The sequence below is a fragment of the Pseudomonas sp. Pse35 genome, assembly GCF_024519715.1.
GTDB classification, from domain to species: Bacteria; Pseudomonadota; Gammaproteobacteria; order Pseudomonadales; family Pseudomonadaceae; genus Aquipseudomonas; species Aquipseudomonas paracarnis.
Window position 1 is genome coordinate 1 of record NZ_JALJRP010000010.1, and the last position, 115,343, is coordinate 115,343.

The 115,343-nt window shown below is 59.7% G+C and carries 99 protein-coding genes and 3 pseudogenes (1 of these 102 running past the window's edge); 52 read left to right on the plus strand and 50 right to left on the minus strand.

Annotation, left to right across the window (positions count from 1 at the left end):
* Positions 1-66: 66 nt before the first annotated feature.
* From OC445_RS11105 to OC445_RS11120, 4 genes are read right to left on the minus strand one after another with little or no spacing between them, the layout of a single operon-like run.
* Entirely contained in the window at positions 67-930 is an 864-nt protein-coding gene (locus tag OC445_RS11105) for an SMP-30/gluconolactonase/LRE family protein (RefSeq protein WP_054895664.1), read from the minus strand.
* A gap of 16 nt (positions 931-946) precedes the next feature.
* Positions 947-2,527 carry an aldehyde dehydrogenase (NADP(+)) gene (locus OC445_RS11110; RefSeq protein ID WP_198791182.1) on the minus strand — a complete coding sequence of 527 codons (1,581 nt, stop codon included), beginning with the start codon at positions 2,525-2,527 and terminating at the stop codon, positions 947-949.
* A gap of 10 nt (positions 2,528-2,537) precedes the next feature.
* Positions 2,538-3,530 carry an AraD1 family protein gene (gene araD1, locus OC445_RS11115; protein WP_198791181.1) on the minus strand — a complete coding sequence of 331 codons (993 nt, stop codon included), beginning with the start codon at positions 3,528-3,530 and terminating at the stop codon, positions 2,538-2,540.
* A 16-nt stretch (positions 3,531-3,546) separates the two neighbouring features.
* Positions 3,547-4,869 carry an MFS transporter gene (locus tag OC445_RS11120; RefSeq protein WP_003190554.1) on the minus strand — a complete coding sequence of 441 codons (1,323 nt, stop codon included), beginning with the start codon at positions 4,867-4,869 and terminating at the stop codon, positions 3,547-3,549.
* A gap of 191 nt (positions 4,870-5,060) precedes the next feature.
* Between OC445_RS11120 and OC445_RS11125 the strand changes: the two genes are divergently transcribed.
* Together OC445_RS11125 and OC445_RS11130 are read left to right on the plus strand one after the other, a co-directional pair.
* Positions 5,061-6,797: an IlvD/Edd family dehydratase gene (locus tag OC445_RS11125; RefSeq protein WP_019817288.1), complete on the plus strand. Its 1,737-nt coding sequence runs from the start codon at positions 5,061-5,063 to the stop codon at positions 6,795-6,797.
* A gap of 48 nt (positions 6,798-6,845) precedes the next feature.
* Positions 6,846-7,568 carry a FadR/GntR family transcriptional regulator gene (locus tag OC445_RS11130; protein WP_034126739.1) on the plus strand — a complete coding sequence of 241 codons (723 nt, stop codon included), beginning with the start codon at positions 6,846-6,848 and terminating at the stop codon, positions 7,566-7,568.
* 7 nt (positions 7,569-7,575) lie between these two features.
* On the opposite strand, the gene OC445_RS11135 is transcribed toward OC445_RS11130, so the two are convergent.
* The 3 genes from OC445_RS11135 to OC445_RS11145 form a co-directional block, all read right to left on the minus strand.
* Complete coding sequence (locus OC445_RS11135; RefSeq protein ID WP_034126738.1) at positions 7,576-8,175, minus strand: hypothetical protein; 600 nt, start codon at positions 8,173-8,175, stop codon at positions 7,576-7,578.
* 432 nt (positions 8,176-8,607) lie between these two features.
* Positions 8,608-10,737: a TonB-dependent siderophore receptor gene (locus tag OC445_RS11140; protein ID WP_198791180.1), complete on the minus strand. Its 2,130-nt coding sequence runs from the start codon at positions 10,735-10,737 to the stop codon at positions 8,608-8,610.
* Between the two features lie 189 nt (positions 10,738-10,926).
* The gene (locus OC445_RS11145) at positions 10,927-12,018 is read right to left on the minus strand and encodes an NADH:flavin oxidoreductase/NADH oxidase (RefSeq protein ID WP_014718067.1); all 1,092 of its coding nucleotides are present in this window, start codon (positions 12,016-12,018) and stop codon (positions 10,927-10,929) included.
* A 90-nt stretch (positions 12,019-12,108) separates the two neighbouring features.
* Here OC445_RS11145 and OC445_RS11150 point away from each other — a divergent pair, with 90 nt between their 5' ends.
* Positions 12,109-12,408 (plus strand): ArsR/SmtB family transcription factor, encoded by a 300-nt coding sequence (locus OC445_RS11150; RefSeq protein WP_003190545.1) that lies wholly within the window; start codon positions 12,109-12,111, stop codon positions 12,406-12,408.
* A 450-nt stretch (positions 12,409-12,858) separates the two neighbouring features.
* On the opposite strand, the gene OC445_RS11155 is transcribed toward OC445_RS11150, so the two are convergent.
* Entirely contained in the window at positions 12,859-13,887 is a 1,029-nt protein-coding gene (locus OC445_RS11155; protein ID WP_054922113.1) for a GGDEF domain-containing protein, read from the minus strand.
* 2 nt (positions 13,888-13,889) lie between these two features.
* Positions 13,890-14,741 (minus strand): hypothetical protein, encoded by an 852-nt coding sequence (locus OC445_RS11160; RefSeq protein WP_169922168.1) that lies wholly within the window; start codon positions 14,739-14,741, stop codon positions 13,890-13,892.
* A 329-nt stretch (positions 14,742-15,070) separates the two neighbouring features.
* Here OC445_RS11160 and OC445_RS11165 point away from each other — a divergent pair, with 329 nt between their 5' ends.
* The 5 genes and pseudogenes from OC445_RS11165 to OC445_RS11180 all read left to right on the plus strand — a co-directional run bounded on the left by OC445_RS11165 (position 15,071) and on the right by OC445_RS11180 (position 22,062).
* The gene (locus OC445_RS11165; protein ID WP_003190542.1) at positions 15,071-15,961 is read left to right on the plus strand and encodes a bestrophin family protein; all 891 of its coding nucleotides are present in this window, start codon (positions 15,071-15,073) and stop codon (positions 15,959-15,961) included.
* 138 nt (positions 15,962-16,099) lie between these two features.
* Positions 16,100-17,179: pseudogene (locus OC445_RS27100) on the plus strand (cache domain-containing protein); the annotation flags it as partial.
* A gap of 327 nt (positions 17,180-17,506) precedes the next feature.
* Positions 17,507-18,043 (plus strand): annotated as a pseudogene (locus tag OC445_RS27105) (methyl-accepting chemotaxis protein); the annotation flags it as partial.
* A 290-nt stretch (positions 18,044-18,333) separates the two neighbouring features.
* The gene (locus OC445_RS11175; RefSeq protein WP_262020155.1) at positions 18,334-20,742 is read left to right on the plus strand and encodes a glucose/quinate/shikimate family membrane-bound PQQ-dependent dehydrogenase; all 2,409 of its coding nucleotides are present in this window, start codon (positions 18,334-18,336) and stop codon (positions 20,740-20,742) included.
* A 57-nt stretch (positions 20,743-20,799) separates the two neighbouring features.
* The gene (locus OC445_RS11180) at positions 20,800-22,062 is read left to right on the plus strand and encodes a carbohydrate porin (RefSeq protein ID WP_060772970.1); all 1,263 of its coding nucleotides are present in this window, start codon (positions 20,800-20,802) and stop codon (positions 22,060-22,062) included.
* On the opposite strand, the gene OC445_RS11185 is transcribed toward OC445_RS11180, so the two are convergent.
* The 3 genes from OC445_RS11185 to OC445_RS11195 all read right to left on the minus strand — a co-directional run bounded on the left by OC445_RS11185 (position 22,059) and on the right by OC445_RS11195 (position 25,163).
* Positions 22,059-23,234, minus strand: a complete 1,176-nt coding sequence (locus OC445_RS11185; protein ID WP_057978031.1) for a XylR family transcriptional regulator — start codon at positions 23,232-23,234, stop codon at positions 22,059-22,061. The genes OC445_RS11180 and OC445_RS11185 overlap by 4 nt on opposite strands.
* 127 nt (positions 23,235-23,361) lie before the next feature.
* The gene (locus OC445_RS11190) at positions 23,362-23,751 is read right to left on the minus strand and encodes a hypothetical protein (protein ID WP_054895673.1); all 390 of its coding nucleotides are present in this window, start codon (positions 23,749-23,751) and stop codon (positions 23,362-23,364) included.
* Complete coding sequence (locus tag OC445_RS11195; RefSeq protein WP_198791178.1) at positions 23,748-25,163, minus strand: PAAR domain-containing protein; 1,416 nt, start codon at positions 25,161-25,163, stop codon at positions 23,748-23,750. The genes OC445_RS11190 and OC445_RS11195 overlap by 4 nt, the downstream gene beginning before the upstream one ends.
* A 281-nt stretch (positions 25,164-25,444) precedes the next feature.
* Here OC445_RS11195 and xylA point away from each other — a divergent pair, with 281 nt between their 5' ends.
* The 7 genes from xylA (at position 25,445) to OC445_RS11230 (ending at position 33,546) form a co-directional block, all read left to right on the plus strand.
* Positions 25,445-26,761, plus strand: a complete 1,317-nt coding sequence (gene xylA / locus OC445_RS11200) for a xylose isomerase (protein WP_127882107.1) — start codon at positions 25,445-25,447, stop codon at positions 26,759-26,761.
* Positions 26,762-26,905: 144 nt separating this feature from the next.
* Positions 26,906-27,907 (plus strand): D-xylose ABC transporter substrate-binding protein, encoded by a 1,002-nt coding sequence (gene xylF, locus OC445_RS11205; protein ID WP_034127130.1) that lies wholly within the window; start codon positions 26,906-26,908, stop codon positions 27,905-27,907.
* Positions 27,904-29,457: a D-xylose ABC transporter ATP-binding protein gene (xylG, locus tag OC445_RS11210; protein WP_198791177.1), complete on the plus strand. Its 1,554-nt coding sequence runs from the start codon at positions 27,904-27,906 to the stop codon at positions 29,455-29,457. The genes xylF and xylG overlap by 4 nt, the downstream gene beginning before the upstream one ends.
* Positions 29,458-30,594: a sugar ABC transporter permease gene (locus OC445_RS11215; RefSeq protein WP_106118377.1), complete on the plus strand. Its 1,137-nt coding sequence runs from the start codon at positions 29,458-29,460 to the stop codon at positions 30,592-30,594.
* Between the two features lie 133 nt (positions 30,595-30,727).
* A complete protein-coding gene (locus OC445_RS11220) occupies positions 30,728-31,669 on the plus strand; it encodes an ornithine cyclodeaminase family protein (protein WP_262020156.1) in 942 nt (313 codons plus the stop codon).
* A 117-nt stretch (positions 31,670-31,786) separates the two neighbouring features.
* Positions 31,787-32,920, plus strand: a complete 1,134-nt coding sequence (locus tag OC445_RS11225) for an NAD(P)/FAD-dependent oxidoreductase (protein WP_262020157.1) — start codon at positions 31,787-31,789, stop codon at positions 32,918-32,920.
* Positions 32,920-33,546, plus strand: a complete 627-nt coding sequence (locus tag OC445_RS11230) for a transcriptional regulator (RefSeq protein WP_057978045.1) — start codon at positions 32,920-32,922, stop codon at positions 33,544-33,546. Before OC445_RS11225 ends, OC445_RS11230 begins: the two co-directional genes overlap by 1 nt.
* A gap of 124 nt (positions 33,547-33,670) precedes the next feature.
* On the opposite strand, the gene OC445_RS11235 is transcribed toward OC445_RS11230, so the two are convergent.
* Both OC445_RS11235 and OC445_RS11240 read right to left on the minus strand, forming a co-directional pair.
* The gene (locus tag OC445_RS11235; RefSeq protein WP_057978047.1) at positions 33,671-34,447 is read right to left on the minus strand and encodes an ABC transporter substrate-binding protein; all 777 of its coding nucleotides are present in this window, start codon (positions 34,445-34,447) and stop codon (positions 33,671-33,673) included.
* A 174-nt stretch (positions 34,448-34,621) separates the two neighbouring features.
* Positions 34,622-36,121, minus strand: a complete 1,500-nt coding sequence (locus OC445_RS11240) for a CoA-acylating methylmalonate-semialdehyde dehydrogenase (RefSeq protein WP_034127123.1) — start codon at positions 36,119-36,121, stop codon at positions 34,622-34,624.
* A gap of 108 nt (positions 36,122-36,229) precedes the next feature.
* On the opposite strand from OC445_RS11240, the gene OC445_RS11245 reads away from it, so the two are divergent.
* The 4 genes from OC445_RS11245 to OC445_RS11260 all read left to right on the plus strand — a co-directional run bounded on the left by OC445_RS11245 (position 36,230) and on the right by OC445_RS11260 (position 41,504).
* Positions 36,230-37,171: a LysR family transcriptional regulator gene (locus OC445_RS11245; RefSeq protein WP_057978049.1), complete on the plus strand. Its 942-nt coding sequence runs from the start codon at positions 36,230-36,232 to the stop codon at positions 37,169-37,171.
* A gap of 280 nt (positions 37,172-37,451) precedes the next feature.
* Complete coding sequence (locus OC445_RS11250) at positions 37,452-37,910, plus strand: (2Fe-2S)-binding protein (protein ID WP_014718046.1); 459 nt, start codon at positions 37,452-37,454, stop codon at positions 37,908-37,910.
* Entirely contained in the window at positions 37,910-40,147 is a 2,238-nt protein-coding gene (locus OC445_RS11255; protein WP_262020158.1) for a xanthine dehydrogenase family protein molybdopterin-binding subunit, read from the plus strand. The genes OC445_RS11250 and OC445_RS11255 overlap by 1 nt, the downstream gene beginning before the upstream one ends.
* 16 nt (positions 40,148-40,163) lie before the next feature.
* Positions 40,164-41,504 carry a c-type cytochrome gene (locus OC445_RS11260; RefSeq protein WP_198791173.1) on the plus strand — a complete coding sequence of 447 codons (1,341 nt, stop codon included), beginning with the start codon at positions 40,164-40,166 and terminating at the stop codon, positions 41,502-41,504.
* Between the two features lie 150 nt (positions 41,505-41,654).
* On the opposite strand, the gene OC445_RS11265 is transcribed toward OC445_RS11260, so the two are convergent.
* On the minus strand, positions 41,655-41,804 hold the full coding sequence (locus OC445_RS11265) for a hypothetical protein (RefSeq protein WP_019821498.1): 150 nt from the start codon (positions 41,802-41,804) through the stop codon (positions 41,655-41,657).
* 134 nt (positions 41,805-41,938) lie between these two features.
* The gene (locus tag OC445_RS11270) at positions 41,939-42,382 is read right to left on the minus strand and encodes a DUF421 domain-containing protein (RefSeq protein WP_198791172.1); all 444 of its coding nucleotides are present in this window, start codon (positions 42,380-42,382) and stop codon (positions 41,939-41,941) included.
* 234 nt (positions 42,383-42,616) lie between these two features.
* On the opposite strand from OC445_RS11270, the gene OC445_RS11275 reads away from it, so the two are divergent.
* Positions 42,617-42,835, plus strand: a complete 219-nt coding sequence (locus tag OC445_RS11275) for a hypothetical protein (RefSeq protein WP_198791171.1) — start codon at positions 42,617-42,619, stop codon at positions 42,833-42,835.
* A 9-nt stretch (positions 42,836-42,844) separates the two neighbouring features.
* On the opposite strand, the gene OC445_RS11280 is transcribed toward OC445_RS11275, so the two are convergent.
* Entirely contained in the window at positions 42,845-43,678 is an 834-nt protein-coding gene (locus OC445_RS11280) for a DNA/RNA non-specific endonuclease (protein ID WP_198791170.1), read from the minus strand.
* A gap of 267 nt (positions 43,679-43,945) precedes the next feature.
* On the opposite strand from OC445_RS11280, the gene OC445_RS11285 reads away from it, so the two are divergent.
* Together OC445_RS11285 and OC445_RS11290 are read left to right on the plus strand one after the other, a co-directional pair.
* Complete coding sequence (locus OC445_RS11285) at positions 43,946-44,401, plus strand: GNAT family N-acetyltransferase (RefSeq protein ID WP_034127108.1); 456 nt, start codon at positions 43,946-43,948, stop codon at positions 44,399-44,401.
* A gap of 200 nt (positions 44,402-44,601) precedes the next feature.
* The gene (locus tag OC445_RS11290; RefSeq protein WP_262020159.1) at positions 44,602-44,751 is read left to right on the plus strand and encodes a hypothetical protein; all 150 of its coding nucleotides are present in this window, start codon (positions 44,602-44,604) and stop codon (positions 44,749-44,751) included.
* Between the two features lie 27 nt (positions 44,752-44,778).
* Here OC445_RS11290 and OC445_RS11295 read toward each other — a convergent pair whose 3' ends face one another.
* Entirely contained in the window at positions 44,779-46,302 is a 1,524-nt protein-coding gene (locus tag OC445_RS11295; protein ID WP_054921133.1) for a sensor domain-containing diguanylate cyclase, read from the minus strand.
* 418 nt (positions 46,303-46,720) lie between these two features.
* On the opposite strand from OC445_RS11295, the gene OC445_RS11300 reads away from it, so the two are divergent.
* The 4 genes from OC445_RS11300 (at position 46,721) to OC445_RS11315 (ending at position 48,444) form a co-directional block, all read left to right on the plus strand.
* The gene (locus tag OC445_RS11300) at positions 46,721-46,897 is read left to right on the plus strand and encodes a general stress protein (protein ID WP_003190478.1); all 177 of its coding nucleotides are present in this window, start codon (positions 46,721-46,723) and stop codon (positions 46,895-46,897) included.
* 328 nt (positions 46,898-47,225) lie between these two features.
* Positions 47,226-47,576, plus strand: a complete 351-nt coding sequence (locus OC445_RS11305) for a general stress protein (protein WP_014718036.1) — start codon at positions 47,226-47,228, stop codon at positions 47,574-47,576.
* A 53-nt stretch (positions 47,577-47,629) separates the two neighbouring features.
* Complete coding sequence (locus tag OC445_RS11310) at positions 47,630-48,181, plus strand: ATP-dependent Clp protease proteolytic subunit (RefSeq protein WP_089042645.1); 552 nt, start codon at positions 47,630-47,632, stop codon at positions 48,179-48,181.
* 29 nt (positions 48,182-48,210) lie between these two features.
* Positions 48,211-48,444 carry a DUF2934 domain-containing protein gene (locus OC445_RS11315; protein ID WP_089042644.1) on the plus strand — a complete coding sequence of 78 codons (234 nt, stop codon included), beginning with the start codon at positions 48,211-48,213 and terminating at the stop codon, positions 48,442-48,444.
* Positions 48,445-48,920: 476 nt separating this feature from the next.
* On the opposite strand, the gene OC445_RS11320 is transcribed toward OC445_RS11315, so the two are convergent.
* Both OC445_RS11320 and OC445_RS11325 read right to left on the minus strand, forming a co-directional pair.
* A complete protein-coding gene (locus OC445_RS11320) occupies positions 48,921-49,190 on the minus strand; it encodes a DUF6555 family protein (RefSeq protein WP_003190473.1) in 270 nt (89 codons plus the stop codon).
* Between the two features lie 403 nt (positions 49,191-49,593).
* Complete coding sequence (locus OC445_RS11325; RefSeq protein WP_034127106.1) at positions 49,594-49,908, minus strand: hypothetical protein; 315 nt, start codon at positions 49,906-49,908, stop codon at positions 49,594-49,596.
* Between the two features lie 397 nt (positions 49,909-50,305).
* On the opposite strand from OC445_RS11325, the gene cyoA reads away from it, so the two are divergent.
* From cyoA to cyoE, 5 genes are read left to right on the plus strand one after another with little or no spacing between them, the layout of a single operon-like run.
* Positions 50,306-51,229 (plus strand): ubiquinol oxidase subunit II, encoded by a 924-nt coding sequence (cyoA, locus tag OC445_RS11330; protein ID WP_054921139.1) that lies wholly within the window; start codon positions 50,306-50,308, stop codon positions 51,227-51,229.
* A gap of 2 nt (positions 51,230-51,231) precedes the next feature.
* Positions 51,232-53,205 carry a cytochrome o ubiquinol oxidase subunit I gene (cyoB, locus tag OC445_RS11335; protein WP_089042642.1) on the plus strand — a complete coding sequence of 658 codons (1,974 nt, stop codon included), beginning with the start codon at positions 51,232-51,234 and terminating at the stop codon, positions 53,203-53,205.
* 3 nt (positions 53,206-53,208) lie between these two features.
* Entirely contained in the window at positions 53,209-53,823 is a 615-nt protein-coding gene (locus OC445_RS11340) for a cytochrome o ubiquinol oxidase subunit III (protein WP_034127104.1), read from the plus strand.
* 1 nt (position 53,824) lies between these two features.
* The gene (gene cyoD, locus OC445_RS11345) at positions 53,825-54,163 is read left to right on the plus strand and encodes a cytochrome o ubiquinol oxidase subunit IV (protein WP_034127103.1); all 339 of its coding nucleotides are present in this window, start codon (positions 53,825-53,827) and stop codon (positions 54,161-54,163) included.
* Entirely contained in the window at positions 54,121-55,017 is an 897-nt protein-coding gene (cyoE, locus tag OC445_RS11350) for a heme o synthase (protein ID WP_197900733.1), read from the plus strand. Before cyoD ends, cyoE begins: the two co-directional genes overlap by 43 nt.
* A gap of 214 nt (positions 55,018-55,231) precedes the next feature.
* On the opposite strand, the gene OC445_RS11355 is transcribed toward cyoE, so the two are convergent.
* From OC445_RS11355 to OC445_RS11370, 4 genes and pseudogenes are all read right to left on the minus strand, one after another.
* Positions 55,232-56,809, minus strand: a complete 1,578-nt coding sequence (locus tag OC445_RS11355; RefSeq protein ID WP_198791169.1) for a histidine kinase famiy protein — start codon at positions 56,807-56,809, stop codon at positions 55,232-55,234.
* 108 nt (positions 56,810-56,917) lie between these two features.
* Positions 56,918-57,427: pseudogene (locus OC445_RS11360) on the minus strand (ferritin-like domain-containing protein).
* 63 nt (positions 57,428-57,490) lie between these two features.
* A complete protein-coding gene (locus OC445_RS11365; protein ID WP_014718025.1) occupies positions 57,491-58,375 on the minus strand; it encodes a manganese catalase family protein in 885 nt (294 codons plus the stop codon).
* A 165-nt stretch (positions 58,376-58,540) separates the two neighbouring features.
* The gene (locus OC445_RS11370) at positions 58,541-58,771 is read right to left on the minus strand and encodes a hypothetical protein (RefSeq protein WP_054895704.1); all 231 of its coding nucleotides are present in this window, start codon (positions 58,769-58,771) and stop codon (positions 58,541-58,543) included.
* Positions 58,772-59,091: 320 nt separating this feature from the next.
* Here OC445_RS11370 and OC445_RS11375 point away from each other — a divergent pair, with 320 nt between their 5' ends.
* Entirely contained in the window at positions 59,092-59,274 is a 183-nt protein-coding gene (locus tag OC445_RS11375) for a general stress protein (RefSeq protein WP_003190457.1), read from the plus strand.
* 68 nt (positions 59,275-59,342) lie between these two features.
* Here OC445_RS11375 and OC445_RS11380 read toward each other — a convergent pair whose 3' ends face one another.
* The 11 genes from OC445_RS11380 to OC445_RS11430 form a co-directional block, all read right to left on the minus strand.
* Complete coding sequence (locus OC445_RS11380) at positions 59,343-60,461, minus strand: fimbrial protein (protein WP_229999502.1); 1,119 nt, start codon at positions 60,459-60,461, stop codon at positions 59,343-59,345.
* A gap of 2 nt (positions 60,462-60,463) precedes the next feature.
* A complete protein-coding gene (locus OC445_RS11385) occupies positions 60,464-63,061 on the minus strand; it encodes a fimbria/pilus outer membrane usher protein (RefSeq protein WP_044273270.1) in 2,598 nt (865 codons plus the stop codon).
* Between the two features lie 33 nt (positions 63,062-63,094).
* Positions 63,095-63,841 carry a molecular chaperone gene (locus OC445_RS11390; protein WP_054895706.1) on the minus strand — a complete coding sequence of 249 codons (747 nt, stop codon included), beginning with the start codon at positions 63,839-63,841 and terminating at the stop codon, positions 63,095-63,097.
* Between the two features lie 71 nt (positions 63,842-63,912).
* Positions 63,913-64,461: a fimbrial protein gene (locus OC445_RS11395; RefSeq protein WP_003190448.1), complete on the minus strand. Its 549-nt coding sequence runs from the start codon at positions 64,459-64,461 to the stop codon at positions 63,913-63,915.
* 923 nt (positions 64,462-65,384) lie between these two features.
* Positions 65,385-67,727 (minus strand): ATP-binding protein, encoded by a 2,343-nt coding sequence (locus tag OC445_RS11400; protein ID WP_198791168.1) that lies wholly within the window; start codon positions 67,725-67,727, stop codon positions 65,385-65,387.
* Positions 67,724-70,084 (minus strand): ATP-binding protein, encoded by a 2,361-nt coding sequence (locus OC445_RS11405; RefSeq protein ID WP_198791167.1) that lies wholly within the window; start codon positions 70,082-70,084, stop codon positions 67,724-67,726. The genes OC445_RS11400 and OC445_RS11405 overlap by 4 nt, the downstream gene beginning before the upstream one ends.
* A gap of 29 nt (positions 70,085-70,113) precedes the next feature.
* On the minus strand, positions 70,114-70,779 hold the full coding sequence (locus OC445_RS11410) for a response regulator transcription factor (protein ID WP_003190442.1): 666 nt from the start codon (positions 70,777-70,779) through the stop codon (positions 70,114-70,116).
* A 151-nt stretch (positions 70,780-70,930) separates the two neighbouring features.
* Positions 70,931-71,596 (minus strand): response regulator transcription factor, encoded by a 666-nt coding sequence (locus tag OC445_RS11415; RefSeq protein ID WP_032892352.1) that lies wholly within the window; start codon positions 71,594-71,596, stop codon positions 70,931-70,933.
* A 324-nt stretch (positions 71,597-71,920) separates the two neighbouring features.
* Complete coding sequence (locus tag OC445_RS11420; protein WP_054895709.1) at positions 71,921-73,255, minus strand: EAL domain-containing protein; 1,335 nt, start codon at positions 73,253-73,255, stop codon at positions 71,921-71,923.
* 137 nt (positions 73,256-73,392) lie between these two features.
* Positions 73,393-73,815 (minus strand): hypothetical protein, encoded by a 423-nt coding sequence (locus tag OC445_RS11425; RefSeq protein ID WP_032892354.1) that lies wholly within the window; start codon positions 73,813-73,815, stop codon positions 73,393-73,395.
* Between the two features lie 20 nt (positions 73,816-73,835).
* A complete protein-coding gene (locus OC445_RS11430; RefSeq protein ID WP_054895710.1) occupies positions 73,836-75,050 on the minus strand; it encodes an EAL domain-containing protein in 1,215 nt (404 codons plus the stop codon).
* Between the two features lie 192 nt (positions 75,051-75,242).
* Between OC445_RS11430 and OC445_RS11435 the strand changes: the two genes are divergently transcribed.
* Positions 75,243-75,497 (plus strand): hypothetical protein, encoded by a 255-nt coding sequence (locus OC445_RS11435; RefSeq protein ID WP_014718023.1) that lies wholly within the window; start codon positions 75,243-75,245, stop codon positions 75,495-75,497.
* Positions 75,498-75,502: 5 nt separating this feature from the next.
* Complete coding sequence (locus OC445_RS11440; RefSeq protein WP_020303212.1) at positions 75,503-75,781, plus strand: hypothetical protein; 279 nt, start codon at positions 75,503-75,505, stop codon at positions 75,779-75,781.
* Between the two features lie 28 nt (positions 75,782-75,809).
* Here the strand turns inward: OC445_RS11440 and OC445_RS11445 are convergent, their stop codons facing one another.
* A complete protein-coding gene (locus tag OC445_RS11445) occupies positions 75,810-76,310 on the minus strand; it encodes a CinA family protein (protein WP_262020160.1) in 501 nt (166 codons plus the stop codon).
* Positions 76,311-76,432: 122 nt separating this feature from the next.
* Between OC445_RS11445 and OC445_RS11450 the strand changes: the two genes are divergently transcribed.
* Positions 76,433-76,831 (plus strand): low affinity iron permease family protein, encoded by a 399-nt coding sequence (locus OC445_RS11450; protein WP_014718020.1) that lies wholly within the window; start codon positions 76,433-76,435, stop codon positions 76,829-76,831.
* 34 nt (positions 76,832-76,865) lie between these two features.
* Here the strand turns inward: OC445_RS11450 and OC445_RS11455 are convergent, their stop codons facing one another.
* Positions 76,866-77,927 carry a M28 family peptidase gene (locus tag OC445_RS11455; protein ID WP_198791166.1) on the minus strand — a complete coding sequence of 354 codons (1,062 nt, stop codon included), beginning with the start codon at positions 77,925-77,927 and terminating at the stop codon, positions 76,866-76,868.
* 192 nt (positions 77,928-78,119) lie between these two features.
* Between OC445_RS11455 and OC445_RS11460 the strand changes: the two genes are divergently transcribed.
* The 5 genes from OC445_RS11460 to OC445_RS11480 all read left to right on the plus strand — a co-directional run bounded on the left by OC445_RS11460 (position 78,120) and on the right by OC445_RS11480 (position 81,305).
* The gene (locus OC445_RS11460) at positions 78,120-78,884 is read left to right on the plus strand and encodes an OBAP family protein (protein ID WP_072448501.1); all 765 of its coding nucleotides are present in this window, start codon (positions 78,120-78,122) and stop codon (positions 78,882-78,884) included.
* An 80-nt stretch (positions 78,885-78,964) separates the two neighbouring features.
* The gene (locus OC445_RS11465) at positions 78,965-80,254 is read left to right on the plus strand and encodes an SDR family oxidoreductase (protein WP_054895768.1); all 1,290 of its coding nucleotides are present in this window, start codon (positions 78,965-78,967) and stop codon (positions 80,252-80,254) included.
* A gap of 173 nt (positions 80,255-80,427) precedes the next feature.
* A complete protein-coding gene (locus OC445_RS11470) occupies positions 80,428-80,709 on the plus strand; it encodes a hypothetical protein (protein WP_054895714.1) in 282 nt (93 codons plus the stop codon).
* Positions 80,710-80,811: 102 nt separating this feature from the next.
* On the plus strand, positions 80,812-81,069 hold the full coding sequence (locus OC445_RS11475; protein ID WP_003190423.1) for a DUF6555 family protein: 258 nt from the start codon (positions 80,812-80,814) through the stop codon (positions 81,067-81,069).
* Complete coding sequence (locus OC445_RS11480) at positions 81,066-81,305, plus strand: hypothetical protein (RefSeq protein ID WP_054895715.1); 240 nt, start codon at positions 81,066-81,068, stop codon at positions 81,303-81,305. The genes OC445_RS11475 and OC445_RS11480 overlap by 4 nt, the downstream gene beginning before the upstream one ends.
* 276 nt (positions 81,306-81,581) lie before the next feature.
* Here OC445_RS11480 and OC445_RS11485 read toward each other — a convergent pair whose 3' ends face one another.
* A complete protein-coding gene (locus OC445_RS11485) occupies positions 81,582-82,439 on the minus strand; it encodes an SDR family oxidoreductase (protein ID WP_014718015.1) in 858 nt (285 codons plus the stop codon).
* Positions 82,440-82,747: 308 nt separating this feature from the next.
* Between OC445_RS11485 and OC445_RS11490 the strand changes: the two genes are divergently transcribed.
* Positions 82,748-86,893 carry a CheR family methyltransferase gene (locus OC445_RS11490; RefSeq protein ID WP_054895716.1) on the plus strand — a complete coding sequence of 1,382 codons (4,146 nt, stop codon included), beginning with the start codon at positions 82,748-82,750 and terminating at the stop codon, positions 86,891-86,893.
* A 15-nt stretch (positions 86,894-86,908) separates the two neighbouring features.
* Here OC445_RS11490 and OC445_RS11495 read toward each other — a convergent pair whose 3' ends face one another.
* Complete coding sequence (locus OC445_RS11495) at positions 86,909-87,424, minus strand: hypothetical protein (RefSeq protein ID WP_054895717.1); 516 nt, start codon at positions 87,422-87,424, stop codon at positions 86,909-86,911.
* 14 nt (positions 87,425-87,438) lie between these two features.
* Positions 87,439-87,660 carry a PLDc N-terminal domain-containing protein gene (locus tag OC445_RS11500; RefSeq protein WP_003190416.1) on the minus strand — a complete coding sequence of 74 codons (222 nt, stop codon included), beginning with the start codon at positions 87,658-87,660 and terminating at the stop codon, positions 87,439-87,441.
* A 288-nt stretch (positions 87,661-87,948) separates the two neighbouring features.
* Here OC445_RS11500 and OC445_RS11505 point away from each other — a divergent pair, with 288 nt between their 5' ends.
* Complete coding sequence (locus tag OC445_RS11505) at positions 87,949-89,223, plus strand: glycoside hydrolase family 68 protein (protein WP_034127090.1); 1,275 nt, start codon at positions 87,949-87,951, stop codon at positions 89,221-89,223.
* Between the two features lie 364 nt (positions 89,224-89,587).
* On the plus strand, positions 89,588-89,977 hold the full coding sequence (locus OC445_RS11510; protein WP_034127089.1) for a tautomerase family protein: 390 nt from the start codon (positions 89,588-89,590) through the stop codon (positions 89,975-89,977).
* Between the two features lie 212 nt (positions 89,978-90,189).
* Here OC445_RS11510 and OC445_RS11515 read toward each other — a convergent pair whose 3' ends face one another.
* Positions 90,190-91,440 carry an MFS transporter gene (locus tag OC445_RS11515; protein WP_054895718.1) on the minus strand — a complete coding sequence of 417 codons (1,251 nt, stop codon included), beginning with the start codon at positions 91,438-91,440 and terminating at the stop codon, positions 90,190-90,192.
* Positions 91,441-91,541: 101 nt separating this feature from the next.
* Between OC445_RS11515 and OC445_RS11520 the strand changes: the two genes are divergently transcribed.
* Together OC445_RS11520 and OC445_RS11525 are read left to right on the plus strand one after the other, a co-directional pair.
* On the plus strand, positions 91,542-92,510 hold the full coding sequence (locus OC445_RS11520) for an AraC family transcriptional regulator (protein WP_198861916.1): 969 nt from the start codon (positions 91,542-91,544) through the stop codon (positions 92,508-92,510).
* A 220-nt stretch (positions 92,511-92,730) separates the two neighbouring features.
* Positions 92,731-92,958 carry a hypothetical protein gene (locus OC445_RS11525; RefSeq protein ID WP_054895720.1) on the plus strand — a complete coding sequence of 76 codons (228 nt, stop codon included), beginning with the start codon at positions 92,731-92,733 and terminating at the stop codon, positions 92,956-92,958.
* A 129-nt stretch (positions 92,959-93,087) separates the two neighbouring features.
* Here the strand turns inward: OC445_RS11525 and OC445_RS11530 are convergent, their stop codons facing one another.
* The 9 genes from OC445_RS11530 to vasI are packed head-to-tail and all read right to left on the minus strand — an operon-like array spanning position 93,088 to position 108,375.
* Positions 93,088-94,410, minus strand: a complete 1,323-nt coding sequence (locus OC445_RS11530; protein ID WP_054895721.1) for a hypothetical protein — start codon at positions 94,408-94,410, stop codon at positions 93,088-93,090.
* A 51-nt stretch (positions 94,411-94,461) separates the two neighbouring features.
* Positions 94,462-98,100 carry a type VI secretion system membrane subunit TssM gene (tssM, locus tag OC445_RS11535; protein WP_054895722.1) on the minus strand — a complete coding sequence of 1,213 codons (3,639 nt, stop codon included), beginning with the start codon at positions 98,098-98,100 and terminating at the stop codon, positions 94,462-94,464.
* Between the two features lie 34 nt (positions 98,101-98,134).
* On the minus strand, positions 98,135-99,454 hold the full coding sequence (locus OC445_RS11540; protein ID WP_233095383.1) for a T6SS immunity protein Tli4 family protein: 1,320 nt from the start codon (positions 99,452-99,454) through the stop codon (positions 98,135-98,137).
* Positions 99,451-100,743: a T6SS immunity protein Tli4 family protein gene (locus tag OC445_RS11545; protein ID WP_233097342.1), complete on the minus strand. Its 1,293-nt coding sequence runs from the start codon at positions 100,741-100,743 to the stop codon at positions 99,451-99,453. Before OC445_RS11545 ends, OC445_RS11540 begins: the two co-directional genes overlap by 4 nt.
* Positions 100,740-101,993 carry a T6SS immunity protein Tli4 family protein gene (locus tag OC445_RS11550; RefSeq protein ID WP_054895724.1) on the minus strand — a complete coding sequence of 418 codons (1,254 nt, stop codon included), beginning with the start codon at positions 101,991-101,993 and terminating at the stop codon, positions 100,740-100,742. Before OC445_RS11550 ends, OC445_RS11545 begins: the two co-directional genes overlap by 4 nt.
* Positions 101,981-103,777 carry an esterase/lipase family protein gene (locus tag OC445_RS11555; protein ID WP_054895725.1) on the minus strand — a complete coding sequence of 599 codons (1,797 nt, stop codon included), beginning with the start codon at positions 103,775-103,777 and terminating at the stop codon, positions 101,981-101,983. The genes OC445_RS11550 and OC445_RS11555 overlap by 13 nt, the downstream gene beginning before the upstream one ends.
* Entirely contained in the window at positions 103,774-106,293 is a 2,520-nt protein-coding gene (locus OC445_RS11560; RefSeq protein WP_054895726.1) for a type VI secretion system Vgr family protein, read from the minus strand. The genes OC445_RS11555 and OC445_RS11560 overlap by 4 nt, the downstream gene beginning before the upstream one ends.
* Before the next feature lie 4 nt (positions 106,294-106,297).
* Entirely contained in the window at positions 106,298-107,716 is a 1,419-nt protein-coding gene (gene tssA, locus OC445_RS11565; RefSeq protein ID WP_054895727.1) for a type VI secretion system protein TssA, read from the minus strand.
* Positions 107,704-108,375, minus strand: coding sequence for a type VI secretion system-associated protein VasI (vasI, locus tag OC445_RS11570; protein WP_229999933.1), 672 nt, complete (start codon positions 108,373-108,375; stop codon positions 107,704-107,706). Before vasI ends, tssA begins: the two co-directional genes overlap by 13 nt.
* Before the next feature lie 329 nt (positions 108,376-108,704).
* On the opposite strand from vasI, the gene tssB reads away from it, so the two are divergent.
* The 7 genes in view from tssB to tssK are tightly spaced (at most 37 nt apart) and all read left to right on the plus strand, a layout consistent with a single transcriptional unit that may run on beyond the window.
* Positions 108,705-109,208 (plus strand): type VI secretion system contractile sheath small subunit, encoded by a 504-nt coding sequence (gene tssB, locus OC445_RS11575; RefSeq protein ID WP_054895728.1) that lies wholly within the window; start codon positions 108,705-108,707, stop codon positions 109,206-109,208.
* A gap of 30 nt (positions 109,209-109,238) precedes the next feature.
* Positions 109,239-110,717, plus strand: coding sequence for a type VI secretion system contractile sheath large subunit (tssC, locus tag OC445_RS11580; protein WP_054895729.1), 1,479 nt, complete (start codon positions 109,239-109,241; stop codon positions 110,715-110,717).
* The gene (gene tssE, locus OC445_RS11585; RefSeq protein ID WP_054895730.1) at positions 110,718-111,134 is read left to right on the plus strand and encodes a type VI secretion system baseplate subunit TssE; all 417 of its coding nucleotides are present in this window, start codon (positions 110,718-110,720) and stop codon (positions 111,132-111,134) included.
* A 7-nt stretch (positions 111,135-111,141) separates the two neighbouring features.
* On the plus strand, positions 111,142-112,908 hold the full coding sequence (gene tssF, locus OC445_RS11590; RefSeq protein ID WP_262020161.1) for a type VI secretion system baseplate subunit TssF: 1,767 nt from the start codon (positions 111,142-111,144) through the stop codon (positions 112,906-112,908).
* On the plus strand, positions 112,872-113,894 hold the full coding sequence (gene tssG, locus OC445_RS11595; RefSeq protein WP_054895732.1) for a type VI secretion system baseplate subunit TssG: 1,023 nt from the start codon (positions 112,872-112,874) through the stop codon (positions 113,892-113,894). Before tssF ends, tssG begins: the two co-directional genes overlap by 37 nt.
* Positions 113,891-115,240 (plus strand): type VI secretion system lipoprotein TssJ, encoded by a 1,350-nt coding sequence (gene tssJ / locus OC445_RS11600; RefSeq protein ID WP_054895733.1) that lies wholly within the window; start codon positions 113,891-113,893, stop codon positions 115,238-115,240. Before tssG ends, tssJ begins: the two co-directional genes overlap by 4 nt.
* Positions 115,241-115,277: 37 nt before the next feature.
* On the plus strand, positions 115,278-115,343 hold the 5' portion of the coding sequence (tssK, locus tag OC445_RS11605; protein WP_054895734.1) for a type VI secretion system baseplate subunit TssK. The gene runs 1,281 nt beyond the window's last position; 66 of the gene's 1,347 nt are visible here — the first part of the coding sequence; its start codon is at positions 115,278-115,280; its stop codon lies beyond the right edge, outside the window.

Sequence of the window (115,343 nt, forward strand, 5' to 3'; positions counted from 1 at the left end):
AAAAAGCCGGCTCCAGCTGCGCTGTCGAACGGGAGCAAGCTCCCTCGCCACAACAGCGCGTTTGGTTTATCCGGCGAAGCGGTGACAGGGCTTGCCTGGCACGTCGACCTCAATGGCCAATACCGCACCATCAAGGGGGTGATCCAAGGGACTCGCCGCGCTGGTGATGTACAGCGTGGTGAGCTCGGGCCCACCGAACACGCAACTGGTGGGACGGCTGACCGGTAGTTCGATGATGCGATCCACCTCACCTGAAGGCGTTAGCCGCAGCAGGCAACTGCCATCCCAGCGCGCGTTCCAGATGTAGCCTTCGGCGTCCATGGCCGAGCCATCCGGCCCGCCGCGTGTGTGCGGCCCGAACCAGGCCTGGGCGGCGCCGAGTTGGCCGTCAGCCTGGATCGAATGCTGATAGAGCGTACCGTCCATGCTGTCGCCGAAATGCACCTGGCTGCCCGCCTCGTTCCAAAGCAAGGTGTTGGGAATGCCCAGGCCCGCCAACAACGGCGTGACCCGCGCATCGGCATCGATGCGAAACAAGCCACCGGAGCGCCGGGTAATCGGCAGGTCTTCGCCCTGCTCGCCTATGTTGTTCTGCATGGTGCCCAACCACAGCCGGCCCTGGGCATCGCAGCGTGCTTCATTGCCGCGGTTGCCCGTTTGCGGGTCGGCTACGCACAGCAGGGTCAAGGCTTCGGTGGCCAGGTCCAGGCGATACACACCGCTGCTCAAGGTCACCAGCGCATCACCGCTTTGACAGGGGATGAACGCCGAGACGTGCTCAGGCAATTGCCACACCTGCAACTGCCCCCCCATCAGACGCAGCGCCTGGCGGGCGGCGATATCCACCCAATACAGGGCCTGGGTCGGTACATCCCAGAACGGCCCTTCGCCCAACCGGGCACGGTGCGGGGTGACTGCGCTCAACGACATGAAGCCTCCTGATCAGTTACAGCGATTCGCGCGATGGCGTGCCATTTACCAGGCGCTGAATACGCAAGGGGTTGGCGTTTTTCAACGCGTCGGGCAGCAGGCTATCAGGGTAGTTCTGGAAGCACACCGGGCGCAGGAAACGGTCGATAGCCAAAGTGCCGACCGAGGTGCCACGGGCGTCGGAAGTCGCCGGATACGGCCCGCCGTGAACCATGGAATCGCACACCTCCACGCCAGTGGGGTAACCGTTGAGCAGGATGCGCCCGACTTTCTGTTCCAGCAGGGGCGTGAGTTCGGCGAACTGGTGCAGGTCGGTCGGTTCGCCGATTAGCGTGGCGGTCAATTGCCCGTGCAGCCCCTGCAGGGCGGCGCTGAGTTGGGCCTGATCGGCCACTTCGACGAACACCGTGGTGGGGCCGAAGACTTCTTCCTGGAGCACTTCATCGCCGTCAATCAACAGACGTACATCCGCCTTGAACAGTTGCGGTTGCGCCTGGTTGCCCGACTGCGCGCTGCCCGCCAGATGCTGGATGCCCGGGTGAGACCGGAGTTTTTCCAGGCCCTTGCCGTAGCTGCCCAGGGTGCCGGCATTCAGCATGGTTTGCGCCGGTTGCTCGCCGATCAATTGCGCGACCTGCTGAGTGAACGCGGTGAACGCAGGCGAGGCGATACCGATCACCAGGCCTGGGTTGGTGCAGAACTGGCCGCAGCCTTGTACCACCGACGCGGTCAGGTCACGGGCAATGCTTTCAGCGCGGGCTTGCAGCGCCTGGGGCAGCACGATCACGGGGTTGATGCTCGACATCTCGGCAAACACCGGGATCGGTTGCGGGCGCGCCGCGGCCATGTCGCAGAGGGCGCGGCCGCCTTTGAGCGAGCCGGTAAAGCCTACCGCCTGGATCGCCGGATGCTTGACCAGCGCCTCACCGACGCCGCCGCCAAAGATCATATTGAACACGCCAGCCGGCATCTCGGTGGCCTCGGCAGCACGAATGATCGCATCGGCCACGCGCTCGGCGGTCGCCATGTGCCCACTGTGGGCCTTGAACACCACCGGGCAGCCGGCGGCCAGCGCGGCAGCGGTGTCGCCGCCAGCCGTGGAAAATGCCAGGGGGAAGTTGCTGGCGCCGAACACCGCCACCGGGCCGAGGCCGATACGGTATTGGCGCAGGTCCGGGCGCGGCAGCGGCTGGCGCTCTGGCAGGGCCTTGTCGATACGCGCGCCGTAGAAGTCACCACGGCGCAGCACGGTGGCGAACAAACGCATCTGGCCGCTGGTGCGCCCGCGTTCGCCTTTGATGCGTGCGACCGGCAAGGCGGTTTCGCGGCAGACCAGTTCGACGAAATCATCGCCCAAGGCGTCCAGCTCATCGGCCACCGCATCCAGGAACTGCGCACGCCGTGCGGCGCTCAAGGCACGATAGGCCGGGTACGCCTGGGCCGCGGCCCGGGCGGCGGCGTCCACTTCCTGGGCGGTGGCCTGGTAGAAATCCTGGGGCAAGGCTTCGCCGGTGGTAGCGTCGATGCTTTGCAGCTTGATGCTGCCGTTGGCGCTGCGCTGGCCGCCGATGTAGTTGTGGCCGAGGAACGGGGTCATGTTGATCTCCTTAAAGGGGGGTGACTTGGCCGGGTTCAAATGCCGCATCGCTGCTGCCGATACCGTTGATCAACGGCGCGCCGAATTCAGCCTGGCTGATCTCGAACACATCGCCCGGCTGGGTACGTATACCGTCGGCGAATGACAAGGTGGCGGTGCCGAAGAAGTGAATGTGCACATCGCCCGGCTTGAGGAACTGGCTGTATTTGAAGTGGTGGTATTCGAGGTTTTCCAGGCTGTGGCACATATTGGCCTCGCCACTGAGGAATTCGTTCTGCCAGATGACCTCGCCGTTGCGCAGAATGCGGCTGGTGCCCGCCAGATGCTCGGGCAGTTCGCCCACGCGCAACTCCGGGCCATAGCTGCAACTGCGCAGCTTGGAATGGGCCAGGTACAGGTAGTTCTTGCGCTCCATCACATGGTCGGAGAACTCGTTGCCCACCGCAAAGCCCAGGCGATAGGGTTTACGGTCATGCCCGATCACATAGAGGCCGCCGATTTCCGGCTCTTCGCCGGCGTCTTCGGCGAACGGCGGCACCGGGAAGGCCTGGCCCGGGCGCACGACGATGCTGCCATCGCCTTTGTAGAACCACTCCGGTTGCACACCGGCCTGGCCAGCGCCTGGTTTGCCGCCCTCCACGCCCCATTTGAAGATGCGCATGGTGTCGGTCATCGCGCTGTCGTCGCCGGCCTGCTGGTGCATCTTGTCGCGGGCCGAGGCACTGCCCAGGTGGGTGAGACCAGTGCCGCTGATCAGCATATGGGCCGGGTCCGGATGGTCCAACGGCGGCAGGATTTTGTGTTCCGCCAACAAGGCGGCGTAGTCATGGCTGACGCCCAGGCCGAGGGCTTCTACCTGTTGCTGCAACTTGCCGCCGGCATCGATGGCGGCCAGCGCGAGTTCACGCACGCTGTGGGCGCCGCGCACTTCGCGTACCTGGTTGCCTTCTACCACGCCGACGCGGCGCTCACCGTTGCTCAACTCGAACTGAACTAAACGCATGCAGGTTCTCCTGGATTTAAGTGCGTGTGGCGCCACGGGCGCTGGCGGCGAATTGGTCGACGGGCAGCACGTGCTTGCGTTCCAACAAGCGGTAGACCACGAGGGTCAGCAGCAAGCCGAACACCATCACACCGGATAAGAAATACAAGCCTGAGGCCAGATTGCCGGTGTACTCCTTGAGCGCACCGATCACGAACGGGCCGATGTAACCGCCGAGGTTGCCCACCGAGTTGATCAAGGCAATACCGGCCGCCGCACTGGCGCCGGCAAAAAAGCGCCCCGGCAGCGTCCAGAACACGGCGGTGCAGGAAAACATGGCAAACGCCGCCAGGCACAGCGCGGCCATTTGCAGCACTGGCACCGTGAGCCAGGCGCTGCAGAACAGGCCGATGGCGCCCAGTACATAGAGCACGGCGAGATGGCCGTAACGGTCGTTCAAGCGGTCGGAGCTGCGCGGGATGATCAACAGGCCGATGATGCCGAAGATATAGGGCACCGCGGAGATGAAGCCGGTGGTGAGGTCGCTGCCGCCAAACTGCTTGATCAGGGTCGGCAGCCACAAGCCGAGGCCGTAGATGCTCAGGGTCACCGGCAGGTAGAACAGCGCCAGCAGCAACACGCGCTTGTCCTTGAGCGCATGCAAGGGGTTGCCATGGCGCGTCTGGCCGTAGGCTTGCAGGTCTTTGTGCAGCTCGCCGGTGAGCCAGGCTTTTTCTTCCTCGCTCATCCAGTTGACCTTCTGGGGGCCGTCCGGCAGGTATCGCAGCACCGGCCAGGTCAGCAGGATCGCCGGGGTGCCGATCACGATGAACAGCCACTGCCAGCCATGCAGGCCAAGAATGCCGTCCATGCCGAGCAAACCGCCGGACACCGGGCCGGTGATCATCATTGCAATAGGTTGGGAGAGGATGAACAGCCCGAGGATCTTGCCGCGATGGCGCACCGGGAACCACTGGGTGATGTAGTACAGCACGCCGGGAAAGAACCCCGCCTCCGCCGCGCCCAGCAGAAAGCGCATCACATAGAAGCTGTGCGGCCCCTGCACGAACGCCATGCCGATGGTGATGGCGCCCCAGGTGATCATGATGCGCGCAAACCAGCGCCGTGCGCCGAAGCGGTCAAGCATCAGGTTGCTGGGAATTTCGAACAGGAAATAGCCAATGAAGAACAACCCGGCACCGAGGCCATAGGCGGCGTCACCGATGCCCACGTCAGCGCCCATGTGCAGCTTGGCGAAGCCCACGGCGGAACGGTCCACGTAGGCGATCAGGTACAGCAGGATCAGGAAGGGAATCAGTTTCAGCGTGATGCGCCGAATAAGCCGCAGTTCCTGGCTCATGGGGTCGATCTCCGATTGTTGTTTTTATAGAAGCTCGGGGGACGCCTCTGACGAAATCCGCCAGGGCCATACCTCAGTTGAGACCGACTATATAGTATGACTATTTGCAAAACAACACTTCCAAAGCGGCGATTTTGCGCTTATGTTTAAGCACGCATAGAACATATAGTCATACAATAAGAGAATCGATCATGCCTGACAAAAAGCCCGGCCTACGCTCTGCCCAGTGGTTTGGTACCGCCGACAAAAACGGCTTCATGTACCGCAGTTGGATGAAGAACCAGGGCATTGCCGACCATCAGTTCCATGGCAAGCCGATCATCGGCATCTGTAACACCTGGTCGGAGCTGACGCCGTGCAACGCGCATTTCCGCCAGATCGCCGAGCACGTCAAGCGTGGCGTGATCGAGGCCGGTGGCTTCCCGGTGGAGTTCCCGGTGTTTTCCAATGGCGAATCCAACCTGCGCCCTACCGCCATGCTCACGCGCAACCTGGCGAGCATGGATGTGGAAGAAGCGATTCGCGGCAATCCGATTGACGGTGTGGTGCTGCTGACCGGCTGCGACAAGACCACCCCGGCGCTGCTGATGGGCGCGGCCAGTTGTGATGTGCCGGCCATCGTCGTCACTGGCGGGCCGATGCTCAACGGCAAGCACAAGGGCCAGGACATCGGCTCGGGGACGGTGGTGTGGCAGCTCAGCGAACAGGTGAAGGCCGGCACCATCACCCTGGATGATTTCCTCGCGGCCGAGGGCGGCATGTCGCGCTCGGCGGGCACCTGCAACACCATGGGCACGGCCTCCACCATGGCCTGCATGGCCGAGGCGCTGGGCACTTCCCTGCCCCACAACGCGGCGATTCCGGCCGTGGATGCGCGCCGCTATGTACTGGCGCACATGTCGGGCATGCGCGCCGTGGAGATGGTGCGTGAGGACTTGAAGCTGTCGAAAATCCTCACCAAGGAGGCGTTTGAAAACGCTATCCGCGTGAACGCGGCCATCGGCGGCTCGACCAACGCCGTGATCCACTTGAAAGCCATCGCCGGGCGCATCGGCGTCGAACTCGACCTGGATGACTGGACCCGCATCGGCCGCGGTATGCCGACCATCGTCGACCTGCAGCCCTCCGGACGCTTTCTGATGGAAGAGTTCTACTACGCCGGCGGCCTGCCCGCGGTGCTGCGTCGCCTGGGTGAGGCCAATCTGATCCCCCACCCCAACGCCTTGACGGTCAACGGCAAGTCCCTGGGCGAGAACACCCAGGATTCGCCGATCTATGGCCAGGACGAAGTGATCCGCACGCTGGACAACCCGATCCGCGCCGACGGCGGCATCTGCGTGCTGCGTGGCAACCTCGCGCCCCTGGGCGCGGTGCTCAAGCCTTCGGCAGCGAGCCCCGAACTGATGCAGCACCGTGGCCGCGCCGTGGTGTTCGAGAACTTCGACATGTACAAGGCACGCATCAACGACCCGGAGCTGGACGTGGATGCCAACTCGATCCTGGTCATGAAGAACTGCGGCCCCAAGGGTTACCCCGGCATGGCCGAAGTCGGCAACATGGGCCTGCCTGCCAAGCTGCTGGCCCAGGGCGTGACGGACATGGTGCGCATTTCCGATGCGCGCATGAGCGGCACCGCCTACGGCACCGTGGTGTTGCACGTGGCACCGGAAGCCGCCGCCGGCGGGCCGTTGGCGACAGTGAAGGAAGGTGACTGGATCGAACTCGATTGCGCCAATGGCCGCCTGCACCTGGACATTCCAGATGCCGAGCTGGCAGCGCGCATGGCCGACCTGCCCCCCGCGCAGAACCTCATTGTCGGCGGCTATCGCCAGCTGTACATCGACCATGTGTTGCAGGCCGACCAAGGCTGTGACTTTGACTTCCTGGTGGGCTGTCGCGGGGCAGAAGTCCCACGGCATTCCCACTAATTGGGATGCTATGATGCGGCGAATCTAAGCCAGAGCCTCCCCGTCGTTATGGATCACCAGCCGCCCAAGCCGCGCAAGAGCCAGCATGCCCAGATCGTTCAGGACTTGGGCATGCACATCGTTTCCGGTCGCTTCAAGCCTGAAGAACGCTTGCCCATGGAAGCCACGCTGTGCGAGGAATACCAGGTCAGCCGCTCGGTATTGCGCGAAGCCACGCGGGTGCTCAGCGCCAAGGGCCTGGTGTACTCCAAGCCACGGGTGGGCGCGGTGGTACGGCCACGCTTGAAATGGCACCTGCTCGACCCGGACGTGCTGTCCTGGTTGATGCAGTCCACGCCCCACAGCGAGTTTTTCAACACCCTGGCCGGGGTGCGCCGCATTCTCGAACCGGAAATCGCCGCCATGGCCGCGACCACCGCCACCGATGAAGACATCGCCACCATCGAACAAGCCTACCAAGGCATGGAAACCGCCAAGACCCACGAGGACCTGTTACAGGCCGACCTGGACTTCCACCGCGCGATTGCCGACGCCACCCGCAACGACCTGCTCGCCTATATGTGCAACATGCTCTCGCTGCCGTTGCGCGAGTCGATCAACATCACCAACCGCCGTCCGGATATCCAGGGCCTGAGTCTGCCTCGGCACAAGGCGATCCTCACGGCGATCCAGAACCGCGATGCCTTGGGTGCACGGCATGCGTCGCTGGTGCAACTGGACGACACCCGAGTGGCGCTGGATACGGTGATGAACGTGTTGACGCCGTTGTGAGCCCGCGTCATTCCTGACTGTTATTGTTGGCCCTGGGGCAGGTGTTATCGCCCTCTTTTTTCAGCGCCAGCACGGCCTGGCGCTCGGACAACAAGTGAGTGATGGCGCCGCCGATCGCAGCGGAAATCAACGCCAAGGCTTCTTTAGGCAGATTGATCGCCGCCCAGGTCAACCCACCGATCAGCAAGATGACAAACAGGATATTGAAACGTGACACGCCGAGTTTTATCGAGCGGACGATATCGGACGTGTCCTGCATTTTCTCGAAGCGTTTAAGGTCTTCGAACTTGCGCACCGATTCCAGGGTTTCCAGGTAATGGGTTTCGGCCCGCTTCAATTTCTTGATCACATCGGCTTCGAGCATGACCTCCTCTATCTCGATCCTGACCAGGCTGATATTGGCGCCTGGACGGCCTAGAATTTCCGAACTCAGCGAACTTTCGGCCAGCTCGGCCAGCAGATAGGTATAGGAGGTTTCGCTGATCTCCTTGGCATATTTTTGCAAGGCTGACGTGTAGCACTTGGTGGCGTATCGGGTGAACAGACGCTCGGCATCGTTGGTCTTTTTGATCAGGTCTTCAGCTTTCTCGATCAGTTCCCGTTCCATTTTTAATATCCCTATTAAGCGTGGCTTCGAAAAGCAATGAGCGCCGACCGCTGCGCTGGCACGTTACGAGCAAACATCCCTCGATCGCCCGCCAGTGTCTACTGTTAAACCTGACAGGGAAGCTGATGCAGGCCCCTGTGGCGAGGGAGCTTGCTCCCACGACGGCCTGCCAGCCGACGCATATCCACCTGACGCGCCGCATTCCAAATGTGGGGTGTCAGGTAGAGAAGTGTCGGCTGTCAGGCCGTCATCGCAGGCAAGCCAGCTCCCACAGTTGGATCGCGAGGGTATCAGGTAGAAATGCGTCGGCTGGCAGGCCGTCTTCGCAGGCAAGCCAGCTCCCACAGTTGGAATGCGGCGTGTCAGGTAGATAGGGGCCGTTGCGGAGCAATTTCCTTCGCTACAGGCCCTGCGTGGTACCGCAGCTGTTCATCACAGGGTGTAGGCGATGCCCACCTGCACGGTACGCGGCGCGCCGGGGTAGGCGTAGATATTGCCGAACGCGCCTTCTTCATATTCGCGGTTGAACAGGTTCTTCACATCGAGATTCAAGCGCACACGCTCATTGACCTTGTAGTAACCGAGCAGGTCGACCACGGTATAGGCGTCCATGGAGAATGCCGTATTGGCGGTCTGGCCGGCGCGTTGGTCGACGTACTTGCCGCCGGCGCCCAGGCCCAGGCCTTTGAGCGCGCCGTCCTGGAACTCGTAGACGTTGAGCAGGCTGAAGCTGTTGCGCGGGATGTTCATCAAGCGAGTGCCGGAGCGCAGAGTGTTATCACGGGTGACTTCGGCATCGACATAGGCGTAACCGCCGATCACGCGCCATTCGGGCGTGAGGTTGCCTGCAACGTTCAGGTCAAATCCACGACTGCGAACTTGGCCGGCCGCGACATTAAAGGCACTGTCCACCGGATCGGGGGTCAGCACGTTTTTCTTCTCGATCTGATAGATCGCCGCATCCACGCTCAACTGCCGGTCCAGCGCCTCCCACTTGATGCCCATCTCGTAGGACTTGCCCTTCTCCGGCGCAAAACCACCGCCTTCGCGGCTGGCGCTGGCGTTGGGTTTGAACGAACGTGCGGCGTCAGCATAGACCGCGACGGTGTCGGTGAGGTCGTAGATCACACCCACGCGCGGGGTGACGGCGTTATCGGCGGCCTGCCAGCTTTTACCTACATAGTTCTGGTAGTCATGCTCGAAACGCTCGAAGCGGGCACCGGCCAGTACTTTCAGCCGTTCAGTGAGGGCAACCTGGTCCTGTACGAAAGCGGCGTAGGTCTTGAGGTTTTCCTTATCGTGGGTCGGCGTTCGGGTCAGCGCCGGACGCGTTTGGCCGTACACAGGGTTGAAGATGTCGACCGGGTAAGTGCCCACCTCGTCGCTTGAACGTTGAATGATCGACTTATAGTCGTAATCCTCGTACTCGATACCGGTAAGCAAGGTGTGATCGAACCCGCCGGTGGAGAAGTGCCCGGTCAGGTTGAGCTGATAGTCCTTGTCGGTCCATTCCAGCTTGCGGTAGTTGAAGTTGCGTTGCAGGGTCCGGCCATCGGCGCCCAGGCTACCCGGCCCATTGGCCTCAATGGCGTTGCCCTTCAGGCTGCCGTCCAACCATTGAAAACCGCCGCCCAGGGTCCAGTTGTCGTTAAGCATGTGCTCGAAACGCAACTGCGCCATGTTGTTGTCGTTGTGCAGCTTGCCGGCGTCCTTGTCGCCCCAGAACGTATCACGCGAGGGCGTGCCACGCTGGTTGGGGAAACGCGTCAGGCCACGGTCCAGCGGGTGGTTGTTGCGCATGAAATCGCCTTCGAAGGTCACCTTGGTGTCATCGGTGGCCTGCCAGGTGATCACCGGCGTCACGCCGTAGCGTTCCGTCTCGACGTGATCGCGGAAGGTGTCGCCGCCCTCGCCCACGACGTTCAGGCGATAGGCCAGGCGGCCTTCCTCGTCCAGCGGGCCTGAGGCATCCAGGGTGCCGCGCTTCATGCCCTGGTCATTGAGCTGGCTGCCCAGGGTGACGGTGCGTTCGGCCAGCGGTTGCTTGGACACCACATTGAAGGTGCCGCCTGGGTCGCCACGGCCGTAGAGCATGGTCGCGGGGCCGCGCAGTACTTCCAGACGCTCGATGGTGTTGGCGTCCGGCATGTTCGGGTAACCGCGGTTGATCGGGAAACCGTTGCGGTAGAACTCACCGGTGGTGAAGCCGCGCACGGTAAAGGTGGTCAGGCCCTGGCCGCCAAAATTGTTGGCACGGCCGACGCCGCCGGCGTAATCGAGGGCACCCTGCAAGCGCGTTGCACCGAGGTCTTCGACCACGTCCTTGGACACTACGCTGATGGACTGCGGGGTTTCATGAATGGCGGTGTCGGTGCGCGTCGCACTGGCTGAGCGTGTAGCGTGGTAGCCCTGCACGGGGCCTTGGGCCGACTCAAGGTCCGCGGTGGCGGTGACATTGGTCGCTTGCAGCTCGATACTGGCGTTCTCGGCAGGTGCCTGCTCTGCCCACGCGAAGGGGGAAAACGCCTGGAGCACACAGATGGAAATCAGAGTACGACGCATGGGTGTAGAACCTAGTGAATGAGCCAGATGGGACGGCAAACCTGCCAAGAATTCGCGGCGCATCATATATCAGCGGATTCTCGTTTGACATCGATTCTCATTTGTTATTTTTCACCGCGTAGGTCGCCAAAAGCGACAGGCGAAAAAAAGCCACTCAATCGAGTGGCTCATGCAATGCGCAGGCGTACCTCAGCGATAGCGTTCCAGCCAATGCGCGTAAGGCGCCGGCAAGGTCCAGGAGGACTTGTCCACGCCCAGCTCCTTGGCAGCAAAGTAGGCCCAATGCGGGTCGGCCAGATGCGCACGCCCTACCGAAACCAGGTCCAGGTGCCCGGCCTGCAAAGCGCCTTGGGCCAGTTGCGGCGTGCCGAAGCCCCAGGCCGAGGTCACCGGAATACCGGCTTCACGGCGTACACGCTCAGCAATCGGGCCCATGAAGGCCGGGCCCCATGGGATGTTGGTGTCAGGAATGGTAAAGCCGACGCTGACGCTCAGCAGGTCCAGGCCACCGTCCTTGAAACGGCGGGCCAGTTCGATGGACTCGGTGAGGGTCTGCTCATCACGGCCGTCGTATTCGATCACACCGAACCGGGCGGTGAGCGGCAGGTTTTCCGGCCAGACTTCACGCACCGCAGCCAGGGTTTCGAGGAGGAAGCGGCTGCGGTTGTCGAAGCTGCCACCGTAGGCATCGGTACGCTGGTTGGAGTGCTCGGAGAAAAAGCTCTGGCCCAGGTAGCCGTGGGCGAAGTGCAGTTCGATCCATTCAAAGCCGGCATCGCGAGCGCGGCGGGCCGCGTCGACGAAGTCCTGCTGCACGCGGGCAATGTCTTCCAGGGTCATGGCACGCGGTACGTTGGGCAAATTGGCACCAAACGCGATGGCAGAGGGGGCGATGGTTTCCCAGCTACGGGCATCAGAAGCCGGGATGTGGTCATCACCTTCCCAGGGGCGATTGGCACTGGCTTTGCGACCGGCGTGGGCGATCTGAATGCCCGGCACCGAACCTGCGGCCTTGATGGCCTTGACCATGGGCACAAATGCCTGGGCATGGGCATCGCTCCAGATCCCGGCGCAGCCTGGGGTGATGCGCCCTTCAGGGGCGACCGCGGTGGCCTCGACCACCAGCAGGCCGGCACCACCACGGGCCATGCCGGCCAGGTGAACGTGGTGCCAGTCGTTGACCATGCCGTCTTCGGCCATGTATTGGCACATCGGTGGGATAGCAATGCGATTGCGCAAGGTCACATCTTTGAGTTTGAACGGTTCGAACAAGGCCGACATTGAGAACTCCAGGAAGGGATGAGTGATTCGATAGTTCGATGGTAATCGAACTATGGTATTGAACGCTACCCCCCTGTTATGATCCGCCCCATGCGAGCCTTCAAACACCCTACTCCGCAAGAATTGACGCTTGAGCGTGTGCTGTACGCCTTGAGCGACCCCGTGCGCCTGGACATCGTGCGCTACCTGGCCAACGTGCCAGAGGCCACCTGTGGCGAACTCGACGGGGGGCGGCCCAAGTCCAGCATGTCCCATCACTTCCGGGTATTGCGCGATGCCGGCCTGGTGCACACCCGCAATGTGGGCACCACCCATATGAACTCGTTGCGCCGTGACGAGCTGGAAAGCCGCTTCCCTGGGTTGCTGGCGAGCGTGTTGTCACAGCACTAGACGCATAACTTCGGCGCGACGCCGGGCCTGTGGCGAGGGAGCTTGCTCCCGTGACGGCCTGCCACCCGGCGCTTGCCTACCTGACACCCCACAATCCAAATGTGGGAGCTGGCTTGCCTGCGATGGCGGCCCGACAGCCGCCCCATATTTACCGGACACCCCTCAATCCAACTGTGGGAGCGGGCTTGCTCGCGAAGGCGGCCTGACAGCCGGCACAGTTATACCGAGTACATATCCATTCCTGCGGTAACAGCCACTTAGGGTTCTCTTGCTCCACCACTCGGCACCTCGCCCAGGCTCGGTGTGCCCGTAATCCGCCAGCGTGGTTTAACGGGGCGCTTAAGATCAAAAGCAGATCAAGATCAAGAGCGGCTCGCTTCGCATCGTGGTTAGCGTTGGCTGCTGCAACTTGGAAAGTTGTGCAGATACCTTTGCACTAGACGCCAAGCCTCAGGACAAGATCGCCTTCAGCAGCGCGCCGTCCAGGTGCACACAGTCCTTGCCATTGCGCTTGGCGCCGTACAGGTTCTTGTCCGCCATCTTGAGTACGGCCGACAACTCGTCGCCCGGCGAAAAACGCGCCATTCCCGCACTGCAGGTGTAATGGTGGGGCGCAGGCACACTGCTGCGGATCGCTTGCAACAAGTCCAGGGCATAATCACAGGCCACCTCCACATCGTCGCCCTGCAATAACACGCCGAACTCTTCCCCGCCGATCCGTCCAAAGCTGTGGCTGCCCTTGGCGTTTTTCAGACACAGGGCCATGGCGCGCAGAATCTTGTCCCCCACGTCGTGGCCATACAGATCGTTTTTTTCTTTGAAACTGTCGATATCCAACATGATGAAGTAGCCGCCCTGCTCCCCACCGAGCAACTTCTCGAAGCTCTGCATAAAAGCGCGCCGGTTGAGAATGGAGGTCAGGTAGTCGGTCTCGGCCAAGGCGCGAAACTCGCTTTCCACCAGCAATACCGAACGCAGGTTCTTCAAGTAGGAGTAACTCAAGATAAACCCGATGGATACCGACGCGGCGCAGAACAGCAGCAAATACACCTCGGTGCCAACGTATATATCCGCCTGCATGGGCGGCCACAGGATCAGCCAGATCAATAGCGCATCGGCCAGATAATCCTGGACACTGATAAACAAGATCGCACTGCCCACCACCAGGGTCACGGCCAACGGCAGGCCATAAATACGCAACTCTTTGTTCATATGAATCAGATAAGCGAAGCCGACGGACAACAACACCATATAGGTGACCCCCAGCACTCGCCAGAGCAGAAAGTTCGTGGTGGTGGCATGTACCCGGCAAACAATCAGCAGGCCCACCGTGACGCCCAACATATAAAAATTCAACTTCAGGGCCGCAGGAATCAGGAGCATGCCGACCCAGGCAATAATCCCTACCCCTTCGGCTTGGGTCACCGCAGGTGACAACAAACTGCGCATTCTGGGCCGCAACTTCAAGTTAGCAGGCATCCTTACGCTCCCATCTCAATAGCATGCAGGCCCATCGCAAATGAAAAGGCCATGAACCGCTTTACCAGGCTGGCAAAGGGTGGCAGAACTTCCAGCCGGGTTTTGGAGTGGGCTTTGAAATAACCCTTTTCAACCCCCTCCTGCACCATACGGATAATGTGAGTCTTGGACACGGAAAGTTGCTTGGCCAAGGCCAGGTAGGAAGACGACCGGAAGGTGGCGCGGTCGTTCTCTGGGGCAAAGGCGTCGTTGTAGATCGCCAGCATCAACAGATGGCCGGCGTCGCGCTTCACCAGCCAGTAACATTCGGGCAGCAAGACATCCACCGTCAACTCGGCCGCGAGAATCATGGCAAAACCCTTGAAATAGAGCGCAAGGAACTCGCGGTCATCCAAGTCGCGCATCTGCCGGAACACTTCCCTTTCGGGATAGAGCAGCGCCAACGACTCCGTGAGGGCGGTGAGCATCAACCGCGCTTCGCGGCAGGCTTCATCCGAAGGTGCATACACCCTGAAGCGACTGTCTTCGGGGTGCGGCGCAACCTCCATGAAACCCAAGGCCCGGAATAGCAAAAAAATCGATTCCAGGCTGTTTTTCGAACAATATTTGCGCGTTACGCACAAGGCTTTAACTTCTGCCAACAAAGGCAGCGGTGTAGAAAAGTATTGGCTCAATAATGCAAACGACACCATCAAGCGGCTGTATTTAAGGGCACTCTTGTAGAAAAACGGTCGTCTCGAATAGGGCACGAGCAGCACGTGGTAATGCGCTCTCATGCACGATTCAAAATCCTTATGACGTTCGAGCGCTTGCGCGGTATTACACATAGCCAACTTCAACGAACTGACACGCATGAAAGAGCCCTGATCATCCAACTTGATGCCACTGATCTCAGCTACGAAATCCCTGCAGCCCGGCCCCAAAACAAATCACTTCAAAAATCCTGCCATTAATGGCTTTTTGCCTCGAACGCAATGTACAGCGATTGCCGGACAAGACGTCATCAGTACCAAAGTTGTTCCACAGTCAAATGCCCTATGGCACACACTTACGCGCAACCTTTGGTTACATTCTCTCCGCCTGGCGGTTAGAGGACTAATCGATTCAGCACACTGCGAACCTTCCTTCCTCGGCGGCGTCGTAACAGGGGATTGTTGCCAACCGCCCGCCGCGAGGTTCTCGTTTGAAAGCTGCCCTTCTGAAGAAATACCGCCTGATCATCAAGACCATGGGCTATGTGGGCTGGGCGTTGTTCTGGCTGTTGTTGTGGGATGTGGCGGTGACGGTGGATTTCATGCTGTTTCTCACCGCCAAGATCAATTTGCCGCTGATGCCCCTGACCTTGCTCGGCTCGGCACTGGTGGTGCTGATCAGCTTTCGCAACAGCAGCGCCTACAACCGCTGGTGGGAAGCACGCACGCTGTGGGGTGCGATGGTCAACAACTCGCGCAGTTTTGCTCGGCAAGTGTTGACCCTGCTCGATGACGCCCCTGGTGAGGTGAACCCGGTGAAGTCGACGCTGTTGCGCCGTCACGTGGCTTACGTCAATTGCCTGGCTGCGCACCTCAAGGGCCAGCCGTGCCCGGAGGAAGTGCGAGCCTTTATCCCCGCCGAAGAATTTGCGCGCAACGGCGCCACCAATAACTTCGCCAATGACATCCTCACCGGCTCGGCCTCGTTGCTGGCGCGCGAATACCAGGCCGGGCGCCTGGACAGCATCCGCCTGGCGCGGTTGGAGTCGACCCTGGTGGACCTCTCCAACGCCCAGGGCGGCATGGAGCGGATTGCCAACACGCCACTGCCCTACCCTTACGTGTACTTCCCGCGGCTATTCATTTCGTTATTCTGCCTGATCGTGCCGGTGGGCCTGGTGGAATCGCTCGGTTGGTTCACGCCGTTGGCCTCCACGGTCGTGGGCTTCATGCTGCTGGCCATCGAACGCATCGGCACCGACCTGCAAAGCCCGTTCAATTCCAGCGAACACCAGATCCAGATGGAAAGCATCTGCGAAACCATCGAGAAGAACCTGCAGTCGATGCGCCGCGATGCCCTGGTCGGTGACCCGATCGCCTGATTCCCCCTCCTCAAGTGCCAACTCCCTCGGCCGATATACCGAGGGTACGCATGGCCTCGCCTCTCACAAAAACGCCTGCGACACGCAGTAGCCATTTTTCTCCCCTTGCCAAAACTATAAATACCCGCGGGTGAAGTTATGAATATCAAGCAGAAGCTGACATGGGCGTTTGCGGCCATCGCGTGCGTGCCGGTCATCCTGGTCGCCATTATCGTGGTGCTGAACCTGCGCGAGGGTGCGCTGGCCAACTTCCTCGACAGCAGCGGCCGCGAGATCCGCCAGATCGACAATGGCATGCAGCAGTTTTTCGACGGCATCAGCCAGAATGTCGACTTCGTCGCCAAAGACCCGCGTGTGATCGCGGCCAAGAACCTGAAGAACTACGCCGGCGCCGATGCAGCGCAAATTCCGCTGACGCCGACCAACACCGAACTGCTGGCGATTTTTGATCAGTTCGCCAAAAGCCACCCCAGTACCGCCTACCTGTCCCTGGGACTGAGCGATGGCGGCTACGCCAGTTGGCCGGACGACGCCAAGCTGACGCAGTACGACCCGCGCACCCGCCCCTGGTACCAGGCCGCCATTGCAGCGCCAGGCAAGACCGTGCGCACAGGCGCCTACTACTGGGCCCCGGACGATGTGGTGCTGATCGGCACCGTGCGCACCGTCGCGGATGCCACGGGTAACGTCCTTGGGGTGGTTGGCCTTGACGTGTCGCTCAAGCAACTCACCGAGCTGGTGCGCACCATCAAGCTGGGCGACAGCGGCTACCTGATGCTGGTGGAAGCCGACGGCAACGTGCTGGTGGACCCCAGCGATGCCACGCACAACTTCAAGCCCCTGGCGGGCCTGGGCGCGAACTACGCCGAACTGGCCAAGCACGGCGATGGCGTGACCGAGGTGAGCATCGATGGCGTGGCCTACATGGCTAACGTGGTCAGTTCCAAAGACTTGGGCTGGCGCTTTATCGGCCTGATCAAGCGTGACGAAGTGATGGCCGGCGCCACCCGCCTGACGTGGTTGATCGCTGCGATCGCCGCCGTACTGGCCGTGGTGTTCGCAATCGTCGGTGCCAGTTTCGCCCGTGTGATCGTACGTCCGATTCGCGGTGTGGCCGACGGCCTGCAGGAAATCGCCGAAGGTGAAGGCGACCTCACGCGCCAGCTCAAAGTGCAAGGCAAGGACGAAACCGCCAGCCTGGCCGGCTGGTTCAACCAGTTCCTGAGCATGATCGCGCAACTGGTGCAGCGCATCGGCAACGCCTCCTCAGACCTGCAAACCGCCGCCGCCGACACCAGCGCCGTGGCCAACAATATGAACCAGGCCGCCGGCCGCCAGCGCGAAGCCGTGGAACTGGTGAGCACCGCGTTCAACGAGATGGTCGCCACCGCCAACGAAGTCGCGCGCTCATGCAGCGCCGCCGCCACGAGTGCCGATGAGGGCTATCGCGACGTGCACACCGGCCAGCAGCACATCGGCGAAGCCACCGGCAGCGTGCTCAAGCTCAGCGAAGACCTGCAAAAATCCACACAGACCATGCAGTTGCTCGAGCAAGACAGCCAGAACATCAACACCATCCTCGACACCATCCGCTCGATTGCCGAACAGACCAACCTGCTGGCGCTCAACGCCGCGATCGAAGCCGCCCGCGCTGGCGACCAGGGCCGCGGCTTTGCGGTGGTCGCCGATGAAGTGCGTGCACTGGCGCGTCGCACCGCCGACTCCACCGGCGAAATCGACAGCCTACTGGGCAACCTTGCCCGCCGCACCCAGGAAGTCACCCAGCAGATGCAAGGCAGCTTGCTGGTGTCCAACACCAGCGTGGAGCGCATCCAGCAGGCCCGTGACAGCTTTGACAAGATCCGCGGCTCGGTGGATTCGATTCGCGACCAGAACACTCAGATCGCCACCGCCGCCGAAGAGCAGCATCAGGTGGCCGAAGAGATCAACCGGCATATCGCGCAGATCCACGCCGACGCGCAGTTGGTGGAAGGCTTTGCGCATTCGGCGCAGACCGGTTCAGGGCGGCTGACTGATATTTCCGGCCAGCTCAATGGGCTGGTGGGGCGCTTCAAGTTCTGATGCCCGCCCAATAAAGGCAGCGCTGTACCGTGGCGAGGGAGCTTGCTCCCGCTGGACTGCGTAGCAGTCCCAGTCTTTTAAATTAAGAGCGGGGCCGCTTCGCGCCCCAGCGGGAGCAAGCTCCCTCGCCACAGGGTACGCGTCGCAGGGTCCATCTAGGCCGACTCAGAGGCGGCCCTGCCCATCATCGCAGTACCTGCAACAGTCTATTGCAGGACTCAAATGTACTAACCGGTTACTTATCTTGCTAAAATCGCGTCTTTGCCCTCTCTCACTCGAGTCCATTCGACATGAAACGAGCATCGCGCGCCGCTGGCGTCTCTAGATTCTTACTCCTGGGCCTGGGCGTCGTCATCGCCCTGCTCGGCCTTGCGCTTGCCGTCGGCGGCGCCAAACTGGTCAGTCTGGGAGGTTCCTGGTACTTCCTGCTGGGCGGCGTGGTCATGGCCATCTCCGGGCTGTTGATTGCCCGCTGCAAGCCTGCCGGCGCCTGGTTGTTCGCCGCGTTTCTAGTGGCTACCGCCGTGTGGGCGGTGGCCGACGTGGGCCTGGAATACTGGCCGCTGTTCTCGCGACTGTTCATGTTTGCGGTGATTGGCGTGGTGGTCGCGCTGGTGTATCCGTTGCTGGCCGGCAAATCGGCGCGGGGTGCCTATGGCGTCGCCGCCGTATTGGCGCTGGGCGTGGCGGTGGCGGCGGGCAATATGTTTGTCGCGCACCCAAGCGTGAAGCCCACCGGTGCAGGCCCGGGCGTCACTCCGGTGGCTGCGGCCGATGCGCAGAAAGATTGGGCCCACTACGGTAATACCGAAGGTGGCAGCCGTTTCGCCGCGCTGGACCAGATCAACCGCGACAACATCGACAAGCTCAAGGTCGCCTGGACCTACCACACCGGCGACGTGGCCATCAGCGACGGTAACGGTGCCGAGGACCAACTGACCCCCCTGCAGATCGGCAACAAAGTGTTTATCTGCACCCCGCACAACAACCTGATCGCGCTGGATGCCGACACCGGCAAAGAACTGTGGAAAAACGAAGTCAAAGCCAAATCGGCAGTGTGGCAGCGTTGCCGGGGCATGGCGTATTTCGACGCCAGCGCGCCGATTGCCCAGCCGACCCAGCCCGACAGCTCGCCGGTCCTGGCCGCCAGCGTGCCCGCCGGTGCGCAGTGCCAGCGTCGCCTGCTGACCAACACCATTGATGCACGCCTGATCGCCGTAGACGCCGACACCGGCAAGTTCTGCGAAGACTTCGGCACCCACGGTCAGGTGGACCTCAAGGCCGGCCTCGGCAATGTGCCGGACAGCTACTACCAACTGTCCTCGGCGCCGCTGATGGCCGGTACCACCGTCGTAGTCGGCGGTCGCGTGGCAGACAACGTGCAGACCGATATGCCCGGTGGCGTGATCCGTGGCTTTGACGTGATCACTGGCCAGATGCGCTGGGCGTTCGACCCAGGCAACCCTGAAGACAAGCAGGCCCCGACGGGCGACGCCACCTACGTGCGCAGCACCCCGAACAGCTGGGCGCCGATGTCTTACGACCCACTGATGAATACGGTCTTCCTGCCTATGGGCAGCTCCTCCACCGATATCTACGGCGTGGAGCGCACCCAGCTCAACCACAAATACGGCGCTTCGGTGCTGGCACTCGACGCCTCCACCGGCGCCGAGAAGTGGGTCTACCAGACAGTCCACAACGACCTCTGGGACTTCGACCTGCCAATGCAGCCCAGCCTGATCGACTTCACCCCGCCCGGCAGCGACAAGGCTGTACCGGCCGTGGTCATCGGCACCAAGGCCGGGCAGATTTACGTGCTCGACCGCGCCACCGGCAAGCCGCTGACAGACGTGCAGGAAGTGCCGGTCAAAGCCGCGAACATTCCCAACGAGCCGTATTCCCTGACCCAGCCGAAATCCGTGGGCATGCCGCAGATCGGCGCGCAAACCCTCACCGAGTCGGACATGTGGGGCGCGACGCCGTATGACCAGTTGTTGTGCCGCATCGACTTCAAGGGCATGCGCTACGACGGCCTGTACACCGCGCCGGGCACCGATAAATCCCTGAGCTTCCCCGGTTCCCTGGGCGGCATGAACTGGGGCAGCATCTCCACCGACCCGGTGCACGGTTTTATCTTCGTCAACGACATGCGCCTGGGCCTGTGGATCCAGATGGTACCGTCGCAGAACAAGGCCCAGACCTCTTCCGGTGGGGAAGCGCTGAACACCGGCATGGGCGCCGTGCCGCTCAAGGGCACGCCGTACGCGGTGAACAAAAACCGCTTCCTGTCGGTGGCCGGCATTCCGTGCCAGGCACCGCCATTCGGCACCTTGACCGCCATCGACATGAAGACGCAAAAGGTCGCCTGGCAAGTACCGGTGGGCACCGTTGAAGACACCGGCCCCCTGGGTATCCGCATGCACCTGCCAATCAAGGTAGGCCTGCCGACCCTGGGCGGTACGCTGTCCACCCAAGGCGGCCTGATCTTTATTGCCGGCACCCAGGACTTCTACCTGCGCGCCTTCAACAGCGGCAATGGCGATGAAATCTGGAAAGCCCGCCTGCCCGTCGGCAGCCAGGGTGGGCCGATGACCTACGTGTCGCCGAAAACCGGCAAGCAATACATCGTCGTCACCGCCGGCGGCGCACGCCAGTCCACCGACCGTGGCGACTACGTGATCGCCTACGCCCTGCCGTAACCGCCCTCTGTTCGCGCGGTGCCCAGGCGCCGCGCTTTGTGTTTGGAAAGATCCCCCATGACCCCTACTCCTCATACCGCCTGGCGCCTGGCGCTGGGCCTGGCCTTTGCGGCCGCCCTGCCCGTTCAAGCCGACGACACCACCCTGACCGGCGACTGGGGCGGCCTGCGCCGCGAACTCGACGCGCAAGGTGTGCGCTTTACCGGTGACTACAGCGGCGAGACCGCCTACAACGCCCACGGCGGCCAGCATCGTTCGGCGCGCTACTCGCAAAACATCAAACTCGGCGTGCAATTCGACCTGGGCAAGCTCTACGGTTTCACCAACGGCGACCGCATCCAGCTGACCATCAACGACCGACGCGGCAACAGCGCCTCCGAGGACCTGGTGGGCAACCGCCTGCCGATCCAGGAAAACTACGGTGGCCTCTACACGCGCCTCACCGAACTGAGCTACGAGCGCACGCTGTTCACCCCGGCGCTGAACCTCAAGCTGGGCTATATGGCCATGGGCAATGATCTCGGTGGCCTGGACAGCGGCATCCTGTGCAACTTCATGAACGCCGGGTTCTGCGGGCATCCGCTGAACATGTCCGGCGGCAGTGGCTGGGCCAACTACCCGAATGCGCACCTCGGTGCCCGGGTGAAGTACGACTTTTCGCCCAACTGGCAACTGCGCGTGGCGGCCTTCAATGTCGACCCGTCCAGCAACGGCAATTCCAGCCGTGCCTGGCACCTGGGACCCAAGCACACCACCGGCACCGTGGTGCCCATCGAGCTTATCTACAAGCATGCGGGCGCACTGCCCGGTGAATACAAGCTCGGGTATTACTACGACAGTTCCGATGTAAAACGTATTGGCAGCAACAAGGACGTCAGCGGGCGTGGCGGTCACTACCTCTTGATCGACCAGGCTGTGTGGGCCTCACAATCATCCCAAGGCCGTAGCCTGCACGCCTTCGGCCAGTACTCTGCCGCCAGCCAAGCGGCCTCGCCGTTCACCAAGTGGTATGGCGCAGGCGTGGTGCTGTACAAGCCGTTCGAAGGTCGCCCGCGCGATACCGTCGCCCTGGGCTATGGCCGCGCGGTGCCGAACCCGCGCAGCCGTGATGTGCAAGAGTTGGCTGCGTTCAATGCCGGGGCGTCCTACCCCTCAATCGACAGCGCCGAACAATTGATCGAACTCAGTTATGGCTACCAGGCCACGCCTTGGCTGACCTTGCGCCCGGATGTGCAATACATCATCGAGCCGGGGGCGTTTTCCGGTGAGAGCATCGACAATGCGCTGGTGCTGGGCTTGCAGGTCAAAGCGGTGTTCTAGTTTGTGCCCTGTTGATACTGACGCGGCGTACAGCCAAATTCGCGGCGAAACACCGTATGCAGGTACTGCGCAGAGGTGAAGCCGCAGCGTGCGGCAATGTCGGCGATAGCAAGGCTGTGGTTTTCCAAACCTTTGGCGGCAGCGGCGAGTTTGAAGCGCAAAATCTCATCATGCACGCTGCAGCCACGCGCCTTGCGAAAATGCGCTTCCAGGGACGAGCGGGAAACACCGACATAAGCCGCGACCTGATCGGTCTTGATACCCTGGCAGGCGTACTGGCGGATAAACAACAAGGCCTGCATCACGTAAGGGTTGCCCAGGGGTTGATGCAGGCTGGAGGCCTGCACGTTGATGGCGTCCGGCGGCACCAGCACCTGCGTGCCCGTGCAGGGTTTGCCGTGCAGCATCTGATGCAACAATGCCGCAGCGGTACGGCCCATGGTCTCCGTGCCCTGGATCACCGAACTGAGCGGCACCCGCGTGAGGGTGCGGGTCAGCGGGTCGTTGTCGATGCCGATCAACGCCACCTCCTCCGGCACCGCAATACCCGCCGTCAGGCAGGCTTGCAGCAATTGCCGAGCACGGGCATCGGTCACCGCGATAATGCCGATAGGCTTGGGCAGGCTGTGCAGCCAGGCAATCTGCTGCTCCACCGCGCTGTCCCACAACGGCGCACTGGTGCCCAGGCCGCGATACACCTCTACCTGCAAGCCATCGCGCTGCATCAAGCGGCGAAAAGCTTTCTCACGCTCCTGGGCCCACCGATTGGCCTGGGCTTCGGGCAGGCTGAAACAGGCAAACCGCGTCAAACCCGCCTCCACCAGATGCTCGTAGGCCAGCTTCATCAGGGCATGGTTATCGGTGGCCACATAGGGAATGCCCTTCGGGTACTTGCCCACATCCTCATAAGACCCACCCACCGCCACCACTGGAACCCGACTGCCGGCCAACGCCTCGCCAATCAGCGGGTCATCGAAGTCAGCAATGATCCCATCGCCCTGCCAACGCTCGATACCGCGCAGGCGGCAGAGGAAGTCTTCTTCCAGGAACAGGTCCCAGGATGCGCGGGTGCTGCTCAGGTAGTTGCCGATACCGGCGATGATGCCGCGGTCGTAGATTTTGCTGCCGTTGAAGAGCAAGGCGATACGGTGAACGGGCGGTAGGGTTTTCATTGTTTTTGTCCTGGGGCCGGTCGGTGCAGATTAGGCCTGTGTACTACGCACGCCTAGCTACATTCAAATCGATGTCACGTCCTGGAAGCAGTCTGAGCATATCGGGCCTCAGGGAGGCCCGTTCTATCTACCTAAATTTTAAAACTATGAATACAGTTCCTAGCCAAACGCCAGTGCCAACTACCATTGCTAAATGTAGGTTCAGCAGGCGTTTTAGGTACGGAGGAAAGTTTTCATAATCGATAGGGCTCAAGTCACCAATGCGGATATATGTCCTTGGCATCGCTATCATCCCGGTGATTTTCGCCATCTCCAACAACGACCAAATATAGCCGCGCCTCCCCAGGCTCGGCCCCCAAAGATAAATATAGCGACTGTTTTTCAATGCCTCTTTTATCGCATCCAAATGTCGATGACTCAGGAACAAGCTGTACGCAATACTCACGAGTTCGAGCAGAAAAGGCCCGCCGGTAAAAATGATCGCAGCCCAGGGTGACCAAGAGTCAATACGGGTCATGGTTGAAAAGCCTCGTAAATTTTTTCCCCAATATAATCGCCACCCATCTCACCGAAAGTCGTACCTGCCCAGGCGCCGGCCCCGACTAAGGCCGCGACACAGACGACCCCTCCAAGCCCGCCGGTTGCCACTCCAATCCCCAAACAGATTGAACCACCCGCAATTTGACCCGTCACTCCACCCCAAATACCCCCCAATGTGGCTCCAGCGAATTTCCCCCCTTCAGTGAACTTAACCCTCTCACATGCAGCTCCAGAATCCCCGTTACATACCTGCTCAATAGCCAGCAACGAAGACACTCCCCCAAGTCCAATACCGATATAACCCCCTGCCTTCATGTACTTCGTGGCACGGCTGACCGCTTCCACATGAGCGGCATACCCCGGAATCTGCCCCGGCCCACCCGCCTTGTCCCAGTGATGCACCAAGCTGCGACTGGATATACCCAGGGCCGTTTTCAACTTGGGGTGATCGCCCAAGGTGGTCTGCCCGCGCAGGCGGGTGGAGTTGAGCAGATGAGCATCCAACTGATTCATAAGTCGCTGACGATCAGCAAAGAACTGCGGTGACCTAAGGTGCCCGTGCTGCCGATAGCTGTCCTGATGCAGGCGCTCCATGGCCTGCAGCGTCTCGCGCAGGTTGTTCAGGTGCTTTTCCATCACCACCGCACTGACGCCGAGCCAGGTTGAGGTGTGGCCGATGAAACCGGCGATCTCTGCACCGTGGCGATACAGAAAGTCAGCCTCGTCCGGCGTCAGCTCATCCAGTGATGCGCTGACGTGTTGTGCAGCCTGCATCAGCTGAGCTTCTTCATACGAGCAGGAGGTGTTTTTCGGATCGCTGAGCACGATCATCGAACCAGCTTTGACGTGGCCTGTGTTGGGATTCAGCGATTGAAACTTGCGCATTACAGCCGGGTCGAGCGTCGGAAAAAGTGTGGCTTCCAGCGCCTCGCGGGTCATGCTTTTGGGCACGATATAAAAACCTGGCTCCTGACCTTGCACACCATTGGATGCCATTGATCCAACATGACCGGACGGCACGAAACCAGAATGACGTGGCGCTACAGTGTTTCGATTTACAGATGATGCGTTTGGTTGAGCTACTCGCAGGTTAATGGGTGGTTCTGCATGTTGGTTTTCATAGGTGGCCGAGTACACCGAAGGAATCAGCTCGGCTTTACAGGGACAGTCGCTGTAACTATCCAAAGTGCCGGCCATAAGCCGGCCATGGCTGTTTATGTGGGAAATGCCACCGACGATCTTATATGTTTGCCCATCCTTGCCGCAGGTGACTCGGTCACCTTCGCACGCATGAAAAAGGCCATGTATGTTGACTCTCTTATCACCGTCCAGCACTTCCCCGCCGCAGGTGGTCTTGTCACCCAGTCCAATGAAATAACCTACGCTCATTTTTTTGCCTCTTATCCATGTTTTTTGGCCGTACTTCCCTGCTCGTCCCGATAAGAAAACTGACGCGTAACGCCTTCCGAGGTAAACGAGCAAGTGGCACACCAAACCTTGAAGAGGCATATCCCCACCGTAAAGTCAGACGTTTCTCTAAATCCTGTACTCCCTCAGCCGTTCTCAGCCCCTCACTCAAAATCGCACTCCCCTTTGGTGATTTTCATAATCAGCCGCCCAAGTGCCATTGCTAGTATCCAGACACCGCTCAGAACAATAAGGAAAAACCCATGCCGTACTTCCCCGGTGTCGAAAAGGTGCGCTTCGAAGGCCCTGCCAGCACCTCTGCCCTCGCGTTTCGTCACTACGACGCCAACAAGCTGATCCTCGGCAAGCCCATGCGGGAGCACCTGCGCATGGCCGCCTGTTACTGGCATACCTTTGTGTGGCCGGGGGCGGATATGTTTGGGATGGGGACGTTCAAGCGCCCGTGGCAGCGCAGTGGCGATCCGATGGAGGTGGCCATCGGCAAGGCCGAGGCGGCGTTTGAGTTTTTTTCCAAGCTGGGCATCGACTACTACAGCTTTCACGACACCGATGTGGCGCCCGAAGGCAGCACGCTCAAGGAGTACCGCAATCACTTTGCGCAGATGGTCGACCACCTGGAGCGCCATCAGGAACAGACTGGCATCAAGCTGCTGTGGGGCACCGCCAATTGCTTCAGCAACCCGCGTTTTGCCGCCGGGGCGGCGAGCAACCCAGATCCAGAGGTGTTCGCCTTCGCCGCCGCCCAGGTGTTCAGTGCAATGAATGCCACGCTGCGCCTCAAGGGCGCCAACTATGTGCTGTGGGGTGGCCGTGAAGGGTATGAAACTTTGCTCAACACCGACCTCAAGCGCGAGCGCGAACAGCTCGGGCGTTTTATGCGCATGGTGGTTGAACACAAGCACAAGATCGGCTTCAAGGGTGACCTGTTGATCGAGCCCAAGCCCCAAGAGCCGACCAAACACCAATACGATTACGACAGCGCCACCGTGTTCGGCTTCCTGCATGAGTACGGCCTGGAACACGAGATCAAAGTGAACATCGAGGCCAACCACGCGACGCTGGCCGGGCACAGCTTTCATCATGAGATCGCCACCGCCGTGTCGTTGGGGATCTTCGGCAGTATCGACGCCAACCGCGGCGACCCGCAGAACGGCTGGGACACCGACCAGTTCCCCAACAGCGTCGAAGAAATGACCCTGGCCACCTATGAAATCCTCAAGGCCGGCGGGTTCAAGAACGGCGGCTATAACTTCGATTCCAAGGTGCGCCGCCAGAGCCTGGACGAGGTGGACCTGTTCCACGGGCATGTCGCCGCCATGGATGTGCTGGCTCTGGCCCTGGAGCGTGCGGCGGCGATGGTGCAGGACGACCGCTTGCAGCAGTTCAAGGACCAACGCTATGCCGGCTGGCAGCAGCCATTGGGCCAGGCGGTGTTGGCCGGTGAGTTCAGCCTGGAGTCATTGGCTGAACATGCCTTTGCCAACGCGCTGAACCCGCAGGCGGTGAGTGGGCGCCAGGAGATGCTTGAAGGCGTGGTGAATCGGTTTATCTACACCTGACTGTGGCCAGAGATTGCTCCCGCTGGGGCGCGAAGCGGCCCCAAAAAATGGGAGTGCTACGCACTCCAGCGGGAGCAAGCTCACTCGCCACAAAGAGGATCTTCACCTAGTGTCTTTCCAACAACAATAAAAGGACGCACCACCATGAAGTCATTCAAACCTGCCCTGCTCGCCGCAGCCGTGGCGCTGCTCGCCCTGCCGGTGATGGCCGACCCTGCGCACCCGAAAATCGGTTTTTCCATCGACGACCTGCGCCTGGAGCGCTGGTCCCGCGACCGTGATTACTTTGTTGCCGCTGCGGAAAAGCTCGACGCCAAGGTCTTCGTGCAGTCTGCCGATGCCAACGAACAGAAGCAGATTGCCCAGATCGAAAACCTCATCTCCCGGGGCGTCGATGTGATCGTGATTGTGCCGTTCAACGCCACGGTGCTGACCAACGCGGTGGCCGAAGCCAAGAAGGCCGGGATCAAGGTGGTGTCCTATGATCGCCTGATTCTCAACGCCGACATCGACGCCTATATTTCCTTCGATAACGAAAAAGTCGGCGAGATGCAGGCCAGCGGCGTGTTGCAAGCGGCGCCCAAGGGCAATTACTTCCTGCTCGGCGGCGCGCCGACGGACAACAACGCCAAGGTACTGCGCGAAGGTCAGATGAAGGTACTGCAACCGGCCATCGACAAAGGCGATATCAAGATCGTCGGCCAGCAATGGGTCAAGGAATGGAACCCCACCGAAGCCTTGAGCATTGTCGAAAACGCCCTGACCCGTAACGACAACAAGATCGACGCCATCGTCGCCTCCAACGACGCCACCGCCGGCGGTGCGATCCAGGCCCTGGCTGCGCAGAAGCTGGCGGGCAAGGTGCCAATCTCCGGCCAGGACGCTGACCTCGCAGCGATCAAGCGCGTGATCGATGGCACCCAGACCATGACCGTGTACAAACCGCTCAAGCTGATCGCCACCGAAGCGGCCAAGCTTTCGGTGCAACTGGCACGCAGCGAACAGCCGACCTACAGCTCGCAGTATGACAATGGCAGCAAGAAGGTGGATACCATCCTGCTTACGCCGACGCCGTTGACCAAAGCCAACATCGACCTGTTGGAAAAGGACGGTTTCTACACCAAAGAGCAGATCGCCGGGCAATGACCGTGGCCGCCGATTACCTGCTGCAAATGAACGGCATCGTCAAAAGCTTTGGCGGTGTCAACGCTCTCAACGGCATAGACATCAAGGTCAAGCCTGGGGAATGCGTGGGCCTGTGCGGTGAAAACGGGGCGGGTAAATCCACCTTGATGAAGGTGCTGTCGGCGGTGTACCCGCACGGCACCTGGGAGGGGGAAATCCTCTGGGATGGGCAGCCGCTCAAGGCCCAGTCCATCCGCGAAACCGAGGCCGCCGGGATTGTTATCATTCATCAGGAACTGACCCTGGTGCCCGACCTGTCGGTGGCCGAGAACATTTTCATGGGCCACGAACTGACCCTGCCCGGTGGGCGCATGAACTACCCGGCGATGTTGCACCGCGCCGAGGCGTTGATGCGTGAACTCAAGGTGCCAGACATGAATGTGGCGCTGCCGGTGGCGCAGTACGGCGGCGGCTACCAGCAACTGGTGGAGATCGCCAAGGCCTTGAACAAACAGGCGCGCCTGTTGATTCTTGACGAGCCCTCCTCGGCCTTGACCCGTGGCGAAATCGAGGTGTTGCTGGACATTATCAAGGGCCTGAAGGCCAAGGGCGTGGCCTGCGTGTACATCTCCCACAAGCTCGATGAAGTGGCGACGGTGTGCGACACCATTGCGGTGATTCGCGACGGCAAGCACATCGCAACCACCGCCATGGCAGACATGGACATCCCCCGGATCATCACGCAGATGGTCGGCCGCGAAATGAGCAACCTCTTCCCCATCGAGCACCATGAAGTGGGCGAGGTGATCTTCGAAGCGCGTAACGTCACCTGCTACGACGTCGACAACCCCAAGCGCAAGCGCGTCGATGACATCTCCTTCGTGCTCAGGCGCGGTGAAATCCTTGGCATCGCCGGCTTGGTGGGGGCCGGGCGCACGGAGTTGGTGTCGGCGTTGTTCGGTGCCTACCCCGGGCGCTACAGCGCCGAGGTGTGGCTGGAGGGTCAGGTGATCGACACGCGCACGCCGCTCAAGTCGATCCGCGCCGGGCTGTGCATGGTGCCCGAAGACCGCAAGCGCCAAGGCATCATTCCCGACCTGGGGGTAGGCCAGAACATTACCCTGGCGGTGCTCGACACCTACGCGCACATGACCCGCATCGACGCTGAGGCCGAACTGGGCAGCATCGACCAGCAGATCAGCCGCATGCACCTCAAGACCGCCAGCCCGTCGCTGCCGATCACCAGCCTCTCAGGCGGCAACCAGCAAAAGGCCGTGCTGGCGAAAATGCTGATGACCCAGCCCAAGGTGCTGATCCTCGACGAACCCACACGCGGAGTGGACGTGGGCGCCAAGTACGAGATCTACAAACTGATGGGTGCGCTGGCCGCCGAAGGCGTGTCGATCATCATGGTCTCCTCGGAACTGGCCGAAGTGCTCGGCGTGTCCAACCGCGTGCTGGTGATTGGCGAGGGCCAGTTGCGGGGGGATTTCATCAATGAAGGGCTCACCCAGGAACAGGTGCTCGCCGCCGCGCTCAGCCATAACCCTAATGATCGGAAGACCGCGTAGATGAATCAGGTCAAACACCTTTTTACCCGCTACAAGATGCTCGCGCTGGTGATCGCCGTGGCGTTCATCTGGTTGTTTTTTAGTTGGCAGACCGAGGGCGGTTTTCTCACCCCGCGCAACCTCTCCAACCTGCTGCGGCAGATGTCGATCACCGGGATATTGGCCTGCGGCATGGTGCTGGTGATTATCAGCGGCGAGATCGACTTGTCGGTGGGCTCGTTGCTCGGACTGTTGGGCGGGCTGGCGGCGATTCTGGATGTGGTCTATCACGTGCCGCTATTGGCCAACCTGAGCCTGGTGGCGCTGTGCGGCTTGATGATCGGCCTGGCCAACGGCTACATGACCGCTTACCTGCGCATCCCCTCGTTCATCGTCGGCCTGGGCGGAATGTTGGCGTTTCGCGGGATTCTGCTGGGGATTACCGGCGGCACCACCATTGCGCCGGTGTCGCCGTCGCTGGTGTATGTGGGCCAGGGGTATTTGCCCCACAGTGTGGGCGCTGGGCTTGGCGTACTGCTGTTCGCACTGACGCTGTTCCTGACCTGGAAGCAGCGGCGCAACCGCGCACTGCATGGCTTGGCCGCGCACGCTTTGGTGCGCGACGTGTTACGTGTGGTATTGATCGGCGCGGTGCTCGCCGGGTTCGTCACCACCCTCAACAGCTACGACGGTATCCCCGTGCCGGTTCTGCTGTTGCTGGTGCTGCTCGGCGTATTCAGCTACGTCACCAGCCAGACCGTATTCGGCCGCCGCGTGTATGCGGTAGGCAGCAATATGGAAGCCACACGGCTATCCGGCATCAACGTGCAAGCGGTGAAACTGTGGATCTTCGGCATCATGGGGGTGATGTGCGCGCTGGCCGGCCTGGTCAACACCGCCCGCCTTGCTGCGGGTTCACCCTCGGCGGGCAACATGGGTGAACTCGATGCCATCGCGGCCTGTTTTATCGGCGGCACATCGATGCGCGGCGGCTCGGGCACCGTCTATGGCGCGTTGCTTGGCGCGTTGGTGATTACAAGTTTGGACAACGGCATGTCGATGCTCGATGTGGACAGCTACTGGCAGATGATTGTGAAGGGCAGCATTCTGGTGCTGGCGGTGTGGGTGGATGTGAGTACTCGCTCGGGCAGGCGATAACTCGTCCGCCAGAACACCAGCTCCCACATTTGATCTTCATGGCTCCCCCCCATTGATCTCATTTTTCCCTCAGGTTATTGCGGATAAAAACTAAAAGTCCATAATGGACAAATTAGTTTATCCGGAGAACCCCATGTCCACGACGCCCCTCCTCATCGACCAGGCCCAGGCCCGTACTTTATTGGCTCAAGTCGATGTACCCGCGATCCTGCGCAAACTGTTCCGCGACCTCGCCGCCGGGCAAGCGGTACAGCCGGCGCAACAGCTGGTGGAATTTCCCCAAGGCGCCGGGGATTTCATCAACTACCTGGGCGTACTGGCCGGAGACGGCGTGTACGGGGTCAAGACCTCCCCCTATATCGTGCGTGATCAGGGCCCTTTGGTGACGGCCTGGACCTTATTGATGTCGATGCACAGCGGCCAGCCATTGCTGTTGTGCGATGCCGCTGAATTGACCACTGCACGCACCGCCGCCGCCACGGCTTTGGCAGTGGATGCGCTGGCGCCCGCGGCGGCGCAACGCCTGGCGATCATCGGCAGCGGCAAGGTCGCCCAGGCGCACCTGCGTTATGTGCAGAACCTGCGCGACTGGCAGCAGATCCGCCTGTACTCGCCAAGCCTGGGCAGCGCCAGCGCCGAAACGCGTGCGCAGTTGGCCAGCCTGGACCCGCGCCTGAGCCTCGTCGCAAGTTGTGAGGCCGCCCTGGAAGACGCGGATGTGATCCTGCTGTGCACCTCGTCCGCCGGGCCGGTCATCGACCCCTCGCGCCTGAGCAAACCCGCGCTGATTACCTCCATCAGCACCAATGCGCCACGTGCCCATGAAGTACCGCCACATTGCCTCAAGCAGATGCACGTGTTCTGCGACTACCGCCAGACCACTCCGGATTCGGCCGGTGAGATGCTGATCGCCAGCGAGCAGCACGACTGGGACAAACGCACGATTGTCGGCGACCTGCCCGAGTTGTTCAGCGACATGGCCCAGCGCCCCGACTACGATCGTCACGTCTTTTTCCGCTCCATCGGCCTGGGCCTGGAAGACATCGCCCTGGCCAATGCCCTGTATCGACTGTAGGAGCGAGCTTGCTCGCCAAGACCTCACAGGCACTGCGGTCACACAGAATCGGCGCGTTATCGTCAACGTTTTTCGCGAGCACGCACGCGCCTACAATGCTTATTTCAGGAGATCTCCATGAGCCAGGCAGACTTCATCATTATCGGCGGCGGCATTGCCGGCGCGTCCACCGGGTTCTGGTTGTCGCAGCACGGCAAGGTCCTGGTGCTGGAGCGTGAAAACCATCCGGCCTATCACTCCACCGGGCGTTCGGCAGCGCTCTACACCGCCGCGTACGGCACCCCGCAAGTACGCGCGCTGACCTTGGCCAGCCGGGCCTTCTTCGACCAACCACCCGCAGGCTTCTGCGAACATCCCCTGCTGACGCCCCGGGGCGAAATGACCGTTGATTTCAACGGTGACCCGGCCGAACTCGACAGCCAGTACCTGAGCGCCAAGGCCACCGTAGAGCAGGTACAGCGCCTGACGGTCGATGAAGCCTGTGCACGCTTGCCGATCCTGCGCCGTGAAAAAGTCCACGGGGCAATCTACGCCCCTACCGCCTGCGACATCGACACCGACGCCCTGCATCAAGGCTACCTGCGCGGTATCCGCCGCAACCAGGGCGAAGTGCGCACCGACAGCCATGTGCTGGGCTTGAGCCGCGACGCCGACGGCCTGTGGCAGGTGCGCACCCAGGATGCGACCTTCACCGCGCCGGTCATCATCAACGCCGCCGGTGCCTGGGCCGACCATATCGGCGGGCTGGCGGGCGCAGCGTCCATCGGCTTGCAGCCCAAGCGCCGCTCGGCCTTTGTCTTTGCCGGCCCCGAGGGCATGGACAGCCACGACTGGCCGATGCTGGTAGCCCTCGACGAAGCGTTCTACATGAAACCGGATGCCGGCATGTTCCTCGGCTCACCGGCCAACGCCGACCCGGTAGAACCCCAGGATGTGCAACCCGAAGAGCTGGACATCGCCATGGGCATCTACCAGATCGAGGAAGCCACCACCCTGACCATCCGCCGCCCCACGCGCACCTGGGCCGGGCTGCGCAGTTTTGTGCAGGACGGTGATTTGCTGTCGGGCTTTGACCCGCAAGTACCGGGGCTGTTCTGGGTGGCAGCGCAAGGCGGCTATGGTATCCAGACCTCACCCGCCATGGGCCAGGCAAGCGCCGCTCTGGTGCGCGGCGAACCGCTGCCGGAGGCACTGACCCGGTTCGGCCTGGACGCTGGTATGCTCTCACCGGTCCGCCTGGAGCCCCATTGATGAACACCGCTGAACAAGACAAGGTCATGCAGAACTTTCGCGCGATTGCCGATGCAATCGCTACGTTGTTCTTTCCCCATGCAGAAGTGGTGCTGCATGACCTGCGCACGCAAACCGTGGATTACATCGCCAATAACCTGTCCAAACGCAGCCTGGGTGACGACTCGTCCCTGGAGGACATGCTCGACGGCGACGTCAGCGAGGTGAATATCGGCCCTTACGAAAAGCTCAACTGGGACGGCCAGAAAATCCGCAGCCTGAGCACTGTGCTGCACGACCACAAAGGTCACCGGCTGGCTGTATTGTGCATCAACCTGAATATTTCAATGTTCGAAACGGCCAAGGCGGCGCTGGATTTATTCCTGTCGCCAAGCAAGCTGATCGCACAGCCAGACGCGCTGTTTCGCGATGACTGGCAGGAACGCATCAACACCTTCCTGCATGCCTGGCTGCGCGAGCGTCAGTTGAGCCTGAACCTGTTGACCCGCGACCACAAACGCGAACTGGTGCTGGCGCTGCATGCTGAGGGAGCCTTCAAGGGCAAGAGCGCCTCCAACTATGTGGCCAATGTGCTGGGCATGGGGCGGGCGACGGTCTACAAGCATTTGAAGGAATTGAAGGCCTGATCAGTTGTAGGAGCGAGCTTGCTCGCGAAGAACTTTAACGATAACGCGTGCATTCTGGGTAAACGCGGTGCCTGAGAGTTCTTCGCGAGCAAGCTCGCTCCTACAAGAGTTCGATCCGCTAGAATCAGTCGCCGTAGATATCGGCCTTGAAGTACTGCTGTGAAATCTTCTGGTATTCGCCGCTGGCGCGAATGCCGTCGATGGCCGCATTCAATTCGCTGACCAACTCGCCATTACCCTTGCGTACTGCGATGCCGGCCCCCTCACCCACGTATTTCGGGTCTTTGAGCTCCGGGCCGACAAAGGCATAACCCTGCCCGCGCGGCATCGACAGGAAGTCGCTCAGGGGAATGGTGTCGGCAAAGATCGCATCCAGGCGCCCCGCTGCCAGGTCCATGTAGATTTCTTCGTTATTGCTGTAGCGCTTGACGTTGATGCCCTTGGGCTCAAACACCTCGGTGGCATACCGGTCGGTAGTCGTTGCGCGCTGTACACCAACGTTCTTGCCCTTGAGGCTGGCGTACTGGTCATCCACCACGGCGCCGTCCTTCATCACCAGGCGCGACGAGGTGAAGTAGTACTTGTGGGTGAAATCCACCGACTTCTTGCGGTCTTCGTTGATGGTCATGGACGACAACGCCATGTCGATCTTCTTGACCTTGAGGGACGGAATCAGCCCGTCGAACTCCCCTTCGATCCACACGCACTTGACCTTCATTTGCGTACACAGGGCGTTGCCAATGTCGTAGTCGAACCCCACGATCTTGCCGTCGCCGGTTTTGGAGGCGAACGGTGGGTAAGCGGCCTCAATGCCAATACGCAGGGTTTTCTCGGCGGCCAGCAGGTGGCTGGCGGCAAACAGGCTCAGGGCCAGGGCGGGAAGGAGATGGCGTTTCTTCATGGAGGGGTTCTCGCAAGTTGTTGTTGGTTTGGCAAGAGTGAAGAAAAACGTGGAGCGGCTATTTTGTACTTATAATTCCATACTGGACTTTTATGTGTTCAACCGTCAACAGGCAAAAAAAATGTGGGAGGGCTTGAGCCTTCCCACATCAGATCCTGCAGCACAGCTTGAACGTTACTTGGACACCGGCATCGCAAACTCCGCACCCTGCTCGATGCTCTCCGACCAGCGCTGCATGATCGACTTCTGCTTGGTGTAGAAGCGCACGCCCTCGGTGCCGTAGGCATGCATGTCACCGAACAGGCTCTTCTTCCAGCCACCAAACCCGTGCCAGGCCATGGGCACCGGGATCGGCACGTTGATACCGACCATGCCCACTTCGATGCGCCGCGCAAACTCACGAGCAATGTTGCCATCGCGGGTGAAGCAGCTGACGCCGTTGCCGAACTCGTGGTCGTTGACCAGCTTCACTGCCTCGGCAAAATCGTTGACCCGTACACAGGCCAGCACCGGGCCGAAGATTTCTTCGCGGTAGATGCTCATGTCCTGGGTTACGTGGTCGAACAAGGTCGCGCCGAGCCAGAAGCCATTTTCCAGGCCGGGTTCGGTGGGGACGTAGTCACGGCCATCGAGCAGCAACTGCGCGCCCGCTTGTACACCCTGCTCAATGTAACCACTGATGCGTTCCAGCGCGGCCCGCGACACGATCGGGCCCATCTCGGCTTTGAGATCGCGGCCATCGGTGATGCGCAGCAATTTGGCGCGTTCGGTCAAGGCGGCAATGACTTTGTCACCCACGTCGCCTACCAGCACCGCCACCGAGATCGCCATGCAGCGCTCGCCGGCACTGCCGTAGGCGGCGCCCATCAGCGCGTCCACGGTGCGTTCGATATCGGCGTCGGGCATCACCACCATATGGTTTTTCGCCCCGCCCAGGCCTTGCACGCGCTTGCCGTTGCGGGCGCCGCTCTCGTAGATGTACTGGGCAATCGGCGTGGAGCCGACGAAGCTCACGGCCTTGACGTCCGGGTGTTCGATCAGCGCGTCCACCGACTCTTTATCCCCCTGCACCACGTTGAACACACCTTTGGGCAGGCCGGCTTCATGCAGCAGCTCGGCCATGAACAGCGACGCGCTTGGGTCAGTCGGGCTGGGCTTGAGGATAAAGGTGTTACCCGCCGCAATGGCGATGGGGTACATCCACATCGGTACCATCACCGGGAAGTTGAACGGCGTCACGCCGGCGACCACGCCCAACGGCTGGCGCATCGTCCAGTTGTCCATGCCACGGGAGACCTGGTCGGAGTGTTCGCCCTTGAGCAGGTTGGGAATGCCGCAGGCAAATTCGAGAATGTCGATGCCACGGTCGACTTCGCCCTGGGCATCGGTGAACACCTTGCCGTGCTCGGCGACGATGATGCGCGCCAGGTCGTCCTTGCGTTCGCGCAGCAGATGCAGGTACTCGAACAACACGCGGGCGCGACGGATCGGCGGGGTGTCGGCCCAGCCGGCAAACGCGGCCTGGGCGGCGGCGACGGCTTCGGCCACGGTCTGGCGGCTGGCCAGGGCCACACGGGCGGTGACTTCACCGGTGGCCGGGTTGTAGACGTCCTGATAACGGTCATCGCGGCTGACGCGCTGGTCGTTGATGTAGTGCTCGATGGTTGCAGTCATGGCAGTCGATCCAGGTGGGTAGCGTTGGTCCACACGATATGCTTTCACTTTGTTCCGAACCAGAGCAGAATCCAGAACTTATTGTCCTTATATGCGAACAATACACCCATGGAAAAGGCTGAGATCGAAGGGCTGTGGACCCACATTCACTGGCTGTCAGTGCTGGAGGAACAAGGCACCTACACCGCCGCCGCCGCGCGCCTGGGGGTGAGCAAGTCAGCGGTGAGCCAGCGCATTTCCGACCTGGAAAAGGCCACCGGCACGCGGCTGGTGACGCGCACCACCCGCAGCGTGCGGCTGACCGATGCAGGGCTGTCATTGGCCCGCGAAGTGCGCAGCGCCTATGCGCAGATCGCCCGCAGTTTTTCCTCGGTGCGCGACTCGGTCGGGGAAATACGCGGGCTGGTGCGCCTGACCGCCCCCGTGGCCTTCGCCCGGCAACAACTGGTGCCGCACCTGTCCGGCTTTTTGCAGCAGTACCCCCAGGTGCGTATTCAACTGGACGTCTCCGATGCCTTGAGCTCACTGGCCGCCGAGGGTTACGACCTGGCGGTGCGCCACGGCTTCCAGGTGCCCGAAACCCACGTGGCGTGGAAACTGTGCGACACCAACTCGGTACTGGTCGCCACCCATGATTACCTGCAACACCACGGTGAACCCCGCGAGCCGGGCGACCTGTCGGCCCACAACTGCCTGTTTTACCCACGCGGCACCGACCAGCCCGCCTGGACCTTCGAACGCGGCAGCCAACCCCTCGAGCGCCTCACCGTGCCCATCGCCGGCAGCTTCGCCACCAATAACAGCGAAGCCTTGCGCGACGCCGCACTCAACCACCTGGGCATCGCCCTGCTCCCGGACTTCAGCGCCCAGGCGGCGCTGGCGGCTGGCAAAGTGGTGCAGGTATTGAAGGACTGGACACTCAAAGGCGCGTTTGCCGATGAGATTTACCTCATTCGGCCCTACTCGCCCCATGTGCCCAAATCGGTGACCGTATTGGTAGGGTATTTGAAGGAAAAGCTGTCAGGCGGGTTTCAATTTGGTGGCTGCTGATGAAGGCTCTTGTAGGAGCGAGCTTGCTCGCGAAAAAACCGAGAACCCCGCGTTAAACCTGATAGCGCGCGTTATCGTTGGCGATCTTCGCGAGCAAGCTCGCTCCTACAGAGGACAGTGACCCGATCCTGTTGAATTCTTGCCTGATCCTCTGAACTTGAGGGCAATCGGATAGATAGCCCTTGCGCGTTGGTCTAGAGTTCGACGATGGGCGACTTCCAGTCGCACCGCTCCTATAAGAACTCAGCACCACCAACCGATGATCAGCAGGTGAGCCCGCATGGAATTACGTATCAACCAAAAGGCCTATCAGGTCGATGCCGAAGCCGACACCCCGTTATTGTGGGTGATCCGTGACAACCTGGGCATGACCGGCACCAAATACGGCTGCGGCCTGGCCCAGTGCGGCGCCTGTTCGGTGCTGGTGGACGGCAACGTGGTGCGCGCCTGCGTGACGCCCGTGGCCGGCGTGGTCGGTCGCGAGATCACCACCATCGAGGCCGTGGAGGCCGATGACGTGGGCAAGCGTGTGGTGGCGGCCTGGGTCGAACATCAAGTCGCGCAATGCGGTTACTGCCAGTCCGGGCAGGTGATGGCGGCCACCGCGCTGCTCAAACATACCCCCGCGCCGACCAAGGCGCAGATCGACGCGGCGATGGTCAACCTCTGCCGTTGCGGCACCTACAACGCGATCCATGCCGCCATGGATGCCTTGGCCGCCGGGAAGGAGACCGCCTGATGAACACCAACGAGATCATTCCCGGCGTGACCCTGGGCGAACCGATCAACCTGTCCCGTCGTCGCTTCCTGGCCAGCACCGCGGTGGGCGCGCTGGTGATCGGCTTCGGCTTGCCGCTGGGCACCTCCCGCGTGCAAGCCGCGACCGGCGCGGCCGCTGAGCGTGGAACCCAGGTACCCGCCTTTCTGGAGATTCGCCCAGACGGCAGCGTGCGCCTGCTCAGCCCCTTCATGGAAGGCGGCCAAGGTACCCACACCGCCATGGCGCAGATCGTCGGTGAAGAATTGGATGCCGACCCGGCCACGTTCATCGTCGAAGCGGCCCCGCCCGGCGAAGCCTACGTGGTGATGGAAAATGGCATGCGCATCACCGGCGGCAGCATGTCGGTGCGCATGAGCTACCCGACCATGCGGCGCCTCGGCGCCCTCGCCCGCGCGATGCTGATGCAAGCCGGCGCCGAGCAACTGCGCGTACCGCTCAGCGAGCTGACCACCCAACCCGGTCGCGTGGTGCACGCCGCTTCCGGTCGCTCCCTGGGCTACGGCGAATTGGCAGGTGTCGCCCTGGATATGCCGGTGCCCGACCCGCCCAGCATCACCCTGCGCGACCCGAGCCAGTTCCGCTGGATCGGCAAGCCGGTCAAGCGCCTGGATGCCTATGACAAATCCACCGGCAAGGCGCAGTACACCATCGACCTGAAAATCGACGGCATGCTCCATGCCGCCGTCCAGCATGCGCCACGCCTGGGCATGACCGTGGGCAGCCTGCGCAACCAGGCGCAGGTGCAAGCCATGAAAGGCGTGCATTCGGTTCACACCCTGCCCGGCGCCGTGGCCGTGGTAGCCGAGCGTTGGTGGCATGCCAAGCGGGCCGTCGAAGCCATCCAGGTCGAATGGCTTGAAGCCGCCGCCGACTCCACCGTGCGGGCGATGCCGGCGGATTTTTCCAGCGACAAGTACCGCGACTTCCTCGCCGCCCAGCAAGGCCCGGCCCGCGATGACGAAAACGAAGGCGATGTGGCCGGCGCACTGGCCAGCGCCAAAACCCGCGTCGAAGCCACCTACCACAACCAGTACCTCAACCATGCCCAGCTGGAACCGCCTTCAGCCCTGGCACGCTTTAACCCCGACGGCACGCTGGAGGTGTGGCTGCCTAACCAGGCGCCGGATATGTTCCGTGCCGACATCGCCAAGCGCACCGGCCTGAGCACTGAGCAAATCACCCTGCACTCACCGTTGCTGGGCGGCTTTTTCGGCCGGCATTTCCTGTATGACTCGGCAAATCCTTACCCGCAAGCCATTGCGTTGGCCAAGGCGGTGGGCCGGCCGATCAAGCTGATCTGGAGCCGTGAAGAAGAATTCGTGCGCGATGTATTGCGCCCCGTCGCCGTGGTCAAGTTCCGCGCCGCACTGGATGACAAAGGCCTGCCCGTAGCCATCGAAGCGGTCAGCGCCACCGAAGGCCCCACCGAAGCCATCGCCGGCAAACAGGGCGACGCCATCGACCCTACCGCCCTGGAAGGCTTGTCGGGCAAGAGCTATGCGATCCCCAACAAACGCATTGCGCAGATCTACGTCAAAGGTCCGGCTATGCTCGGTTACTGGCGCTCGGTGGGTAACTCGCTCAATGACTTTTTCTACGAAGCCTTCCTGGACGAACTGGCCGACAAAGGCGGCCATGATCCCTATGAACTGCGCCTGCACCTGCTGCGCGACAACCCGCGCCTGACCACCCTGCTGCAAGCGGCCGCCGAGCTGTCTGGCGGTTGGAAGCGTGGGCCCTACACCGCCGAAGACGGCACCCGCCGTGCACGCGGCGTAGCCATGGCCTCGCCGTTTGGCTCCCATGCAGCGGTGGTGGCCGAGGTGTCGATCGAGAACGGCCAGGTCAAGGTTCATCACATCTGGGAAGCGATTGACCCGGGCAGCATCGTCAACCCGGCGATTGTAGAGGCGCAGGTCAACGGTGCCGTGGCCTTGGGCCTGTCGCAAACCTTGTTGGAGGAAGCGGTGTACGTGGATGGCAAGCCACGGGCGCGCAACTACGACCTTTATCCGGTGCTGCCGCCTTCGCGTATGGCGCAGGTCCACGTGAAGATCGTGGAGAGCGGAGAAAAAATGGGCGGTATCGGCGAACCGCCGTTGCCGGCTGTGGCCCCCGCCGTGGCGAATGCCGTGGCGCAGCTGACCGGCCAACGCATCCGCAGTCTGCCTTTGAGCCGTTACACCTTCAGCTAACCGACAGGGAATGCCCATGAATAACCGCCGATTCGCAAGAACCGCAGGGTGGCTGGTGCTGCCCTGCGTGGTCGCCGCCGGCCTGCTGGCCTGGTATGTCACCCGCGAGCCTGCCTCGCCTTTTGAACAGCAACAGGCCACTAGCTTCGACCCCGCGTTGGTCACTCGCGGCGAATACGTCGCGCGAGTGAGTGACTGCGTGGCCTGCCACAGCCTGGCCGGCAAGCAGCCATTCGCTGGTGGCCTGGAAATGGCCACTCCGCTGGGGGCGATCCACGCCACGAACATCACCCCCGACCGCGAGCATGGCATCGGTGCCTATAGCCTGGCCGACTTCGACCGCGCCGTACGCCACGGGGTAGCACCGGGCGGGCGACGGCTCTACCCGGCCATGCCCTACCCGTCTTATGTGAAGCTCAGCGACGATGACATCCAGGCGCTGTACGCATTTTTCATGAAAGGCGTGCAACCGGCCAACCAGCCTAATATCCCCAGCGACATTCCCTGGCCGCTCAACCTGCGTTGGCCCATCGCCCTGTGGAACGGTGTGTTTGCACCGACCGCGACCTATGCCGCCAAGCCCGGCCAGGACGCACTGTGGAACCGGGGCGCCTATATCGTCCAAGGCCCGGGCCACTGCGGCAGTTGCCACACGCCACGGGGGCTGGCGTTCAACGAAAAGGCCCTGGACGAATCCGGCGCGCCATTCCTGGCCGGTGCCCTGCTCGACGGCTGGTACGCCCCCAGCTTGCGCCAGGACCACAACACCGGCCTGGGGCGCTGGAGTGAGGAACAGATCGTGCAGTTCCTCAAGACCGGTCGCAACCAGCATGCCGTGGTCTATGGCTCGATGACCGAAGCCTTCAACAACTCCACGCAGTTCATGCAGGACGATGACCTGGCCGCAATCGCTCGCTACCTCAAGTCACTGCCCGGCGACCCGCAGCGTGACGGCAGCCCCTGGCAGTATCAAGCGGCAACAGCGCGCCAGGATGCTCCCGGCGCCCATACTTACGCGACCCGCTGCGCCTCCTGCCATGGGCTCGACGGCAAAGGCCAGCCCGACTGGATGCCGCCCCTGGCCGGCGCCACCTCGGCCGTGGCCAAGGAAAATGCGTCCGCGATCAACATCACCCTCAATGGCTCACAACGTGTAGTCACCGCCGGGCTGCCGGACGCCTACCGCATGCCAGCGTTTCGTGAGCAATTGTCCGACTCGGAAATCGCCGACGTGCTGAGCTACGTGCGCAGTACCTGGGGCAACCACGGCGGCGCGGTCGATGCGAAGGCCGTAGGCAAGTTGCGCGGGCATACTGACCCGGCGAGCAGTAGCCCGATCATCCTGCATATGCGTTGATAGGTCGCGATCAACTGTGGGAGCGGGCTTGCCCGCGAAGGCGGACGGTCAGTCACTGCATCGTTAACTGAACCACCGCTATCGCAGGCAAGCCAGCTCCCACATTCGGCAATGAGCATCAATGATATAAGCGGCGGCTGGCAGGCCGCTCTATTTGCTCTCGTCCGCCTTGCCTTCCTGCATCTGCACCGACGACTGGGTGCCACTGTTGTTGTCTTTAGTGGCGTTGTCAGCGTTGTCAAAACAGCCGTGCAGCAGGAACGCGCTGCACAGGCCCACGCACATATAAAGCTTCTTCATGATCGTTCACCTGTTGGCAAGTGTGTGTTATCGGCGTGACGAAAGCAGAATTCGTCCGCCCATGATCTATCTGTCTGGAACAGAAGCGCTGGCGTTCAAAAAATAGCCCCTTGGCTGACGAATGGGGCCGCGTGTTATTCAAACGGGATCACCGAAATCTTGCCGTTGCGCTCAAGAATCGCGAAGCGGATCTGCTTGAGTTCGACAAGCCCTTGGGTGGACCGGGCCGCCTCAAGAATGTCGCCCTCGTCCAGGCGCGCATGCTTGAGCCTTTTATGCAGCACCTGGCCTTGCTCGACCAGCACCGTCGGCCCGCCATCGAGCACCCGTGCGAACCAGGCTGAACGCTGCTTGGCCAGCGAGAAGCCAATGTCGATGGCAATGAGGGTGGCGATGACCAGCACGGCGTTGGTCATCGAGAAATCTTCGCCCAGCAACGCCTGTTGGGTGGCTTCGCCGATGACCATCAACAACACCAGGTCAAAGGTGGTGAGCTCGGCCAGCGTGCGCCTGCCGGCAATTTTGAACAGCACCAGCAGCACCAGGTAAATCGCCACAGCCCGCAGTACAGAGTCCATGGTTGCCCCTCGGATCATTGAATGGGAAACGACCGATTCATACGGATTAGGTGACCACCGCGCCGCGGTGGTTCATTCTTTCGACACATCTCGACCACCATCTAAAAAGATGATGGTTTCAGCGCAACTGAATCGTTGAAATGATCGAAATTTCGGCAGTAACCCAGTTGATACCGGGGCGTTGCCAGCGGGTCACAGCTCTATATCGATCACGCTGAAGAAGGAACCCCTGTCATGAACGACTCACAACGCGCCTGGGAACTGGCTATGGTGCTGATTGCCAATGGCCGGATCCCCTTCGACCCCGCCAACCCGAGTGGGTCGGTGAAAATCCTTTCCAAGCATCTGCACGCGCTCGAAGAAGCACTGCGTGAACAGGCCACAGACGTCGCCACGCATGAGCGCCTGGGCAAGAACAACAGCCGCAGGCCCTCGTTGGTGTGTGCCGAATAGGCGTCAGACTCAGGTTCGGCTACAGCCGATCCGGCTCGGCAACTGGCCCTGCCTGGCCTTCAGCGTGGCTTGCATCGCTTGCGGCAAGGTGCTCCAGAACGTCAGCCCCGAGCGCTCTTCGATGTGATCCACGGTGACCTGGTAATCGCAGAAGTCTGCGCCCTTGGGGGTTTCCTGGTTCATCACGAATGAGGCGTACAGGCCCGTTTCCGGCGAACTGCCGACCACGATGATTTTCCAATAGCCGCTGGGGATGGTGTGCACTTTGTTCGTACCTGGCAACGAGCCAACAAAATGCTCATACAGCGGCCCGGTGGCCACATACACCTGATCGACGCCTGGCTCCTTGCTGAGAGTGCGCTCCTGGTCTTCCAGGCGCGCCCACGGCCCCTGGTTGAGTTCGGCTTTTTGCGGCGTGATGTTCGACAGGTAGTTGAGGGTTTGCCAATCGGCCACCCCCGCCATTGACGCGAGGTTGGCCTGATGCCCACGGTCGATTTTGAGCGCGACGTTGGCGCCGTTGTAATCCACCGGGTCCAGGGTTTCCCCGGCTGGAATATCCGGGTCGGTGCGCCAGTCACGGGAACGCCCGCTGGCCGCGCTGGCCTTGGTGATCTTGTAGGACACCCAATTGGCAAACTTGGTCGAACCGTTGTTGTTCAACGTGTAGGCCTGGCGGTTCAACGTCACTGGGCTGCCGCCGGTGGGGCAACCAACCGCGCAGTTATCGAACTGCAAGGGTGGCGCAGGGAGGACGGCGGACTGGCGTGTGGGCGTGGTACAGGCGGCCATCAACGGGATCAACGAAAACGCCAGGTACTTGAGCGATGTGCTTCCTTGCATGGTGTTACTCCTTGGGATGAATCTGTTAAAAGACTGAATGGCCTCGGCCGATGCGCTTCCTGCGCAAGTCGAGATAACCATTGGAACACATAAACATTTCTAAACAACGACTGCAATCAGGCCAACAAACGTAACCCCTTCGCGCCCCATAACTGTGCTATCCATAACGCCGCCCTCTAGCGGGCGATAGCATCGCGTCATCAATGCACAAGGGACTGTCATCAAGCACGTGGGGGCAAATGTTTAAACAGAGGATGCTCCACGACCATGGCTGAATACCTTCTGCCTCCCGCTGCTCCACACTGGCTGATCCGCCAAGCCATCCCCGACGATGTGCATGCCTTGGTCGCACTGGATGCCTACGCAACCGAGCATGCCAGCCGTCGTGTGTTTATCTATGATGCCGTGGTTCGCCAGCAATGCCTGGTAGCCGCCAACGCTAACGTGTGCGCCGGCTACCTGGTGCTCACCCACGATTTTTTCAACCATGGGTTTATAGCGCTGGTGGTGGTTTCACCGCTGTACCAACGCCAAGGCGTCGCCCTTCGTCTGCTGGCAGCGGCCGAAGCGGCCTGCAAGACGCCCAAGCTGTTCGCGTCGACCAATGCCTCCAACGGCGCGTCCCAGGCCCTGCTGACGAAAGCCGGCTTTATTCCCAGCGGGCAGATCGAGAATCTGGACGATAACGACCCTGAACGTGTGTACGTCAGGTTCATTCGCTGACGATACCTTTTGTAGGAGCGAGCTTGCTCGCGAAACACTCACAGGCGCCGCGCTTATTCAGGGAGCGCGCGTTATCGTTGAGGTTTTTCGCGAGCAAGCTCGCTCCTACAGAAAGCAGAACGCCATCTGCGCTACGCAGGAACCTTTTCTCGAACGCACAATCTGTGGTTCACCCTTTTGAACCGATTGAGACCCTGCGCATGCTTGTGAAAAAAGCCGTCCTCTGCATGGCACTGCTAAGTGCCGGCTTCATCGCAGGCTATGCGGCCAAACCCACCCCGCAGCTGCAAGTCACCGCTGGCCAACTGATGGAGTGCGGCGAACTCATGATCCCGACGCTTGGGATGTGAGCCGCGCATACCCAGGTAAAAGCCGTTTCAGCCGCCCGAAGTCACGTCCGCAGGGTGCACGTTGAACCCATTGCGCCCCGCCGCCTTCGCACCGTAAAGCGCTGCATCGGCCGCCTCGACCAAACCCAACACCGGCTCCAGCCGTGAGCCCAGGCCCGTCGCAACGCCGATACTCACACTCACGCGCCCGAAGGGGCTGCCTGGGTGTGTGATGTTCTCCTGCTGTAGGCGCGAAAGAATGCGTTGCGCGACCACCGCAGCGCCTGCACTGTCAGTCGCGGGCATGATGACCGCCATTTCTTCTCCGCCATAGCGCGCCACCAGGTCCGAGGGCCGCCGCACGCACGTTTCCAATAACGTGCTGACCGCCTGCAAGCAAGCATCTCCCGCGACGTGACCAAAGGCATCGTTGAAGCGTTTGAAATGGTCGATATCGATCATCAGCAATGCCAGTGACGTACCCTCGCGCTGCGCCCGGCGCGCTTCAACGGCCAGCGTTTCGTCAAAACAGCGGCGGTTGGCGAGGCCGGTCAGCGCATCCTTTTTCGCTAATAGCGCCAATTGCCGATTGGAGTCGAGCAACTGTTGCTGGGCGACACGCAACGCCTCTTCCGCCGCCGTACGCCTGCGGATATCCAGGATCAGAAACCAGCCGATCAGCCCCGTCAGCCCCAACAGCCCCGCCACCACGACCGCTGACAGTGCCGCCTCGATGCGCCACGCCGCGAGGGCTTCGTGCTTGCCCAACGCGACCGTGGTGATCAGCGGCAGGGTTTCGCTTTTGCGAAAGGCATAGAGCCGCTCAACCCCGTCGAGGCTGGAGGTATAGGCCGCAGTGCCCACAGGCTGGTCGACGAGGTACTTGGAATAAATAGGCGAGGTGGAGAAGTTGCGGCCCATGTCCTGCTCGCGGAAGGGGTAACGCACCAGTAACGTGCCGTCGGCGTAGGACAGGCCGATGGCGCCCTCCTGGCCCACATCGAGTTTGCCGAATACCCGCAGAAAGTTTTCCACCCCCAGGGTCACGGCGACCACGCCAGCGAAGTTGCCGGCCGCGTCGTTGAAACGGCGGCTGATGGTCACCACCCATTCATGGTTGGCGCGGCTTTGAATCGGCGGGCCAATAAAAGGTTCAGCGCTCGGATCGTCGCGATGGTGGATGAAATAGGCCCGATCACTGCTATTGGCGCCCTCCGGAATCGCACGATTGGAAGACAGCAGCCACCGGCCCTGATGATCATAAATGGTGATGCCGCTGAGCTGCGGCATCAGCGGCTGCTGTAGGTTGATCAGCGTGCTGATTCGCTGGATTTGCACCGGCCCACTGCCTTCGGTTTCCAGGCGCTCAACCAGCCCCAGCAACAGCAACGAGCTTTGCCGCACGATGCCTTCGGTATAGGTGTTAAGGGCCTGGGTCAGGTTCAAGCCATGCACATCCACTTCCGCCAGCGCACGGTCGCGGGAAGACAGGACTTTCCAAATCGTCAGCGAAGTCAGGGAACAGCCGATCACCAACAGCAACAGCATCACAAGACGGGTATCACGCTTCACGTCAGCACCTTAAGGAAGTCCGGTTTCCGTTCCAGCCATCATTCGAACGTCGGTACTCACAGGGGCAACCGGTTCCAGAGTGCCAGCATACAAGCAGTCTGTGCGGGCTGCAGCAACAGAGTGTGCGGCTGAGCGCCGGCCAGAGTAGCCAGCGCCTTTAATGACCACTATCAAACAGGGTATTGAATGCTAAACCAATCGTTAAGGTCGCCATTAATTCAATATCAATCGACGCGACAAAACTTATACGAAGCGGCACTTCTTGAGCCTAGTTGTACAAGTTTCATCTACCACTCTACCGTTCATCGCCCTTTTTAAAAAATTTCAAAACATCTGCGCACTTGCCCCTATCAGAAAAGATGTCCGTTGCATAAACGGGCAACTAGCGAAACGACATTTCAAAACTGGGAGTATTGTTATGACGACGAGCAATAAAAACCCTGGAAACTTTGCCAATGATCGCGAAAAAGCATCACAGGCGGGAAAGAAAGGTGGACAGGCCTCTGGCGGCAACTTCGCCAACGACCGCGAGAAAGCCTCGGAAGCCGGGCGTAAAGGCGGCCAGAACAGTCATGGTGGTGGACGTAAGTCCTGACCACACGGGCAGTACCGCTGTTCCGTTCGTTAACAAAGGGCATTCATCATGCGTGCGTCCATTGATAATCAGCGCGGCGAGCCAGCTCGCAGGCCGATTGTAGAAGTGCAAACTAAAGCAAGGACTGGCCTGCGTTCTAATACGTCTGCGTGTTACGAACATCAGCAACTTTCTGAACAAGCCGAAGCCACGATAAGTGCATCTAAAACGCCACCCTTGTGTGAAAGGCACTTATAACCGTGCAGCTTGACTCACGCGCCTAAGTGCACGTTTCCAGCACAATCGAAGTGAACGTTACATTACCGACATAACGACGAGGTAACTGAACATGACTACTCAAGACAAGCAAGGCCAGATGAGCGTCAGCGAAGCCGGTAAAAAAGGCGGCGAAGCCACTTCTGCGTCCCATGACAAAGAGTTCTACCAGGAGATCGGCAGCAAAGGTGGCCAAAACAGTGGCGGGAACTTCAAGAATGATCCCGAGCGCGCCGCTGAAGCCGGCAGCAAAGGCGGCCAGAACAGCGGGGGCAATTTCAAGAATGACCCCGAACGCGCCGCCGAGGCGGGCAGCAAAGGCGGCCAGAACAGTGGCGGCAATTTTGCCAACGACCGTGAAAAAGCTTCCGAAGCCGGGCGTAAAGGTGGCGAACACAGCCACGGCGGCGGACGCAAAAGCTGATGTGCTTGATGCAGGGGAGCCGTGCTCCCCTGCTTTCATTGATGAGGGACACCATGCCTTTACACATTATCAACTTCACCGCACCGGTCACCGCTTCTACGTGCAGCCAACTGATTGAAAAAGCCTCGTTGGCCGTACAACAAGATGCCCAGGGCCTGGTACTGAATATCGCCACCATGGGTGGTGAATGCAGCTACGGCTTTACGATGTACAACTTTTTATTGTCCCTGCCGATTCCGGTGCATACCCATAACCTCGGCACCGTGGAATCCATGGGCAATATCATCTTCCTGGCCGGTGAGCGCAGAACCGCCTGCAAGCACAGTAAATTCCTGTTCCACCCCTTCCACTGGCATGTGCAAGGCGCGGTTGACCACTCGCGCATGTCCGAATATGCGATGAGCCTCGATTACGACTTGCAGTTGTACGCACGCATCGTGGCCGAGCGCACCGCCGATGCTGTCGAAAAACTGGAGACCGAAAAGTACCTGATCGCCGCGCCACGCATTCTCGACCCGCAACAAGCGCTGACCGCCGGCTTGATCCATGGGATCGAACCTCCCGTAGTCAAGGCGGACTTCGTGAGCAGCTTCATTCACTCCTAGCACCTTTTATTCAATAGGGGAGCCTCACAATGGACGAAGAAACGATCCGACTCACCGCGTACCGCATTTGGGAACAGCAAGGGAAGCCTGGCGGTCAGGATTTCGTGCACTGGTTACAAGCCAGGGAGGAGCTGACAACCCCGCCGAATGACGGCCTGGCAGGCTCGATAGCAAGTAGCGTCACCCCGCCCAACCCGGACCGATCAAAGCGCCAGGCGACCGCCGCCGGGCAAAAAACCCGCAGCAGAAAACCCAACTGCTGAACCCACAGAGCAGAGAGTGAGGACGCGCCTGTCGATAAACCTGCCAGGGTTCTAAAACATCGACAGCCGTCCAAGCGCCATCCCCTCCCCGCCGCCTCTCGATACTGGCATTAAAACATCAACTAATCGCTTGTTTGAATTCTTCCTCTTTAGCAGTTGAAAACGCCCACTTCTTAATCGAGAGTGGCCGTTCATTCAGGGAGGAATCGATGTGCCCCATCTACAAGCGAACCGAAGTTGCCTGCAATGTAAACAACCCTACGAATCGACGCTGGATGACCCCGACTTTCTAGTGTCGTCGGCCTCTGACATGCTCTGCCCAGCGTGCCAGCAACACTATGCAGCCGACCTGATGAAAGAGGCACTTCAACGCAGCGTGCAAAAGTTGTGCATGTTGCAGGAGCGACGCAAAAAACAGTAAACACTCGCCTCGCCCCTACCGCCACCCGCATGAACCCCGCCCATTAAAAACACATTCATTCGGGTGGCGGCGGCACATAGGGCTTTGCAATAAACGGGATACTCCCAGACGGGCGCCATCTTACATTCTCAAGACCGTAGCGCTCGGCCAGCGGTTTACTGATGCGTTTGATCTTTTCATTACGCGACCTGGGAATAATGCCAATTCCAGCATCGCAACAGGCCCAATGCCACGCCTCTGCGTTATTCATCACCTCCGCTCTTATAATGAAAGACTTAGGCTCGTGGTGGTATTCGTACTCGATGACATATAAAGAATTTTTCATAACCTCTCCTTCTGATTTTTTGTTATTTGCTCAGAACGAAGGTTCAGAAATTTTAATCTTTTAATGACGACGATCACGCACTTTCTGTCGCACTACCGTTCGTCGGCCTCGCATTAAAAAAAATAAAACGGTTCATGCTTCTTCTGTTTCTTAATACTGAGTCTGTTCACTCCAGGCTCTTGGTAAAAACTCCTGTCTTGCCCGCATTCCGTGCGGGCTTTTTTATTCTGCCGCGACGCTTCATCCTGTGGCGAGGGAGCTTGCTCCCGTGACGGCCTGGCAGCCGACGCTTGTCTAACTGACGCACCGAGGTCCAAGCTTGCCTGTCGGACCAAAATCCTCGTCGGCTGTCAGGCCGTCATCGCAGGCAAGCCAGCTCCCACATTCAAGATCGCGGAGCCACTCAATCGTCGTCGTGCACGTGAGCGTCAGCACAGGGCAGTCGGCCGGACTCACCTCCGGCAATCCGTTCCGCCTGATCAATACCGCGTTTGAGCGCGTCATTCACCGTCCATTCGGCACCCGGCAACTGCTTGATGCGTTCAACCACACATTGTCCCGTCGCGGTATAAACACAGAGCAGCACTTCAATATCAGCATCGTCCCGCTCTCGGGCCCTGACTTCGATATGGCAGCCGTTTTCGACTTCCCGGGTGAAGCATTTTTCTTCCAGTGCTTTTGAGACCCAGGCTTTATAGGTGTTGCCACGTATAAACATAGCGCTTCTCCAAAACCGTTAGTGGGGTTGGCCATCAACTAACGACTGAAATCCCTAAACAGAATTCAGACTTTCTGCAAGGCCACCTCCATCATGCACCGATAAAAACCCTTTACCGTTTCGCCTGTTAAACCGTTCGTCAGGCGAGGAAACAAATTGTTAAACCAACCCATCGGGCTCTATTCAAAATGTTCGGGAGCGCGGCGAAATGCGCCCTGCAGAGCGGCAGAAAAAGCCAATAGAACCGGACAGTAGACGCACTTTATCTACTGACGGCAGCTTATTGCCGAATGTTTATCACCTGATGGCTCCTGGTGTTAACAAGCGCTTCGCTTAGTTAACGCGCGAGCACAGATTCGGCACAGCAAAACGCAAGTTTCCAATACAGGAGCAAGGCATGAAACGAGCGATGGGTTATTGCCTGGTCACTATCACCAGCCTCTTCTTACTCACCAGTTGCAACCTGGTGGTATTCAACCCCAAGGGGCAAGTAGCAACCGATGAGCGCGACCTGATTATTCTCGCTACGGGCCTGATGCTGCTGGTGGTCGTTCCGGTGATTGTGATGATGTTTGTCTTCGCCTACCGCTACCGCGCCACCAATAAAAAAGCGCGTTACTCCCCCCGCTGGGCCAGTTCACACAAAATCGAAGCGGTGGTATGGGGCGTTCCCCTGCTGATCATCATCGTCCTGGGGTGGGTGACCTGGGAGACCACCCACGCACTCGACCCCTATCGCCCGCTGGAATCAGACACCCCGCCGATCAATGTGCAGGTGGTGGCCACCGACTGGAAGTGGCTGTTTATCTACCCTGACCTGGGCATCGCCAGCGTCAACGAACTGGCCCTGCCGGTGCACACGCCGGTGAGTTTCACCGTCACCTCCGACGCGGCCATGACCTCGTTCTTTATTCCCGCACTCGGCGGGCAGATCTACGCCATGGCCGGCATGCAGACCAAGTTGCACCTGATCGCCAACGAAACCGGTGAGTTCAGAGGGATTGCCGCCAACTACAACGGCCCCGGTTTTTCCGACATGCATTTCACCACGCTGTCCCTGAGCACTGCCGACTTTCAAACCTGGGTGACAAAGGTCAAGGGCGCGGCCACTTCTCTGGACCATAGCTCTTACGCGCAATTGGCCAAGCCCACCCTCAAGCACCCGGTGACCTATTACTCGGCGGTACAGGAGCGCTTGTTCCTGGACATCGTCGATAAATACGAGGGCATGAACAAGGCCAATAAACCCCGGCGCTCGCCATTGAGCGACGCTGCACAACGCACCGATCAACACCCAAGTCTGCTGGCTGAGGAGCGGTAACCATGTTCGGAAAACTGTCGTGGGACGCGATCCCAACCACTGAACCCATTGTGATGTACACCCTGGCCGTCGTGGGCCTGATCGGGGTGGCGCTGGTGGGCTCGATCACCTGGAAACGCAAGTGGGGTTATTTGTGGCGCGAGTGGTTCACCTCGGTGGACCACAAGAAGATCGGTTGCATGTACATCATCGTCGCGCTGGTGATGCTGCTGCGCGGGTTTTCTGATGCGATCATGATGCGCACCCAGCAAGCCATGGCCGCCAGCGGCGGGCCGGGTTACCTGCCGCCGGAACATTACGACCAGATCTTCACCGCCCACGGCGTGATCATGATCTTCTTCATGGCCATGCCCTTCGTCGTCGGTTTGATGAACATCGTCGTGCCGTTGCAGATCGGCGCTCGCGATGTGGCTTATCCGTTTCTCAACGCCCTGAGTTTCTGGCTGTTCGTGGTGGGTGCGGCGCTGGTGAATATTTCGCTGGGGGTTGGTGAGTTCGCGCGCACCGGCTGGGTCGCGTATCCGCCGTTATCCGAGCTGGGCTACAGCCCCGGCGTCGGCGTGGATTACTACATCTGGTCATTGCAGATATCCGGTATCGGCACGCTGCTCACGGGGGTGAATTTCTTCGTCACCATCCTGAAGATGCGCACCGAAGGCATGACGCTGTTCAAGATGCCGGTGTTCACCTGGAATGCGCTGTGCACCTCGGTGCTGATTCTGGCGGCATTCCCGATCCTCACCGCCACCCTGCTGATGCTGACCCTGGACCGCTATCTGGGCATGCATTTTTTCACCAACGAGGCCGGCGGCAACCCGATGATGTACGTGAACCTCATCTGGGCCTGGGGGCATCCGGAGGTGTACATCCTGATCCTGCCCGCGTTCGGGGTGTTTTCCGAGATTGCCGCCACCTTCAGCAGCAAGCGGCTGTTCGGCTACGTGTCGCTGGTATGGGCGACCATCGCGATCACCGTGTTGTCGTTCATCGTGTGGCTGCATCACTTTTTCACCATGGGCGCGGGGGGCAACGTCAACGCGTTCTTCGGCATCATGACGATGATCATCGCGGTGCCGACCGGCGTAAAAATCTTCACCTGGTTGTTCACCATGTACCGCGGCCGCGTGCGCTTCGAAACGCCCATGCTGTGGACCCTGGGCTTTATCGTGACCTTCAGCATCGGCGGCATGACCGGGGTGCTGCTGGCGGTGCCCGGGGCCGATTTCCTGCTGCACAACAGCCTGTTCCTGATCGCGCACTTTCACAACGTGATCATCGGTGGTGCGGTGTTCGGCTATATGGCCGGCCTGACGTATTGGTTCCCCAAGGCGTTCGGTTTCCGCTTGAACGACAAGCTGGGCCGCATCGCCTTCTGGTGCTGGCTGGTGGGCTTTTATTTCGCGTTCATGCCCTCCTACGTGCTGGGTTTCATGGGCATGACGCGCCGTCTCAATCATTTCGACAACCCCGAGTGGCGGCCCTGGCTGCTGCTGGAGCTGGTGGGGGTGGCAATCATCCTCTGCGGCGTGGCGGCGCAAGCCTTGCAATTGTTTGTCAGCATCCGCAACCGTCATCAATACCGCGACCGCACCGGCGATCCGTGGGACGGGCGCACCCTGGAATGGGCCACCGCGTCTCCCCCGCCGCTGTACAACTTCGCCGAGCAGCCCAAGGTCAATGACCTGGACGCGTACTGGGGCATGAAGGAGCGCGGCGTCAGCACCCTGAGCCACACCGACTATCGCAGCATCCATATGCCGCGCAATACCGCGTCGGGCTTGGTCATCAGCCTGTTTGCGCTGGTCTGCAGCTTTGCGTTGGTGTGGCACATCTGGTGGTTGGCGGCGTTCGGCCTGGTGGCCTCGGTGGTCGCGTTCGTGGTGCGCAGCTACGACGAAGACATCGATTACTTCGTGCCCGCCCAGGAAGTCGCGCGCATCGAAACGGCCCGTCTCAAAGACCTGGCGGAGGCTTGACCCATGTCCAATATCGTTATGGAAAAAGACATTGCCCATACCCACGAACAAGGGCATGAAGACGCCGGTTCCCTGAGCCTGTTCGGGTTCTGGATCTACCTGATGACCGACTGCATCCTGTTCGCGACCTTGTTCGCCGGCTACGCCGTATTGCGCGACAGCGTGGCGGGCGGGCCGTCGAGCATGGATATTTTCGAACTGCCCTATGTGCTGGCCGAAACCATGCTGCTGCTGTTGAGCAGTATCACCTACGGCTACGCCATGCTCGCCATGAACCACGGCAAGCAACGCGATGTGCTGCGCTGGCTGGGGCTCACGTTCGTGTTGGGCGCGGGCTTTATCGCCATGGAGATCAACGAATTCCACCACCTGATCGAAGAAGGCTACGGGCCGGACCGCAGCGGCTTCCTGACGGCCTTCTTCACCCTCGTGGGCACCCACGGCGCGCACGTGTTGACCGGGCTGATCTGGATGGCGGTGCTGATGGTCCAGGTCAAGCAACGCGGCCTGACCAGCACCAACGCCACCCGGCTCAGTTGCCTGAGCCTGTTCTGGCACTTTTTGGACGTGGTGTGGATCTGCGTCTTTACCGTGGTCTATCTGTTGGGGGTGGTGTGACATGTACAAGCAAAGCTCGCTTCACAGCAGTGCCGGTACCAGCCATGGCAGCAGTCGCTCCTATCTGGTCGGGTTCCTGGTGTCAGTACTGCTCACCCTGATTCCGTTCGCCCTGGTGATGTTCCCGTCACTGCCGCGCACCGTCACCGCCTGGTTGGTAGTGGCGTTGGGCGCGATACAAATCGTGGTCCACCTCAAGTTCTTCCTGCACCTGGACACGGCCGAAGAACAACGCTGGAACCTGATTGCGCTGATTTTCTCGGCGGTCATCATTCTTCTGTTGGTGGGGCTTTCGTTATGGATCATGGACAGTATTCATCACAACATGCTGGCGCACTGAAACACTGGCGGGGGCTGTTCAATACCGCCATCGAGCTCACCAAGCCGGGCATTATTGTCGGTAACCTGGCCTCGGTGCTGGGCGGTTACCTGCTCGCCGCCAGCGGGCATGTGGCCTCGGTGACGCACGGGCTTGCCACCCTGCTCGGCACCGCCCTGGTGATCGGGTGCGGTTGTGTCATCAACAACTGCATTGACCGCGACATCGACCGGCGCATGGTGCGCACCTGTCATCGGCCATTGGCACTGCGCATCATCAGGGTGTCCACTGCCGCAGGCTATGGGATCGTCCTGGGCGCCTGCGGTTTTGGCTTGCTGTGGGGCGGCAGCAATGCGCTGGCGTGTGGGCTGGCAATGGTCGGGCTGGTGATCTATGCGGGGGTCTACACCTACTGGCTCAAGCGACGCTCCCACTGGGCCACCTTGATTGGCAGCCTCTCTGGGGCGATGCCGCCGGTGATCGGCTATTGCGCGGTCACCGGGCGGTTTGACCTCACGGCCATGCTACTGATCGCGGTGTTCTGTTGTTGGCAGATGCCGCATTCACACGCCATCACCGTGATGCGCCGCGAGGATTTCCGCGCCGCAGGCCTGCCGCTGTTGAGCCTGGCCCAAGCCCATCGGCAGATCCAGGCGTACATGCTGGCCTTCCTCGCCAGCGCCCTGATGCTAGGCGCGGTGGCGCAGATGGCGGCGTTGTATTTTGTGGTGATGCTCGGGCTGGGGAGTTATTGGCTAACCCTCGCGGCCAGCGGTACACGCCTCGCTGACCCGACCGGCTGGGCACGCAGGATATTCGGGTTTTCGATTGTGTTGGTGCTGGCGCTTGACCTGGCGCTGGCGGTGCTGAGGTAGCTTTGTGGGCGGCGCCCTCGAGGGATGCAATGCTCAAAGCAACGAAGATCAACTGTGGGAGCTGGCTTGCCCGCGAAGACGTCGGCCCACCCAACATTGATGTTGACTGACCCGCCGCTATCGCAGGCAAGCCAGCTCCCACAGGGGATTGCGCTTAACTGACTGGCATTGGGGCAAGCCCGCTCCCACATTTGGGGCACAGTGGCCTGCTCGATCAGGCATCGAGCACCGCCCGGATTTTGCGCGGCAAATCAGCAGGCTGATACGGCTTGGGAATCAACTCGAACTCATGCACCTCTATCTCCGCGCGGGCCAATGCGTCTTTCGCATAGCCGGTAGTCAGCAAGATCCTGATGTGCGGATACAAGCGCGACACCTCCCGCGCCAACGCCGCGCCATTCATCGCGCCGGGCATGATCAAGTCACTGAACACCAGGTCATACGTCGCCTGCTTGAGCATGCCCAACGCCTCGGCGGCATTGAGGGCGATGTCCGTGTGGTAACCGTAGTCAGACAGAATGACCTGCGCCAACTCGGCCACCTCGGGCCGGTCCTCCACGATCAGGATGCGTTCGTTACCTTGCGGTGAGATGGCTGTGGGGGGCTGCTCGACCCACAGCTGGCTGTCATCTGCAGGAAAGTACAAGCGAATCGTCGTACCGATGCCCGGGTCTGAATGAATCCGCGCCGTGCCGCCCGATTGCTTGACGAAGCCATACACCATCGACAACCCCAGGCCCGAGCCCTGGCCTTCTTCCTTGGTGGTGAAGAACGGCTGCATGACTTTGTCCTGAATACCTGCGTCGATGCCGTTGCCGTTATCCGAGACCGAAATGCTCACGTAACAGCCCTCGGTCAACCCATCACGCTCGGCACCGACATCGCCCGTTACCTGGACGTTGCAGGTCTGGACGGTTACCGCTGGGTCCGCACGCCCGCGCAAAGCATCCTGGGCATTGGATAACAGGTGCTGCACTGCCAGCTCCGCCTGGACAGGGTCGATGCGGCAGTTCCACAGATCTTCGGCAAGTTCTACATGCAACTCGACGCCCTGCAGCGCACGTGCCATGAATTCGGGGCGGCTGAGCAAGCTGTTCAAGTTGATCACCCGACTGTCGAGCCGTTGCTTGCGCGAAAACGCCAGCAACTGCTGGGTCAGGGTCTGAGCTTTTTCCGCCGCGGCCCTGGCACGGCTGGCACTGTTGACGATGCGCTGCGGATCGCTACCGGGGCGCTTGGCGCTCTGCTGGATCAAGTCGAGATAACCCATCATCACTTGCAGCAGGTTATTGAAGTCATGGGCAATGCCACCGGTCAGTTGCCCCAGCGCTTCCAGGTCTTGTGCGCGACGCACGCGCTGTTCGGCATCGTGACGCCGGCTCACGTCCAGCTGCGATGCGAAAAAATACACCAGTTGCCCACGTTCGTTGAACAACGGCGAAATGAACAGCTCGTTCCAGAAGGTCGAGCCATCCTTGCGGTAGTTGAGCACCTCGACACAGGCCTCATGGTGCTGCTCAACCGCGCGCTGCACCTGGTGCAGCGCGTTTTTGTCGGTTTGAGGCCCCTGCAAGAACCTGCAATTACGTCCGATCACTTCGTCCAGTTCAAAGCCTGTCAGGGTCAGGAACGCCCGGTTGGCAAAGATGATCGGGTTATCAGGCCCCGCGGGGTCGGTCACGATCATTGCACTGTGGCTGGCTTGCATGGCCGCAAAGAACAGGTCTTTGCGGCTGGCAGACAGCATTGCCAATTCCATACCGTCGACCACAGGCTTCTTCTTTGTCGCCAAGGTTCACCTCCAGATACGTGGTACGTGTTCCATGGACCGTGAAAACGCTGCGCAGTGCCATCTTGTGCCGAGCGGACGCGGCGCCCCCGAAGGGCACCGCACGTGTCATTAACGCTTGGCTTGTGTGTCAGGCGCCTCAGAGCGTTGCAAAAACGCTTGCGTAAGCTCTGGCAAGTGCTCGAGCAACCACTGAGCCATGGCGACTTCCTGGGGTAGAATCTTTTCGCACGCCGCTTGTGTCTCGGCGTCACCCGCTGCCTTCGCGGCCGCGATGAGCACCGTGTAGCTGGCCACTTCCATATTTTCAAACACGTAGCCGGCCATCGCGCCCTTGATCACCTCGTCACTCATCAGCGAGCCACCGACCGCCTGACCGAAAGCCATCAGCTTGCCGCCCACGTCTTTAAGGGTCGAGGCACTGCCTCCCAAACGCGTCAGGCATTCGTCAATCAGTTACTGCTGCCCAAGGGTTTCCTCAATGTGCTCGTCGATTCGCGCCTTGAGTTGGGGGTAATTCTCCAGGCGCTCGGACTGTGCCTTGAGCATTTTCTCGGCCTGTTGCTCCATCGCATGGGCATCACGTAGCCAGTCGAGCAGGTTTTCCTGTGGGGTTGCCATGTCGTTGTCCTCGTCAAGAAAGTCGAAAGCACCGCACGCCCTTCAGCGTGCGGCTATTCTCAATCAAAGGTCGGGCTTGGGCTTGAGGCCCGCCCCCAGGTCAGCGCCGGTGGTGGGGTCGCTGGTGGGGTCCGAGAGCGTGCGGATTTTCATCGCGCTCAGCACCGCTTCATCGTCGGCGTCCAACTGCACGCTGGCGGTGCCGTCACCGCCATCGACCGCCGGTTGTGGGTTTTCCACAAACTCCCAACCGTCACCCTGGTTCCAGGGCCCGCGCAGGTTCTCCGCGCCTTGGGACATGTTGAAGTACACCTGGGTGAACTCCGGTTTGCCCGGCAACTTGCCCTGGGGAAAATTCGGCTGGATCGCATGCAGCGCTTTTTCGAAGGATATCTGGTGAGCGATTTCCCGCGTCATCAAAAAACCCAGCGCATCTTTTACACCCGGGTCATCGGTGACGTTCATCAACCGCTCATAGACAATTTTGGCCCGGGCTTCGGCGGCGATATTCGAGCGCATGTCTGCGGTGGGTTCACCAATAGTGTCGATGTAGGCGGCGGTCCACGGCACGCCGGCAGAGTTGGTCAAAGGCGAACCCGCCCCGTACAGCAGGCTGGTGATATGCGAGTCATTGCCGGCGCCATTGAGGGCACGATACAACTCGCCCTCCTCTTCCACGCCTTCGGCCATTCGCCCCTTGGCGCCCTTGTTGAGCATGACGATGATGGAGCCGACGATCTCCAGATGGCTGAGTTCTTCGGTGGCGATGTCCATCAGCAAATCTTTGCGCCCCGGATCGTCTTCCGCCAAGGCTTGGGTGAAGTAACGGGACGCGGCGGCCAACTCACCTTGGGCGCCGCCAAACTGCTCGAGCAAAAGGTTGGCCAGGCCCGGATTGGGCTCGGCGACGCGGACGGTGTATTGAAGTCGCTTGTTATGTAGAAACATGAACAAATCTCCTCAGGCTTACGGAAAAAGGCGCCCTGCTGGAATGCGCGCCTACCTTGCATGGGAAGTGGCCTGCGCGTGGAAAATTTCAAAATAAACCGACGCCTCACGACCAGCGGTAATGCGCTGCAGGCCAAGCGAAACGGCACTTGTAGCGCAGTTCTCTCAATCGGCGCCGTGGTTTTCCGACTCGGGCACGGCGTCGATGCCGGGCGTACCGTTGGCGGGCTTGATGCTGGCGTCAGCGGGCGTTGCGGCGCTGTCGGGATGGTCCCAATCGGTGGTCGCGTTGGGGTCTTCGTCGCGCCCGGCAGTGCCGATGACGCAACCGTCTTCATTGGGTGCGTCTGGATGCTCGAGCGGCCGGTACTGTGGGTTGGATGGGTTGTGTTTCATGGCTGAAAAGCTCCCGTTCACAGGTTAGGAACCTCGTTGGAACCACACCCTTTTTTGGAGTGCGACGAAAAAGACGAATGGCAGGACCGTTAACTAAACCAGCAGTTTCGATCTGATTAATATCAAAGCGCTGGCCGGCAATAAAAGTTATACGAAGCGGCGCATCAACCAAGTTTCTGTATAACTTTTTCAGCGAAATTACCGTTCGTCGCCGGTTAGAAAAATCGGTAAAACATTTTTCAAAAAGCCAATATCGGAATAAGTGTCCGTTGCGAAACGGCCAACTAACGAAACGCAAACTTAGCGACTGGAGAACTATCATGACTACAGGTAATAAAAACCCGGGCAACTTTGCCAATGATCGCGAAAAAGCCTCCGAAGCCGGTAAAAAAGGCGGCCAAGCGTCGGGCGGGAACTTCGCCAACGACCGTGAAAAAGCCTCGGAAGCCGGCCGTAAAGGTGGGCAGCACAGCCATGGCGGCGGTCGGAAGTCGGGTTCTTGAGTAACGGTGGGAGGGGCAGCCTGGCTGCCCCTTCAAACCAAACGCACAGAACATAAGTGACATATTCATCACTGATAAATAATCGTAAACGTCGCCGACGCATTGGCCGGGCCTGGCGTGACTCGGTTGGCGGTTTGCAGATAACGGGCACGCAAGCGGATGTTGTAGCTGGACTCGAAGGACAGTGGGTTAATACCGCTGGCCCGATTCATCCCCAGGGGTACCGGGGTACTGTCTAGTGTCGCTACTTGGATGCCGACTCCGCTTGCGGCAGGCGAATTACCTGTGCCTGTGGGATCAATGCTCAGCACGCCCGTACTGGCATTGATCGCCGGGCGCGAGGAGTCGATGCGAAATTGCAGGGTGTTACCCGCTAGGGTTCCGCCGGAGCCAACGCCGGTGGGTGAATTACCACTTTGCGAAAGCCAGCCAGGTCCGGTGGTGGAATAGGTGCCATGGAACGCCGGGCAATCATTCAAGTTGATGGAAAAATCTGTCCACCCTGTGGCGCTGTTAAGCCCGGTGAACTTATTGGTCAAGTGCGTCCCCATCGGCACTGAAACATCCGGCGTACTGCAGGTGCGCGAGACAATCTGGATACTGCCGGAGATGCCCATCCTGAAACCCTGCATCCTGGCATCGCCGAAGTTGCCAAACAGGCTCACGACCGGCAATGAGCTGCCAGCCAATACACCTGGCGTTACTTCCCCTAGTTTGATCAGTATCAATTCGAAGTTCGAAGGTCCATCAAACGGAATCAGGCAGCGAGAGCCCGATGTGCAGGCAGTCCAGGATTTGTTGGTTTGCCTGGGCAGCACGCCGCCGAGACTATTGATAACCACCCCCAGCCCTGGAATTCGGGTTCTGTAGACCTTGTTGGCATAGGGGCCGCTGGACCAATTGGCTAAGCCAGAAGTCGCCTCGACCGTCAACTCGGTCCACTGTTGAAACGGAGCAAACCGGCAGTCCAGCTCGGGTGCCTGGCCCAAGGCCATGCTGAAGCGCTGTCGATAGACTTCGGCGCCCACCGGCACATCACGTCCGACGGTAATCGCCGAGACCTGCAATGGCATGTTGCCCACTGCGGCCTGGATACCGTTGTTATATGTACAGGTCACTGCCATGGCCGTATCGGCCATCGCCCAAAGTGCCGCCAGCGCTAGGCTGGGTTTGATCAAAGCGCCCATGTTCATAACGGTACCTTTTGCATGTTGTTGGGCGGCGTGCTGCCCGCGACCTGTTTGCCGGCGGCGCAAATAGCGTCCACCTGCTGCAATTGCTGGCCCTCGCCGGGGCCGGGAGGAATCATCAGGGCACACTGTTGATGGGTCTTGCTGCCCCAGTTGATCAACAACTGGCGGGTTTCTGGCTTGATCCGGGCATAGAGCAGACCGCCCTGCCCGACCATCCCCACCGAGGCGCCTTCGCCGTCGGTCACGCCTGCGCCAAATGGCAAGCTGCTGCCATCGTCCAGGCGCACATTGAGCAGCACCGCACGGCCCTGATTAGTGGTGTATTTAAGATGCACCACGGCGCCAGCGCGTGGGGCGACTTGTTGGCTGGTCTCGTTGAGTTCGACATCCAGCGAACTGCCAATCGGGTCGATGGCCACCTCGTTCAGCTCATAAGGCCGCAGGTACGGCACCACGGCATTGCCGCGACTGTCGAGCGTCAGGCCGGGGTACCCCGAAACCTTGGCGCCCGCGGCACCCGGCGCACTGACCACCGCCATGGTTTCGCCGCGGTACGGCGTCATGGTCACGCCCTCTGCATGGGCCACCACGGTGCCGCTGGCGCCCATCGAGGCGCTGGTATAGCCATCGCCACGCCCCAGTGCCGCACTGAGCATGGCTCGCCCACCCGTGTACTGACCGTTAAGCGCGGCGCTCTTGCTGTGGTTGGCGCCGTCATGGCCGAAATTGGCGCTATAGCCATATTGACGGTCTTGGCCGGCGGTGCCGCTGATACCGGCCTGCTCACTGTAATTGCCTTGGGTATCGCGGCCCACCTGCGCGGTTATTTGCGGAGTGTTACCCGACGCGCCGAAATCCAGGGGCATGCTCATGGTCAGCAAAAAGCTGTTCTCCATGTCGCCCAGCCCCATGCGGCTGCGGTTGGCATTCACACTGAAGCTGACGCGGTTGAACTGCTTGCTGTAGCTGAACTGGTACTGCACATCACTGCCCGGCTGATTCCAGTAGTTTTGCGCGTAACCGCTGATGGAGACTTGCCCCCAAGCCCCAAGGTTCTGGTCGGCGGTCACCGAAAAACGGCTGCGCGGGCGACCGAACATGCTCGAATCCCAGCCATTTTTCTCGGCATCCAGCAGTTGGATGGCGTTGCTGAAATCCAGGTAGTCCTGAGTGGAAAACCGATAGGCTGCCAGCGAGAAGTTACTGCCGGTACTGAGCACATTCTTGCTGTACGACACCCGCATGCTCTGGCCCTTGGCAGCGCCGCCGGCCAGGTCGGTCTGGGCGTGCGTGATGTCCACGGCCATCGCACCGATGGGTGTGCCGAACGCCAGGCCGGTGAGCACCGCCGTGTAGTCATCGCTCGATTGCAGACCGGCAAAACCGGTGAAGGTATTGTTCAAGCCGTACTGCACAGTCCCTTGCAGCAGGCGCGCCTGATCGTCGACGAAGTTGTTGCGGGTTTCACCCGCAGTGAGGCTGAACCGCGAGGTGCCGGGGCGCAGCAACTGGCTGACCGAGGCGTAGGGCACGATAAAGTTCTGCTCAGTGCCGTCGGCTTCGGCCACGCTCACGCTGAGGTCGCCACCATAGCCGGTGGAGTACAGGTCATCGATCACGAACGCGCCGGGCGCCACGGTGGTTTCCAGCAAGATATTGCCGGCCTGGCGAATGGTTACCCGCGCATTGGTGCGGGCAATACCCCGGATGACCGGCGCATACCCGCGCATCGAATCGGGCAGCATGCGGTCGTCAGTGGACAGTTGCACACCGCGGTAGGACAAGGTGTCGAAGATCTCGCCGGTGGTGTTGGACTCACCCACCGTCAGTTGGCTTTTCAACGCGGTGATATCACGCTGGGCGTATGTGTCCAGAGCCTGGTACCGGCTGCCCAAACGTGACTGCCAGCTCATGGACGCGTTGTGGCGCAGGCGCCAGTCCCCCAGGTTCAGGCCCGCGTTGAGGCCCATGAACGCCGAATCGGAGTTGCCACTGCGGGTGCGGTTACGATTGGCGTTGAAGTTGTAGCTGAGCATGGCGGCCGTCACGCCACGGTCCCACAACTGCGGGCTGACGTAACCCCGCGCATTACGCTTGAGCGCCACCTGGGGAATGCTCAAGTCCAGCGCCTGGTTCTCTGGGGAGAAGTTCGCGGTAGCGCCAGGGATTACCTGCCCCACTGCCGGGCACGCCTGACTGTCGAGCATCGTGCTGGCCTCGGGCGTAAGGCTGGCCATTTGCACACCCTGGCGCTCAAGCAAGCCACGGTTCATACACACCACCGGCTTGCTGCCGTCGGCCTGGGCGTCAATGCGAATATCCTGCCGGTTGTTCAGTTGCCCGTTGAGGATGATGTCGGCTCGGTATTGGCCTGGCATCACCGGGTTGCCGGCCTGGTAGGCACTCAGGTCAAGATTGCGCGAGTCTTCGGGCAGGAAGGCGTCATTAAACTGCACTTCTTGCGCCAGTGCGCCTTGCATGCCCCACACGCCTGGAGCAATGGCCAATGCCTTGAGGATCAGGGCAGTGAGCGGATTCAAGGCGAAGCGAGGCCGCGCCCGCAGAAAAAGCCTGGAGCAAGAAAAGGTCGACATAGATGACTCGCGGTTAAAAACGTCAGGAATGGATCAGGGCTGCAGCGTGTTGTGGGTCGGGACCAACGCGCCGTAATCGTTGATGGCGCTGAATTCCACCTGGGCCTGGCTCGACGGCCTGGCCTTGAGCGTGGGCAGCGCGAACTGCCGGGTTTCTCCAGGGCCGACCATGCCGTCCTCACTGCGATAGCGTTGGTTACCCGCCACCAGGTCCAACTCGATCAGCGAGACGTGGAACGCCGACGGGTTGTACGCCTTCAGCGCCAGGCCTTGGCCATCGCGTGCCGTAACCAATTGCCACTGCACCTGCTCAACCGCCTCATTGGGATTTCCAGGCAAGCCGACCGGGCGATAGAACAGCTTGATGCGCGAACGGAAAGCCATTTGCAGCGTATTAAGGTCTGCACCCGCCTCGGGTTTGGGCGGGATTTCGAGAACGTTGAGCCAGAACACCGACTCTTTGTCCTGCGCCAAAGGCGCGCCGGTAAAGAGCACTCGCAAGCTTTGGCCCTTGGTCGGGTCAATGCGCGCCACCGGGGGCGACAATAGGAACGGCGCCTTGGAGCTGGTGGGTGTCGATTCGACGCTGCCGGTGTCGATCCATGATTGGACCAGTGCGGGCAACGTGCCGTTATTGTTCAGTTTTACGGTGATTTCTTTCTGGTCCGCCGGATAGACCAGGCGCGTACCGGTAATCACCACTGCAGCGAATGCATGGGAACACATCAGTGTGGCCAGGCCGATCAGCAGCAGTGGTTTGAATGCACGTGTGCACGACATAGAGCAATCCCTTTACCGTCTGGATGCACGCCCTTCAATACCGAGCAGGGCGTGTGTCCAAAGCCTGCGACTTACTGATAATTGATGGAGTAAGTCACGGAGCCCACAACGGTGCCCGGCGTGGTGGCCGACTGGGCGTAGTACTGAACGGCGTACGGCAGCACAGCGGTCAGGGCAGTTGGGTCAACAGTTACGCGGCTGGTGGAGGTAACCTGAGACGTGTTGCCGGCCTTGATCGCGTTGCCATTGGTGGCATCCACCAACTGCAGTTGAACCTTGGTGGCTGAACCGCTGATGTTCTTCACATTACCGCTGGCCGGATCAACACCACCGCCCGACTCAAAGAACGCCGCCGCGGTTTTGATCGCAGCAGAGCACTTGCTCAGTTCGATGTTGAAACCGGTCTGGCCAGCTACTTGCCCGGCGGAAGCCAAGGAAGCGGTGGAGATGGTTGGCAAGGTGACGGTGGTCGCGCCGGAAGCTGCTGCACCATTGACGGCCACTTGGCAGGTCTCGGCTTTCAGCTCACCGTTGAAATCAATTTTGCCGTCCGAAGCCATGGCAGCAGAAGAGACGGTGGCAGCGACCAGTACAGCGAGGGCGCGAGCTTTGTAATTCATGAGTAACTCCGAGAGCACGATAGACTTGATTAAGTTTTGAAGTTCCCTGGACGGGAAATACTTCTGCGTTGTTGCGAAGTGAAGTGTAAGCAGCGCACTTAATTTTCAAAATAGGAGTGCTCTGAAAAACAAATAACCCGGGCAAATTACCTTATAAACAGGCGATTAAAAGCAACAAACAAAGCCCCCCACCATAGTGGGCTGGCTTTAATAAGCCAACAGACAAAGCGTCTATAGGAGTGGTCCTAAAAGCGCGCCTGAACGGTATATTTAAATCCAGCTTATATAATGGGTCATCGTTATTCTGATCATCAGATGTTGATTGACCCACCGTTATCGCAGCCTAAGCATCTACACAACTTCGAGGTTAGGCTGGACCCGTGGCGGCCTGACAGCCGACGCTTATTTACCTGGCGCCCCGCGATCCAACTGTGGGAGCGGGCTTGCTCGCGAAGGCGACCTGACAGTCAACACAGTTGGATTGGGTACATATCCGTTCCTGCGGTAACGGCCACCTAGGGTTCCGCCCTGACGGCGGCTCCCTTTTGAACAGCGCAAAAGCAAGCAAAACGCTCTTGCCCCACCACTCGGCACCTCGCCCAGGCGCGGTGTGCCCGTAATCCGCCAGTGATTTGGGGGCCGCCTGAGCGGCTCGCTTCGCATCGTGGTTACCATTGAGCGCTACAGAGTTGTATAGATACCCATGGCTATCGCAGGCAAGCTCTAATGCCGTTCAGTTAAGGCATTTTGTAGGAGCGAGCTTGCTCGCGAAAAACTCACAGGCGCCGCGCTCATTCAGGAAGCACACATTATCGTTGACGTTTTTCGCGAGCAAGCTCGCTCCTACAGAGGGCGATATACGCTTAACTGAACGGCATTAAGGCAAGCCCCACCTGTGAGAACGAGCGGGTACAGCAACGAGGCTATGCTGGCGCAGGCCTTTGACCAAGCAGCACGCTGAGACGCTCGGCAATCTGCTGCGCTGGCCAGTCACGCTCATCGCGCAATAGCCGTCCCAGGCTTTCGACAGTGCCCACCAGGTCGTCCCGCTCCAGCCCCAGCGCCGCCTCGTGCAGACGCTGAACTGCCTGCAACGCTTGGCTTCGCTCGCGCAAGGCCAGTGCCTCGATCAAGTCGTTGAAGGCCGTGCGCAGGATATGCGACTCCTCCTCTGGCTCTTCCTTGGGCATTGCCGGCAGCGGACCTTGCGGCATGTCACACCAAAGCTCGATCATCTGCTGCAACTTGGCCGGTGTAACCGGCTTGACCAGCCCCCCGTCGAGCCCCGCATCAAAACAACGCTCAAGGTGCTCGTTATCGCTGAAGCCCGCGACAGCTACAAGCGGACAATGGGCACGCTGCAACACCTGCTCCAACTCACGAAAGGCGCCCGCCAGCGGCTCGATTTCACTGTTTGGCAAGTCGCAATCGATCAATACCATATCGACCCGTCGCACATTGAATAGCGTCAACCCTTGGGCGCCATCAACCGCCAGCAACACCCTACAACCCAGCGCTTGCAGGTGTGCAGGCAGTGTCTGTTGGCCGGTCACAGGCGCCTGCACCACCAACACGTGTACACCGTTACCCTCCACTTGGGCCTGCGCCGCTTCAGCCTGGGGTATATCCAGGGTCTTGGCCCACTCGACAGACAGTTTGACTTCAACCTCAGTACCCACGCCTTGGGTGCTGTTGAGGGTCAGCTCACCCGACATCAGCCTCACGAGGCGACGGCAAATCACCAGGCCAAGCCCGCTACCACCGGTACGTTTGTAAGAGTGCTTGGCCCGTGCATAGGGCCGAAACAGGCTGGCCTGCGCCTGCTGTGACAAGCCAATGCCGCTGTCGATGATGCGGATCAGCACGTGCGGCACAGGAACCTCTGGCCATTCAACCACCTTGAGCTGCACCTCCACCCCGCCTACCTCAGTGAACTTGACCGCATTGGAGATCAGGTTGCGCAGCACCTGACTCAAGCGCATGCCCTCCAGCATCAAGGGGCCGCTGGGGCGTTCACCACTCAATGTCAGCAACAGGCCTTTTTCTTCGGCGCCGGCGCGATACTCCTCCACCACCTGCTGGACTAAGGCCCAGAGGTCCACAGGCTCCAGGGTCAGGGTCAGTTCCCCGGCCTCCATCCTGGAAATGTCCAGCACGTCATCCACCAGCCGCAGCAAGGTATTGGCGCCGCTGTTGGCCAATTGAGTGAAGTGGCGCTGCTGTTCGTCCAGCGGTGTGTGCTCCAACAACTCGATAGCCGCCAGCACCGCGTTCATCGGCGAACGCACTTCATGGCTGACCACCGCCAAAAACATCGCCTTTTCCCGCTCGCTCTGCACGGCCTGGCGGCGCTGACGACGGCTTTGCCAGGCGAACGCGATCAACAGCAGCACCACCGACAGCAACAGCCACAACTCACCCTGGAAATGCTCGGCGATGTCCTTGATCGTCGGAATGTCCAGGTTCATGTCATCGAACCAGGCGTCATAGATCGCTTTGCGCTCATCGTTGCTGATGGACCCCAGCACTTTTTCCAGGATCGACAACAGGATCGCGTCGCTGTCACGCACCGCCATGCTCACGCCTGTGTGCAATTGCGGCACCACCCCGGATACTTGCAACACCCCCTGATACTGCCGGGAAAGATAGGGGATCAGTAACCATTCAGAGGCGATGGCGGCATCCGCCCGACCGTCCTTGACCATCGCCATGATGTCGACAGCGTTCTGGCCGGAGATCACCGTTATGCCGGGGACTTTCTGCTGCAAAAACGCCTGATACCCCTCGCGCCCCAACATCACCAGGCGTTTGCCGGCAAGTTGTTCCAGGTCCACGAATGGCTGTTGGCCAAAGCGGCTGACGAGGATGGTGGAACTGGTGTTGTAGGGCGTCGTATAGCGCATGCCCAGGTCCTTGACCGGATCGTCGTCGCGGCGCCGGGTTGGCAAGATATCCACCTCGCCGCTGATCAGCATGTCCTTGCGGGCGCTACGATTGCCGGTGACCACCGACTGAAAATGCAGGCCCGTACGCGCCGCAATCAAACCCAGGTACTTGGCCGATAGCCCACGCAACTGGCCGTCGCTGATGTACTCGAAGGGCAGCAGGTTGTCGAACACACCGACACGCAGCACGGGGTTGGCGGCGATCCAGTCACGCTCTTGCTGGGTCAAGGTCATCGACGGCGGGTCGGCCTGCGCATCGGCCAGGCCCGCGCTTGCCAGCAGCAACCACCCCAGCAGCAGGCGCAACCGTACAACCTTCATTGTTGCGTCATCGGCGGCGGCGCGACCATGGCCAGCATGTCCAGCGGGGTCTCCTCGCTCACGGCACGCCAGTGCTGAACCAACGCCTGAAGCGTGTGCACGTAAACCGGGTTGCCCCAGCCCTCCTCTGCCCGCAACAGGTTCTCCATGTGCGCGGCCGCCTGGGCCAGGGCCGGCCATTCGATGATCAGTGCCGCGCCGTGTAACCGATGGGCAACATGGATGGCCGAAGGGCGATCACAGAGCGCCATCGCCCTGAGCAGGCTCCCCAGGTCGGCCGCCATCTCACGGTTGATAGCGGCCTGATCAAGTGTCGGGGCCATCAAGCTGGCACGCGGTGCCGCCAACGTGACGCCGCACCACTGCTCGATCACGTCACTCAACTGCCCCAGACGTATGGGCTTGCTCAACGCCCCATCCATGCCCGCCGCCAGGCAGCGTTGAAGGTGCTGCTCGCCGGTCAAGGCGGAAATGGCAATGATCGGGCAGCGCGCTCGCCCCCATTGCTGTTCGAGCGCCCGCAGTTCGCAGACCAGGCTGTAGCCGTCCTGATCCGGCAGGTCGCAGTCCATCAATACCAACGCGTAAGCGCGCTCAGCGAACCGCACGCGGGCCTGGGCCGCATCGGCGGCAATCACTGGCACACAACCAAACCCGCTGATTTGCGCCCGCAGCACTTCCTGGTTGGCCAGGGTGTCTTCCACCACCAGCAGCTGCAAACCATCGGTGACATGCAAAGGCATTGGGGCTGGGGCTCGCGTCGGTTCAGCGGCCTCAGGGGCAAGGGTTGCGGGCAAGTACAGGTTGATACACGTCCCCACTCCCGGCTCGCTGCGCAGGGTCAGCGAGCCTTGCATCAAATCGACCAATTGCCGACATATCATCAGCCCCAGGCCGCTGCCTCTCGCACGCTTGTAGGACTGACTCGCCTGGGCATAAGGCCGGAACAAAGAGGCCTGCACCGCTTCGCCCATACCGATGCCGGTGTCGCGGACTTCAACCTGCAACTGATGCTTACCGTCCAGCAAGTCTTCCAGGCGCAGGGTGATGTCAACAGCGCCGGTATCGGTGAACTTGATGGCGTTGGACAACAGGTTATGAAACACCTGCGTCAGCCGCGAACGGTCAAGCCACAACGACGGCAGGGGTGTCTGCACGCTCACATTCAGACTCAAGTGTTTTTCCCCCGCACGCAGGCGATGCAAGCCCACTACGCCATGCACCAGCGCGATGACATCCGTCGCCTCAAGTGTCAGACGTAACGCCTTGGCCCCTGAATCCGGCCGGTGCAGCACATCATCGAGCAAGCGCACCAGCATATTGGCGCCGCTGTTGGCCAAGTGCGCGAAGTGGCGCTGCTGGTCATTGAGTCGGGTGTGCCACAGCAGCTCCATGGCCGCCAGCACGGCGTTCATTGGCGAGCGTATTTCGTGACCCATCACCGCCAGGAACATGGTTTTTTCCTGCTCGTTCCGCTCGGCCTGCCGCTGCTGGCGGTAACCGCGATAGACCAGCACACACAAGCCAATCAACGCCAACATGCCCAGGATCAAAAGATGCAAGTAATGGCTGGCGATGTCCCACAGGGTCGGCGCATCTACCTCCAGGTCCCGGTACCAATGCTCGTACATCGCATTCTGTTGTGAGGGGCTGATCGAGCCTAGGGCTTTGCCAATGATCGAGGCCAGCATGGCGTTATCGGTGCGCACCGCCATGTTCACATCCAACATGCTGCTGCCCACCACGCCAGAAATTTCCAGCACGCCCTGAAACTGTCGATACAAATAGGGCATCAAGAAGGCTTCGGAGGCCACGACTGCATCGGCACCACCGTCCCGGAGGGTGTTCAGCATGGCCAAGGCCTGGGGGCTTTTGATCAGAGTGGCTCGGGGTGCCCTTTTTCTGAGCAACTGCTCGTAATACTCCACATCGGGGATCACGACCGTTTTATCTTGTAGCTGGTCAAGGTCAAAAATATCGGCGTCGTCGACACGGGTCACGATGATCGGCACGGTAGTGTCGTAGACCAGCGCGGTAAGATCCTCGATAGGCGGCTCGTCACGAAAGCGAAAGTGCGAAGACAGCAGGTCTACCTGGCCATCCAACAGCATGCGCTCACGTGCAGCCCGGGTCTTGACCGGCACATAGGTGAATTCAAGCCCCGTGGCATCGCGCACATATTGCAGGTACTGCACCGGCCGCCCTTGCAGCACGCCATTACTCATGTACTCGAAGGGGACCAGGTTTTCCATCACCCCCACTCGAAGGACCGGATGCTGCGCTATCCACAGCCGCTCCTGCTCCGTCAGCTCAACCGGCGCCGCACAGGCAAGCGCGGCATCCAGCATCAGCAACATGAATAAGAGGGCACCCGGTCGCCATCGCCTCATGGTGAGCCGATGATTTTATTGAGCTTGAACAGTTCATTGTTCGAGGTGACCCCCAATTTGCGAAACGCTGAGGTTTTCTGGGTGCTGATGGTCTTGATGCTGCGATTGAATTTTTCTGCGATTTCACTCACGGTCATGCCCGCCAGATAGCAGCGGATCACCTCCTGCTCACGGCTGGTCAGCTCGGCCTGGACCAGGGCATCCGAGGCTTCGCTGGGGTCTTTGCGCGTCTCGCTGGTGACGGTTTCCGCCAGGCGATACGTCATGTCGGTGCTCAGGTACACCGCGCCGGAGACCACCTTGCGAATGGCCTTGACCACTTGCGTCATGTCCTCGCCCTTGCCAACAAAGCCACGGGCACCGACCCGCATGGCCAGGGCCACGGTAGCCGGGTCATGATGGGCGGACAACACCAGGATCTGGCAACTGGGAAACTTGACCCGCAAGGCGCGGATCAGCGATACGCCATCCATCTCGTCGGGGCTCAGGGAGAAATCCAGCAGCAGCAGGTCAGCCGGAGCGCTGACCAGGCCGGCGAGCAAGTCGCGGCTTTTTTCATAAATGCCAACCACGTCAAAGTTGGCCTCGGCCGCCAAGGTGTTGGCGAGCCCATGCCGAACAACAGCGTGGTCGTCCAATAGAGCAATGCGTACAGGTTTCATCGTATTCGAACCCACTTGGCCCCGCTTAGGTGGCGCGGTCAAACAACAGGGACAGCTATTACGGCACTTCAAGGAGTATATTCAACAACCGCCAAAGGGCACGCCCGCCTACCGCTGTTTTTGCGCGCGTCGGCGTGGCCTGCGTTTAGCGTTAAACACTCTCGATGATGTGCTTGATCCGAAACAGCTCGTTGTTGGACATCACGCCCAACTTGCGAAAAGCCGAGGCCTTTTGCGAACTGATGGTCTTGATACTGCGGCTGAATTTTTCAGCAATTTCGGTGATGGTCATGCCCGACAGGTAACAGCGGATCACCTCTTGCTCCCGCGCAGACAAGCTGACAAAACGCATCGCGTCATCGCGTGATTGCTCCTCACCGTCATAGTTGACCGCCGTGGCTTCGGCCACCCGATAGGCCATGTCAGCACTCAGGTAGACAGCGCCCGAGGCCACCAGCCGCACTGCGCTGATCAATTGGCTCATGTCTTCACCCTTGCCGATAAACCCACGGGCACCGACGCGCAGGGCAAGAATCACCGTGGCCGCGTCATGGTGAGTGGAAAACACCAGGATTCGGCAGCCCGGGTACTTTACCCGCAGAGCACGGATCAGCAGGATGCCATCCAGCTCATGAGGGCCGAGCACAAAATCGAGCAACAACACCTCGGCCGGGTGTGTCAGCAGGCCGGCCATCAACTCACGACTGCGAGCGTAGACCCCCACCACTTCAAAATCAGGTTCCTGTACCAACCGATTGACCAAACCATGCCGCACGATTGCATGATCATCCAGCAAAGCAATTTGTAGGCGTTTCATAAATGACGGAACACTCTGTATAGCGTGCAAAAAAATGGACAACAGCGCTGCCTCACTCTGAATAAGTTAAGGTCCTCTCAGACTCATCCATTTCATCAATTACATCCGTGCAACTGAACATCACACGCCACACGCTCACTCCCTATAACTTAACGCGCACAGGCTCACCATCGCAGTTAAAAAATGCGCCAATTCTTCACAATAACAACGGTATAAAACTTAATAGATCTGCGAAAAACTTAATATAAGAAAACTCCTAAAAACCAAGAGCTGACCTACACACATCAAGTTCCAATACTTACCTGCCCGCCAAACTTTACAGCCTCAGCCGTTCTTTTCCCGCTCAATCACAAAGTTCAAGAAGGCGTCTATTTCCATCGGGCGCGCCAGCGCATAGCCCTGCCCTACCCGGCAACCCAGGCGGTGCAGCAGGGGGATCGTGGACTCGTCCTCGATCCCCTCCGCCACCAGGCTCAGGTTAAGCAGACCTGCCCAGTTCACAATGCCTGCGATCACCTTGCGTGACGAGGCGTGCTGCTCGACACCGCGCACAAACGAGCCGTCGATTTTCATTTCATCAAACGACAGGTTCGCCAACAGCTTGAAAGTGGCTGCGCCGCTGCCGAAGTCATCCAGCGAAACCTGAAAACCCTTGGCGCGAATAGTCGTCAATGACGCCGAAAGATGCAGCTCATCCGGCTCCTGCACATCTTCGGTCAGTTCGACTTTCAGCAAGCGGCTCGGCAGATCTGCCTGGCGCATGCGCAAGGCCAGGCGCTCGGCAAAATTGGGGGTGCACAGGGTCTTGGCCGACGCATTCACCGCGATAGGGATCGTAATGTTTTCGCGCTTTAACGCTAGCATCACGCGCAGAGTCCACATCTCCACCAGGCTGAACAGCAACAGGTCCAGGCCGAGACGGTTGACCAGCGGCATCAACACCGCAGGCGGAATTTCACCAAAGCGCGGGTGCTTCCAGCGCACCAACGCCTCAGCGCCGACGATGCGCCGGCTCAGCAACTCGAACTGTGGCTGAAAGACAAAGCGCAATCCCTCGCCGGTGGTCAGGGCGTTGATGACTTCATCCTCAGCCAGCGACTCAAACGTCATGGCCTGCAGCTTGGGGTCCGGTTGAGCGAGGGTCAGCAGCACCGTGCGCAAGGCATCGCCCAGCTCCAGCGGGCCACCGTCACGCAAGATCTGCACGCTGATTCCCGCCGACTGCGCCAGGCGCGAATGGGATTCCAGTGCGCTGATGGCTACGCCGCCCATGTGCTTGACCCACAACTGCTTAGCGGGCGCTTCGCACGCCGGTGTAACTGTTGCTTCGATCAAATTTTCCTGCACATTCAGGGTGGTTTCGCCGGTCCAGAAAATACTCGGAAACTGCATTAACGTACCCGCGTCATGCAGTGCTTTGAGCACACTTGGCAACATCAAGCCATCGCCACACTCGGAGCGGATTTCGCACACGATGATGTCCACGCGGTGCGCGCTTAACCACGCCTGCAGCGCCTCCAGCGAGGCGACCGTGGCCAGCGGCGTGACCCCCATGCCACCCAACGCAGAGGCGAGGCGCAAGACACACGCAGGGTCGGTTGCCAACGTGATCACGCGCAGGGCGCTGAACTCGTTAGGCACGGCGGCATTTAAGATCATGACAAAGAATTTCCCGAGATTGTTTCAGCGAAAAAGCTTATCAGTGCCTAAAAAGAAGCAAATAGGAATGGGACTAAAAGCATAAAACTGAGGCGGTGGCGGGTCCCGCGAAAAGCGTGCAATAGCTCACATCAGGATTAATTGGATTCCAGCAACGGTCTGCCCGAGCGCTGTTTTATTTGCACATCCACCCGATCCATGACGCGCGCCAGAATCGATCGGTCCGGAACACCGGAGGCAATAAAGCCGCAGCGTTGCGCCGTGACTGGATTATCGGGAAACGCTTGCAGGGTCACGCCCTGATAAATCAATGAGTGTCTGACACACGCGTACTCCTCAAGCATTTGCTTAAACTGTGCGCCCGCCGCGTGCACGGTTTCTTCATTGATCACCAACAGATCAAATACATCCCTTGCGTTATCCAATAACGTAATCAACACCTTGAGGGAATCGACAGGCACAACGCGGTGGTATCCCAAATGGCCAAGGTCTTTTTCAATACTCATTCGCCGGGTGGCATCGCTATCTACCAACGCGATCCGCAAACGTGGATTGGACATAAAAGCCCTCCTGATTGACATCAAATATTGCTGCGCGAGTTCAACTGGGTCGCCAGCCAGGCCAACGCGCGCGCAGCGTTCATGGGACGAGCACAGAGATAGCCCTGGGCCTCGTTGCATCCCAGCTTCAGTAATCCCTGGCGCTGGTTTTCGTTCTCGACGCCCTCCACCACCACTCGCATGCCCAGTGCCTCGCCCAGTGCCAATGTGCTACTGACCACGGCACGGTTGCGCGCACTGCTTTGAAGATCGCGGGTAAATGCGGCGTCCAGTTTGATTTCGGTAAACGGCAACTGGCACAGGCGCTCCAGCGAGGAATAGCCGGTGCCGAAGTCATCAATCGACAGGCCGGCACCCATCATGCGCAGTCGTATCAGGGTGTCGAGCACGGCGGGAGAAACTTCCAGCAGGCCGCATTCAGTGATTTCAAACGTCAGACGACACGCAGCAATGGCGTGGGATTGGAGTGAATCGCAAAGACGCGGCAATAATGAGCCACGACCGAGCTGGTCGGACTCCAGGTTGAATGCCAGCGATAAGACCTGCTGCTGCTCTGCCGACTGCTGCAAGAACTCAAGGCCTTGTTGCAACAGCGCGAAGAACAGTTCATCCAATGCGCCAACTTGAGCGAGCAGCGGCAAAAAATCTGCCGGATACAACAGGCCGTACTGTGGATGTTGCCAACGCGCCAGCACTTCAAAACCGCGCACGTGCCCCGTGCTCAAATTGAACTTGGGCTGGAAGAACGCCTTGAACTCATGCCTTGAAAAACCCCCAGCCACGCAGGCCTTGCTCAAGAACCCAGACCGGCTGCTTCGGCGCGCCTGCTTTGTCGGCGCGCCAATTCTCTCCAAGTAGCGGCTGAGCATAGGCGCAATGGCGCTTGCTGGCACCGGGAAGTCCACATAACCCAATACACTGATGCCCAACAGGCCTGCCATGCGATCAATTGCATCGTGCAGGTCCGTGCCATGGGCGCTGAACATAATGAGCGCTTTAGCCAAGTGGCCACGGCCGAGCACTTCGATGGCCCTCAAGCCGTGTGCGCCCTCGTCCTTCAAGTTGCACAAGGCGATATCGACAGGCCCGGTACGCTCGAGCAACTCAACGGCCGCCACGACATCGGCAACGGCGGCCACCTCTTCACACCCGACCTCCCGGAACACCTGGGTGGCAACAAGCCGCTTGAACGGGTGTTCTTCGATGACCAGAACACGAATAGGTAGGAAGGACATGGCAGAGCACACATAAGTGGGGATGTGCGAATTATCGGCAGACCTTCAGCCGGCGTATTTAGGAACGCTCCTAGAAAGGGCCAGAAATATGTAAGGTAGAACATCTGCCCCAGCAGCCATTACCTTGCCAGTATTTACGCCAACTGATTCTGAGCTAGCCTTAACGCGCTGAGTCCTTTATGCGGTGAACTCATGGATACGCTAACGAAAGCCGAAATCGAAACGGCCCTGTCCGCTCGCCTTCCCAAGTGCGCGGTCAAGTGCGCACTCAACGCGGACGGCAGCCTTTCAGTCACTGTAACGGCGCACGGTATGGACCAATTCACCATCGCCAACATCAACCGCGCCCACTACCACGGTGTTTCGGGGATCAACCGGCTTGTGCGGGAAATACGTGAAGAAATGGTCATCGCCAGACAGTCTTTCTGGCTGTCATCGGTGGGGTAACAGATATGCCAGACGCTACTGACGCAACGCTGCAACCGGTCAACATTCAATACCTGCATGACACGCTGTTCGGTGTGAACACGCTCGCCAGCGAATGCATGGGGCAACTTGTGCGCACTGCGCCCGGCGTGCAGTTGCGGCTTGCACCGCCATGGCCAAAGCTATTGCCGAAGGCCCACTGGATTAGCTTTGAATGGAATGGTCAGGCCTATCGTGGCGTGGTGCAGGAGGCTGAATCCTTGACCAACGGCGACTTGCTGATGGACATCGAACCGCAGCCGTAAACGCGCACACTTGGCAGCATTAGGCGCGTTAGGCGCGTTCACCGACCATCGCCCGTTGGTGAAAATGCGGCAGCCATTTCAATGCATGAAGAGACGCGGCCAACTGCACCTGCTCACGAGAACCCATAAAGCGTTGCTTGCGACTGAACACACTCAGTGCCCCGCCGTTTCGATAGGCCCAGGCAAAACAGACAGTGCCTGGGGGAATGCCATCAATTCCATCCGGCCCCAGCAGGCCAGTGGTGGCGACCGCCACATCAGCGGTGCTGTCGCGCAGCGCGCCTTGGGCCATTTCCTGGGCGACCTCACAGCTGGTGAGATTGAAGGTATCGATGGTATAGCGACGCACGTTCAACAGCCGCTGTTTCGCTTCTGGCGAATACACCACGTACCCGCTTTCGATCCACGAACCGCTGCCGTCGACCTGCGAAAGCAAGGTGATGATCTTGCCTGCGGTACACGACTCCGCCGTCGTGATGACCAACTGATGGTGCTTGAGGTATTCAACGATAGAAGCAGCGACCGACATGCTGAGTGCTCCTTTGCAAGAGGGATTTGCTCATTGATTTTTGTCAAAAAAAACGATTTGTAAAAAAGAATTTCGAAATTCTGCTGGGGTCTACAGAGGAACATCCCCCAGGAGACAGCACCATGAAGTTCGCGAAATTCTGCCAAAAACTCTCCAACCAGGCGGGCAGCTCAAAAACCTTTCTGACAGCCGTCAGCTTGATTGCTGTTTGGGCGCTCACCGGGCCTTACTTTCATTACAACGACACCTGGCAGTTAATCATCAACACCTCCACTACCATCATCACCTTCCTGATGGTGTTCCTGATCCAGAATACCCAGAACCGCGACAACGATATTCTTCATCTGAAACTGGACGAGCTGATTCGTGCCACCAAAGAAGCTCACAATGCGGCGTTGAGCCTGGATAAGCTTGGGTCGCGTGAGTTGCAAAAATTGCGCGAGCAATACAGCAAGCTGGGGCAACCCAATGCGGCCGATGAAATCAGGCAGGAGACAGATTCTCCAAGCGGCCCAATCTGAGCCCCACGCCGGTCAGCGTACCTTGCACCGTCTATCAGGCTGCAAGGTACTCGGCCAATGTCTCGGCACAGGCCTGCACCGCCCCATCCAGAATCAATTCATAACCATGGGTATTTTCCGTTGGAATGGCCAGGCAGCCGGCGCGGGCACAGGTCCCGTTACTCATGACCGCACTGGCATCCGAAGCGAAATCCACCAACAGCGCATATTGGGGGCTGTAGCCGCAGCGCTCTGCGGCAGCCGCCAGGTCGTTGACCACCGCCCGGGTGTAATAGCCTTTCTGGTCCCCCGTATTGATGATCGGGTCGACGGCCAGGCGCGTGCCGTATTCCTGCATGACCGGCCCCACCTCCACCGCGATGGTGGTGTCGCCGGGTAGCGTCGACGCGGCATACATTGCCCCGGCATTGCACTCCTCTTCGAGCGTGGTGAATACCAGATAGACATCCCTGGCCAACGCCTCCCGGCGCGAAGCCAGCAGCTGGGCTGTATGCAGAACGGCAGCAATCGGGGCGCGGTCATCCAGAAAATGCGCGGCAATGGCATCGCCCACTTGGAAGGGCTCACGCCAATGACGGCTCAGCACCACACGGCTTCCTGGCCGAATGCCGTGCTCGCCTAATGCCTGGGCAGTGCATCGTGTGATCACATGAACGTCGTTCCAGTGCACATCGCCCGAGAGCACATCAGCCCCTTGTGCCGTATTACTGGTGGCGTGCATCGAGCCAAAAGACAGCACGCCAGGAAGGATGCGTGCGTCCCCCAGGATATCCACCGGGCACACACCAAAGTTGACCGGGTTGGCCCCACCCAACGCCGTCACCCGCAACGTGCCATCCGCCTCGACGCGTTTAACCACCATGGCGATTTCATCCATATGCGCCATGACTTTAACCGCACCGGCAGGCTCGGCATCGCTGGGTTTGCCCTTGATCAAACCCACCACATTACCTGCCGGATCGACCCAGGCCTCATCGCACAACGGCGTCAGGCTTTCCAGGCATATGGCGCGCACCTCGTCCTCCTGACCGCCCGGCCCGCGTGCCTGGAGCAATTGGGTAAGCAGCGTCGACGCTGGATTTTCAGTCTTGTGCATGGGATGAACACCTCACTGGCAGGTAAGCAATTGCGCTGTCAGCGCCTCTATAAAAAACGACCTGATGAATGAGTGAGTGTTCAACTCAAAGCATTTTGAACGCCCCGTACGCGCGTCTTTCCAACGAGAACAGGATCAAACCTGGCTTTGATCATCGCGCATGAACACACCGGCAACAGGAGGCAGCCGACCATGACTGACAACCCCATCCATCAAGTGACCCAATCCCTGGCCGCAGCAGTGACGCTGGCCCTGCTCAGCGCCTGCGCTGGCAACAACTCACCTTCGAATGTCGAGGCACCTGGGAAGCCGACAACGCCTTCGACCCGAACGCTGGAAGCCGGCGCCGCCCTGCTGCAATCACGCCCACCGATTGATGCCCTGAACGCCTACCTGGACGGCTTTCACTTCTACAACGGCCATCCCGATGTACAAATGGAAGCCCATCACTACTGCGCAATCCTCAATGAAGAGGTCATCCAGTGCGTGATCTACGACGGCAACCGCAAGGATGCGAAGTTGATGGGCGTGGAGTACATCATCAGCGAGGCGCAGTTCAACACGTTGCCCGCGCCTGAAAAGGCGCTGTGGCACAGCCATGTGCATGAAGTGAAGTCAGGGCAACTGGTCGCGCCGGGAATTCCTGAGGTGGCGGAACATGCGCTGATGGAGAAGCTGGTGCACACCTACGGCAAGACCTGGCACACCTGGCATACCGATCTGGATAAACGCCTCCCGTTAGGCGTGCCTCAGCTGATGATGGGCTTTACCGCCGACGGCCAGGCTGACCCGCGCATGGTCGCCGAGCGAGATAAACGCCTGGGCATCGACAGTGCCGACAAGAAAAAGACGCGTACCGATATCCCCGCGCCGCCCATCGCCCCTGGGGCGGACGCGTGGCGCCAGGGCACGGTTATCCAGATCGCCGACCCGACCCTGAAGGCCCATCAACATTGACACCGCCATTCAGTCATTTGGATTGAACGATCATTTGCGGGCCTTTCTCTACCCAAGACCAGCCAAAGGAGGATGTCATGATGATTGATACCGCAACCGGAATGAGGCCTGGCGAGCGATACGCCGTGGAAAACCTGGAGCGCACACCGAACTTCAGCGGGTTTTTCCTGGACGGAAAGTACTACCTAGGCCCTGAATTGATGACGGCCGTCGGATGGCTTGAAGGCCAGACTTTTATCTATGATGAGCTCGACGCCACAGGCGAACCGGTGTTTCCCGACCGCGTCGCTGGCACCGTCGAAAACCTGACCCTGATACTGACTGACGGTACCCGCCTGCAACTGCACCCGGTGCCCGTCCACGTGCCCGAGGATTCGCCTGGCGTCATGCAGGCCAAGGGGAAACTGCACGGCAAGACCGTGGTGATCACCGGCGCCTCCAGTGGCATTGGTCGCGCGGCTGCTCACGCCTTTGCCGAGCAAAGTACCCGCTTGGTATTGGCGGCCCGAGATGAAAAAGCCTTGGAAGAGGTGGTCGAGGAATGCGCTGCGCGTGGCGCCGAGGCCATCGCCGTTAAAACCGATGTAACCCAGGGCGACCAGATGCGCGCCCTTGCCGAACAGGCGGCGGCCTTCGGCAATGGCCGCATCGATATCTGGATCAACAACGCCGGAGTAGGCGCCGTCGGCAGTTTCGAGGACACGCCCCTGGAAGCCCACGAACAGGTGCTGCAAACCGACCTGCTCGGGTACCTGCGCGGCACCCACGTGGTGTGGCCCTATTTCAAAGCCCAGCACCGCGGCATTCTGATCAACACCTTGTCGCTGGGCAGTTGGGTAGCCCAGCCCTATGCCGTCGCCTACTCAGCCAGTAAATACGGCCTGCGCGGCCTGACTGAAGCACTGCGTGGGGAGCTGACTGATTACCCCGATATTCATGTGTGCGACATCTATCCCGCCGTAATGGACACACCGGGCTTTCGCGATGGCGGCAATTTTACCGGCCACACCTTGACGCCACCGCCACCGGTCTACGACCCACATAAAGTCGCGCAAGCGATGGTGGCCTGTGCGCTGCAACCGAGGGACAGCACCACGGTAGGCAGCGCTGCCACCGTGGCCCGCGTCGCGCATTTTTTGCTGCCCGGCTTTGCCCGGTTATCCGGTTGGCTCACCCGCCTCGGCCTGGAGCGCAGCCAGCGCGCCGCCACGTCGGCGGGCAATCTGTACACCCCGGCAAGCGGTGAACGTCGTGTCGAAGGCGGCTGGCGGCAAACCCGCCGTACGCCCTATGGGATGGTTGCAATAGGCGCAGCGCTGCTAGTGGGCGGCGTTGTCGTTGCGCGCAAATATTCGGCTCGTCACAAATGAAAACGGGGCAAATCCCGAATACCAGCCAGTCAAGCACAACTCCTCTGTGGGAGCGGGCTTGCTCGCGAAGGCGGTGGATCAGTCACGTCAATGTTTAATCGACGGACGTCTTCGCGAGCAAGCCCGCTCCCACATTTGATCTTCGTTGTTCCCTTTACATGAGGTAACCCAGCATGTCTTACGACTACCAAGGTATTGCCAGTGTCATCACTGCCTCGCGCCATCTTGGAACACCCTCAGATGAACACCTTAACGAATCAAAAAACATCCAAATGACCAGTAGCGGTAAACCGACCATCGCGCGCTTGGACTTTGACACGCCAATGGATTGGCCCGGCAATCCCAACTTTATCACCGTCAATTTGCCCGACGGCTCCTCTGTCAGCGGGGTCATCGCCGAGCTGCAACGCCCGGCCGATGGGCCTGGATGGGTCACCTTTACGGTAGACGATTAGGTCTCGTCCACGCCCTGCGCCCAATCATCGAATTGTCGGACAACTTATTTGAATTTTTTTTGACGTCAAATATCTGTAGTTCATGAGTATCAAGGAGGCCTCATGAAACACAACGACCTTTTCACTATCGAGTACCAGCTGCACGGCGAGCCCAAGTCCTTCATCGTGCGCGCACCGCGCATGGACAATGCCGAGGCTTGGCATTGGGCCAGTTGTGACGCTGGTGTGGCGGTCATCCCCAAATTTGGGCAACACACGTTCAAGCGTGTGTCCAAACCGATGGCGGAGAAATACGGCATTACCCAGGTGCGCTGGAGTGGCGCGGCACAGATTCAATGGGCGGAGGGCCTCAGAGGATGAACAGTCAGACTCTTGGTTATACAACTACAAACAGGCGGGACGACGAAGTCGTGCGAAATGCCGAGATGTTTTTCGAAGCTGATCGATTGGATGCGTTGGCGTACGAGATCATTGAGTCCTACAGCGGCGATGCGCATACGTGGGCGCGGTTTACCGAGGCGAAGAAACGTGCGGATGCGCAGCGCACAGTGGCCTATCGGGAGTGGATGCGAATTCATCGTTCCAAGCGCAACTAACGTCAGCCTGTGGGAGCTGGCTTGCCTGCGATAGCGGCCTGACAACCCATCAGGATGTCAGGCCGAGTGTATATCCCCTCGCGTTCACGCCCCTGACTCAGGGTCTGTTGAAGGCCCTCCAGGAGCGACACCGCCTTGCCTCTGTGCCTGTTGCCCGCCTGCCGGTGCCTGCGACTTATCGTTTCGCTTAGCCGCCGCCGGGCGCACCTTGCGCTCAGAAGGATTCGGTTCGTGGTGCTTCGAGGCTTCGCTCATACCGCCCTCCTCAATCACTGATCAAAGTATCGGCTTGCCACCCGTCACGCCGTAGCGTTCGCCGGAGATGTAGCTGCCTTCATCCGACGCCAGCAGCACATAGATCGGCGCCACTTCCACTGGCTGGCCTGGGCGTCCCAATGGGGTGTTGCCGCCAAAGTTTTTCACCATGTCCGGCGTCATCGTCGAGACAATCAACGGCGTCCAGATAGGCCCGGGTGCCACGCTGTTGACGCGAATCCCCCGCTCGCCGAGCATCTGCGCCAGGCCGGCGGTGAAGTTGGCAATCGCGCCCTTGGTGGCCGCATAGGGCAACAGGCTGGGGTTGGGCATATCGGAGTTGACCGAGCTGGTATTGATGATCGAACTGCCCTCGGCCATGTGAGGCAGTGCGGCCTTGCAGATGCGGAACATCGCGGTGATGTTGACGTTGAAGGTTTTCACCCAGTCCTCGTCGGGGATGTCTTCCAGCGATTGATAGGTCATCTGGAACGCTGCGTTGTTGACCAGCACATCGATGCGGCCGAACTTCTCCACGGTGTCGTTGACGATGGCCGTGCACTGCGCCGCATCGCCCAGGTCGCCGGGCAGTAAGAGGCATTGACGACCCGCCGCCTCGACCCAGCGTGCGGTCTCCTTGGCGTCTTCATGTTCATCCAGATACGACACCGCCACGTCCGCGCCTTCACGTGCGAAGGCAATGGCCACGGCCCGTCCGATGCCGCTGTCGGCCCCGGTGACCAAGGCGATTTTATTGGCGAGCCGCCCCGAGCCTTGGTACGACTGCTCACCGCAATCGGGCATCGGGTCCATCTTGCGCTGCTCACCGGGTACGGGCTGTTGCTGGGCGTTGAAGGGTGGTTTTGGATAGCTGTTCATCAGAACGTCTCCTGGGTGGGTTTCTCTTTGCGAGGGTTCGCCAGGAAGCGAAGTTCAGACGGATTTTCAGAAAATCGGACAGCCGTGCTACCGCGATGGCCACTCGTCAGTTTGATTAAACCTTCCGCAGGCTGCGCGCCTCAACCGGGTGTAAGTGGTCGGTCGAATGACCGGGTGGCCTAAACGCATTTTTTGTTGGCGGCAGGTTTTCAGCTATATTTCACTGTCGGTTCAGCCCTCGCCCTCGTTCCTCAAGTTCTTACCTCTACACCCGTCTTCCTGTGCGCCGTTATCCAAGGTTGGTATTTATGAAGTCTGCCCCCCCGCGGTCCCCCAACGTTCCGCAACGCAAAGATCTGACCCCCAGCAACTTGAATTTCCCGGTGGTGGGTATTGGCGCGTCGGCGGGCGGGCTGCAAGCCGTGAAAGCGTTCTTCGAGCACATGCCCAGAGACTGCGGCATGGCCTTTGTGGTGATCCTGCATCTTTCGCCCGACCATCAAAGTGTGGCGGGCAAGATCATTCAGGAAACGACCCGCATGCCGGTGTCGCAGGTCAATGACGCCACGCCCATCGAAAAGAATCACGTGTACGTCATCTCGCCAGCACAGCTCTTGAAGATGAATGATGGCTACCTCGCGGTCTCACCTTCCGTGCGCGAAGGTGGACCGCACATTGCCATCGACCTGTTTTTTCGCGACCTGGCAGACACCCATAAAGAACGCGCGTTTTGTCTGATCCTGTCTGGTACCGGCTCAGATGGCGCGGTAGGGCTGTCACGCATCAAAGAGCAAGGCGGCATCACCCTGGTACAAGCACCGGAAGACGCCGAGTACGATGGCATGCCGCTGGCGGCCATCGAAACCCAGATGGTCGACCTGGTGCTGCCTGTGGTGGAAATGCCGCAGAAGCTGCTGGAACTGTGGCGCAATGCCCAGTCGATTGTGCTGCCCACCGCCAACGACCCTGAGATCAAGACCACCCCACCCAGTACCGAACGCGATGCCGCCGTGGCCGAGCAGCTGTTGCTGGATATTCTAATCCAGTTGCGCGCCAGTACCGGGCATGACTTCAAGCATTACAAGCGCGCCACGGTGTTACGTCGTATCGAGCGGCGCTTGCAGGTCACGGCCCAACCCGACCTCGCCACCTATTACAACTTCCTCCAGGCCAACCCGGACGAAACCAAGGCTTTGCTGGGCGACATGCTGATTGGCGTGACCAACTTCTTTCGCGACCGCGAGGCCTTCGAAGCGCTTGAGCGAGACGTAATCCCCAACCTGGTGAAGTCACTGGAAGACAGCGTGCCGCACCGTGAGGAAGTGCGTATCTGGTCGGCAGGATGCTCCACCGGCGAAGAGGCCTACAGCCTGGCGATGCTGGTGGCCGAGCAACTGGCGCTGGACGCCAGCGGTGCAAAGATGCAGGTGTTTGCCACTGATATTGATGAGCGGGCCATTACCCATGGCCGCAACGGCGTGTACCCCGAAGCGATCATCACCGACGTACCGCCTCAACGGTTGCGCCAGTACTTTGCCAAGGAGAAGAACCAGCACTACCGGGTGCGCAAGGAAATTCGCGAAAAGGTACTGTTCGCCAAGCACAGCCTGTTGGCCGACCCACCGTTTTCGCAGATCGACCTGATCGTGTGCCGCAACCTGTTGATCTACCTGGACCGCGAAGTGCAACGCGACATCCTGCAAATGTTCCACTTCGCGTTGCGCCCCGGAGGTTACCTGTTTCTCGGCTCCTCGGAGTCGGCCGACGGCTGCCTGGACCTGTTTGTACCGGTGGACAAGCGCAACCGCATTTTCAGGGTGCGTGCCGGCTCGTCCGCCGTGCGTCGCGCCCCGACCATGCCGCGAGGCGGCTACCTGCGCCCGAGCGCCACGACGCTGGCGATTGAAACCAAGGCGCCCAGCAAGGTCTCGTTCGCGGACATCCATCTGCGCGCTCTGGAAAAAGCCGCGCCGCCCAGCGTTATCGTGAATATGCAGGCCGATATCCTGCACATGAGCGAAGGCGCAGGTCGATTCCTGCGCTACGTGGCCGGCGAGGTGACGCACAACCTGCTGACGTTGGTGCATCCCGATTTACGCCTCGATATCCGCACCACCTTGTTTCAGGTCCAGCAATCGAATAGCCCGGTGTCTTCGCGCAAGATCCGCATCCAACGCGAGCAAGGCCCCTTCCTGGTGGACATCAGCGCCCGCCCCTACCGCGATGAAGCGACCGAAAACGACTACGTGCTGGTGATCTTCCAGGAAACCGCCGTCGACCCACAGCTGCCCGACATCGACACCGTCAGCCAGGCCGAAAACGCGATCATGAGCAACCTGGAGCGCGAGCTGCAACGCACCAAGTTGCACCTGCAGGACACCATCGAACAGGCGGAAGTCTCCAGCGAGGAACTCAAGGCCTCCAACGAAGAAATGCAGGCCGTCAACGAAGAACTGCGCTCGGCCACCGAGGAGTTGGAAACCAGCAAGGAAGAGTTGCAGTCGATCAACGAAGAATTGCTGACCGTCAATTTCGAGCTCAAGACCAAGGTGGAAGAGACGGACAAGGTCAACGACTACCTGACCAACCTGATAGCGTCCACCGACATCGCCACGGTCTTTGTCGACCGCAACATGCGCATCCGTTGGTTCACGCCACGGGCCACGGATATTTTCAGTATGTTGCCGGTGGACACCGGACGCTCATTGCTGGACATCACCCACCGCCTCAATTACCCGCAAATGACCGAAGACGCCGCCACCGTGTTTGAGTCCCTGAGCTTGATCGAGCGGGAAATCAGCAGCAACGACGACCGCTGGTACATTGCGCGGTTGCTGCCTTACCGCTCCAGTGAAGACCACATTGATGGCACCGTGCTGACCTTCATTGATATCACCAAGCGGCGTCAGGCCGAAGAGGAACTGCGCCTGGGCGAGGAGCGCATGCGTCTGGTTGCCGAGAGCACCCACGACTTTGCCATCATCATCCTCGATGACCACGGCGCCATCACCGACTGGAACACCGGTGCCGAACTGATCTTCGGCTACACCAAGGACGAGGTGCTGGGCGCTTACTACGACCTGATTTTCTCCCCGGAAGACCGCTCCGCTGGCGTGCCGGAGAGCGAACTGCGCACCGCCCGCGAACATGGGCGTGGCGAAGATGAACGCTGGCATGTGCGCAAGGATGGCAGCCGTTTCTATTGCAGTGGCGAGGTGACGCAGCTCAAGAGCGACAGCTTGCGCGGCTACGTCAAGATTGCCCGCGACCTTACCGGCCACAAACGCACCCAGGACGAACAGAATCAGCGCTTGAAGGAAACCCAGACCAACAGCCATCTCAAGGATGAGTTCTTCGCGGTGATGTCCCACGAACTCAAGCATCCGTTGAACCTGATCCAGCTGAACGCCGAACTGTTGCGGCGCTTGCCAGCCACCAAGGTCGCGGGCCCGGCCATCAAGGCGGTCAATACCATCTGCGAAGCGGTGTCCAGCCAGGCGCGGATCATTGACGACCTGCTGGATGTCGCCCGGGTTCGCACGGGCAAACTGAAGCTGAAAAAGCAACCGATCGACCTGATTCGCACCCTCAAGGACATTCACAGCGTGGTCCTTGCCGACGGTCATCGTCGCCAGGTCAGCCTTCAGACACCTTCGGTGCCGGGCCCGTTGATCGTTGACGTAGACCCCACGCGCATCGAGCAAGTGATCTGGAACCTGGTCAACAACGCCCTGAAATTCACCCCCGAAGACGGCCAGGTGCAGTTGGTGGTCAGCCGCTCGGACGGGCGCGCGCAACTGGACGTCATCGACAGCGGCGCGGGCCTGGCCCAAGAAAGCCTGGAAGAAATCTTCGACCTGTTCGGGCAAGCGGAAAACCAGCACCAGACTCACCAGCGCGAAGGCCTGGGGATTGGCTTGTCGTTGGTGCGGCAGCTGGTGGAGGCCCACGGCGGTTCGGTGAGCGTGCATTCGCGAGGGTTGGGCTTCGGTTGCACCTTTTCGATCTGGTTGCCGCTGTGCGAACAGCAGGATCATCTGCTGGATAGCGGCGCTACCCAGAACGAAGATCAGCGCCTCAATGGCCTCAAGGTTTTACTGGTCGATGATTCAGCCGAAGTCCTTGAGGTGCTGAACATGCTGCTGGAAATGGAAGGCGCCCAAGTGAGCGCCTTCAGCGACCCGTTAAGCGCACTTGAAACAGCCCGGGATGCCCAGTACGACGTGATTATTTCGGACATCGGCATGCCTAAAATGAATGGCCATGAGCTGATGCAGAAGCTGCGCAAAGTAAGCCACCTTCGACAGGCTCCCGCCATCGCCTTAACGGGCTATGGCGCTGGCAATGACCAGAAAAAGGCGACTGAATCGGGCTTTAATGCGCATGTCAGCAAACCCGTGGGCCATGACTCGTTGATCTCCTTGATCGAAAAACTGTGCCGCTCACGCCGTTAGGGTTTGGGCTGACGGTCAAGGGTAGATGAACTGAGAGAAGCGCACGGACGCCCCTGTTAGTCGCGACACCTGGGTATCCACGCTGCCCACCGTGTCGCTGCGCAAGGTCAGGTACAACACGGCCTGGCCGGCGCTGTCACTCAGCATCCAGACGCTTACACCCTCCCCGGCCGCCCTGGCCTTGAGCGGCTGCGGCTGGAGCGTCTCGATATTGAAACCGCGCAGCAGCTCACCGCTCAGCTCGACCTCCAGGGGTTGTTGCGCCTTGCCTTGCACATGAATCACCAGCCCATCGGAGGCGCCATTGCGTAAAAAGCGTTGGTACTCCACGCGCAACTGCCCATCGGCACTGCGCACTTCGCGGGTGCTCAGCGGCCCGCTGGAAAACAGGCCCGCCAGGCTCAGCCCCATCAGCACCAGCAGCGCGTACCAACCCACCCTTTCAAAGCGCCAGACCTTGCGCTGCAAGGCCATATCTTCCGGTACCGGGTAGTTGCGGCTCTGTAAGTCGTCGGGGTCTGGGTTGTTCATAGCGCGGCCCGGACTCAGCCCTTGCTGTGCTCGGGAGAAGACGGCCCCTTGGTGACACCCCTTGGGCCGGCAATCGCCCATATCGCGGCGCCCAGGAACGGCAGTACCACGACGACAGCACTCCAGCCTGCCTTGCTGGCCGATGCGTTATCGCTGCGCCAGATGCTGTTGATGATCCACGCGTCGAGCAGTACGAGGATCACTGCCAGGCCTATCCAGAAGTAAGTGGTTTGCATGATGCACCTCCAGGTTATGTAACTTTGGGTGCGCAGGCGCAGGCAGGGTTCATTATTTTTGGGCTTTCTGCCTGGCGCTTGGTTTGCCGCCATCATGCGGACAACTTCGCCGATTCATTCAGGAACGAACCTCTTTAAACAAGACACGCTGAAACGTATCAGCTTTGGAAAAAGCACGAATTATGCACAACTGCATTTTTAACCTTGACCCATAGCGACGAGTCCTCTAAATTCAAATAACTGTATATGAATACAGTATTTTGAATCCCTTCATGGACGAGGCTTACTATGAAAAGCACCCCTTCGAAATTTGGCAAAACACCCCATCAACCCAGCCTGTGGACCCGCGCCGATGCGCTCAAAGTCCATGCGGACGACCCCACCACCACCCAGCCGCTGGTCAGTGCGAACTTCCCGGTATTGAGTGACGAGGTTTTTATCTGGGACACCATGCCGCTGCGTGATATCGACGGCAACATCACCTCCGTCGACGGCTGGTCGGTGATCTTCACCCTCACCGCGGATCGCCATCCGAACGACCCGCAATACCTCGATCAGAATGGCAACTACGACGTCATCCGCGACTGGAACGATCGCCATGGCCGGGCAAAGATGTACTACTGGTTCTCCCGCACCGGCAAAGACTGGAAACTCGGCGGCCGGGTAATGGCTGAAGGGGTTTCGCCCACCGTGCGCGAATGGGCTGGCACACCGATCCTGCTGAACGAACAAGGCGAAGTGGACCTGTACTACACCGCCGTCACGCCCGGCGCGACCATCGTCAAGGTGCGTGGCCGCGTGGTGACCACCGAGCACGGCGTCAGCCTGGTGGGCTTCGAGAAGGTCAAGCCACTGTTCGAGGCGGACGGCAAGATGTACCAGACCGAAGCGCAAAACGCCTTCTGGGGCTTTCGCGATCCATGGCCATTCCGCGACCCGAAAGACGGCAAGCTGTACATGCTGTTCGAAGGCAACGTGGCCGGCGAGCGCGGTTCGCACAAGGTCGGTAAAGCCGAAATCGGCGACGTGCCACCCGGCTATGAAGACGTCGGCAACTCGCGCTTCCAGACCGCCTGCGTCGGGATCGCCGTGGCCCGCGACGAAGACGGCGACGACTGGGAAATGCTGCCACCGCTGCTGACCGCGGTCGGCGTCAACGACCAGACCGAACGCCCGCACTTCGTGTTCCAGGACGGCAAGTACTACCTGTTCACCATCAGCCACACCTTCACCTACGCCGACGGTGTAACCGGCCCAGACGGGGTGTACGGTTTCGTCGCCGATTCGCTGTTCGGCCCGTATGTGCCGTTGAACGGCTCTGGCCTGGTACTGGGCAACCCGTCCTCCCAACCGTTCCAGACCTACTCGCACTGCGTCATGCCCAACGGCCTGGTGACCTCCTTCATCGACAGCGTACCGACCGACGACACCGGCACGCAGATCCGTATCGGCGGCACCGAGGCACCGACGGTGGGTATCAAGATCAAAGGGCAGCAAACGTTCGTAGTCGCGGAGTATGACTACGGCTACATCCCGCCGATGCTCGACGTTACGCTCAAGTAAACGGAGGCTGTAAGACAACGGGTTTGAATTCGATGACAAACCCGTAGTGGATAGCATCGAGATATCCCGTCTGATGCAACTCACCCCACCTCACTGGCTACAAGGATGTAGCCAGTGAGGTGGGGTGCGCGCTGTGCCCGTTGAAGGCCAGCGCCTCAAAGCCAGTCGTAGACGTCGATGCCGCTGAGAATGAGCGGGTGATTCATGAGGCTTAAGTCGATCAATTTCCAACGTTTTTGAAAGTGAATTGTTCTAAAAAGAAAACAATGAATTTTAATATATGGCCTTTTTATGAACAGTCCAAAGCTTTATCGTGTGAATCCTTCCTGCAATGCACGCACCTTTGACTAGTGAGAATCAAGACATGCCATTGATCAAAATCGACCTTATAGATGGGCGTTCTGATGACCAAGTAAAAACCTTGCTCGACGCTGCCCACTGCGCAGTCGTGGAGGCATTTCAAGTACCCGAAGGGGATAGGTATCAAATCGTCAACGAACATCGCCCAAGTAGATTGATTGTCAAAGATACAGGGCTCGGTATCGATCGAACGGACAATGTAGTGGTGATCACTGTGATCAGTCGTCCTAGGACTGAGGAATCCAAAGTCTTGTTCTATCAGTTGCTAGCGAAAGGCCTGCGGGAGAAATGTGGAATTGCCGCCTCCGAACTGGTGGTTTCAATAGTAACCAATACAGATGCGGACTGGAGCTTTGGTTATGGACGGGCACAATTTCTAACCGGGGAGCTTTGAGGCACTCAGTGGAGTCTGGCTCCGAGTTGGGCCCCAAAGGAGTATCCCACACGGCAATCCCGCGGTGCCCTTGATACCGCCTTGCGGATATTTTCTGCTATGCGCTCGCGCAGGGGCGCCTATGCTTCGCCTGGAAACCACCGTGACTCAGGATTATCGGTGCCAAATGTGACATCCACCCAAAGCGCAACGAGGCAGTTTGGAAAACCGAATCAAAGGTGCAATGCGGGCGTGGACTCGCGAACGCCATGGACAGAAGGAACCCGGACACGCAGCGCAATCAGCAACGCAGCCAGCAGCATCAGCATCGCTGCCGCTATGAATACGCCAGCGCTGCCACCGAGGCTGAACACTGCTCCGCCAGCGGCGGCGCCCGTGGCGATGGCGGACTGCACAGAGGCCACCACCATGCCCCCGGCGCTTTCCGCCTGATCAGGTACCGCGCTGGCGACCCAGTTCGACCACGCCACCGGCACACCGCCGAAGGCCAAGCCCCATATTGCCAGCAGTACCGCCTGCCCCGGCAACGAGGGTGGCAACAGCACCAACGCCAGTGCTGCAACCCCGACCAGCGCAGGCATTAACACCAGAGTGGCCAGCGGGTGGTGCTCCAGCAGCCTGCCAGCCAACAGCGTGCCGAAGAAGTTCGCCACACCGAACCCCAGCAACATCAGCGACAGCCCTTGCGGGCCGATGCCGGTAGTGCCTTCCAGGAATGGCCGAACATAGGTGAACATCGCAAAGTGACCGCTATGCACCAGCACACAACCGAACATCCCCATGGCGATGCCCGGGCGCTGCAACACTTCGAAAACGGTGCGCAGACGTGTCGGCCGGCGCGGCGCGAGGCGCGGCAAAGTCAATGACTGAAAAGCCAGGGTCACCATGCCTACCGCCGCCGCTGCAAAGAACGCACTGCGCCAGCCGTATAGCCCACCCAGATAGCTGCCCAGCGGCACGGCAACAACCGTCCCGATAGCAATCCCGCTGAAAATGATCGACAGCGCCCGAGGCAACAAAGCACTCGGCACCAGGCGCATCGCCACCGCCGCAGCCATGCTCCAGAACCCGCCTAGGGCAATCCCCAGCAAGATGCGCATCAACAACAGCACCGCGAAGCTGGAGGAAACGGCGACCAGAAGATTGGAGGCAACCATCAGCGTTGAAAACCCCAGCAACACCCAACGTCGGTCGATACCGCGGGTCAGGCCTGGCGCCAACAAACCGGCGAACAGCGCTACCACTGCTGTCACCGTTACCGCCTGGCCAGCCAGTGCTTCGGACACTCCCAGATCAGTCGCCATCAGTGTTAACAAACTGGCCGGAAGGTACTCAGCGGTCAGTAATCCGAACACCCCCATTGCCAGCGAGAAGACCGCCATCCACGCGGGGGCCGCAGGCTCTGCCTCCGAGAAGGCGCCGGGATGGCGGTTGGATACGGCACTACATATACAGTCAGTCATTGCAGGGATCTCCAGTCTTCATTTCAGGCCGCAGTCTAGGCGCCGGAAACTGGATGATCTATGATCAAAAACCTCTACTTTTTGACTAAAACACCTGAACAATGTCTGCAGAACAGTTTGCTCTTTCCTCGGATCTCATCAACGAGCTGTTGCGCGGCATGCGCCTGCGTGGCGTCGAATACCGGCGTATACAAACGAGTCCGACTTTCGGTTTGGGCTTCGCTGAAAAAACTGGGCATGCCTGGTTCCATTTCATGGCGGTCGGCAATGCGGTACTGCGAATGGCGGACGGTACCACCTACGCGCTGTCTGCCGGCAACGCCGTGTTCATCTCCCATGGCGCGGCCCATCAACTGTCTTCCCATGCGGACGCACCCGTTCAGGACATCGAACGCCTAGACCGCGTCCCCCTCGGTGACACCGTATGCGCGGTTGACACCGGAACCGATGCCAGCCCAACGCCGAGCACAATTTTGTTCAGTGGTTGCATGGAGTTTGAACTGGGCAGTATCCATGGCCTTGGCAAACTGATGCCGGGCCTGATGTTGATTGATGCCGGCGGCCAGCGCTACCCTGGACTGGTGCCTATCCTGACCACCATGGAACGCGAGGTCAGCGCCGCACGTGTGGGCTTCGCCGGTATCCTCGCCCGGTTGGCCGACGTGGTGGCCGCCATGGTCGTTCGCGGCTGGGTGGAGTGCGCTTGCGGTAATGCCTCTGGCCTGGTCGCCGCCTTGCGCGATCCACGCTTGGCCGGTGCGCTGCTAGCGCTCCATCAACAACCGGGCCGCGACTGGACCGTTGCCCAGTTGGCAGAGCAATGCAATACCTCACGCTCAGCCTTCGCGGATCGCTTCCAGGTGACGATTGGCATGACGCCGCTGCGCTATGTCACCGAACTACGAATGCGGCTTGCAAGCCAGTGGCTGACCCTGGAAAGGCTGCCGATTGAAGAGGTAGCACAGCGCTTGGGCTATACATCCCAGGCCGCTTTCAGTCGCGCATTCAAACGCATTACGGGCAAGACACCGGGGTTAAGTCGCAAGGTGAGGCAGCCCATTGTTACTTGACGCTGAGCGCACGTAGTCGACGATCTGTGCCTCTGAATCATTTAACGCCCGTTACGTCGAGTAATGGGTCACGGCAGTGCAACACCGGCTAAAGGACTGTCAAGTATGACAGTAGACGCCTGCGACGACTCACCTGAGAATGAACGCCACGCGGCAAGAATCCCAGCCTCTGATCCTGGGCCTGCACGTTTGCCGCCAGCACTCGATGAGAGGCTCAGTCATGGAGATCACTGAATGCCGCGCCGCAGACAACGTCATCTTGACATTAAAGCAGCCGATGAACGCGCGACGCACACGCCTGCTGTGCGGGTATCTGCGCCAGATCAATCCGCCGGCCGAGTATTTGATCCTGGTCGAGGAATGGACGGCGCAAGCCCATTACGTGCAGTTCAACCAGATTACAAGGTGCGCGCGCATGACCAAAAAACTGCGGCCACGCCTTGCCTGAGCTTTCCCTCATGAAGGTACGTTCACCCGCCATCAGCGTAACGCTGGCGATCGGTTTGTTCACCACCATGGGGGGGGCAGGCAGAACGCGGCCTCATTGAGCAGCCCCAGATGGAGCACCCTGCCCCCTTTACGAGCGCAGCGCCTCACCAATTTCTTCAATAGCAAAACCAACGTCATGCCCCGCACGAATCAACTCCGCGAACCGCAGCATCACTGAAGAGCCGACATCGTGGGACAGCGCCAAGGTCATCAGTTCGCGTATCGGTTCATCAAGCGCTGCTTCGACGCTGGGAGAACACGCCTGCCCTGTGAGCCAGGCAACAAGGGACGAGACCCTATGGCCAGGGGTATCTTCATCAACACCCAAAATCTCGCCTAACACCATTCCCAGTGTGCCTGCAGGATGTTGTTCCGGGCGGCTCCAAGTCTTGAGCTCAATTGACTCTCGCTGCACCTTTTCCAAGTTCCGCCGAATCTTTCCAGGAATGGTCGCCGCCGCTTTGGGGCGATTGTAGTACTCGCGGTTAGCTAAACTTGCGGCATCCCTGACAACCTTCCAGGCCACCGACCAAAGCTGTGAAACACTGTAGGTATGCAAAGCTGCGCGCATAGTACTTTTGATTTCTGCCAGCTCTTGTTCCGACAGATCATGGTTATAGAGTTCGCACTGAGCGCCCAGATAGCGCATGACATCGGCGACTGCGTAATCAAGCCACAGGTTGAACAGCCCGTCAGCATCGGTATACACCCTATCCGACAGGTTACGAATGACCTCGTCCGCACGCCTTGATGCGACATCTGGCGCCAAACGATAGACAACCTGGTCCCTCAACACCCAAATCTCATCGCCCTCCCAATAGTAGGTGCCCGGGCTTGCTTTACTGGGGTCATCAAGGACGAGCCCAGCCTCACGCAATTGCAGCATGAAGTCATCGACATATCGAGGCGCCAGCCCTCGACAATCACCCGGTCTGAAGCCGCCATTGGTCAACCTCGGGGTAACAGCCCTGTCCAACGCCAGCAGAAGCACCACCTGATTATCCGGGACCGCTGAGTAGTCCACCGTACGGGTTAACTGCTTGCGTACGTATTCGGCCAACTGCCGTTCAAGCTCTGCGGCTTTGGTCTTTTTAGCCTCAAGCGCAATGGCGTCATGGTCGTTCTGACAAAGCGTACAAAGCTTCGTGGACCGTTGAGGGACCTTTTTGGCCTCTGAGCGATTTTTGATTTCGATCAATTCCGCACACTTGGAGCAGACCTGATTATCATCGAATGCATTGCAACGTTGCCGTACGAAGCTGGCGAGTGTAACGCCTGGGGCCATTTCAATAACGTCCGTCAGAGCACTCACTTTTTCAAGGTACTGCCCTGACTCATCGACAGCCCAGTACCGCTCGATCAACTCAATTTCTTTAGGGTCTTCGGTCAACATTTGCAGCTTGATTGCCATGTAAGCAGTCCTGTTCCGCGTGTGATTATTTCGCACCCAGTCATCGCTGACTTATGGGCGTTCATAGGTGAGAGCTGTTGCGGCGAGCCTCTCGACCTTGTTCGGTTTTTTCTTTATTTGACGTTCTTCCAACAGAGTCCTGGGCAATACAAACCCTTCAAAACTGCGCTGTGTAATCGGGTTATTAGCCTTCTCCGCTCCAATCCGATAACGCATCAACCCATCGGCGACTGAAAAGGTCAGGTCCACACTGGTGTCGGTACGGCCATTTAGGTGCCCGCGACTCAGCAGCCGGAACAACGACCACGGCCCGCGGTAGCTCAGGCTGGCGGTGTTGCCGGTGCTATGCACCAGAGTCAGTTGACTGCCATTGCTGTTGCCCAGGCTGTTGGGCCACACCAGACCGGTGCGCTGTGGCGCGCCGTGCTGGTAGGGGATCAGTTGGCCGTCGACGCTGAGCATGCTGCTCAGGCGAGTGGCACTCAGGGCCAGGGGTTCGATGGTGAGCTGCACGGCCAGATGGCCGCGATGGTTGAAGAAGGTCTCGCGGATGCGCTCGGCCGTTTTCAGTTGCTCCAGCACGTCGCTGCGTACCAGGTAGCCGCCGAGGCTGTCGGAGTACAGGGCGTCGAGGTTGTCCTTGAGGAACACGTTCAGGTATTGGTCGTGGAACTGCTGTAGACGCCCCTGCGGACCGAAGAAGGCTTCGAAGTCTTCCAGCGAGGCGTCCTCGCCACTGGCCTTGAACGGATAGCGGCCCGCCAGACGCTCGCGGTAGAAGCTGTAGATTTCACTGTCCCAGCGTTTTTCCAGCTCGCGCAGGGCGGCGATCACCAGCACTTGCGAGGTTTGGTCGGCGAGTTTTCTGACCTGCTGATTCAACGGCTCGGGCAGCCCCACGGCGACGCGTTGCAGGTTGGCGATGGGATCGGCGCCGCCCAGGGAGAAGCGGTTGAGCACGGTTTTAAGGGCGGCTTTACCGGGGTCCGGGTTGTCGTGCACGGCTTTGGCGTAGTCATAGACGGCGCTGACCGAACGCAGGGTTTCTTCGTAATAGGACGGCTGCTCGCCTCGTGCGGTGATCAGCTCTGACAGACTTGAGAATGCGCGCCGAATCCCTGCTGCTTGTTGTTGCTCCTCGGGCACCTTGTCCAGCTTGAGCGGCGTTTGCCCCTCAGCCAGGGGCACGGCCGGGTAGATCACGCTGTTGTCACGCAGGGTTTCCAACAGCCGCCGTAGCGGCGCAGCCGGGCCGGTGACTTGTTCCAGCACCGCCACGCCGTGGCTGAGGTCGTCAAAGTCGGTGACCGCGAACTGGTTCAGCGCACGTCGCCAGCTGTCGACGTAGTCGGCGCTGTACAGGGCTCGGATACGCTGGGTCAGCACTTTGCGGTCTTCGTCGGAGTAGTCCAGGCGTTGTCGTTCGCCAAGGACCCACTGGTCGATCATCGCCAGCTCGATAATGCCCTTGGTGCCGGGTTCGAAATAGTCCTTGAAACCCTTGGCGGTGAGCAGCGGCGGCAATTGCAGACCGCTGCCGGCTTGATCGGTGTTTAGCGGACGGTAGACGATATCGAACGCCGGGCCGACCTCAGTGCGCAGGTCCAGCGGCCGATGCATACGCTCCAGGGCATCCTGTTTCAGGCTCATATAGACCCGTTCGGCCATGGGTAACTGGCGCAGTTGCTGCTGCACTTGGGTGATGCGCTCGCGGTAGTTCGGCAGGTCGGCATCGGCGTATTTCAGCGCGTAGCCCAGGTGGCTCATCAAGTCGGCCTGCAGTTGGCCCTGGCCCGGATAGGCACGCTGCCATTGCTTGGCGACCCACTCCTCGATAATCGCTGGGCGGCGGTTGGGGCGCTCTTCGAGCATGCGGTACACGCGCAAGGCTGCCAGTTGCTGGTTGCTGCCGGCGGGCGCGGTGTTAATAGCCTCCAGCACCCCGCTGGCAATGGCCGGCAGGAAACGCTTGGACAGCAGATTCAAATAGGCTTCATCCACCGTCGGGCCAATCGCCCTGCCCTGGTACAAGCCCATATCCGATAGCAATGGCCAGGCTTCACGGTAATCACCGTAGACCAACACCGCATCGCGAATCTGGTCCAGAGGCAGCAACAGGTTGCGCCCCGTAGGGTCGACCGTGGCGTCGATGTCTCGCTCACTGAACTCCTGACTCTTGGCCAACACGTTGGCCGCTTTGTCGCGGTTGATGCTGAAGTAAAACTGCCAGGTACCCATCGCCACCAGACAGCCCAGGCACGCAACGCTGAACCCGGCGATCAACAGCCGCCGTTTGCTGCGAGCCACCTTGATGTTGTCGCCTGCAAGGCCCGCTTCGGGGTAGATCACCCGCTGGAACAGTTCCTGGGCAAAATAGATGACCGTACCACCGGCCGGTTTGACCTCCGGTGGCGGTGGCGGCAGTTGATACGCCTGCCCTGCTTCTTTGATGAAAGCGTTGCTCAGAGTGCCCTGCTGCAACACCGAGGAAAAATACAGCCCGCGCACCAACGCGGGTGTGGTGAACCGATCACTGCCAAGCATTTCAGTCAGGAAGCCAAACAACGCGCGGCGCAAACCCGCCATCTGATGCATCAGCGCCTGCAAGCGATCACACTCATCCAACGTGCGCGCCTCCCGGGTGCTGTTGAAAACCTGTTCGCAGAGGCAATCGACAAAGGCTTGATATTGGCGCGCCAGTTCCGCCAGCCAGGCATCAAAATCATCCACCGCGGCCAGGCTGAACGTGAAGCCCAGCAGGTCTTCGCGACCACTGCGCGATAACCTGGCGAAGAATTCTTCGAAGCCTTCAAGCAGGTCGAACTTGCTCAGCGTCACGTACACCGGCAAGCGCGTGCCCAATTGCCGCGTCAGCTCAAACAGCCGGGTGCGCAGCAGGTTGGCGTGGGCCTTGCGTTGCTCGGGACACTGCGCCAACAAGGCCTGTATATCAATTACCAGCACCACGCCGTTCAAGGCGCGACGGCTGCGGTTGCGCGTCAGCCAGTCAAGCAGATGCGACCAAAGGCGCGCATGAGTGCCGGTAGGCAACACCGGTTTGTGCTTGCCCTGCTGCTCGACGTTTTCAGCCGGTGAATCCGGGTGGCTGAGAAATTCACCCGGTGGGTCAATCAACACCGCCTCGTCCCCGATCCACCAATCCACCGGGTAGGCCAGTTGCTCTTCCTGAGCCCTGACCCCAGCCTTGGTCACATGAGACAACGAAAAGCTCTGGTTGGAGCGGGTGATCAGACTGGTCTTGCCGGCATTCTCTTCACCGAGCACCAGGTACCACGGCAGTTGATACAGTGAACGGCGGCGCTCCATATTATTCAGCAGGCTGCCCAGGCTGCGGTCCAACGCCCGCTCTTGAGCCTCGATATAAGGCAAGCAAGGGTCGGCTTGCACGGCGGCCTCATGCTGGCGTTCAACCTGCAAGCGCTGATAACGCTCGCGCACGCGCCACGCCCAGATGAGCAGCGGCACCACGATCACCGCCACACTGGCCGAGACCCGCATCGCCCACTCGCCCAACGGTTGGCGCTCACGCCACGTCCACTGCGCGCCCAGCCACCAGATGGCGACCAGCAAGAACATCACGCCCAACAGCACCAACACCGGCCATGCCTGATTGAATTGGCGCAGCACCGGCAAGCCCCAGCGTTTGAGGTAACCCCAGACTGTTTTCATGAATTGCTCCTAACGCTTTTTTAGAGTTCGTTGCTTACACACGGTGAACGCATCCCTGTTGCTCCCGCTGAACCACGCCCAGGGGCATGGCTTGGGTTTTCAACGCTGGCGATGAATTCATGGAGGATGCGTTTGCTTTGGGCAGCCTCCTTGACACGGGGCCGCGAATGTTGGCCTCAGGGTCCGGTCTGGGCGCGACCGAGCCGTAGCGGATGCGTACGGATTTGAGGATGGCGTCCCACACGGCCATGGCTTCGTAGTCAGTGAGGGAGGGGTTGACGGGTTCTGGTGAGGCGGGTTGTTGCCAGAGTGGGAGTTCGTAGCCTTTGTTGGCGAATTGGGGAAGGGTCCAGCGCACTAGGTCTTCGGGTTCGTTGGGATCAACTGGCTCTCCTTTCATGCCACCCGCCGACAAACGGATGCTCATGCCAGGCCGAGCCCGCGAAGGATTGTCCCGGTAGTTTTCGCTCACAAAGAGTATTTGACGGTGAGTGTCATCGCTGAAGCCGATCAGGGATTCTTCGGCTTGCATTCCGGCTAATGTTATTTGGCCCATCCGCAGTTGTTCATAATCGCCTGCGAGGAATATTTTCCCGTCTTTTTGGGTTCGGACATGCAAACGTTCTCCATCATCAGGTGATAAGGCGTTGTAGTAGACGTTCAGCGATACGTCTGAAGCAGGGGGGCGAAAATAGAAACTGGCGATCTCATGGTCGTGATGACTGCGAATGACAACCGGCCCAAGCGCAAAGCCCGCGCCCGCGGTTTCGGGGGTGACTTTGAAGATTTCCTTCGACAGCTTTAAGAGTTGGGCTTCAACGGGATCCGTATCGCCTTCGTATGATTGAGCCCTGAGCATGACGTAGACATCATCGATCAGCAGATGAGACTCATGAACGAATGTTTGGCGGCGCGTTGCCTGCTTGTAGTACTGCAGCAACGTTTCCCTGGGTGAGACAAATTTTGCCGACACCAGCATCGGCACATCTGAATTCTTATAGTTCTTGACTGCCGAAATCCGACGTGACCGCTCATTCAAGGCTGCATCAAATCGCTCCTGCGTCACGCGCTCCCCCAAGATCAAGACCTCAACGCTTGAGTGATCAGCTCCCAATCCGTAGTACAGCTTCACATCCCCGCCCCCCGTCCAGTTGGCGGGCAAATCTATCAGCCCACGGCCCAGCGCCCAGGTGCGCATGTTGCTGGTCAATTCGTGCACGGTTTGTTTCTCTTGTTCACTGGGTTGTTTGAAGGCGGCGCAGCCCGTGAGCAACGCGATCGTCAAGCACATGAAAAGAAGCTGGGAGGCTTTAGGATGAAGGCGGCCAAAAGAAAGCCGATGGGCGCTATTCATTGATCGCTATCCCTTGGTAATGACCTACGTTTTTCCAAGCTGGCAATGAACTCATCGAGGATGCGCTTGCTTTCGGCAGCTTCTTCGGCACTGGGCCCGCGAATGTTGGCCCACGGGTCCGGCTTGGGCACGACCGAGCCGTAGCGGATACGTACGGATTTGAGGATTGCGTCCCACACGGCCATGGCTTCGTAGTCGGTGAGCGAGGGGTTGACGGGGTCTGGTGACGCGGGTTGTTGCCAGAGTGGGAGTTCGTAGCCTTTGTTGGCGAATTGGGGAAGGGTCCAGCGCACTAGATCCCTGGGCTTATCAGGATCTATGGCGGTACGCTTCTTTCCGCCTGCCGATAGGCGAATACTCATAGCTGGACGGCTTAGGGATGGGTTATCTCGATAGTTCTCGCTGACGAACAGTATTTGACGATGTGTGTCATCACTGAAGCCGATCAAGGATTCTTCGGCTTGCATTCCGGCTAATGTGATTTGGCCCATCCGCAGTTGTTCATAATCGCCTGCGAGGAATATTTTCCCATCTTTTTGGGTTCGAACATGCAAACGTTCGCCATCATCAGGTGATAAGGCGTTGTAGTAGACGTTCAGCGATACGTCTGAAGCAGGGGGGCGAAAATAGAAACTGGCGATCTCATGGTCGTGATGACTGCGAATGACAACCGGCCCAAGCGCAAAGCCCGCTCCTGCGGTTTCAGGGGTGACTTTGAAGATCTCTTTTGAGAGTTTTAACAGACGATCTTCAACAGGGGCGGTATTACCCTTGAAGGAGTCAGCTCGGAGCATGACGTAAACGTCATCGACCAGCAGGTGGAGTTCGTGAACGAAAGTCTGACGCGGTGTGGGACGCCGATAGTATTGCAACATGACACTTTGCGGTGTCTGCGCTTTGGCTGACACCAGCATTGATACGTCATCCATCTCATAGTTTTTGACCGCGGCGATCCTGCTGGCCCGTTCCTGCAAGGCAGCGGAAAAGCGTTGCTGTGACACCCCCTCGCCCAGCACACGCACTTCAACGGATGCATGATCAGCCCCCAGCCCGTAATACAACTTCACATCCCCGCCCCCCGTCCAGCTGGCGGGCAAATCTATCAGCCCACGGCCCAGCGCCCAGGTGCGCATGTTGCTGGTCAATTCGTGCACGGTTTGTTTCTCTTGTTCACTGGGTTGTTTGAAGGCGGCGCAGCCCGTGAGCAACGCGAGCGTCAAGCACATGAAAAGAAGCTGGGAGGCTTTAGGATGAAGGCGGCCAAAAGAAAGCCGGTGGGCGCTATTCATTGATCGCTATCCCCTGGCAATGACCTTCGTTTTTCCAAGCTGGCAATGAACTCATCGAGGATGCGCTTGCTTTCGGCAGCTTCTTCGGCACTGGGCCCGCGAATGTTGGCCCACGGGTCCGGCTTGGGCGCGACCGAGCCGTAGCGGATGCGTACGGATTTGAGGATTGCGTCCCACACGGCCATGGCTTCGTAGTCAGTGAGGGAGGGGTTGACGGGGTCTGGTGAGGCGGGTTGTTGCCAGAGTGGGAGTTCGTAGCCTTTGTTCGCGAATTCGGGCAGGGTCCAGCGAACCAAATCCTCTGGTTCGTCGGGGCCGCTCGGTTCGGCTTTCATACCTCCAGCCGACATGCGAAAGTTCATGCTCGGGCGACTTAGCGATGGATCCTCACGATAGTTTTCGGCCCCGAAGAGGAGTTGACGATGAGTATCGTCGCTGAAGCCAATCAGGGATTCTTCCGCCGACATTCCCGCAAGAGTGATCTTCTTCGTGCGCAGATTTTCATAATCACCTGCGAGGAAAACCCGTGCGCCTTCCTCGGTCCGGGTCTTTATGCTCTTCGTTTGACTAGGCGATAAAGCATTGATGTAAATTTCCAGCGAAATATCAGAGGCAGGCGGACTGAACTCAAAGCTTGCGATCTCCTGATCGTGGTGACTTCGGATCACAATCGGCCCCAGGGCAAAGCCTGCACCGGCTTTCTCAGGTGCAATTTTGAATATCTCCCTGGACAGCTTTGACAGGCGCGCTTCAACCGGTGCGGTGTTTCCTTTAAAGGAGTCAGCCCGAAGCATGACGTAAGCGTCATCGACCAGCAGGTGGAGTTCGTGGACGAAGGTCTGGCGCTGGGTTTTACGCATGTAGTACTGCAACATGGCACTTTGCGGTGTATCAGCCCTGGCCGAAACCAACATCGGTATATCGTTCATCTCATCATTCTTGACCGCCGCGATTCTACTGGCTCGCTCACGTATAGCTGCGTCAAAACGTTCCCGCGTCACGCCCTCTCCCAGCACACGTACTTCAACAGACGCATGATCGGCGCCCAGCCCGTAGTAGAGCTTCACGTCGCCGCCACCACTCCAATTGGCCGGCAAGTCAATCAAACCTCGGCCCAAGGCCCAGGTGCGCATGTTGCTTGTCATCTCGCTCACGTTACGTTTCTCCTTCTCGCTAGGCTGTTTGAGCGCAGTACATGCAGTAAGGGAGCCCAGCACCAGGCAGACAAAAACAATGATCAACCGGCGCATAGAGGCCTCTTGGCTTTCGCCGCAATTTTGATAATCGAATAGAGAGTGAATTGCTGCGTTAACGGGTTGGCATAGGACGCCTCATGATCGAACCCAGGCGCCTTGATTTGCTGGCGAACGCCACCGTTGCGCGCGTGTTTTATCGGTGCGCTGCCCGAACTGACCGGCACAGTGCCGTCGCCGGAGCCGTCCTGCATCTTGCAATGCAGTTCCCAATAACTGGTCTTCACGGTTTTGACGGGCGCATCGGGATCGCCACGCATGGGTGGTATGGGTTGCTCGTGGCCGCCGACATACACAGGGCTGCGGCCATCATCTCTGACTTGATGCATCTCGAGATTGGAAACTGTGAAGCTATCGGGGTATGAGCCATGAGGACCATTGAGGCGAGACCCGCGCTCCATTTGCCAAGTGATGGATTCGAAGCTGGGGTACTTAGCTTCGCTGCCGTAATAGACGTAAGTTTGAGGGTGATAAGAGCCTGAAATTTTCTGATGAAGCTCTTTCGCTTCCAATATGTTTTCCGCAAATGTTTCCCACGTAATCGGATCACCATCCTTAGGTGCCAACCACTCTTCACGCAGTAATCCCCACCAACGGTCGCGGCGCAGATAGATCTCTTCGTAAGGGTCTTTCACAGGCTGGCGCGGCATCGCCGAAACACCGTGGTTGTCAATCAACCTCAGCCAGCCTGGGGCATAATCTTGTGTCGGCAACAACTGCAAAGCGCCAGGCGCCTGCGCAAAAACGGCGGTCACTTCCTGGCCGGTCGGACCAATCACTGCTCCGGCAATCGGATCTTCATCGCTCATACCGACCTTACAACGGCGATAAGCGACCGGAGCCCCAGTGGCGGGCATGACCCCATGCACGACACCGGCAATCTTGGCACTCATGCCGGGCAGCTGCGCACATCGTCGAGCAACCAATCCGCCCATGGAGTGGGTGACCAGAATGACTTGTTGGCAGTTTCGACCGTATTGGTGCATCAATTCGTCTATGCGTTCGGCCAGGCGCTGTGCAGCGATTTTGTTGGAGTCCAGCCAGTTATACCCACACGCATGCACCGGCATTCGATAGTCACCGCGCGCTAACAACTCATCCGAGATAATCGACGGCAATTGACTCGCCAGGTTTGCCCCCAATCCCGGCATAGCAATGGGAATTTCGGGTTTTAGCCGTGTGATATGAGTCGGCCCAGGCTCGACAGCGACGGTATGCAGGTGCTCAGGCCGAACGTCGAATTGCGGCCATTGGTGAGGCAGGAACTGGTTATTCAGGGTTTCTTCCAGCCAAAGAAGAAACGCGTGATAGCTGGTTTCGCTGACTTCGCCCCAACCGCGCTCTCTGTAACGTTTGGTCAAGGCCAAGGCGGCCTTTTTCCTGTCCAATTCTGGCTGGGTAATGACCGTGCCTACGGCGAGCTTAGGCACTGCCCCGTCTCTATCAACCTCCGCACGAAGTGGGTGCAGGATTTTCTGACGTTCACCTGCTGTTTTGAAAATCCAATTTTTCGCGAGCCACATATTCTTACCCATGAACCCCGCATCCAACCGCCAGATGGGACCCGTCTTCTTATTTCCCTTTCCTTTCTCCGGCTTGCTCTTCAAATTCGACCCCATAATCCCCGGCACAAAGATCACCGGCAGCACGCCATCCGGCGGCAATATGCAGTGCACCGGGTCGGTCATATGGCTGGGCGTGAGGGTCCAGGTATGCACAGGATTGCCCCGCGCGTTGTAGTGCATGGGGGCGACACGGGGCGTCGTCGGGCTATTGGTCATGTGGGGTCTCCGTTTTCTAGCCATTCCAATGTCAACCCTTCCAGCGTCATGCCCTGTTGCAGGGTGACGTAGCCTTCGCCATCAGTGCGGCCTTCGAAGCGTGCGCCGTCTTTGCGAACCAAGGCGTAGGCACGGTTGCGCATGGGTTGACCGTTGAAAAAGGGTTGAAAGCGTTCGTTGAACGAGGTGCTGGGCCAGCTGTTGAGTTGCGTCGCGGCATGGCTGGGGTCAATGAAGTGTTTGTTCGCAGCCTTCACAATGAAATCGCCGGGCATGCCCAGCTCGATATTGCCGCCCTGCATCTTGATGTAGGCCCCGCCGCACAGCAGGGTGATGTGTTTGTCCGCCGCCACCAGCACGTGTTGCTGGCTGGCGCTGATTTCCACGCTTTGATCTGCTTGCACCTGGATGCTGTTGTGCTGGGCCTGCAGCAGCAGTTGACCGTTCTGGGCGATATGGCGCATGTCACCGCCCTGGGCGAACAGGCCTAGCTCGTCGCCCGCGTTAATCACCACTTTTTTACCGGCGGTCAGTTGCAGGTTCTGTTGCGCGACGCTGTCGATGTGTTCGCCTGCGCCTATGGCAATGCTGCGGGATGTGGCGGCAGCAATACCCGCGGGCCCGCTCAGAGCGATGATGGGCTGCGCGCCAGTGCCCGTAACGTTGGGCTGGTCATTGGCGCCCTGCCCCAGGGTGTTGACGGCCTCGGTGAGCGCCTGTTGCGGTTGCCAATCCTGGGCAATGCCTTGGGCAACCTCCGCCGAACTGCCTAGCTGCTTGGCCAACGCCAGGGCGGTTTGCAGCACCTCAATGGCTTGCTGGCGCTCCAGGTGGCCCGCAGCGGCCTTCAGTTGTGCTTCAGCAGTCAGCAATAAACCTTTTGCTGCGCGCAACGCACCGTGCCCATCCGTACGTAACTCAAACCCCTCCCCCCTGGGTTTACCGCCACCGTAATGGCGGGGGTGAGTGAGGTAACCCAGATGCAGCGCGCTGTGCTCGTGATCACTCATCAACGCCGCGCTGATTTGCGCCGTGGTGTCGTCAATGCGCAGCTCATTGGCGCGGGTCCCCTTGAATTCGCGACTTTTGGTTGTCGCTACGGCGTTGAGCTTAGGGAGCTCGTAGGGCGGCAAATTGGTCTCGCGATAAGTACGGCCCGTGGCGATGGGCTGGTCAGGATCACCGTCCAGATAGCTGATCACCAGCTCTTGACCCACACGTGGAATGGCCATGGAGCCCCAGGTAGCGCCAGCCCAGCCTTGCGTGACGCGGATCCAGCACGAGCTGTGGTCGTTGTTTTCGTCCGAACGATCCCACGGGTACTGCACCTTGACCCGGCCCCATTCGTCGCAATAGATCTCTTCCCCTGGCGGCCCAACCACCGTGGCAATCTGCGGGCCGTCGATGCAGGGTTTGGCACGCAGCGGGGCTTTCCAGTCGGCGGTCCAGCGGATGGCGCTGGCGGTCATTTCATAAGAAGTGCCTTGGTCGCTGCCGAACGCCTCTTCCTGCAAGCTGGTGTGCTGTTTGCCTTCGTGGGTGATGGCGATGGTGCGCCAACGGTCGTTGAAGTCTTCGCGGGGATGCTCGTTGAGGTCGAACGCCAGTCCCGGTTGCAGGCGTGCATCGTCACCGGCCAGGTGCGCCAGTTTGGCGTCATTGCGCAGGGCGGTGAGGCGCGTTTTGGTGAAGGGCTTGCCGGCGATGTCGCGCTTGTAGCGGCCGGGATAGTCGTAGCGTTCGTAGTCCTTGTGCTGGTTTTGCAACTCCTGATCGCCGCTGGCGGTGTGTTGCTGGTTGTAGCGCGGGTGGGTGAAGGTGTAATCGCGCTGTACCTGCACGGCGGTGCGTACCTGTTCGGTGTAGTGGAAGCGGGTTAACGCCGGTTCCGTGGCGTCACCGCCCGCCATTGGCTGATAGATCACTGGGCAATCGGTATGGGTCCCAATGGTGCCCAGGCCACCAACACGGTCGGTGAGGACGAGGGTGTGGCCGTCGGCGCGGTGTTCGAAGGCGTAGAGCAGGCCCTCTTCGGCGGCGAGGCGGCTGATGAAGGCGAGGTCGGTTTCTCCGGCCTGTACGCAGTATTCACGTCGTTGATGCTCAAAGCAGATGTCGCTGCGGATGTCGGTCAGTCGATGCTCGGTAAGTATGTTGGTGATGATCTCGGGTACGGTTTGGCCCTGGAAGATGCGCCAGTTGGAACGCAGGTCGAAACGCGCCAGGGTCGGTTCGACTACCGCGGTGTAGCGGGTGCGACGAAAGCCGGTGTCGCCCTGGGTGAACAGGCTGACCAGGCCGTGCACGTAGCGCACTGGGGCTTCGCCGCGCCAGATCGTGAACAGCCCCGCCAGGTCGAGCACGTTATTGAACTCGATGGCGGCGTTGTGGCTGGCCAGTTCCAGGGTGAGCTTGAACGGCTTGGACAGGCTTTCATCGAGCTTGAAAGAGACCACGTCGAAGGTGTCGCCTTTCAAGGGCTCGAAGGTAAAACGCAAGTCGCTTTGGCGGGGCACGTGACTAGTCCTTACGTTCACTGATAATGGTTGCCACCTTCTGATACAACTCCGGCTCCCACCCCTGCGCCGTGGTCTCGCGCATCAACCGTGCAACGTTGGCGTACAGGTCGTCCGCCAGCCACGACAGGCCACGGGATGCCAGCAGGTCGGCGGCAATCACCGTGGCGTAGCTGCGCTGGCGCGGGGCGTTATGGGCGGCGTGCAGTTCCTGCAGGCGCAGCAGCACCCGCTCGACGCCTTCAGTGTTGAGTTGAGCGGCCAGCTCGTCGCGCAGGCCAGCGTATTCCTGCACGGGGCTGCCCGCCGTTTGTGCCTGGTCCGCGCCGGTGATCCAAGCCTGGGTCTGCGCATCCACGAACGGCGTACCGTCGCTGAAGCACAACTCCAGCAAGGCCGGTAAACGGCAGACAAAACGTTCGCAGGTTTGGCGAATGGCGCCGGCCACCTCTTCCATCGCCAGACGCGAGGCGACATGGGCGGCGAGGTAACTGCCGCGCAGCCAATACGGCGAGGCGCAGACGCTTTTTTCGATGCGCAGTAACAGGTTCGGCTCAATGGCGTTGTGGTTAAGCGCGTCCTGATAACCGTCGACGATGTCTTTGGGCACGGCGGTCAGTTCGGTGCGGCGGTCTCGGACGATTGAAGGCGCGGTGCGCAGATGCGACCACAGACCGAAGCGGCGCAACTGGTAGCCGGTAGGGTCGTAAGGGTCTTGCTGGTTGATCTGCTCGGCCATGTTCAACACCGCACGGCGTTGTTCACGTTCGTTACTGGGCGCTTGCGGTTTAGGCGGGCTGAAAAAGGCTGCGTCCAGAGCGCCGCTGGCGGTGGGCGTACGGGCAGGCGCGTTCACCGCGGCCGGCTCGCTGTATTTATCCAACTGCCGTTGCAAGGCATCCAACGCTGCGGGGTCGAGCTTGGCGCTGTCGACGCACTGTTGCAGGCTGGCCAGCGCCCGTTGCGCCGCTGCTTGGTAAGCCGGTTCAAAACTGCTGCGCTCCAGGGCCGGCAGCACCTGGCCCAGGTCCTCCAGCAGCCGCTGCACCTGCTTGCGCTTGTTCAAGTAACCGGTGGGGCCGGGTTTGGGGTAGGCGTTGTCCCAATACTGTTTGACCATACCCGCAATCAGCCCGAGGGCATCGGCCCAGCGCACCCACTGGCGGGTACGTAACCAGACCACTTGCAGATGGCCGACAATGCGCCAGTGCTTGCACTGGGTCGCCAGGTAGTCGCGGGAGGCTTCATCGATGTAGGGCCAGTCGATATCGCTCTCGCGCAAGCCGCCCAGCTTGACCATCTCCTGGTCGATGGCCTGGTAGGTTTCGTCCTCTACATCGAAATCCCCGGCAGGTTGCCCGGGGTCGATGGGGGCCAGCAGCCGCTCGACGATGTCGACCGGAACGTCGATCACCAACGACATGCCTGGCGCTCCTGTTCGATCAGCTCGCCCAGCCCCTCGGCATCAAATACCAGACCGTGCAGCCTGGGATAGTCGCTCTCCAGCCGCAGGCGCTGGCCACCGCCCATATTGCGCAACAGGGAAATCGCCTGCAGCCCGCGCCCGGCATCGACCACCAGGCCGGCGTCGTCCAGCACTTGCCATTGATAGGCTGCGGAGACGGGGCGCTCATCCTTGAACAGTTGAATGCGTATTTTGTTGGGCTTGGCCGGTTCATCCAGCACCAATTGCAGGCGCGAGATTTTCGACTCGCAGCTGATGGCCAAATAGGGCCTTGGCGGCAGTGCTCCCAAGGCCGGCGCCGAGATCACCAGCCGTGGTGGCTGGTCGTTGTCCGGCGCCGGGAATGACGACAACAGAAAGCGCTGGTCTTCGGGCGGGCGCTTGGCCTCATTACGTTGGACCAGATCGACAATCGGCAACACTTGGCCCAGGGCACGTGACGGCGCAGGTGGCTGATGAATGGGCGTGCCGGCCGCCAGATCAAAGCACTCCAGGCGCTTCAAGGGCGAGACGATCGCAGGGCAATCTTGCGCCATCGGCAGCGCATGTATGTGCGGGGCAGCCAGCACCGCACATAGCCCCCCTACCCAGCACCAACGTTGCCATCCTTTGCGCATCAACGCCTCCCCAGATTTAATAAATTCAACTTTTACTATTGAACCAAGGCGAGCGCTCACCTTCGAACGCAGCAACTTGGCATGAACTTAATATAAATAACCAAGAGACAAGTTACAGACATCAATTTTCTGCAAAAAAACTCAAATACCAGACACACCCTTCGGACATTCAAACCAACTATCGTACGAATTTTCCACGCAACAAAATAAACATTAAACGAGGATTTTTCTTACATCTCGAGACCACGAAACGAATCGACTTCGTCCGACATGACTTTTTACGAAACATGGCCTTTAAATAGCGCCACCTTCAAAAAAGGATTTTTCCCATGTCGAAGTCTCAAAGTTCTGTCGCGCCTAAAGAACGCATCAATATCAAGTACGTGCCGGCCACAGGCGACCAACAAGCCGAAGTCGAGCTACCGCTGAAGTTACTGGTCACAGGCGATTTCAAAGGCCACGGCGAACTAAGCGCTCTTGAAGATAGACCCTCCATTCGGATAGATAAAGACACCTTCAATGAAGTCCTTACCAAAGCAAAAGTTGCCTTGGACATGGCCGTCCCGTCGGTACTGAACAACGATCACGACACCGACTTGAATGTGCAACTTCAATTCAAAACCATCAATGACTTCGGCCCTGACGCCATTGCTCGCCAAGTCCCCGAACTGAACAAGTTGCTGGAGTTACGCGAAGCACTGGTCGCACTCAAGGGACCAATGGGCAACGTACCCGCCTTTCGCAAGCACTTGCAGAATCTGCTGACCGATGAAACCGCCCGGCAACGCCTAGCCAGTGAACTGAACCTGGTGCTTGACGCGCCAAATAACTGATTTCTTTTACTTCCATATGGAGTAGCCCTCATGCCTAGGGAAAGTGCCGCCGCCCAAGTGCTGGTCGCCGATGAACAGCCGTCCTTGCTCGATCAACTGCTGGCCAACACCACCATTCGCCCGTCTCACGAAGGCTATGCCGTCGCCCGCCAAGGCGTGGCTGCGTTCATCAGCGAGATTCTGCAAAGCGGTGATCACGAGCAGCCGGTCAACAAGCACCGGGTCGACCAGATGATTGCCGAGATCGACCGCGCGTTGAGCAAGCAAATGGACGTGATCCTGCATCAGCCGCAGCTCCAGCAACTGGAATCGGCCTGGCGTGGGCTGAAACTGCTGGTGGACCGCACGGACTTTCGCGAAAACATCAAGCTGGAAATGCTGCATGTCACCAAGGAGGAGTTGCTGGATGACTTCGACAACGCCGGCGATATCACTCGCAGCGGCTTGTACAAGCACGTCTACACCGCCGGCTACGGCCAGTTCGGCGGCGAGCCGGTGGGTGCCATTGTCGGCAACTACACCTTTGGTCCCAGTTCGCCGGACATCAAGTTGCTCAGCTATGTAGCCTCCATCGGTGCCATGTCCCATGCGCCGTTTGTGTCGGCGGCCGGGCCGGAACTGTTCAACCTCGAAGGCTTCCAGGGCCTGCCCGACCTCAAGGAGATCAACGATATTTTCGACGGCCCCCGCCACACCAAATGGCGCGGCTTGCGCGAGTCCGAGGATGCTCGCCATTTGGCCCTGACCTTGCCGCGTTTCTTGCTGCGCACGCCCTATAGCACTGAAGACAATTCGGCCCGCAGCTTCGGCTACAACGAAACCGTCGACGGCAACCACGATAACTACCTGTGGGGCAACACCGCGTTCCTGATGGCCTCACGCATCACTGACAGCTTTGCCCGCTACCGCTGGTGCCCGAACATCATCGGCCCGCAGTCCGGTGGTGCGGTGGATGACCTGCCGGTGCACCTGTACGAATCCTTCGGCCAGTTGCAGGCCAAGATCCCTACTGAAGTGCTGATTTCCGATCGCAAGGAATTCGAGCTGGCCGAAGCCGGTTTTATCCCGCTGACCATGCGCAAAGACAGCGACAACGCAGCGTTCTTTTCGGCCAACTCGGTGCAGAAACCCAAGAACTTCCCCAAGACCCGCGAAGGCCAGGAAGCCCAGACCAATTACAAGCTCGGCACCCAATTGCCGTACCTGTTCATCGTCAATCGTCTGGCCCACTACATCAAGGTGCTGCAACGCGAGCAGATCGGTAGTTGGAAGGAACGCCAGGACCTGGAAAGCGAGCTGAACACCTGGCTCAAGCAGTACATCGCCGATCAGGAAAATCCGTCGACCGATGTACGCAGCCGTCGCCCCTTGCGCGCCGCAAAAATCCAAGTGCAGGACGTCGAGGGCAACCCGGGCTGGTACCAGGTGTCGTTGGCGATACGGCCGCACTTCAAGTACATGGGCGCCAACTTCGAAATCTCCCTGGTCGGTCGGCTGGACACCCAATAAATGCGCGGCGCCAGCCTGTTCGAACGCCTGGAACCCGATGCACCGCGCTACCGCCAAGGCTGCGCGGATGAGCAGGCACACCAGCGTGTCGAGGCGATCAAACGTCACTTGGAGCAGGTGCTCAACTCACGCCAGGGCTGCTCACAAAGCAGCCCTGAACTGGGCCTGCGCGACTTCAACGGCGTCACCCAGGCCAGCAGTGATCTGGTGTTGGCCATCAGCGCTGATATCCGGCGTTCGGTGGAAACGTTTGAACCGCGCATCAAGGTCACTGGCGTGCGCTATCAGCCCGACCCGGACCTGCCGCTGGAGCTGAACTTTCGGCTGGATTGCCAGGTGCAGGTCAACCACAAGGAAGAACAGGTGCAGATCGAAGTGGCCATGCACGGCCGCGACGGCTACACCCGCGTGAGATGAGGATGCGATGGACTTGAAACAACGCTTTGCCGAGGAGTTGCGCTACCTGCGCGAACTCGGCCGCGAATTTGCCGAGGACAACCCGCAACTGGCGCAGTTTCTTGGCGATCAGGCCGGTGACCCGGATGTGGAGCGGCTGCTGGAGGGCTTTGCCTTCCTCACCGCCAAGCTGGGGCTGAAGATCGACGACGACTTGCCGGAGCTGACCCATCCGCTGTTGCAGATGCTCTGGCCCAATTACCTGCGGCCCCTGCCCAGTGCGACCATCATCCGTTTTACACCGCTGCCGAATGCAATCAGTCAGCGCAAGGTGATTCCCAAAGGGACGCGGCTGTTTGCCAACCCAGTGGACGGCATTTCCTGCGAGTTTCGCACCTGCACCGACGTCAATCTGTACCCCTTGGCGTTACACGCCGTCAGCGATGCCCACAGCCGCGAAGCCTCGACACTGCGTATTGACCTCAACGTATTGACCCAACAACCGCTCGACAATCTTGAGTGCGACCAGCTGGACTTTCACTTGGGCGGCGACAATGCCACCGCGCTGACCCTGTACCTATGGCTGGCCCATTACCTTAAAAGCATCACGTTGTACATCAACAACACGCCTTATCGCCTGAACCCCGACGATCTGGGCTTTCCCGGTTTCACCCCAAACGAGGCACTGCTGCCCTACCCGCGCAATGTGTTCGATGGCTACCGCATCCTGCAGGAATATTTTGTGTTCCCGCAGCGCTTCCACTTTTTCAGCCTGACCCGACTTGCCAAGGTCTGGCCGGCCGTCACCACCGGGCAGATTCGCTTCGAATTTCAGTTCTCGCGGCCGATGCCGGTCAATACACACCTGCGCACCAGCGACCTGCACCTGTTCTGCGCGCCGGCAGTCAATCTATTTCGCCACGATGCCGAGCCCATCATGCTGGATGGGCGCAGCCAGGAACGCCGTATCAGCACCACTGGCAACCGCCAGGATGCGTATGAAATTTTCAGTGTCGACCACGTGGCCGGTTGGGACGCCGCTGACAAGGAGCGTAAAGGCGATCCATTGCGGCGCTTCACTCCGTTCGAATCGTTCCAGCATGAGATCGAACATGCCCGGGGCCGCACGGCGCTGTATTTCCGCACGCATATCGAGGAGTCCCACGGGCGTGAAGGCTTGCGTCATCGCATCGCCTTTGTGCGCGGCGATGAAAGCTTGAATATCGGCGAAAACGAAGCAGCTTCGATCGAATTGACCTGTACCAACCGCGACCTGCCGCAGAGGCTCGGTGTCGGGGATGTGTCGCGGTCTACCGAGGCCACCCCCTCGTTTGCCACATATACCAATCTGATTGCGCCAACGCGCAGCTACCGACCGGTGTTGGACAGCAGCCTGCACTGGACGCTGATTTCCAACCTGTCGCTCAACTACCTGTCATTGCTGTCGGCCGAGCCGCTCAAGGCGGTCATCCGTGCCTATGACTTTGCCGCACTGCACGATCTGCAACAGGCCCGCGCCACGCGCAAACGCCTCAACGGCATCCAGGATGCGGTAACCACGCCCATCGACTGGCTGATGAAAGGCCTGCCGGTACGCGGCGTGCAGACGCGCTTAAAACTGGACCAGAAGGCTTTTCTCTGCGAGGGCGAGCTGTACCTGTTCGCCAGTGTGCTTTCGCACTTCTTCGCCCTGTACGCGAGCATCAACTCCTTCCATCGCCTGGAAGTGATCAATACCACTAACAACGAGCGCTACGAATGGCCACTGTTGACCGGCAGACAACCTGTGATCTAGCTGACCTGCTGCTGGCCGACGCGCGAAACTATTCGTTTCACCGTCTGCTGGAGCACCTGCACGCCTTGCATGGCGATGACCTGGAAGCACGGCCCCCGAGTGATGCGGTGCGCCGTCGCGTACGTCTGCAAAGCCATGCGGGGCTGGGGTTTCCGGCATCCGACGTCGTGGAGGCCGCACGCATTGAGGAAGATCACGAAGAGGTGCGCTATCGCTTGCAGACCAGCTTCTTTGGCCTGCACGGTACGGATTCGCCACTGCCCGGTTACTACCTTGATCGCCTGGCCTACGAGCAGGCTCAGGAGCGCGGCATTCGACCCGCGTTCATGGACTTTTTCAATCATCGTTTGCTGACGCTGCTGCACATCAGCTGGCGCAAGTACCGCTACTACGTTCGCTTCCAGGCCGAGGCCACTGATCGTTTTTCGCGTTACGTCTTCTCGATGGTCGGCCTGAATGACAATGACCTGCGCGGCGCCACCCCGCTGCCATGGGGCCGATTGCTGAGCTTTGCCGGCTTGATCGCCAACCGCAGCCGCTCGCCGTCGGTGGTGTCCGGTATCGTCGAACATTGTTTCGACCTGCACGGCGTGCATATCCGTGAGTTCGAGGCCCGCTCGGTGAGTTTTGCACAACGCCAGCGCCTGGCGCTGGGCAAAGCCAACGGCACCTTGGGCAGCAACTTTGTGGTGGGTGATCGCAGCAATACCCGCGCCAGCAAGTTCACCCTGGTGATTCCCAACCTGACCCAGGCACGCTTTCGGCAGTTTTTGCCCAGCGGCGATCAGTTCGGGCGCTTGCGCCAGTTGATGGATTTTCTGCTGCGCGATGCCACCGCCTACGACCTGGAACTGGGGCTGCGCGAAGAAGATGTACCGCCGTTCAACCTGCAACGCGCCAGTGGCACTCACCTGGGCTGGACCAGCTTTATCGAGCACCAGCAACAACGCCATCGCGCCGTAGTGCGGATTCGGGGGCGCGCATGAAGCTGACCCTGGTTATCAGTAATCCCGCGCAGTTGCTGCACGGCTATCTACCCAGTCACCGCTTTGGTCCGCAGGGCGGCAGCATTGGAAGTGCCGCAGCGGATTGGCGTCTGGTGGATCGTCAGAACAGTGTGCGGCCTAACCACTGCGATATCCGCGTGGTCGAGGGGCGCTTTTGTGTGATCGACCGCAGTGGCTGCACCTACGTCAATGGCCATGATCTGCCGGTGGGTTGCGACAGTGCGGTAGCACTCAACGATGGCGACTTCTTGCAAGTGGGCGCCTATCGAGTGACCGTGCAGTTTGGCGAGTATGCGCCAGGACAACGCTCGCTCGAAGCGCTGTTCAGTGGTCGCCCGGATGGCCTGCTGGAGTGGCACCTGGAGGACGTAACGAACCTTCCGCCGGCCGAAGTTGCACCTGTGGTTTGCCCGGAATTCGAACGCCTTTGCCAACCCGTTGATTTAAGCGAGCAAGGCGATCCGCTGCGGGCGATGCATAAAGCGCCGCCGCCCAAACCGCTGGCGGATATTAGCGCGCGCGCACACAAGCGCAGCTTCAGCCTGTTCAGCAACCTGCGCCTATGCACCTTGTTGTTGGCCTGCCTGGCCCTTGGCGGCTGCACCATGCTCGGCAAGATCGGCCAGGTGATCTGGACCCCTTCTATCCCGGTCGGCGGCCCCGACGATCAGCCCAGCCGCTACTCTCTCAGCCTGCACGCCAGCGACAACGTCAACCCGCGCCTGATCAGCACCGGCACCGCACCGGTAGAGGACGAAAACCGCTCGCCTTACACGCTTAACGTTCAGGCCGCCAGCCCGCAGGCGCTGACGGACAAAGTGCAAACCCTGCTCAACCATCTTTACGAAGCCGTGCCAGCGCAATCGTTACTGACCGTTGAGCCCACGCCTGCGGAGCAAATGTCGCCCATCGAAGATGCGCTGCTCGGCGCTTACGACGCCCAGGGCGTGAGCCTGACCACCCCATGGGGCAGCCCGGCGCTGGAGCATGTCGCCACGCCGATCGCCTTCAAGGTGCTGCAACTCACCGATGACTCGCTGCTGGTCAACGCCAGCCCCGAAGCCCTGGCCGAGGACCTGAAAAAGACCTTGGGCAGCACCTATATTCGGGCCGACGACTACCTGCTCCAGCCCGGCCAATTCAAATTCATCGACCTGCGCGCCCTGGATGAAGACACCCGCTTTATCGCGGTGATCGCCAACTACCACAGCAGCGATGTCGGCCAGTGGAAACAGCGCCTGCGCGTCGAGCCCAAAGGCCGCCAGTACGCAGTGCTGGTGCAGCTGGACGCCACCCAGGTCAGCCTCAAGGGAGAAACCCGATGACGCCCCTTTCAGCCGCCTTTGCACCGAGTAATTACTGATGAGTTCACGCAACCCCGTCATCTGGCATGAAGGTTTGTTCGTCAAACCCCAGCACTTCCAGCAA

Bases quoted from the DNA above. Each gene is read 5' to 3' on its own strand.
- OC445_RS11105 (WP_054895664.1), bottom strand. From the start codon at position 930: ATGTCGTTGAGCGCAGTCACCCCGCACCGTGCCCGGTTGGGCGAAGGG.
- OC445_RS11110 (WP_198791182.1), bottom strand. From the start codon at position 2,527: ATGACCCCGTTCCTCGGCCACAACTACATCGGCGGCCAGCGCAGCGCC.
- araD1 (WP_198791181.1), bottom strand. From the start codon at position 3,530: ATGCGTTTAGTTCAGTTCGAGTTGAGCAACGGTGAGCGCCGCGTCGGC.
- OC445_RS11120 (WP_003190554.1), bottom strand. From the start codon at position 4,869: ATGAGCCAGGAACTGCGGCTTATTCGGCGCATCACGCTGAAACTGATT.
- OC445_RS11125 (WP_019817288.1), top strand. From the start codon at position 5,061: ATGCCTGACAAAAAGCCCGGCCTACGCTCTGCCCAGTGGTTTGGTACC.
- OC445_RS11130 (WP_034126739.1), top strand. From the start codon at position 6,846: ATGGATCACCAGCCGCCCAAGCCGCGCAAGAGCCAGCATGCCCAGATC.
- OC445_RS11135 (WP_034126738.1), bottom strand. From the start codon at position 8,175: ATGGAACGGGAACTGATCGAGAAAGCTGAAGACCTGATCAAAAAGACC.
- OC445_RS11140 (WP_198791180.1), bottom strand. From the start codon at position 10,737: ATGCGTCGTACTCTGATTTCCATCTGTGTGCTCCAGGCGTTTTCCCCC.
- OC445_RS11145 (WP_014718067.1), bottom strand. From the start codon at position 12,018: ATGTCGGCCTTGTTCGAACCGTTCAAACTCAAAGATGTGACCTTGCGC.
- OC445_RS11150 (WP_003190545.1), top strand. From the start codon at position 12,109: ATGCGAGCCTTCAAACACCCTACTCCGCAAGAATTGACGCTTGAGCGT.
- OC445_RS11155 (WP_054922113.1), bottom strand. From the start codon at position 13,887: ATGCCTGCTAACTTGAAGTTGCGGCCCAGAATGCGCAGTTTGTTGTCA.
- OC445_RS11160 (WP_169922168.1), bottom strand. From the start codon at position 14,741: ATGCGTGTCAGTTCGTTGAAGTTGGCTATGTGTAATACCGCGCAAGCG.
- OC445_RS11175 (WP_262020155.1), top strand. From the start codon at position 18,334: ATGAAACGAGCATCGCGCGCCGCTGGCGTCTCTAGATTCTTACTCCTG.
- OC445_RS11180 (WP_060772970.1), top strand. From the start codon at position 20,800: ATGACCCCTACTCCTCATACCGCCTGGCGCCTGGCGCTGGGCCTGGCC.
- OC445_RS11185 (WP_057978031.1), bottom strand. From the start codon at position 23,234: ATGAAAACCCTACCGCCCGTTCACCGTATCGCCTTGCTCTTCAACGGC.
- OC445_RS11190 (WP_054895673.1), bottom strand. From the start codon at position 23,751: ATGACCCGTATTGACTCTTGGTCACCCTGGGCTGCGATCATTTTTACC.
- OC445_RS11195 (WP_198791178.1), bottom strand. From the start codon at position 25,163: ATGAGCGTAGGTTATTTCATTGGACTGGGTGACAAGACCACCTGCGGC.
- xylA (WP_127882107.1), top strand. From the start codon at position 25,445: ATGCCGTACTTCCCCGGTGTCGAAAAGGTGCGCTTCGAAGGCCCTGCC.
- xylF (WP_034127130.1), top strand. From the start codon at position 26,906: ATGAAGTCATTCAAACCTGCCCTGCTCGCCGCAGCCGTGGCGCTGCTC.
- xylG (WP_198791177.1), top strand. From the start codon at position 27,904: ATGACCGTGGCCGCCGATTACCTGCTGCAAATGAACGGCATCGTCAAA.
- OC445_RS11215 (WP_106118377.1), top strand. From the start codon at position 29,458: ATGAATCAGGTCAAACACCTTTTTACCCGCTACAAGATGCTCGCGCTG.
- OC445_RS11220 (WP_262020156.1), top strand. From the start codon at position 30,728: ATGTCCACGACGCCCCTCCTCATCGACCAGGCCCAGGCCCGTACTTTA.
- OC445_RS11225 (WP_262020157.1), top strand. From the start codon at position 31,787: ATGAGCCAGGCAGACTTCATCATTATCGGCGGCGGCATTGCCGGCGCG.
- OC445_RS11230 (WP_057978045.1), top strand. From the start codon at position 32,920: ATGAACACCGCTGAACAAGACAAGGTCATGCAGAACTTTCGCGCGATT.
- OC445_RS11235 (WP_057978047.1), bottom strand. From the start codon at position 34,447: ATGAAGAAACGCCATCTCCTTCCCGCCCTGGCCCTGAGCCTGTTTGCC.
- OC445_RS11240 (WP_034127123.1), bottom strand. From the start codon at position 36,121: ATGACTGCAACCATCGAGCACTACATCAACGACCAGCGCGTCAGCCGC.
- OC445_RS11245 (WP_057978049.1), top strand. From the start codon at position 36,230: ATGGAAAAGGCTGAGATCGAAGGGCTGTGGACCCACATTCACTGGCTG.
- OC445_RS11250 (WP_014718046.1), top strand. From the start codon at position 37,452: ATGGAATTACGTATCAACCAAAAGGCCTATCAGGTCGATGCCGAAGCC.
- OC445_RS11255 (WP_262020158.1), top strand. From the start codon at position 37,910: ATGAACACCAACGAGATCATTCCCGGCGTGACCCTGGGCGAACCGATC.
- OC445_RS11260 (WP_198791173.1), top strand. From the start codon at position 40,164: ATGAATAACCGCCGATTCGCAAGAACCGCAGGGTGGCTGGTGCTGCCC.
- OC445_RS11265 (WP_019821498.1), bottom strand. From the start codon at position 41,804: ATGAAGAAGCTTTATATGTGCGTGGGCCTGTGCAGCGCGTTCCTGCTG.
- OC445_RS11270 (WP_198791172.1), bottom strand. From the start codon at position 42,382: ATGGACTCTGTACTGCGGGCTGTGGCGATTTACCTGGTGCTGCTGGTG.
- OC445_RS11275 (WP_198791171.1), top strand. From the start codon at position 42,617: ATGAACGACTCACAACGCGCCTGGGAACTGGCTATGGTGCTGATTGCC.
- OC445_RS11280 (WP_198791170.1), bottom strand. From the start codon at position 43,678: ATGCAAGGAAGCACATCGCTCAAGTACCTGGCGTTTTCGTTGATCCCG.
- OC445_RS11285 (WP_034127108.1), top strand. From the start codon at position 43,946: ATGGCTGAATACCTTCTGCCTCCCGCTGCTCCACACTGGCTGATCCGC.
- OC445_RS11290 (WP_262020159.1), top strand. From the start codon at position 44,602: ATGCTTGTGAAAAAAGCCGTCCTCTGCATGGCACTGCTAAGTGCCGGC.
- OC445_RS11300 (WP_003190478.1), top strand. From the start codon at position 46,721: ATGACGACGAGCAATAAAAACCCTGGAAACTTTGCCAATGATCGCGAA.
- OC445_RS11305 (WP_014718036.1), top strand. From the start codon at position 47,226: ATGACTACTCAAGACAAGCAAGGCCAGATGAGCGTCAGCGAAGCCGGT.
- OC445_RS11310 (WP_089042645.1), top strand. From the start codon at position 47,630: ATGCCTTTACACATTATCAACTTCACCGCACCGGTCACCGCTTCTACG.
- OC445_RS11315 (WP_089042644.1), top strand. From the start codon at position 48,211: ATGGACGAAGAAACGATCCGACTCACCGCGTACCGCATTTGGGAACAG.
- OC445_RS11320 (WP_003190473.1), bottom strand. From the start codon at position 49,190: ATGAAAAATTCTTTATATGTCATCGAGTACGAATACCACCACGAGCCT.
- OC445_RS11325 (WP_034127106.1), bottom strand. From the start codon at position 49,908: ATGTTTATACGTGGCAACACCTATAAAGCCTGGGTCTCAAAAGCACTG.
- cyoA (WP_054921139.1), top strand. From the start codon at position 50,306: ATGAAACGAGCGATGGGTTATTGCCTGGTCACTATCACCAGCCTCTTC.
- cyoB (WP_089042642.1), top strand. From the start codon at position 51,232: ATGTTCGGAAAACTGTCGTGGGACGCGATCCCAACCACTGAACCCATT.
- OC445_RS11340 (WP_034127104.1), top strand. From the start codon at position 53,209: ATGTCCAATATCGTTATGGAAAAAGACATTGCCCATACCCACGAACAA.
- cyoD (WP_034127103.1), top strand. From the start codon at position 53,825: ATGTACAAGCAAAGCTCGCTTCACAGCAGTGCCGGTACCAGCCATGGC.
- cyoE (WP_197900733.1), top strand. From the start codon at position 54,121: ATGGATCATGGACAGTATTCATCACAACATGCTGGCGCACTGAAACAC.
- OC445_RS11365 (WP_014718025.1), bottom strand. From the start codon at position 58,375: ATGTTTCTACATAACAAGCGACTTCAATACACCGTCCGCGTCGCCGAG.
- OC445_RS11370 (WP_054895704.1), bottom strand. From the start codon at position 58,771: ATGAAACACAACCCATCCAACCCACAGTACCGGCCGCTCGAGCATCCA.
- OC445_RS11375 (WP_003190457.1), top strand. From the start codon at position 59,092: ATGACTACAGGTAATAAAAACCCGGGCAACTTTGCCAATGATCGCGAA.
- OC445_RS11380 (WP_229999502.1), bottom strand. From the start codon at position 60,461: ATGGGCGCTTTGATCAAACCCAGCCTAGCGCTGGCGGCACTTTGGGCG.
- OC445_RS11385 (WP_044273270.1), bottom strand. From the start codon at position 63,061: ATGTCGACCTTTTCTTGCTCCAGGCTTTTTCTGCGGGCGCGGCCTCGC.
- OC445_RS11390 (WP_054895706.1), bottom strand. From the start codon at position 63,841: ATGTCGTGCACACGTGCATTCAAACCACTGCTGCTGATCGGCCTGGCC.
- OC445_RS11395 (WP_003190448.1), bottom strand. From the start codon at position 64,461: ATGAATTACAAAGCTCGCGCCCTCGCTGTACTGGTCGCTGCCACCGTC.
- OC445_RS11400 (WP_198791168.1), bottom strand. From the start codon at position 67,727: ATGAAGGTTGTACGGTTGCGCCTGCTGCTGGGGTGGTTGCTGCTGGCA.
- OC445_RS11405 (WP_198791167.1), bottom strand. From the start codon at position 70,084: ATGTTGCTGATGCTGGATGCCGCGCTTGCCTGTGCGGCGCCGGTTGAG.
- OC445_RS11410 (WP_003190442.1), bottom strand. From the start codon at position 70,779: ATGAAACCTGTACGCATTGCTCTATTGGACGACCACGCTGTTGTTCGG.
- OC445_RS11415 (WP_032892352.1), bottom strand. From the start codon at position 71,596: ATGAAACGCCTACAAATTGCTTTGCTGGATGATCATGCAATCGTGCGG.
- OC445_RS11420 (WP_054895709.1), bottom strand. From the start codon at position 73,255: ATGATCTTAAATGCCGCCGTGCCTAACGAGTTCAGCGCCCTGCGCGTG.
- OC445_RS11425 (WP_032892354.1), bottom strand. From the start codon at position 73,815: ATGTCCAATCCACGTTTGCGGATCGCGTTGGTAGATAGCGATGCCACC.
- OC445_RS11430 (WP_054895710.1), bottom strand. From the start codon at position 75,050: ATGTCCTTCCTACCTATTCGTGTTCTGGTCATCGAAGAACACCCGTTC.
- OC445_RS11435 (WP_014718023.1), top strand. From the start codon at position 75,243: ATGGATACGCTAACGAAAGCCGAAATCGAAACGGCCCTGTCCGCTCGC.
- OC445_RS11440 (WP_020303212.1), top strand. From the start codon at position 75,503: ATGCCAGACGCTACTGACGCAACGCTGCAACCGGTCAACATTCAATAC.
- OC445_RS11445 (WP_262020160.1), bottom strand. From the start codon at position 76,310: ATGTCGGTCGCTGCTTCTATCGTTGAATACCTCAAGCACCATCAGTTG.
- OC445_RS11450 (WP_014718020.1), top strand. From the start codon at position 76,433: ATGAAGTTCGCGAAATTCTGCCAAAAACTCTCCAACCAGGCGGGCAGC.
- OC445_RS11455 (WP_198791166.1), bottom strand. From the start codon at position 77,927: ATGCACAAGACTGAAAATCCAGCGTCGACGCTGCTTACCCAATTGCTC.
- OC445_RS11460 (WP_072448501.1), top strand. From the start codon at position 78,120: ATGACTGACAACCCCATCCATCAAGTGACCCAATCCCTGGCCGCAGCA.
- OC445_RS11465 (WP_054895768.1), top strand. From the start codon at position 78,965: ATGATTGATACCGCAACCGGAATGAGGCCTGGCGAGCGATACGCCGTG.
- OC445_RS11470 (WP_054895714.1), top strand. From the start codon at position 80,428: ATGTCTTACGACTACCAAGGTATTGCCAGTGTCATCACTGCCTCGCGC.
- OC445_RS11475 (WP_003190423.1), top strand. From the start codon at position 80,812: ATGAAACACAACGACCTTTTCACTATCGAGTACCAGCTGCACGGCGAG.
- OC445_RS11480 (WP_054895715.1), top strand. From the start codon at position 81,066: ATGAACAGTCAGACTCTTGGTTATACAACTACAAACAGGCGGGACGAC.
- OC445_RS11485 (WP_014718015.1), bottom strand. From the start codon at position 82,439: ATGAACAGCTATCCAAAACCACCCTTCAACGCCCAGCAACAGCCCGTA.
- OC445_RS11490 (WP_054895716.1), top strand. From the start codon at position 82,748: ATGAAGTCTGCCCCCCCGCGGTCCCCCAACGTTCCGCAACGCAAAGAT.
- OC445_RS11495 (WP_054895717.1), bottom strand. From the start codon at position 87,424: ATGAACAACCCAGACCCCGACGACTTACAGAGCCGCAACTACCCGGTA.
- OC445_RS11500 (WP_003190416.1), bottom strand. From the start codon at position 87,660: ATGCAAACCACTTACTTCTGGATAGGCCTGGCAGTGATCCTCGTACTG.
- OC445_RS11505 (WP_034127090.1), top strand. From the start codon at position 87,949: ATGAAAAGCACCCCTTCGAAATTTGGCAAAACACCCCATCAACCCAGC.
- OC445_RS11510 (WP_034127089.1), top strand. From the start codon at position 89,588: ATGCCATTGATCAAAATCGACCTTATAGATGGGCGTTCTGATGACCAA.
- OC445_RS11515 (WP_054895718.1), bottom strand. From the start codon at position 91,440: ATGACTGACTGTATATGTAGTGCCGTATCCAACCGCCATCCCGGCGCC.
- OC445_RS11520 (WP_198861916.1), top strand. From the start codon at position 91,542: ATGTCTGCAGAACAGTTTGCTCTTTCCTCGGATCTCATCAACGAGCTG.
- OC445_RS11525 (WP_054895720.1), top strand. From the start codon at position 92,731: ATGGAGATCACTGAATGCCGCGCCGCAGACAACGTCATCTTGACATTA.
- OC445_RS11530 (WP_054895721.1), bottom strand. From the start codon at position 94,410: ATGGCAATCAAGCTGCAAATGTTGACCGAAGACCCTAAAGAAATTGAG.
- tssM (WP_054895722.1), bottom strand. From the start codon at position 98,100: ATGAAAACAGTCTGGGGTTACCTCAAACGCTGGGGCTTGCCGGTGCTG.
- OC445_RS11540 (WP_233095383.1), bottom strand. From the start codon at position 99,454: ATGAATAGCGCCCATCGGCTTTCTTTTGGCCGCCTTCATCCTAAAGCC.
- OC445_RS11545 (WP_233097342.1), bottom strand. From the start codon at position 100,743: ATGAATAGCGCCCACCGGCTTTCTTTTGGCCGCCTTCATCCTAAAGCC.
- OC445_RS11550 (WP_054895724.1), bottom strand. From the start codon at position 101,993: ATGCGCCGGTTGATCATTGTTTTTGTCTGCCTGGTGCTGGGCTCCCTT.
- OC445_RS11555 (WP_054895725.1), bottom strand. From the start codon at position 103,777: ATGACCAATAGCCCGACGACGCCCCGTGTCGCCCCCATGCACTACAAC.
- tssA (WP_054895727.1), bottom strand. From the start codon at position 107,716: ATGTCGTTGGTGATCGACGTTCCGGTCGACATCGTCGAGCGGCTGCTG.
- vasI (WP_229999933.1), bottom strand. From the start codon at position 108,375: ATGCGCAAAGGATGGCAACGTTGGTGCTGGGTAGGGGGGCTATGTGCG.
- tssB (WP_054895728.1), top strand. From the start codon at position 108,705: ATGTCGAAGTCTCAAAGTTCTGTCGCGCCTAAAGAACGCATCAATATC.
- tssC (WP_054895729.1), top strand. From the start codon at position 109,239: ATGCCTAGGGAAAGTGCCGCCGCCCAAGTGCTGGTCGCCGATGAACAG.
- tssE (WP_054895730.1), top strand. From the start codon at position 110,718: ATGCGCGGCGCCAGCCTGTTCGAACGCCTGGAACCCGATGCACCGCGC.
- tssF (WP_262020161.1), top strand. From the start codon at position 111,142: ATGGACTTGAAACAACGCTTTGCCGAGGAGTTGCGCTACCTGCGCGAA.
- tssG (WP_054895732.1), top strand. From the start codon at position 112,872: ATGGCCACTGTTGACCGGCAGACAACCTGTGATCTAGCTGACCTGCTG.
- tssJ (WP_054895733.1), top strand. From the start codon at position 113,891: ATGAAGCTGACCCTGGTTATCAGTAATCCCGCGCAGTTGCTGCACGGC.